The sequence below is a fragment of the Flavobacterium xanthum genome (assembly GCF_900142695.1).
GTDB classification, from domain to species: domain Bacteria; phylum Bacteroidota; class Bacteroidia; order Flavobacteriales; family Flavobacteriaceae; genus Flavobacterium; species Flavobacterium xanthum.
Map to the genome: position 1 here is coordinate 115343 of NZ_FRBU01000001.1, position 115343 is coordinate 230685.

General features: G+C 35.0%; 114 protein-coding genes, 3 tRNA genes, 1 pseudogene and 1 riboswitch (2 of these 119 running past the window's edge). Of the genes and pseudogenes, 64 read left to right on the forward strand and 54 right to left on the reverse strand.

Going from position 1 to position 115343, the window contains the following annotated elements:
* From BUC11_RS00480 to BUC11_RS00495, 4 genes are all read right to left on the reverse strand, one after another.
* Window positions 1-1041: the 5' portion of an ABC transporter ATP-binding protein gene (locus BUC11_RS00480; protein WP_073350793.1), read on the reverse strand. Its footprint begins 789 nt before the window's first position; 1041 of the gene's 1830 nt are visible here — the first part of the coding sequence; the start codon lies at window positions 1039-1041; its stop codon lies off the left edge, out of view.
* Window positions 1041-2768 carry a phospho-sugar mutase gene (locus BUC11_RS00485; protein ID WP_073350795.1) on the reverse strand — a complete coding sequence of 576 codons (1728 nt, stop codon included), beginning with the start codon at window positions 2766-2768 and terminating at the stop codon, window positions 1041-1043. The genes BUC11_RS00480 and BUC11_RS00485 overlap by 1 nt, the downstream gene beginning before the upstream one ends.
* 471 nt (window positions 2769-3239) lie before the next feature.
* Window positions 3240-4199 (reverse strand): glycosyltransferase family 2 protein, encoded by a 960-nt coding sequence (locus BUC11_RS00490; protein WP_073350797.1) that lies wholly within the window; start codon window positions 4197-4199, stop codon window positions 3240-3242.
* 6 nt (window positions 4200-4205) lie between these two features.
* A complete protein-coding gene (locus tag BUC11_RS00495) occupies window positions 4206-4736 on the reverse strand; it encodes a DUF4199 domain-containing protein (protein ID WP_073350799.1) in 531 nt (176 codons plus the stop codon).
* Window positions 4737-4977: 241 nt separating this feature from the next.
* Between BUC11_RS00495 and BUC11_RS00500 the strand changes: the two genes are divergently transcribed.
* On the forward strand, window positions 4978-5229 hold the full coding sequence (locus tag BUC11_RS00500; RefSeq protein ID WP_066077760.1) for a type B 50S ribosomal protein L31: 252 nt from the start codon (window positions 4978-4980) through the stop codon (window positions 5227-5229).
* A gap of 160 nt (window positions 5230-5389) precedes the next feature.
* Window positions 5390-6565 carry a GlmU family protein gene (locus BUC11_RS00505; protein WP_073350801.1) on the forward strand — a complete coding sequence of 392 codons (1176 nt, stop codon included), beginning with the start codon at window positions 5390-5392 and terminating at the stop codon, window positions 6563-6565.
* Window positions 6566-6682: 117 nt separating this feature from the next.
* Here BUC11_RS00505 and BUC11_RS00510 read toward each other — a convergent pair whose 3' ends face one another.
* Complete coding sequence (locus tag BUC11_RS00510) at window positions 6683-7216, reverse strand: murein L,D-transpeptidase catalytic domain family protein (protein ID WP_073350803.1); 534 nt, start codon at window positions 7214-7216, stop codon at window positions 6683-6685.
* Between the two features lie 355 nt (window positions 7217-7571).
* Between BUC11_RS00510 and BUC11_RS00515 the strand changes: the two genes are divergently transcribed.
* Window positions 7572-9035 carry an alanine/glycine:cation symporter family protein gene (locus tag BUC11_RS00515; RefSeq protein WP_073350806.1) on the forward strand — a complete coding sequence of 488 codons (1464 nt, stop codon included), beginning with the start codon at window positions 7572-7574 and terminating at the stop codon, window positions 9033-9035.
* A gap of 170 nt (window positions 9036-9205) precedes the next feature.
* Window positions 9206-10840 (forward strand): ABC-F family ATP-binding cassette domain-containing protein, encoded by a 1635-nt coding sequence (locus BUC11_RS00520; RefSeq protein ID WP_073351041.1) that lies wholly within the window; start codon window positions 9206-9208, stop codon window positions 10838-10840.
* Between the two features lie 91 nt (window positions 10841-10931).
* Here the strand turns inward: BUC11_RS00520 and BUC11_RS00525 are convergent, their stop codons facing one another.
* From BUC11_RS00525 to BUC11_RS00550, 6 genes are all read right to left on the reverse strand, one after another.
* Window positions 10932-12089 carry an ABC transporter permease gene (locus BUC11_RS00525; RefSeq protein ID WP_073350808.1) on the reverse strand — a complete coding sequence of 386 codons (1158 nt, stop codon included), beginning with the start codon at window positions 12087-12089 and terminating at the stop codon, window positions 10932-10934.
* 3 nt (window positions 12090-12092) lie between these two features.
* Entirely contained in the window at window positions 12093-13046 is a 954-nt protein-coding gene (locus BUC11_RS00530) for an HlyD family secretion protein (protein WP_073351043.1), read from the reverse strand.
* Window positions 13047-13058: 12 nt separating this feature from the next.
* Complete coding sequence (locus BUC11_RS00535; RefSeq protein WP_073350810.1) at window positions 13059-14444, reverse strand: TolC family protein; 1386 nt, start codon at window positions 14442-14444, stop codon at window positions 13059-13061.
* A 1-nt stretch (window position 14445) separates the two neighbouring features.
* Window positions 14446-14892: a MarR family winged helix-turn-helix transcriptional regulator gene (locus BUC11_RS00540; protein WP_073350811.1), complete on the reverse strand. Its 447-nt coding sequence runs from the start codon at window positions 14890-14892 to the stop codon at window positions 14446-14448.
* A 362-nt stretch (window positions 14893-15254) separates the two neighbouring features.
* Window positions 15255-15539, reverse strand: coding sequence for a GNAT family N-acetyltransferase (locus BUC11_RS00545; RefSeq protein ID WP_073351044.1), 285 nt, complete (start codon window positions 15537-15539; stop codon window positions 15255-15257).
* 29 nt (window positions 15540-15568) lie between these two features.
* On the reverse strand, window positions 15569-16285 hold the full coding sequence (locus BUC11_RS00550) for a pirin family protein (RefSeq protein ID WP_073350813.1): 717 nt from the start codon (window positions 16283-16285) through the stop codon (window positions 15569-15571).
* A 113-nt stretch (window positions 16286-16398) separates the two neighbouring features.
* Here BUC11_RS00550 and BUC11_RS00555 point away from each other — a divergent pair, with 113 nt between their 5' ends.
* Together BUC11_RS00555 and BUC11_RS00560 are read left to right on the forward strand one after the other, a co-directional pair.
* The gene (locus tag BUC11_RS00555; RefSeq protein ID WP_073351046.1) at window positions 16399-17055 is read left to right on the forward strand and encodes an alpha/beta hydrolase; all 657 of its coding nucleotides are present in this window, start codon (window positions 16399-16401) and stop codon (window positions 17053-17055) included.
* Window positions 17056-17109: 54 nt separating this feature from the next.
* Window positions 17110-18024 (forward strand): lytic transglycosylase domain-containing protein, encoded by a 915-nt coding sequence (locus BUC11_RS00560; RefSeq protein ID WP_073350815.1) that lies wholly within the window; start codon window positions 17110-17112, stop codon window positions 18022-18024.
* 63 nt (window positions 18025-18087) lie between these two features.
* Here BUC11_RS00560 and BUC11_RS00565 read toward each other — a convergent pair whose 3' ends face one another.
* The gene (locus BUC11_RS00565) at window positions 18088-18603 is read right to left on the reverse strand and encodes a hypothetical protein (protein WP_073350819.1); all 516 of its coding nucleotides are present in this window, start codon (window positions 18601-18603) and stop codon (window positions 18088-18090) included.
* Between the two features lie 163 nt (window positions 18604-18766).
* Between BUC11_RS00565 and rpmH the strand changes: the two genes are divergently transcribed.
* Together rpmH and carB are read left to right on the forward strand one after the other, a co-directional pair.
* Window positions 18767-18928, forward strand: a complete 162-nt coding sequence (rpmH, locus tag BUC11_RS00570; RefSeq protein ID WP_007136275.1) for a 50S ribosomal protein L34 — start codon at window positions 18767-18769, stop codon at window positions 18926-18928.
* A gap of 157 nt (window positions 18929-19085) precedes the next feature.
* Window positions 19086-21938, forward strand: coding sequence for a carbamoyl-phosphate synthase large subunit (carB, locus tag BUC11_RS00575; protein WP_073350821.1), 2853 nt, complete (start codon window positions 19086-19088; stop codon window positions 21936-21938).
* 227 nt (window positions 21939-22165) lie between these two features.
* Here carB and BUC11_RS00580 read toward each other — a convergent pair whose 3' ends face one another.
* Complete coding sequence (locus BUC11_RS00580; protein WP_217651031.1) at window positions 22166-24601, reverse strand: zinc-dependent metalloprotease; 2436 nt, start codon at window positions 24599-24601, stop codon at window positions 22166-22168.
* Between the two features lie 525 nt (window positions 24602-25126).
* Here BUC11_RS00580 and BUC11_RS00585 point away from each other — a divergent pair.
* Genes BUC11_RS00585 through BUC11_RS00595 form a run of 3 tightly spaced genes read left to right on the forward strand, consistent with a single transcriptional unit; the run spans window position 25127 to window position 27876 of the window.
* Complete coding sequence (locus tag BUC11_RS00585; RefSeq protein ID WP_073350823.1) at window positions 25127-25348, forward strand: helix-turn-helix domain-containing protein; 222 nt, start codon at window positions 25127-25129, stop codon at window positions 25346-25348.
* Window positions 25345-26574 (forward strand): DNA cytosine methyltransferase, encoded by a 1230-nt coding sequence (gene dcm / locus BUC11_RS00590; protein WP_084129454.1) that lies wholly within the window; start codon window positions 25345-25347, stop codon window positions 26572-26574. The genes BUC11_RS00585 and dcm overlap by 4 nt, the downstream gene beginning before the upstream one ends.
* Window positions 26575-27876 (forward strand): phospholipase D-like domain-containing protein, encoded by a 1302-nt coding sequence (locus tag BUC11_RS00595; RefSeq protein ID WP_073350825.1) that lies wholly within the window; start codon window positions 26575-26577, stop codon window positions 27874-27876. It begins immediately after the preceding gene.
* Window positions 27877-27965: 89 nt separating this feature from the next.
* Here the strand turns inward: BUC11_RS00595 and BUC11_RS00600 are convergent, their stop codons facing one another.
* Complete coding sequence (locus BUC11_RS00600; protein WP_073350827.1) at window positions 27966-28859, reverse strand: dienelactone hydrolase family protein; 894 nt, start codon at window positions 28857-28859, stop codon at window positions 27966-27968.
* Between the two features lie 37 nt (window positions 28860-28896).
* Complete coding sequence (locus tag BUC11_RS00605; protein WP_073350829.1) at window positions 28897-29580, reverse strand: nitroreductase family protein; 684 nt, start codon at window positions 29578-29580, stop codon at window positions 28897-28899.
* Window positions 29581-30024: 444 nt separating this feature from the next.
* On the opposite strand from BUC11_RS00605, the gene BUC11_RS00610 reads away from it, so the two are divergent.
* Both BUC11_RS00610 and BUC11_RS17350 read left to right on the forward strand, forming a co-directional pair.
* Window positions 30025-30990, forward strand: a complete 966-nt coding sequence (locus BUC11_RS00610) for an ion channel (RefSeq protein ID WP_073350832.1) — start codon at window positions 30025-30027, stop codon at window positions 30988-30990.
* 139 nt (window positions 30991-31129) lie between these two features.
* Window positions 31130-31294 carry a MerR family transcriptional regulator gene (locus BUC11_RS17350; RefSeq protein ID WP_394332900.1) on the forward strand — a complete coding sequence of 55 codons (165 nt, stop codon included), beginning with the start codon at window positions 31130-31132 and terminating at the stop codon, window positions 31292-31294.
* A 141-nt stretch (window positions 31295-31435) separates the two neighbouring features.
* On the opposite strand, the gene BUC11_RS17100 is transcribed toward BUC11_RS17350, so the two are convergent.
* The 3 genes from BUC11_RS17100 to BUC11_RS00625 all read right to left on the reverse strand — a co-directional run bounded on the left by BUC11_RS17100 (window position 31436) and on the right by BUC11_RS00625 (window position 32696).
* Window positions 31436-31678 (reverse strand): nitroreductase family protein, encoded by a 243-nt coding sequence (locus BUC11_RS17100; protein WP_245793682.1) that lies wholly within the window; start codon window positions 31676-31678, stop codon window positions 31436-31438.
* Between the two features lie 383 nt (window positions 31679-32061).
* Window positions 32062-32214: a hypothetical protein gene (locus tag BUC11_RS17105; RefSeq protein WP_245793685.1), complete on the reverse strand. Its 153-nt coding sequence runs from the start codon at window positions 32212-32214 to the stop codon at window positions 32062-32064.
* A gap of 29 nt (window positions 32215-32243) precedes the next feature.
* Entirely contained in the window at window positions 32244-32696 is a 453-nt protein-coding gene (locus BUC11_RS00625) for a phosphoribosyltransferase (RefSeq protein ID WP_245793687.1), read from the reverse strand.
* A 617-nt stretch (window positions 32697-33313) separates the two neighbouring features.
* Between BUC11_RS00625 and BUC11_RS00635 the strand changes: the two are divergent.
* From BUC11_RS00635 to BUC11_RS00665, 8 genes and pseudogenes are all read left to right on the forward strand, one after another.
* Window positions 33314-34777 (forward strand): annotated as a pseudogene (locus BUC11_RS00635) (CotH kinase family protein); the annotation flags it as partial.
* A gap of 165 nt (window positions 34778-34942) precedes the next feature.
* The gene (locus BUC11_RS17110; protein WP_262487732.1) at window positions 34943-35161 is read left to right on the forward strand and encodes a T9SS type A sorting domain-containing protein; all 219 of its coding nucleotides are present in this window, start codon (window positions 34943-34945) and stop codon (window positions 35159-35161) included.
* A 481-nt stretch (window positions 35162-35642) separates the two neighbouring features.
* A complete protein-coding gene (locus BUC11_RS00640; protein WP_073350838.1) occupies window positions 35643-36539 on the forward strand; it encodes a MerR family transcriptional regulator in 897 nt (298 codons plus the stop codon).
* Between the two features lie 37 nt (window positions 36540-36576).
* A complete protein-coding gene (locus BUC11_RS00645; RefSeq protein WP_073350840.1) occupies window positions 36577-38046 on the forward strand; it encodes a phytoene desaturase family protein in 1470 nt (489 codons plus the stop codon).
* A 7-nt stretch (window positions 38047-38053) separates the two neighbouring features.
* Complete coding sequence (locus BUC11_RS00650) at window positions 38054-38893, forward strand: phytoene/squalene synthase family protein (RefSeq protein ID WP_073350842.1); 840 nt, start codon at window positions 38054-38056, stop codon at window positions 38891-38893.
* 46 nt (window positions 38894-38939) lie between these two features.
* Window positions 38940-39380 carry a sterol desaturase family protein gene (locus BUC11_RS00655; protein WP_073350846.1) on the forward strand — a complete coding sequence of 147 codons (441 nt, stop codon included), beginning with the start codon at window positions 38940-38942 and terminating at the stop codon, window positions 39378-39380.
* A gap of 165 nt (window positions 39381-39545) precedes the next feature.
* The gene (locus BUC11_RS00660; RefSeq protein WP_073350848.1) at window positions 39546-40007 is read left to right on the forward strand and encodes an SRPBCC family protein; all 462 of its coding nucleotides are present in this window, start codon (window positions 39546-39548) and stop codon (window positions 40005-40007) included.
* Entirely contained in the window at window positions 40007-41302 is a 1296-nt protein-coding gene (locus BUC11_RS00665) for a cryptochrome/photolyase family protein (RefSeq protein WP_073350850.1), read from the forward strand. Before BUC11_RS00660 ends, BUC11_RS00665 begins: the two co-directional genes overlap by 1 nt.
* 75 nt (window positions 41303-41377) lie before the next feature.
* On the opposite strand, the gene BUC11_RS00670 is transcribed toward BUC11_RS00665, so the two are convergent.
* From BUC11_RS00670 to BUC11_RS00710, 9 genes are all read right to left on the reverse strand, one after another.
* Window positions 41378-42796 (reverse strand): SDR family oxidoreductase, encoded by a 1419-nt coding sequence (locus tag BUC11_RS00670; protein WP_073350852.1) that lies wholly within the window; start codon window positions 42794-42796, stop codon window positions 41378-41380.
* Between the two features lie 116 nt (window positions 42797-42912).
* Window positions 42913-43524 carry a GTP cyclohydrolase I FolE gene (gene folE / locus BUC11_RS00675; RefSeq protein WP_073350854.1) on the reverse strand — a complete coding sequence of 204 codons (612 nt, stop codon included), beginning with the start codon at window positions 43522-43524 and terminating at the stop codon, window positions 42913-42915.
* A 154-nt stretch (window positions 43525-43678) separates the two neighbouring features.
* Window positions 43679-44362: an SDR family NAD(P)-dependent oxidoreductase gene (locus tag BUC11_RS00680; RefSeq protein WP_073350855.1), complete on the reverse strand. Its 684-nt coding sequence runs from the start codon at window positions 44360-44362 to the stop codon at window positions 43679-43681.
* Between the two features lie 56 nt (window positions 44363-44418).
* Window positions 44419-44703, reverse strand: a complete 285-nt coding sequence (locus BUC11_RS00685) for a TIGR03643 family protein (protein ID WP_262487731.1) — start codon at window positions 44701-44703, stop codon at window positions 44419-44421.
* Between the two features lie 48 nt (window positions 44704-44751).
* A complete protein-coding gene (locus tag BUC11_RS00690; RefSeq protein WP_073350859.1) occupies window positions 44752-46236 on the reverse strand; it encodes a cryptochrome/deoxyribodipyrimidine photo-lyase family protein in 1485 nt (494 codons plus the stop codon).
* A gap of 1 nt (window position 46237) precedes the next feature.
* On the reverse strand, window positions 46238-47551 hold the full coding sequence (locus BUC11_RS00695) for a DASH family cryptochrome (RefSeq protein WP_073350861.1): 1314 nt from the start codon (window positions 47549-47551) through the stop codon (window positions 46238-46240).
* On the reverse strand, window positions 47527-47661 hold the full coding sequence (locus BUC11_RS00700) for a DUF2256 domain-containing protein (protein ID WP_073350863.1): 135 nt from the start codon (window positions 47659-47661) through the stop codon (window positions 47527-47529). Before BUC11_RS00700 ends, BUC11_RS00695 begins: the two co-directional genes overlap by 25 nt.
* The gene (locus BUC11_RS00705) at window positions 47661-48968 is read right to left on the reverse strand and encodes an ABC1 kinase family protein (RefSeq protein ID WP_073350865.1); all 1308 of its coding nucleotides are present in this window, start codon (window positions 48966-48968) and stop codon (window positions 47661-47663) included. Before BUC11_RS00705 ends, BUC11_RS00700 begins: the two co-directional genes overlap by 1 nt.
* Window positions 48968-49627: a TetR family transcriptional regulator C-terminal domain-containing protein gene (locus BUC11_RS00710; protein WP_073350867.1), complete on the reverse strand. Its 660-nt coding sequence runs from the start codon at window positions 49625-49627 to the stop codon at window positions 48968-48970. The genes BUC11_RS00705 and BUC11_RS00710 overlap by 1 nt, the downstream gene beginning before the upstream one ends.
* 117 nt (window positions 49628-49744) lie before the next feature.
* On the opposite strand from BUC11_RS00710, the gene BUC11_RS00715 reads away from it, so the two are divergent.
* Window positions 49745-50659 carry a TIGR01777 family oxidoreductase gene (locus BUC11_RS00715; protein WP_073350869.1) on the forward strand — a complete coding sequence of 305 codons (915 nt, stop codon included), beginning with the start codon at window positions 49745-49747 and terminating at the stop codon, window positions 50657-50659.
* A 2-nt stretch (window positions 50660-50661) separates the two neighbouring features.
* Here the strand turns inward: BUC11_RS00715 and BUC11_RS00720 are convergent, their stop codons facing one another.
* From BUC11_RS00720 to BUC11_RS00745, 6 genes are all read right to left on the reverse strand, one after another.
* Window positions 50662-51201 carry a YceI family protein gene (locus tag BUC11_RS00720; RefSeq protein ID WP_073350870.1) on the reverse strand — a complete coding sequence of 180 codons (540 nt, stop codon included), beginning with the start codon at window positions 51199-51201 and terminating at the stop codon, window positions 50662-50664.
* A 533-nt stretch (window positions 51202-51734) separates the two neighbouring features.
* Window positions 51735-52280 carry an acyl-CoA thioesterase gene (locus BUC11_RS00725; RefSeq protein ID WP_073350872.1) on the reverse strand — a complete coding sequence of 182 codons (546 nt, stop codon included), beginning with the start codon at window positions 52278-52280 and terminating at the stop codon, window positions 51735-51737.
* Window positions 52281-52646 carry a 6-phosphogluconate dehydrogenase gene (locus BUC11_RS00730; RefSeq protein ID WP_073350873.1) on the reverse strand — a complete coding sequence of 122 codons (366 nt, stop codon included), beginning with the start codon at window positions 52644-52646 and terminating at the stop codon, window positions 52281-52283. It lies immediately after the preceding gene.
* A gap of 6 nt (window positions 52647-52652) precedes the next feature.
* Window positions 52653-54023, reverse strand: coding sequence for a DNA recombination protein RmuC (locus BUC11_RS00735; protein WP_073350874.1), 1371 nt, complete (start codon window positions 54021-54023; stop codon window positions 52653-52655).
* 264 nt (window positions 54024-54287) lie between these two features.
* Window positions 54288-57701, reverse strand: a complete 3414-nt coding sequence (locus tag BUC11_RS00740) for a T9SS-dependent choice-of-anchor J family protein (RefSeq protein ID WP_073350876.1) — start codon at window positions 57699-57701, stop codon at window positions 54288-54290.
* Between the two features lie 349 nt (window positions 57702-58050).
* The gene (locus BUC11_RS00745; RefSeq protein WP_073350877.1) at window positions 58051-58428 is read right to left on the reverse strand and encodes a hypothetical protein; all 378 of its coding nucleotides are present in this window, start codon (window positions 58426-58428) and stop codon (window positions 58051-58053) included.
* Window positions 58429-58595: 167 nt separating this feature from the next.
* Between BUC11_RS00745 and BUC11_RS00750 the strand changes: the two genes are divergently transcribed.
* Both BUC11_RS00750 and BUC11_RS00755 read left to right on the forward strand, forming a co-directional pair.
* A complete protein-coding gene (locus BUC11_RS00750) occupies window positions 58596-59171 on the forward strand; it encodes a pseudouridine synthase (protein ID WP_073350879.1) in 576 nt (191 codons plus the stop codon).
* Between the two features lie 18 nt (window positions 59172-59189).
* Window positions 59190-59645, forward strand: a complete 456-nt coding sequence (locus BUC11_RS00755; protein WP_073350881.1) for a tRNA (cytidine(34)-2'-O)-methyltransferase — start codon at window positions 59190-59192, stop codon at window positions 59643-59645.
* Here BUC11_RS00755 and BUC11_RS00760 read toward each other — a convergent pair.
* The 3 genes from BUC11_RS00760 to BUC11_RS00770 form a co-directional block, all read right to left on the reverse strand.
* Window positions 59642-60424 (reverse strand): ABC transporter ATP-binding protein, encoded by a 783-nt coding sequence (locus tag BUC11_RS00760; protein ID WP_073350883.1) that lies wholly within the window; start codon window positions 60422-60424, stop codon window positions 59642-59644. The two genes, BUC11_RS00755 and BUC11_RS00760, sit on opposite strands and share 4 nt — an antisense overlap.
* A complete protein-coding gene (locus BUC11_RS00765) occupies window positions 60424-61455 on the reverse strand; it encodes a FecCD family ABC transporter permease (protein ID WP_073350885.1) in 1032 nt (343 codons plus the stop codon). The genes BUC11_RS00760 and BUC11_RS00765 overlap by 1 nt, the downstream gene beginning before the upstream one ends.
* Before the next feature lie 106 nt (window positions 61456-61561).
* Window positions 61562-62704, reverse strand: coding sequence for an ABC transporter substrate-binding protein (locus tag BUC11_RS00770; protein WP_073350887.1), 1143 nt, complete (start codon window positions 62702-62704; stop codon window positions 61562-61564).
* Window positions 62705-63010: 306 nt separating this feature from the next.
* Here BUC11_RS00770 and BUC11_RS00775 point away from each other — a divergent pair, with 306 nt between their 5' ends.
* From BUC11_RS00775 to BUC11_RS00810, 8 genes are all read left to right on the forward strand, one after another.
* Window positions 63011-63934: an ABC transporter substrate-binding protein gene (locus tag BUC11_RS00775; RefSeq protein ID WP_073350891.1), complete on the forward strand. Its 924-nt coding sequence runs from the start codon at window positions 63011-63013 to the stop codon at window positions 63932-63934.
* A complete protein-coding gene (locus BUC11_RS00780; RefSeq protein WP_073350893.1) occupies window positions 63934-64329 on the forward strand; it encodes a C1orf53 family protein in 396 nt (131 codons plus the stop codon). The genes BUC11_RS00775 and BUC11_RS00780 overlap by 1 nt, the downstream gene beginning before the upstream one ends.
* On the forward strand, window positions 64326-64835 hold the full coding sequence (gene cobU, locus BUC11_RS00785; RefSeq protein ID WP_073350895.1) for a bifunctional adenosylcobinamide kinase/adenosylcobinamide-phosphate guanylyltransferase: 510 nt from the start codon (window positions 64326-64328) through the stop codon (window positions 64833-64835). Before BUC11_RS00780 ends, cobU begins: the two co-directional genes overlap by 4 nt.
* Before the next feature lie 3 nt (window positions 64836-64838).
* The gene (gene cobT / locus BUC11_RS00790; RefSeq protein WP_073350897.1) at window positions 64839-66521 is read left to right on the forward strand and encodes a nicotinate-nucleotide--dimethylbenzimidazole phosphoribosyltransferase; all 1683 of its coding nucleotides are present in this window, start codon (window positions 64839-64841) and stop codon (window positions 66519-66521) included.
* A 51-nt stretch (window positions 66522-66572) separates the two neighbouring features.
* On the forward strand, window positions 66573-67358 hold the full coding sequence (locus BUC11_RS00795; protein WP_073350899.1) for an adenosylcobinamide-GDP ribazoletransferase: 786 nt from the start codon (window positions 66573-66575) through the stop codon (window positions 67356-67358).
* Window positions 67343-67879, forward strand: coding sequence for an alpha-ribazole phosphatase (gene cobC, locus BUC11_RS00800; protein WP_073350903.1), 537 nt, complete (start codon window positions 67343-67345; stop codon window positions 67877-67879). Before BUC11_RS00795 ends, cobC begins: the two co-directional genes overlap by 16 nt.
* Before the next feature lie 40 nt (window positions 67880-67919).
* Window positions 67920-68189, forward strand: a riboswitch (cobalamin riboswitch).
* 87 nt (window positions 68190-68276) lie between these two features.
* Window positions 68277-70079, forward strand: a complete 1803-nt coding sequence (locus tag BUC11_RS00805) for a TonB-dependent receptor plug domain-containing protein (RefSeq protein WP_245793689.1) — start codon at window positions 68277-68279, stop codon at window positions 70077-70079.
* 4 nt (window positions 70080-70083) lie between these two features.
* Entirely contained in the window at window positions 70084-71139 is a 1056-nt protein-coding gene (locus BUC11_RS00810; RefSeq protein ID WP_073350905.1) for a YncE family protein, read from the forward strand.
* Between the two features lie 72 nt (window positions 71140-71211).
* Here the strand turns inward: BUC11_RS00810 and BUC11_RS00815 are convergent, their stop codons facing one another.
* Both BUC11_RS00815 and BUC11_RS00820 read right to left on the reverse strand, forming a co-directional pair.
* Window positions 71212-71832 (reverse strand): N-acetylmuramoyl-L-alanine amidase family protein, encoded by a 621-nt coding sequence (locus tag BUC11_RS00815; protein ID WP_139259405.1) that lies wholly within the window; start codon window positions 71830-71832, stop codon window positions 71212-71214.
* A gap of 238 nt (window positions 71833-72070) precedes the next feature.
* A complete protein-coding gene (locus BUC11_RS00820; RefSeq protein ID WP_073350909.1) occupies window positions 72071-73522 on the reverse strand; it encodes a S41 family peptidase in 1452 nt (483 codons plus the stop codon).
* A 121-nt stretch (window positions 73523-73643) separates the two neighbouring features.
* On the opposite strand from BUC11_RS00820, the gene BUC11_RS00825 reads away from it, so the two are divergent.
* The 4 genes from BUC11_RS00825 (at window position 73644) to BUC11_RS00840 (ending at window position 75851) form a co-directional block, all read left to right on the forward strand.
* Window positions 73644-74153: an RNA polymerase sigma factor gene (locus BUC11_RS00825; protein ID WP_073350911.1), complete on the forward strand. Its 510-nt coding sequence runs from the start codon at window positions 73644-73646 to the stop codon at window positions 74151-74153.
* A complete protein-coding gene (locus BUC11_RS00830) occupies window positions 74140-74637 on the forward strand; it encodes a hypothetical protein (protein WP_073350912.1) in 498 nt (165 codons plus the stop codon). The genes BUC11_RS00825 and BUC11_RS00830 overlap by 14 nt, the downstream gene beginning before the upstream one ends.
* 121 nt (window positions 74638-74758) lie before the next feature.
* Window positions 74759-75313: a DUF4252 domain-containing protein gene (locus BUC11_RS00835; protein WP_073350915.1), complete on the forward strand. Its 555-nt coding sequence runs from the start codon at window positions 74759-74761 to the stop codon at window positions 75311-75313.
* Window position 75314: 1 nt separating this feature from the next.
* Window positions 75315-75851 carry a DUF4252 domain-containing protein gene (locus BUC11_RS00840; protein ID WP_073350917.1) on the forward strand — a complete coding sequence of 179 codons (537 nt, stop codon included), beginning with the start codon at window positions 75315-75317 and terminating at the stop codon, window positions 75849-75851.
* A gap of 83 nt (window positions 75852-75934) precedes the next feature.
* On the opposite strand, the gene BUC11_RS00845 is transcribed toward BUC11_RS00840, so the two are convergent.
* Window positions 75935-76441: a tetratricopeptide repeat protein gene (locus tag BUC11_RS00845; RefSeq protein WP_073350919.1), complete on the reverse strand. Its 507-nt coding sequence runs from the start codon at window positions 76439-76441 to the stop codon at window positions 75935-75937.
* Window positions 76442-76677: 236 nt separating this feature from the next.
* On the opposite strand from BUC11_RS00845, the gene BUC11_RS16860 reads away from it, so the two are divergent.
* The 12 genes from BUC11_RS16860 (at window position 76678) to BUC11_RS00900 (ending at window position 90153) form a co-directional block, all read left to right on the forward strand.
* Window positions 76678-76848: a hypothetical protein gene (locus BUC11_RS16860; RefSeq protein WP_175547716.1), complete on the forward strand. Its 171-nt coding sequence runs from the start codon at window positions 76678-76680 to the stop codon at window positions 76846-76848.
* 313 nt (window positions 76849-77161) lie between these two features.
* A complete protein-coding gene (locus tag BUC11_RS00855) occupies window positions 77162-77596 on the forward strand; it encodes a hypothetical protein (protein WP_139259406.1) in 435 nt (144 codons plus the stop codon).
* Window positions 77597-77762: 166 nt separating this feature from the next.
* On the forward strand, window positions 77763-78845 hold the full coding sequence (locus BUC11_RS00860) for an efflux RND transporter periplasmic adaptor subunit (RefSeq protein ID WP_073350925.1): 1083 nt from the start codon (window positions 77763-77765) through the stop codon (window positions 78843-78845).
* A 123-nt stretch (window positions 78846-78968) separates the two neighbouring features.
* Window positions 78969-82139 (forward strand): efflux RND transporter permease subunit, encoded by a 3171-nt coding sequence (locus BUC11_RS00865; protein ID WP_073350929.1) that lies wholly within the window; start codon window positions 78969-78971, stop codon window positions 82137-82139.
* Window positions 82132-83562 carry a TolC family protein gene (locus BUC11_RS00870; protein WP_073350931.1) on the forward strand — a complete coding sequence of 477 codons (1431 nt, stop codon included), beginning with the start codon at window positions 82132-82134 and terminating at the stop codon, window positions 83560-83562. The genes BUC11_RS00865 and BUC11_RS00870 overlap by 8 nt, the downstream gene beginning before the upstream one ends.
* Window positions 83563-84186: 624 nt before the next feature.
* Window positions 84187-85488 carry a phage integrase SAM-like domain-containing protein gene (locus BUC11_RS00875; protein ID WP_175547717.1) on the forward strand — a complete coding sequence of 434 codons (1302 nt, stop codon included), beginning with the start codon at window positions 84187-84189 and terminating at the stop codon, window positions 85486-85488.
* Between the two features lie 337 nt (window positions 85489-85825).
* Window positions 85826-86020 (forward strand): MerR family transcriptional regulator, encoded by a 195-nt coding sequence (locus BUC11_RS00880; RefSeq protein WP_073350935.1) that lies wholly within the window; start codon window positions 85826-85828, stop codon window positions 86018-86020.
* Complete coding sequence (locus BUC11_RS00885) at window positions 86010-86339, forward strand: helix-turn-helix domain-containing protein (protein WP_084129461.1); 330 nt, start codon at window positions 86010-86012, stop codon at window positions 86337-86339. The genes BUC11_RS00880 and BUC11_RS00885 overlap by 11 nt, the downstream gene beginning before the upstream one ends.
* A 4-nt stretch (window positions 86340-86343) precedes the next feature.
* Entirely contained in the window at window positions 86344-88719 is a 2376-nt protein-coding gene (locus tag BUC11_RS00890) for a hypothetical protein (RefSeq protein ID WP_073350937.1), read from the forward strand.
* Between the two features lie 317 nt (window positions 88720-89036).
* Window positions 89037-89240: a hypothetical protein gene (locus BUC11_RS16700; RefSeq protein WP_139259407.1), complete on the forward strand. Its 204-nt coding sequence runs from the start codon at window positions 89037-89039 to the stop codon at window positions 89238-89240.
* A gap of 124 nt (window positions 89241-89364) precedes the next feature.
* Window positions 89365-89610 (forward strand): hypothetical protein, encoded by a 246-nt coding sequence (locus BUC11_RS00895; protein WP_073350941.1) that lies wholly within the window; start codon window positions 89365-89367, stop codon window positions 89608-89610.
* A 12-nt stretch (window positions 89611-89622) separates the two neighbouring features.
* On the forward strand, window positions 89623-90153 hold the full coding sequence (locus tag BUC11_RS00900; RefSeq protein ID WP_073350943.1) for a hypothetical protein: 531 nt from the start codon (window positions 89623-89625) through the stop codon (window positions 90151-90153).
* A 378-nt stretch (window positions 90154-90531) separates the two neighbouring features.
* Here BUC11_RS00900 and BUC11_RS00910 read toward each other — a convergent pair.
* The 3 genes from BUC11_RS00910 to BUC11_RS00920 form a co-directional block, all read right to left on the reverse strand.
* A tRNA-Leu gene (locus tag BUC11_RS00910) sits at window positions 90532-90614 on the reverse strand.
* A 42-nt stretch (window positions 90615-90656) separates the two neighbouring features.
* Window positions 90657-90729: transfer RNA gene (locus tag BUC11_RS00915), tRNA-Lys, on the reverse strand.
* Between the two features lie 39 nt (window positions 90730-90768).
* Window positions 90769-90841 (reverse strand) — tRNA-Lys (locus tag BUC11_RS00920).
* Window positions 90842-90967: 126 nt separating this feature from the next.
* Here BUC11_RS00920 and BUC11_RS00925 point away from each other — a divergent pair.
* The gene (locus tag BUC11_RS00925) at window positions 90968-91486 is read left to right on the forward strand and encodes a shikimate kinase (protein ID WP_073350947.1); all 519 of its coding nucleotides are present in this window, start codon (window positions 90968-90970) and stop codon (window positions 91484-91486) included.
* On the opposite strand, the gene BUC11_RS00930 is transcribed toward BUC11_RS00925, so the two are convergent.
* The gene (locus BUC11_RS00930; protein ID WP_073351060.1) at window positions 91478-91978 is read right to left on the reverse strand and encodes a phosphoribosyltransferase domain-containing protein; all 501 of its coding nucleotides are present in this window, start codon (window positions 91976-91978) and stop codon (window positions 91478-91480) included. The two genes, BUC11_RS00925 and BUC11_RS00930, sit on opposite strands and share 9 nt — an antisense overlap.
* 107 nt (window positions 91979-92085) lie before the next feature.
* Complete coding sequence (locus BUC11_RS00935; protein WP_073351062.1) at window positions 92086-92472, reverse strand: RNA-binding S4 domain-containing protein; 387 nt, start codon at window positions 92470-92472, stop codon at window positions 92086-92088.
* A 79-nt stretch (window positions 92473-92551) separates the two neighbouring features.
* Here BUC11_RS00935 and BUC11_RS00940 point away from each other — a divergent pair, with 79 nt between their 5' ends.
* Window positions 92552-93568 carry a BamM family beta-barrel-assembly machinery protein gene (locus BUC11_RS00940; RefSeq protein WP_073350949.1) on the forward strand — a complete coding sequence of 339 codons (1017 nt, stop codon included), beginning with the start codon at window positions 92552-92554 and terminating at the stop codon, window positions 93566-93568.
* Window positions 93569-93753: 185 nt separating this feature from the next.
* On the opposite strand, the gene BUC11_RS00945 is transcribed toward BUC11_RS00940, so the two are convergent.
* On the reverse strand, window positions 93754-94983 hold the full coding sequence (locus BUC11_RS00945; protein WP_073350953.1) for an IS4 family transposase: 1230 nt from the start codon (window positions 94981-94983) through the stop codon (window positions 93754-93756).
* 109 nt (window positions 94984-95092) lie between these two features.
* Here BUC11_RS00945 and BUC11_RS00950 point away from each other — a divergent pair, with 109 nt between their 5' ends.
* Window positions 95093-96049, forward strand: coding sequence for a hypothetical protein (locus tag BUC11_RS00950; protein ID WP_073350955.1), 957 nt, complete (start codon window positions 95093-95095; stop codon window positions 96047-96049).
* Between the two features lie 107 nt (window positions 96050-96156).
* On the opposite strand, the gene BUC11_RS00955 is transcribed toward BUC11_RS00950, so the two are convergent.
* Both BUC11_RS00955 and BUC11_RS00960 read right to left on the reverse strand, forming a co-directional pair.
* Window positions 96157-97110: a transketolase family protein gene (locus BUC11_RS00955; protein ID WP_073350957.1), complete on the reverse strand. Its 954-nt coding sequence runs from the start codon at window positions 97108-97110 to the stop codon at window positions 96157-96159.
* Between the two features lie 94 nt (window positions 97111-97204).
* The gene (locus BUC11_RS00960; RefSeq protein WP_073350959.1) at window positions 97205-98059 is read right to left on the reverse strand and encodes a transketolase; all 855 of its coding nucleotides are present in this window, start codon (window positions 98057-98059) and stop codon (window positions 97205-97207) included.
* Window positions 98060-98210: 151 nt separating this feature from the next.
* Between BUC11_RS00960 and BUC11_RS00965 the strand changes: the two genes are divergently transcribed.
* The 3 genes from BUC11_RS00965 to BUC11_RS00975 all read left to right on the forward strand — a co-directional run bounded on the left by BUC11_RS00965 (window position 98211) and on the right by BUC11_RS00975 (window position 100510).
* Window positions 98211-98792 carry a Crp/Fnr family transcriptional regulator gene (locus BUC11_RS00965; RefSeq protein ID WP_073350961.1) on the forward strand — a complete coding sequence of 194 codons (582 nt, stop codon included), beginning with the start codon at window positions 98211-98213 and terminating at the stop codon, window positions 98790-98792.
* Between the two features lie 92 nt (window positions 98793-98884).
* Window positions 98885-99403, forward strand: coding sequence for a hypothetical protein (locus BUC11_RS00970; protein ID WP_073350963.1), 519 nt, complete (start codon window positions 98885-98887; stop codon window positions 99401-99403).
* A gap of 12 nt (window positions 99404-99415) precedes the next feature.
* On the forward strand, window positions 99416-100510 hold the full coding sequence (locus BUC11_RS00975; protein WP_073350966.1) for an alkene reductase: 1095 nt from the start codon (window positions 99416-99418) through the stop codon (window positions 100508-100510).
* A 134-nt stretch (window positions 100511-100644) separates the two neighbouring features.
* Here BUC11_RS00975 and BUC11_RS00980 read toward each other — a convergent pair whose 3' ends face one another.
* From BUC11_RS00980 to BUC11_RS01000, 5 genes are all read right to left on the reverse strand, one after another.
* Window positions 100645-101214, reverse strand: coding sequence for a YciE/YciF ferroxidase family protein (locus BUC11_RS00980; RefSeq protein ID WP_073351064.1), 570 nt, complete (start codon window positions 101212-101214; stop codon window positions 100645-100647).
* 462 nt (window positions 101215-101676) lie between these two features.
* Window positions 101677-101961, reverse strand: coding sequence for a rhodanese-like domain-containing protein (locus tag BUC11_RS00985; protein ID WP_073350968.1), 285 nt, complete (start codon window positions 101959-101961; stop codon window positions 101677-101679).
* A 148-nt stretch (window positions 101962-102109) separates the two neighbouring features.
* Window positions 102110-102520, reverse strand: a complete 411-nt coding sequence (uraH, locus tag BUC11_RS00990) for a hydroxyisourate hydrolase (protein ID WP_073350969.1) — start codon at window positions 102518-102520, stop codon at window positions 102110-102112.
* Between the two features lie 18 nt (window positions 102521-102538).
* The gene (locus tag BUC11_RS00995; protein ID WP_073350971.1) at window positions 102539-103081 is read right to left on the reverse strand and encodes a GlcG/HbpS family heme-binding protein; all 543 of its coding nucleotides are present in this window, start codon (window positions 103079-103081) and stop codon (window positions 102539-102541) included.
* A 62-nt stretch (window positions 103082-103143) separates the two neighbouring features.
* Entirely contained in the window at window positions 103144-103713 is a 570-nt protein-coding gene (locus BUC11_RS01000) for a Crp/Fnr family transcriptional regulator (protein WP_073351066.1), read from the reverse strand.
* 377 nt (window positions 103714-104090) lie between these two features.
* On the opposite strand from BUC11_RS01000, the gene BUC11_RS01005 reads away from it, so the two are divergent.
* The 3 genes from BUC11_RS01005 to BUC11_RS01015 all read left to right on the forward strand — a co-directional run bounded on the left by BUC11_RS01005 (window position 104091) and on the right by BUC11_RS01015 (window position 106055).
* Complete coding sequence (locus BUC11_RS01005; protein WP_073350973.1) at window positions 104091-104468, forward strand: hypothetical protein; 378 nt, start codon at window positions 104091-104093, stop codon at window positions 104466-104468.
* A gap of 178 nt (window positions 104469-104646) precedes the next feature.
* The gene (locus BUC11_RS01010; RefSeq protein WP_073351068.1) at window positions 104647-105486 is read left to right on the forward strand and encodes an alpha/beta hydrolase; all 840 of its coding nucleotides are present in this window, start codon (window positions 104647-104649) and stop codon (window positions 105484-105486) included.
* 104 nt (window positions 105487-105590) lie between these two features.
* Window positions 105591-106055, forward strand: a complete 465-nt coding sequence (locus tag BUC11_RS01015) for a hypothetical protein (protein WP_073350975.1) — start codon at window positions 105591-105593, stop codon at window positions 106053-106055.
* A 269-nt stretch (window positions 106056-106324) separates the two neighbouring features.
* Here BUC11_RS01015 and BUC11_RS01020 read toward each other — a convergent pair whose 3' ends face one another.
* Window positions 106325-107410 carry an L-dopachrome tautomerase-related protein gene (locus tag BUC11_RS01020; RefSeq protein ID WP_073350979.1) on the reverse strand — a complete coding sequence of 362 codons (1086 nt, stop codon included), beginning with the start codon at window positions 107408-107410 and terminating at the stop codon, window positions 106325-106327.
* A gap of 47 nt (window positions 107411-107457) precedes the next feature.
* Window positions 107458-107970 carry a VOC family protein gene (locus BUC11_RS01025; protein WP_073350981.1) on the reverse strand — a complete coding sequence of 171 codons (513 nt, stop codon included), beginning with the start codon at window positions 107968-107970 and terminating at the stop codon, window positions 107458-107460.
* 155 nt (window positions 107971-108125) lie between these two features.
* Here BUC11_RS01025 and BUC11_RS01030 point away from each other — a divergent pair, with 155 nt between their 5' ends.
* The 7 genes from BUC11_RS01030 to dnaB all read left to right on the forward strand — a co-directional run.
* Window positions 108126-108377 (forward strand): winged helix-turn-helix transcriptional regulator, encoded by a 252-nt coding sequence (locus tag BUC11_RS01030; RefSeq protein ID WP_073350983.1) that lies wholly within the window; start codon window positions 108126-108128, stop codon window positions 108375-108377.
* Window positions 108378-108684: 307 nt separating this feature from the next.
* On the forward strand, window positions 108685-109767 hold the full coding sequence (locus BUC11_RS01035) for an ice-binding family protein (protein ID WP_073350985.1): 1083 nt from the start codon (window positions 108685-108687) through the stop codon (window positions 109765-109767).
* Window positions 109768-110311: 544 nt separating this feature from the next.
* Window positions 110312-111442, forward strand: a complete 1131-nt coding sequence (tgt, locus tag BUC11_RS01040) for a tRNA guanosine(34) transglycosylase Tgt (RefSeq protein ID WP_073350987.1) — start codon at window positions 110312-110314, stop codon at window positions 111440-111442.
* A 148-nt stretch (window positions 111443-111590) separates the two neighbouring features.
* Window positions 111591-112679, forward strand: coding sequence for an LptF/LptG family permease (locus tag BUC11_RS01045; protein WP_073350990.1), 1089 nt, complete (start codon window positions 111591-111593; stop codon window positions 112677-112679).
* Window positions 112666-113577 carry a DMT family transporter gene (locus BUC11_RS01050; protein ID WP_073350992.1) on the forward strand — a complete coding sequence of 304 codons (912 nt, stop codon included), beginning with the start codon at window positions 112666-112668 and terminating at the stop codon, window positions 113575-113577. Before BUC11_RS01045 ends, BUC11_RS01050 begins: the two co-directional genes overlap by 14 nt.
* Before the next feature lie 91 nt (window positions 113578-113668).
* Window positions 113669-114622, forward strand: a complete 954-nt coding sequence (locus tag BUC11_RS01055; RefSeq protein ID WP_073350994.1) for an acetyl-CoA carboxylase carboxyltransferase subunit alpha — start codon at window positions 113669-113671, stop codon at window positions 114620-114622.
* Between the two features lie 143 nt (window positions 114623-114765).
* Window positions 114766-115343, forward strand: the 5' end (the start) of a protein-coding gene (gene dnaB / locus BUC11_RS01060; protein ID WP_073350996.1) for a replicative DNA helicase. 967 nt of this gene lie beyond the right edge of the window; the window shows 578 of its 1545 coding nt (coding positions 1-578); the start codon lies at window positions 114766-114768; its stop codon lies off the right edge, out of view.

Consider the following 115343-nt stretch of genomic DNA (forward strand, 5'->3'; position numbering starts at 1 on the left):
AAAAACACGTTCTGCTGCTGCTAAACCATTTTTCACAGCATAAGAAGCTTTAGAAATTGCTTTGGCGGGAGTAAGAATATTAAAAGCCAAGGTTAAGTATACAATAAAAGCCGATCCCTCAAGTGTTTTGTCTATTAAAACTAAACTACCACCATAAAAAAGTAGCATGGCAATTGTTGTTACACCTAGAAATTCACTCAAAGGTGTAGCTAAGTTGTTTTTACTTCCTATACTGTTTGTTAAATTTAACAAGCGTGTAACCGAATCATTGAATCTGCTTTTGAAATTAGGTTCGGCATTATAACTCTTGATTACTTTTAATCCTCCTAATGTTTCATCGACAATTGAAATCAAGAAGCCACTTTCTTTTTGAGCTTCTAGAGATTTGGCTCTCAAATTTTTAGCTAATTTGGAAATAATCCAGCCAGAAATTGGTAGGAAAATCAGAACAAATAAGGTCAGTTTTACGCTAAGAATAAACATGGTAACTAGCGCAAAAATAATGGTTAGCGGCTCTTTTACAACTAGTTCTAAAATAGAGAAAAAGGAGTTTTGTACTTCATTGACATCACCCAGCATGCGTGCCATAATATCCCCTTTTCTTTTCTCCGAATAATAAGAAATGGGTAATTCTATAATCTTATCATACATTGACTTTCGCAAATCTCTTAACACACCATTCTTTAGGTGCATAATGTGATGTGAGGCTAAATAGTTGAATAAGTTCTTGAATAAAAAGGTCGTTATTACCATTAAAACTACAAATAACAAGGCTACTTGTATGCTGTTGCCTTGTGTCAATGTAGAAATTTGATAATACATGTAATCAGTACCATATTGTTTAATATCACCTATTCCAGTATATATGGGTTTTGTAAGTACGGCTTTTGTTTTGCCAAAAAGCACTTCCAGCACTGGAAGTAATGTTAACATAGAAATAGTGCTGAATAAAGCGTACAAAATATTATAGATCACATTCCAAATGATGTGCGATTTATAAGGTTTTGTATAAGGCAATAATTTTAATAAACTTTTATCCATTAGTTCAACTGCATTGCAATAATAATATTTTTAATCTTTTCGTTTAAAATGCTTTCTACACCGTCAAAATCTTCTACAGCATCCAGTTCGGTATTTACACTGATATAGAATTTAATTTTTGGCTCCGTTCCACTTGGTCTAGCACATATTTTTGAGCCGTCTTCGGTGTAATAAATCAATACGTTCGATTTTGGAATGACCATTGTTGATTCGGTTCCATCCAACAAGTTTTTAGCGATTGAAGATTGGTAATCTTCCAGCATAATGACACGTTGGCCGTTGATTTCTTTCATTGGATTTTCTCTCATGTCAATCATCATCTGATTGATTTCTTGCAAACCGTCCATTCCTTTTTTAGTCAATGAAACCAAATGTTCTTTGTAAAATCCGTTATCAACATACAATGTAAGGAGTTCTTTATAAACGGTACTTCCTTTTGCTTTGGCTTGAGCCGCTAATTCGCAAATCAATAAAGTAGCCGCAACAGCATCCTTATCACGTACAGCATCACCAACCATGTATCCAAAACTTTCTTCGCCACCGCCTATGAATTCTAACTCTGGAAAGTCTTTGATCATCTTGGCAATCCATTTAAAGCCGGTCAATCCCACTTTGCATTCCACATCGTAGTTTGTTGCCAATTCCATCATCATCGGAGTCGAAACTATGGTTGATCCAACAAATTGTTTTCCGTTGATTTTGCCCGCTTTTTTCCATTGTTCCAGTAAAAAGGCAGTCATCAAAATCATAGTTTGATTTCCGTTCAGCAAGGTCATTTTACCTTCGTTATTTCTAACCGCAACTCCCAATCGATCACAATCAGGATCCGTCCCAATTACAATATCCGAATTGGTTTTGTCTGCCAAGGCCAAAGCCATTGTCAATGCTTCTGGCTCTTCAGGATTTGGAGATTTAACGGTAGGGAAGTCCCCATTAGGTACTCGTTGTTCTTCAACAATATTCACATTAGGATAGCCCGCTTGAGATAATGTATCAGGAACTAATTTTATAGAAGTGCCGTGCAAAGAGGTGAAAACAATATTCAGCTCTTTTTTGGCTTCAGCCGAAGTACCAAAACTCGCATTTTCAATTGTAGATTTGATAAAAGCTTTATCAATTTCTGTATCAATATAATGAATCAAATTTTCATTTGCAGTAAATTTAATCTGATTGTAATTTAAATTTTCAATAACATTGATGATGCCTTCGTCTTCTGGCGGTACGATTTGTCCACCATCTTGCCAGTATACTTTGTATCCGTTATATTCAGGCGGATTATGAGATGCCGTAAGCACAATTCCGCATTGGCAACCCAAATGTTTCACAGCAAAAGACAATTCTGGAGTAGGTCTCATATCGGAAAATAAATATACTTCAACACCATTAGCACTAAAAACATCTGCAACTAATTTGGCTAGCGTATCACTATTATGACGACAATCATAAGCAATAACGGCTTTCAAAGGCTGGTTAGGAAAGGCAGTGTGCATATAATCTGAAAGTCCTTGCGTGCTTTTTCCCAGCGTATATTTATTGATACGATTGTTTCCCACGCCCATAATACCGCGCATTCCGCCAGTTCCAAATTCAAGATTTTTGTAAAAACTCTCCTCTAGATCTTTTGGAGAGGTAGTCATTAATTCTTTAATCGCTTCCTGCGTAGCGGTATCAAATGTTGGTGTTAACCACTCATTTACTGCATCTAAAATGTTTTGTTTGATTTCCATGCTGTATTTTTTTTTAGTTTCTAAATTCGGAGTTTAAATTTAAATCCAATTGTTTTTTTTAGGAGCTTAATCCTGCTATGCGTTACAATCTTTTATGCTGAACCCCAGCATAAAAGGATTTTCACTGCTATCAGGGCTAGTTAGTAGGTGATAGAAAATTATTTTTTGCAACCAATTTTATTTCTTTCGGTATCGATTTTTGCATCAACATATTTATCTTCAAGATAATTTACGGCTTCATAAATATCTGGAAAATGATTTTCAATTCCTAATTGCCTTATTGCTGTTTACGGCACTCAAAAAATTTATCGCTCCGTTTTCAGTAAAGGAAGAGGGTATATATCTTAATTCTACTTCGTTTGAGGTCACAATTTGCGACCTCATACTAGTAAACTTTATTTCAGTGACTTCAAAAACGAAATCTTAAGGGAGCTGTTTTTTATATCAGTACCTGCTACCAAGAAGTCTAAATTATAAAAAATTAACTTCACTCGAAACTTTATAACGCTCTTCATTATTTTTTGTTCGCAAAATGATTTCACCTAGAAATCCAGCCAAAAATAGTTGTGTTCCCAAAATCATCGTGGTCAATGCAATAAAAAACCAAGGATTATTCGTTACCAGACTATAGCGCATGTCATTGTACATGTGGTACAATTTGGAAACGCCAATATATCCCGCAAGCACAAATCCAATGATAAACATGAAGGAACCCATAGCGCCAAAAAGGTGCATCGGTCTTTTGCCAAAACGAGACAGAAACCAAATGGTAATTAAATCCAAGAATCCATTAATGAAACGTTCCATGCCAAATTTAGTTTCACCATATTTCCGAGCTTGATGCTGTACTACTTTTTCGCCAATTTTTCCAAAACCGGCATTTTTAGCCAAAACTGGAATGTATCGGTGCATTTCGCCAGAAACCTCAATGTTTTTTACAACAATATTTTTATAAGCTTTCAATCCACAATTGAAATCATTCAATTCTACACCAGATGTTTTTCTCGCCGCCCAATTAAATAATTTCGAAGGCAAGTTTTTTGCCACTACGGAATCGTAACGTTTCTTTTTCCAACCGGAAACTAAATCATATTTCCCGTTGATAATCATATCGTACAATCCTGGAATTTCCTCTGGACTGTCTTGTAAATCGGCATCCATGGTAATGATGACATCCCCTTGGGCTTTTGCAAAACCAGCATGCAAAGCCTGCGATTTGCCAAAATTTTTCATGAATCGAACGCCTTTTACATTTGAGTTTTCAACGGCAAACCCTTCAATTATATTCCATGAATTATCCGTACTTCCGTCATCTAGAAAAATGATTTCGTAGGTGTAATTATGAGATTGCATCACTTTGATGATCCAATTGTAAAGTTCACTAAGCGATTCCTCTTCATTTAGAAGCGGTATGAGTATGGATAAATTCATTAATTTTTATTCTTGTGTGGATTTGCTTTTAAAGAATGCCGCCAAAATTAAACCAAAAATTGAACTAAAAACAATACTAAAAACAGAACCTTTAAGTAATTCTACAGTAGAATAAGGACTATTTTCTCTTAATTTAGCTATGGCTTCATTAATGGCTGATGCTGGTGTTCCAAACTTCTGCATCATATTTACAGTGTACTTAATCATTAATTCACTTAAAGTATCTTTAGCTGAAGGATCAATGAAATTAAATAAAAGAATATTAAAAAGAGTAGAAATCAATATACCTATTAGTATGGCAATGAAGTATGTTGTAAAAGCATCTTTGAAAGAGAAAACACCGTTCAGTTCTCTTTTTGTTTTAGAAAGCAAGACAATTCCCAGAACAAGATAGGTTAAAATACTCAAAACGCCAATCCACCAAGAAGTGAACAAATTTAAATCAATAGCGTATATTGTTGCTGTAATTAATGCAGAAACAATTCCGATGGCTACTCCAAAGGTTATTCCATTCTTTTTAATAATTTCGTTGATCATTTTGGTTGTTTTAGAATTAGTCGACAAATATAACAATTCCCAATATATTCAGAGCTAAAAATCGGTTTTTACAATTATATAAAAAAAGTGTTTCAAAGATTTGTTTATTGAAAAATAATTGTAAATTTGCAAACTCAAAATAATAGTGTAAAACAAAAAGTTATGAGGTGTTTATACCTTTTCTGTTAGAAGAAAAGCTTCAAGACAACTTATAATTAACAAATAAAAAAAGATTAACAAGATGAAAAAAGGAATTCACCCAGAAAATTACAGATTAGTTGCATTTAAAGACATGTCAAATGACGAAGTTTTTATCACTAAATCTACTGCAGATACAAGAGAAACATTAACAGTTGATGGTGTTGAATACCCAGTTGTAAAAATGGAGATCTCTAGAACGTCTCACCCTTTTTACACAGGTAAATCTAAACTTATTGATACTGCAGGACGTATTGACAAGTTCAAAACTAAATACGCGAAACACGCTAAATAATAAAAGCTCGTTTTTAAATACATCAAAGCCCTCCTTTTTGGAGGGCTTTTTTATTTTATATTTGAAAACTTTGTAACTTTGAAGTCAATATTATAAAAAGGGAAATTGTTTGAATTAATTTTTAATCAACAAATAACCGAATCAACAAATAAACAATTTTATGAATTACATACTTTTTGACGGACCATCTAGAAACGCCTTGTTGCCTTTTACGTTCACGCGTCCAGTTGCTGATATTTTAATCGGTATTATGACGATTCGTCAAAAGTGGGAAATGCGTTTGGGATCTACCACAACTACATTAACAGAAGAATATTTGTCTGAAAAGTTTCCAATGGTGGAATTAGAAACGAATGTAATGATAAATGCTTCTTTTCTTCCAAACAATATTTTGGTCGAAATGGTAAGTAATCTAGAACCAAATCAAGCTATTTTTAAGGGAGATGAAGTAATTGCTTTTTATACCAATGAAGACCAGGAAGAAGTAGATTTTGATGCTTACGAGATTATAGAATATAATGAGGACTGTTTGACAGTTCAAAATACGTGGGATATTTTTGCTAAGAATGATGCAGCAATTCGAGAAGACTTTGAATATTTAATAGAGGATAGAAGATCACAGCCCATTCCAAAAAGTGTCAACGTAATTGCTCCTGAAAATATTTTCATAGAAGAAGGAGCAAAGTTAGAATTTGTTACTTTAAACGCATCTACGGGTCCGATCTATATCGGCAGAGATGCTGAAATTATGGAAGGATCTGTCATCAGAGGGCCTTTTGCCTTGTGCGAAAATGCAGTTGTAAAAATGGCATCTAAGGTGTATGGAGCTACAACCGTGGGTCCACATTCCAGAATAGGCGGTGAAGTTAATAATTCGATTTTGTTTGCATACTCCAATAAAGGTCATGACGGATTCCTAGGAAATTCTGTTCTTGGGGAGTGGTGTAATATTGGTGCCGACAGTAATAATTCGAATCTAAAAAATAACTACGAAGAAGTAAAATTGTGGAGTTATGAAACCGAAGGATTTGCAAAAACAGGACTTCAGTTTTGTGGTTTGATGATGGGAGACCACAGTAAATGTGGGATTAACACCATGTTCAATACGGGAACGGTTGTAGGAGTAAGTGCTAATATTTTTGGCAGTGGATTTCCACGCAATTTTGTGCCTAGTTTTTCTTGGGGAGGTGCTTCTGGTTTTACGACTTATATCACCAAAAAGGCTTTTGAAACCGCTCGATTAGTCATGAGTCGCAGGAATGTGGAATTCGATGAAAGAGAAGCGGCTATTTTAGAACATATTTTTGAGGAATCTAAAAAGTGGAGGAAAGAGTAGTTTTTTTGATACTTAAGAATGAATTCCTTTTAAATCAACTTGAATTCCAACTTTAGTCTTTATTTAAGAATAGTGAAAAAACCTAAAAAGCCTCCTAATCGATGCTTTTTAGGTTTTTTATTGATAGGCATAAACGAGGGAGCCATTTTTGATTAAGTCAATCAGCATAATAGCATTCTTGTCAGGAACTGAGAAGCACCCTAAGCTGAATTTACTATACATTCTTTTTGAGGAATGGACCACGATGTTTCTTTTTAAAGCATTGGAGTTTTTGTCATTCTCTAGGCCATTTAATCGCAAAGAATAACCCCATGTACCTTTATACGTTTGTAAAGTAACATAACACCCAAGAGAAGTTGCGTTGCTTCCTTCGGTATTACTAAATAGAGTAGGTTTCAGTCCAGTGCCTGAGCCTGAACCATGGTCGACATTGCTTTCAAGTAGTATTTTACTATTTTTTAAATCAATAACATAAAGTCTTGCTTCCTCAATTGATTTTGAAAAATCAATTAAGGTTATAATGTTTTTATTTTTAGCCTTAAAACCCCATTTTGTCTGTATTTCGTAAGCTTTCTTAACAATTTCTTGGTTGCCTTGCGCAACAATAAAATGGAAACTGCATAAAAGAAGTATAGTTAGTTTTTTTTTCATGGTTCCGTTTATAAAATAGTTTCTCTTATTTCTTCAATTGCGTTGGACCAGCATGTCATCAGCAGCATAATCTGCGGCATTCTCGCAAAAATAAACAGCTGCGAAATTAGGTAACTTTCTTTTTAGCTGTTTGATTATGCAAAGACCTGTATTTCAAATACAAAACTATAAAATAATACTTTTATTGCACTCTGTTTTCTAATTTATTAAGGATTGATTGTTAGTCAATTGTATTCTCAAAAGGCTTTTAAGTGCTTCGGAGTTAGTTTTTTGAGGCTTAATGTTTTATTTTTATAAAAATAATTAGAAAACAAGTACGATTTACTCAGTTTAGATTATTAAATAAAAAAGATTAATGGAAGAGATTATTGGGATGTTAAATGGTATTGTATGGAGTAATGCGCTAATTATTTTGTGTTTGGGGACTGGGTTATATTTTTCTTTAAGAACGCGTTTTTTACAGATACGTCATGTTAAAGAGATGTTTAGGTTATTGTTTGACGGTAAGAGTTCCGAGTCTGGAGTTTCATCTTTTCAGGCTTTGTCAATGTCTTTGGCAGGCAGAGTAGGTACAGGAAACATTGCAGGGGTTGCTACAGCAATAGCTTTTGGAGGGCCTGGAGCCTTATTTTGGATGTGGATGGTGGCTTTTTTTGGAGCAAGTACTGCTTTTGTTGAGGCTACATTAGCCCAAATTTATAAGGAAAAGCATTTGGGAGAATTTCGCGGAGGACCTGCTTTTTACATTGAGCGAGGTTTAGGTGTAAAATGGTTTGGGGTCTTATTTGCAGTAGTTTCTATTATATCTGCAGGAGTCTTGTTGCCAGGTGTTCAAGCTAATTCTGTTGCAGACGGAATACAGAATGCATTTGAAATTGAGACTTGGAAGTCAGGTTTAGCGGTGGCTTTGATATTTGGTGCTATCGTTTTTGGTGGTGTAAAAAGAATCGCAAAATTCACCGAATTTGTCGTACCGATAATGGCAATCGCTTATATTGTTATTGTACTGATTATTATAGCAATTGATATTGATAAGCTTCCTGGTGTAATCGCCTTAGTTTTTAAAAGTGCTTTTAATATGGAAGCTGGTTTTGGAGCAGTTTTTGGGTTAGCAATCCAGTGGGGGGTGAAACGAGGGATTTATTCGAATGAAGCAGGTCAGGGTACAGCACCGCATATTGCTGCTGCAGCAAATGTTTCGCATCCTACTAAACAAGGGTTAGTTCAGTCCTTTTCGGTTTATATTGATACGTTGCTAGTATGTTCAGCTACTGGATTTATGTTACTGATTACGGGAAAATATAATGTGCTGAATCCAGAATCAGGTCCCGATGGAGCTACCAACTATTTGTATCAAGGAGCACAAAATGTATTGGCTGGTCCCGGATTTACACAAACAGCAATGGACAGTGTTTTGCCTGGTTTTGGTTCTTATTTCGTGGCCATTGCATTGTTTTTCTTCGCTTTTACGACTCTATTGGCGTACTACTATATTGCTGAGACAAACATTTCGTATTTGACTAGGAATTTGAAATCTCCTATTTTTACTCATCTACTGAAAGTGTTTATGATGGTAGTGATTATGTATGGCTCCATCAATCAAGCAAAATTGGCTTGGAATATTGGTGATTTAGGAGTGGGATTAATGGCTTGGTTCAATATTATTGCCATTCTTCTTTTACAAAAGCCAGCATTATTAGCCTTGAAGGATTACGAAAGACAACGAAAAGCAGGAATTGACCCTGTTTTTCATCCAGAAGATATTGGGGTGTCAAATGCCCATATTTGGAATACGATAAATAAAAAGAAAGAAGAGTAGTCCTTTAGTATACATGCACTTTAAGAGCTTCTAGATAGCAGAATTTATTCTGTTTTCTAGAAGCTCTTATTTTTTAGTACACCAATTACTTAATTAATCTATCTTTGCACTTTTTAAAACAAATCGGTTTTCAGCGTAACAAACAGCCGAATCTACAAATCTACATTTCAATGATTACAGTTAACGATATCTCAGTACAATTTGGTGGAACTACCCTTTTTAGCGACGTTTCTTTTGCTATTAATGAAAATGATAAAATTGCCCTTATGGGTAAAAATGGAGCAGGTAAATCAACGCTTCTTAAAATAATTGCAGGGCAAAGCAAACCTTCAACAGGAAATATTTCGGCGCCAAAAGATGCTGTAGTAGCTTATTTGCCTCAGCATTTATTAACTACGGACGGTGCTACGGTGATGGAAGAAACGTCGAAGGCCTTTGGAGAAATTTTTGGAATGAAAGCGGAGATTGATGAAATTAATGAGCAATTGACCATTCGTACTGATTATGAAAGTGATGCCTACATGAAATTAATCGAAAGGGTTTCTGATTTAAGTGAGAAATTCTACGCGATTGAGGAGGTAAATTATGAGGCTGAAGTAGAGAAGATTTTAGTTGGTTTGGGTTTTGAACGGGAAGATTTTAACAGACAGACTTCTGAGTTTTCAGGAGGTTGGAGAATGCGAATTGAGTTGGCCAAAATCCTTCTGCAAAAACCAGATTTAATTTTGCTAGATGAGCCTACTAATCACATGGATATTGAAAGTATTCAGTGGTTGGAAGATTTCTTGATTAACTCGGCCAAAGCCGTTGTGGTAATTTCTCACGATAAAACTTTTGTAGATAATATTACCAACAGAACGATTGAGGTAACAATGGGAAGAATCTATGATTATAAAGCAAAGTATTCTCATTATCTGGAATTGCGAAAAGACAGACGCGTGCATCAGCAAAAAGCATACGATGAACAACAACGTATGATTGCAGACAACCGAACTTTTATTGATCGTTTCAAAGGAACATTTTCTAAAACGGATGCGGTACAATCGCGTGTCAAAATGTTAGAGAAATTAGTCATCGTTCAGGTTGATGAAGTAGATACATCAGCATTAAAATTAAAATTTCCGCCAGCAGTACGCTCGGGACAATATCCGGTAATTGTAAAAGATTTATCTAAATCATACGGTGATCATGTGGTTTTTAAAGACGCTAATATTGTTATTGAAAGAGGAGAGAAAGTGGCTTTCGTAGGCAAAAATGGGGAAGGAAAATCGACGATGATTAAAGCAATCATGAAAGAGATTGAAATCAATGGTGGTAGTTTAGAAATTGGTCATAATGCACAAATTGGTTATTTTGCGCAAAATCAAGCTTCTTTATTAAATGAAAACGCCACTATTTTTGAAACGATTGATGATATTGCTGTTGGAGACGTTCGGACCAAAATAAAAGATATTTTAGGCGCTTTTATGTTTCAAGGGGATGATGTGACCAAGAAAGTAAAAGTGCTTTCTGGTGGAGAGAAAACCCGTTTAGCGATGATAAAATTATTATTGGAGCCAGTGAATCTATTGATTCTAGATGAACCATCGAATCACTTAGACATGAAAACTAAAGACATTATCAAAGATGCTTTGCGTGATTTTGACGGAACATTAATATTAGTTTCACACGATAGAGATTTCCTTGACGGACTGGCGACAAAAGTGTTTGAATTTGGAAACAAAAGAGTAGTAGAACATTTTGAAGATATTACCGGTTTCTTGGCACACAAGAAAATGGATAGCATGAAAGAAATCGAGAAATAGTGTTCAGAAAATAGATTTTGAATAACTGTTTATAGATATAAAAAAGGCATAAATGAATTCTTATGCCTTTTGTGTTTAGTAAAGTAGGGAATTAAATTTCCTTTAGGATGTTTTTTCTTTTGAAATACAGAGCGATATAAGCTAAAAAACCGCAAACTAGGCCTATCACGATCATATTCCAGATAGAGCTATAAGTTTGTGAAAGTGTACCGTTTTCGATAATTAAAACCCGGAAAGCTTTTAAGAAATGGGTTAAAGGAATGCAATTGGCTATGCCTTGCACCCAAACAGGCATCTGACTTAAAGGCCAGGTAAAACCGCTTAAAATAAAACTCGGTGTAGCAATTACCATTAAGATCTCAGTTGCTTTTAGCTGGTTCGGAACCAGAATACTGACTAAAATTCCGATGAAGCACACAGAAATCACAAATATTCCTGCGACAAACGTAAGCGGAAGCAGATTGTCATAGAAAGGAATTCTGAACCACAAAGTAAATAACCAATACAATAGCCACAGTCCGAAGCTCATAATCAAATAAGGAATAATTTTCACGCTCATTAATTTTAGTAACGAGGGACATTTTTCAACTAATTCCTTGAAGGTACCATTTTCATATTCTGATGCAAATGCCAACGCTAAACCCAGTAATAAAACTTGTTGCAAAACAGCTGCTAATACTCCAGGCCAAAGAAAATACATGTAGTTCGTACTTCGATTGAACTTTTTTACGAATGTTGTTTTAAACGGTTCGTATTGTGTTGCAACCAAATTTTCCGGTACTCCTTGTTTGCGTAACGTTTCTATTTGGATTCCAGCTTTTAAGGTCCCTAAACAAACTTGCAAAGCCGTAGAAGCATAATTGGCAGTTAAAACATTTGAGGTATTTACAATCGTTACAATTTCAGGATATTTTTTTGTCAATACCATTTTTTCGAATCCCTTGGGAATAATCACTACGCATGCCGCTTCTTTGTCTATGGCGATTTGGGAAAGATTACTTTGGTCATATAATAATGAAGTGATATTAAGGACTTCATTATCGTCAAACATTTGCAATGCTTTTGAACTCATTTCACTGCGATCTTCATCGACCACAATGATGGGTAAATCAGTTACTTTTCCCTTGCCATAAACGTAGCCTAACAAAATACCATAAAGCAATGGGGCTCCAATAAAAAGCAATCGTAGTACTTTATTCTGCCAAAAGAGTTTGAATTCTCTTTTGAGAAGTGACAGGAAGTTTTGCATAATTTATAGGGATAAAGTTACAGTGGTTTTTGTAATCAGGTCTTTTGCTTCTTCGCCATTCGAAGGAGTTACTTTTATTTCGAACAAACTTTCCTGTATTTCATAATCAGGATAAGCAGTTGCAATATTTCCATAAGCTCCTAATTGTTTTATTATAGTGATAGTTCCTTTAAGGTCTTTCTTTTTGTAGGGAACATGAACTGTTATTTCCTGTCCTTTTTTTACTTTATCCAATTGGCTTTCCGCGACGGTAAAACGGAAGTAAATACTATCCGTTATATAACCGTTAAACAAAGTATATCCCGGTAATGCAAGCTCGCCCAAGTTTAATGTAATGGTTTCGATACTCATATCTTGGGGAGCAAGGATATAGCGTTCTTTGTCAGCAGTTTCTACTTCCTGTAATGCGCCAATAGCCTTGTCTTGTTGGCCAAGAGCCATAGTTTGTTGCTCAATTCGTCCGCCTCTTTTTGCTTCGTCTAATTCTGCTTGCACTGCTGCATATTGAGCCTGTGCCCCTTGATATTTGGCAAATGTTTCATCATAAGTTTGTTGTGAAACCAAGGAGTCTTTGAGCATATTACTCAAACGTTTTATGGATTTTTGAGCAAAGTCATATTGTTCTTCTAGTCCTTGTTTTTTGGCTTCAAGTTGTTTAATCTGATTTTCAGTTGCTCCTTTTACAGCCATATTGTACTGCGCTCTTGCTGAGGTAACTGCGCCTTCTGCCTGATTCTTTTTTGCGTCAACTTCTGGAATGTCAAGGAGGGCAAGTGTATCTCCTTTTTTTACCAAATCACCTTCTTTTACAAATATTTTTACAATCTTTCCGGGAATCTTACTGACGACTGCAATTTGTTCCTTTTCTACCTTTCCTTGAATTTGATTCTCGTTTTTTGATTTTCCACAACCCATAAGTAAAGTTGAGATTGCCACCAAAGTGATCATTTTTTTCATAGCTTCTTGCATTTAATTTGAAATATGTTTTGTTAATTCACCTGTTGCTATAATCGTTTCAATAGCTGCCAATCGCTGCTCTATAAGTGTGTTTATTTTGTTTAACGCTGCCTTATAAGAATCATTTTCGGCTTCTAAACGCTCAGAAATATTTATTAGGCCCTCTTTATATTGTTTGATGGCTAAGTTCAAATTGTTACTGGCGATTTTATCTTGTTGCGAGACTATTTCTAGTTTTTGATTCAAAACAGAATAGTTTACTAGGTTGTTTTCTAGGAGCAATTGCAATTTTTCTTTGGTATCATCAATTTGGTTTTGAACTTGTTCGATGTTTATCTTGGCTTCATGAACTTTGTGTTTTCGTTCAAAACCGGCAAATACTTCCCATTTCATTCCTGCTCCAATCATCCAATTTGGACTTATTGTCAATTCATTTAAGCCTAAATAGAGCGCAGCATTTATGCCGGTGATTATAGGAGTTGTCGTATTTGCATTAAATAGACTAGAATGAGTGACTCCTCCAAAAACGCCTAAAGTAGGAAGATAAGTGCCTTTTTCTTTCTTTAACAAATATTCGTACGCCAACTTGAATGATTCTAAGGCTTTAATTTCCTGTTTGTTTTCGGTATTTAATTTTTCTTCTGTAATTAGATAAGGAACCAAATTATATTGAACAGTATTTATCTCTGAATCCGTAAAGCCAGTAAGATAGCGGATTTTTCTATAGACTAGTTTGCGTTTTCCTTCTAGTTCTATTCTTTTTGAGCCCAATTCTAATGAAGCTAATTTTATTTTATCTCTGTCATAAGGAATAGCAAGACCTTGTTCGATAGCTTTTGAAACTCTTTTGGTTTCTGTTTCCAGTCTTTTTTCACTATCATTTAGGAGTTTTTCCACTTCATTTAATAAAGCAATTTGGTCAAAAGTATTAATGACGTCTTTTATAATAACGTCTTTTTCTGATTCTTTGAGGTATTCCGTTCCTATGGCTTTTTGTTTCAGCGCTTTGGCCCCGTTAGGAATTTGCATGCCGCTAAATAGAACGGTTTTTGCCATCAAACCTCCATTAAAAATGTTTCCATAATTAACGAAAGTTGATTTGCCTTCAAACAGCGGATTATTAATAATGGGCACTGTCGTGGTGGGAAGATCTATCGTAGTTTTATTGTCATAATAAGAATAAATAGCACTCGCTTCAACAGTTGGGATATATTTATTCCAAACGCTCTTTTCCTGAAGGTTTAGTTTTTCGATTTCGAGTTCTTTATTTTTTATAGAACTGTTCTTTTCAATTGCTTTTTGAACTGCTTCTTGCAAGGAAGTTGAAACTTCTATTTGAGCATAACTGGTCGCAAATGAAAATAGCAGAAGGACGGAAAGGGCTAAATATTTTTTCATCTTATTTTTTTGTTTCTAAATTATCATAGATCTGTTGGAAAGTCTCTTTTACTATTTGAAGCCTTTCGGATTCAATATCTTTTACTGCCTCTTTGAGAGTTTGATTGACGACATTCAACACTTCTTCTTCAATTGATTTTCCCTTGGGTGTGAGATAAATTAATTTCAGTCGTTTGTCATTGGTATCAGGATGTCGTTCTACTAGGTTTTCTTTTTCTAAATTATCAATTAAGCGCGTTATACCAGGTTTGTCTGTGGAGGTTTGATTTGCTAAGGTTTGTTGTGTACAGCCGTCATTTTTCCATAAAACGCCCAAAACCGTCCACTGTTCTCTAGTTAATAGGATATTGTTTTTTCTGAAATTAGACAGTAATGCTCTATTGAAAGCAGAGTGAGTTCTTCCTGATAATATAGTATGCAGATTTTCAATAGAATAAATAGTTTTCATAATAAGGTTGTTTAAACAACTACAAAGATATTAAGATTTTCTCAATAATTGTTGTTATTATGTTTTTTCTTTTAAATGAACCGCTGATGTGTCCTGTAAAGTTCTTATTTCCACAAATCAATCTGAAGTTTAAATAAGCTGATTTATGTTATTAGTGGTGAAGGAGTACGATTTTTTTTAGTAGCGGATTGGTTTGGTATTCTGATTTAAATTATAATAGGATCGAAGTATTTAATATTAAAATTAGAACAACATATTTTTTGACTGATTCTACGCATTCAAGTTTGACTTTTCTTTTCATAAAAATGCCCCCAAATAGTGTCAAACTTTTTGGGGGCAGTCTAGTATATGCAGTCGCTTTTTTATAGCCTTATTCCAGGAGGAAGTAATTCTTTATAAATGGGATTTTTTTTGAAAAACACCACGATTTTAGGTAAGATGGGCACGACTTTAAATTTTCGCTCCGTAGCAATTTCCATGATGTTTTTTAGGAAACTAGAGATAAATTCTTCATTTTCGAATGATTCTGGAACATTTATTTTAGTTAAAAATATTTTCCTCTCTTGGAATGAATATTCAACCGAAACCAACCCTTCTTCTACTGTAGTTTCAAATTGTCTTGCAAAAGTATTGTCTGTGATTTCCATGCGGATTACTGAATCCATAATAATTAACTTTATTTCATTGGTACCTCTACCAAAAGTATTTTTGATTTGGAAATAACTTTGATTTTAAAGTTGTCAAAATTAGTAATTCCCATGGCATCTCTTGCCTTCAAAACTTGGTTGTCAATTTCTATTTCGCCTTCGATTAAAAATAAATAGACACCATTTTCAGGAATTCGGACCGTGTAGTTCGAATTGGTGTCGCTATCGAAAATTCCCAAGTGGAAAAAGGTTTTCTGGTAAACCCAAAGTGCATTGCCATCATTTTGATCCTTTGGCGAAACAATATTTACAAAGGTATTGATTTGATTTTCAATATCAAATGATTTCTGGTCGTATCTTGGTGTCACGTTTTCTGTTTCAGGAAATACCCATAGCTGTAATGTTTTTGCCTCTTCTTTCTGACTGGCATTCATTTCAGAATGTTCTACTCCGGAACCGGCACTCATCACTTGCACTTCCCCAAAGCCAATTATCCCTTCGTTTCCCATACTGTCGCGGTGCTTCAAACCACCTTCAAGAGGGATTGTAATGATTTCCATATTGGCGTGTGCATGGGTGCCAAAACCTGTTCCGCCAGCAATAGTATCGTCATTTAAAACACGTAACATGCCAAATTGTTGTCGCTCAGGATTAAAATAATTTCCAAATGAAAAGGAGAAATTGGCTTTAAGCCAACCAAAATCAGCCGTGCCTCTGGTATTTGATGTGAAGAGTTGTATTGTCATAAATTATTGATAATATAAAGTAAATAATGGGAGGGTTACCGATAAAAAAATTAATTTTATACAAAATTCGCTATAAAAAAGTGGAATATTGTTATAAAATCGTTAAAACAATTATGAGTAAAATCCATGTTTATTTAATGCCAGGTTTGGCGGCAAGTGCAGCTATTTTTGAGCGGATCGTCCTTCCAAAAGAAACATTTGAAACACACTTATTAGAGTGGGAAATTCCACTAGACAATGAATCCTTGACGAATTATGCAAAGCGGATTGCCACTAAAATCAAACATGAAAATCCGGTTTTAATTGGAGTTTCATTTGGAGGTATTTTGGTTCAAGAAATGGCTAAATATAGTGCCGCTCGCAAGGTTATTATTGTTTCAAGTGTAAGAAGCAATGCAGAATTTCCGCGAAGATTAAAGATTGCTAAAACTACTAAAGCCTATAAGTTAATTCCATTGCGTTTAATCGCCAATATCGAAACTCTTGCTAAATTTTCTTTTGGGGATAAAGTGAATCAAAGATTGAAACTATATCAAAAATTTCTTTCCGTTCGCGATATTCGCTACTTAAACTGGGCAGTAGAACAGGTCGTTTTATGGGACAGAACTGTTGTCGATGAAACCGTAATTCATATTCATGGCGATATGGATGATGTTTTTCCTATAAAAAATATTAAGAACTGCATCGTAGTAAAAGGAGGAACGCATATTATGGTTTTAAATAAATACAGGTGGTTTAATACGAATTTACCTGGCATTATTGAAAGTTAGAACAAAAATATAAATAAACTGTTTTTTTTTATTAATTACAGCTAAACTAATAAAATGAGAAAAATTAAAATAGTACGTACTATCGCAGCTCGGTGTTTGGCAGGAGGTTTGTTGATTTTTAGCGCTTCATGCAAGAATCCTAATACAGAATTAGTTCAAAAAGAGGTTGTTAAGAAAGAAGTAAAACTGCATTATTTTCCAGAAAAAATTGACTTTGCTGGGGAAGAGGCTCCTTTGAAAATTGCAGATGTAAAAGAGCGATTTGATAGAGAATTAATAGTGAATACCAATTACCATTCGTACACGATTCTGGCTTTGAAGAGAGCCAATCGGGCTTTCCCAGTAATAGAACCCATTCTTAAGAAAAATGGAGTTCCAGATGATTTTAAATATTTGGCAGTTATAGAAAGTGGATTAGTAAATGTTGTGTCAAAGGCCGGGGCAAGAGGCGTATGGCAATTTATGCCGGAAACCGCTAGGGAGATAGGTTTGGAAGTAAATACGAATGTAGATGAGCGCTATCATCTTGAAAAATCAACTCAGGCAGCCTGCGATTTTCTTTTGAATGCTAAAGCAAAATTTGGTTCTTGGACATTAGCTGCCGCTTCCTATAATAGAGGATTGGTTGGAATTAAAAAATTATTAGATTTCCAAAAACAAACAAATTATTATGATTTGTATATGAATGAGGAAACTGGTCGGTACTTGTTCCGAATAATGGCGCTTAAAGAAATTATGAAGAACCCACCTAAATTTGGTTTCGAAGTCAATAAAGAGCATAAGTATGAAATGATTCCGACGAAAAAAGTTACCATAGATTATTCCATTACTAATCTAGTCGCTTTTGCAAAAAGACAGGGAATTAATTATAAAATTTTAAAAATACACAATCCTTGGCTTAGAGAAACGAAGCTAATCAATACCACGGGTAAAACGTATCAAATAGAAATTCCTTTGAACGGATATTAATGATGAAAACTAAAAAAGGGCCAAATGAGTATCATTTGGCCCTTTTCTAGAAGTGTAAAAAAATTATATCTTTTTCATCTGATCTTTCATCATGGTAATTTGATCTTTCAGCATGTTCTGTTTGTCTAATTTTTTAGCCTCGTTCAGTAGGGAAGTTGCTTCCAGTTTACGACGACGAGTCATGGCAACACCGGCTAGGTTTAATTTGGCTACAGCCAAGTCCATATCCATGGACAGCCCAAGTTCAATCGCTTTCTTGAAATATTTCTCTGCTTGATTGATATTCGTTTGCGATAGCATGATTCCGTGTAAGTAATTAAAGTAACCTTGTTGTTTTTGAATTAAAGCAGTTTCTGGATTTTTGATATAAGCCAACCATTTTTTAGCACCTTCAAAATCTTGTTTTCTAAGTTTTAAGAACGCCAATAAGATGAATTCATTTTTGAAGTAAAGGAAAATAGGAATTGCACTTAATAGTATAAGGAATATTCCGTTACCAATATTGCTTTCTGTAAATTGCCAAATGCCAGTAAGGATAATAAGTCCGGCGATAATAAGTTTAATATTTCTGTGAAACATAGTGTGTTTATTTTAAGATCACAAATATAGTAAAATGAATTGAAAATATTTTTACAAAACTGCTTGTGAGAAAAAAAAGTCTTTGTATATTTGCACTCGGTTTTAGAATAACGGTTATTCGAAATAAGAAGACATATAAATAAGATTTTAAAGATACAAAGCAATGAGCAAAAGAACGTTTCAACCATCGAAAAGAAAAAGAAGAAATAAGCACGGATTTATGGACAGAATGGCTTCTGCGAATGGAAGAAAAGTTCTTGCTAGAAGAAGAGCTAAAGGAAGACATAAATTGACTGTTTCTTGCGAACCAAGACACAAAAAATAATGTTTGTATAAACATAAATAAGGCGTTACTTTTTTTAGTATCGCCTTTTTTTATACCTATTCGTTAAAAAAAGAGGGAGATTTACAAGTAAAAGATTTGATTTCCATAACTTTAGTCTCTTGAAATAACAACTACACAACACAATACTACTTATACAATGCCAAAAGATACATCCATAAAATCAGTTTTAATAATAGGTTCAGGTCCTATTGTTATTGGTCAAGCATGTGAATTTGATTATGCGGGATCACAATCTGCTCGTTCTATCCGTGAGGAAGGAATTGAAGTTATCCTAATCAATTCCAATCCAGCAACCATTATGACCGACCCATCCATGGCCGATCATATTTACTTGAAGCCCTTAACCACTAAATCGATTATTGAAATCCTAAAAGCACATCCTCAAATCGATGCTGTTTTGCCTACAATGGGCGGACAAACGGCTTTGAACTTGTGTTTAGAAGCCGATGAAAAAGGAATCTGGGCTGATTTTGGTGTGAAGTTAATAGGTGTTGACGTAAACGCGATTAATATTACCGAAGACAGAGAGCAGTTCAAACAATTGCTTAAAAAAATAGGTGTTCCCTCCGCACCAGCTGAAATATGTACGTCTTACCTTAGAGGAAAAGAAATAGCACAGGAATTTGGGTTCCCATTAGTGATTCGTCCTTCGTTTACTCTTGGTGGTACTGGAGCTGCAATTGTCTATAAAAAAGAAGATTTTGACGAACTTTTAACTAGAGGTTTAGAAGCATCGCCTATTCATGAGGTTTTGATTGATAAAGCTTTAATGGGTTGGAAAGAATATGAGTTGGAACTTTTGAGAGATAAAAACGACAACGTTGTGATTATCTGTTCGATCGAAAATATGGATCCAATGGGAATTCATACGGGAGATTCCATTACGGTTGCGCCAGCAATGACATTATCGGATCGCACTTTTCAAAGAATGCGCGATTATGCTATCTTGATGATGCGAAGCATCGGAAATTTTGCAGGAGGTTGTAATGTGCAGTTTGCCGTTTCGCCTGATGATAAAGAAGACATTGTAGCTATTGAAATCAATCCTCGTGTATCTCGTTCATCTGCTTTGGCATCAAAAGCAACGGGGTATCCTATTGCAAAAATTGCGTCAAAATTAGCGTTAGGTTACAATTTAGATGAATTGCAAAACCAAATCACTAAATCGACATCAGCTTTATTTGAACCGACTTTGGATTATGTGATTGTGAAAATTCCGCGTTGGAACTTCGATAAATTTGAGGGCGCCGACAGAACTTTAGGACTTCAAATGAAATCCGTGGGGGAAGTAATGGGAATTGGACGTTCGTTCCAAGAAGCGTTGCACAAAGCGACTCAATCTTTGGAAATCAAAAGAAATGGACTTGGAGCAGACGGAAAAGGATATACCAACTACGAACAAATTATTGAGAAACTGACTTTTGCTAGTTGGGATCGTGTTTTTGTGATTTATGATGCCATCGCCCTTGGAATTCCATTGAGTCGCATTCATGAAATTACTAAAATCGATATGTGGTTCTTGAAACAATACGAAGAACTTTATACATTAGAGAAAGAGATTTCAAACTATAAAGTAGATACTTTACCAAGAGAATTGTTGCTCGAAGCGAAACAAAAAGGGTTTGCCGACAGACAAATCGCGCACATGATGGGTTGTCTAGAAAGCCAAGTACATACGTTACGAACTGCGATGAACATCAACCGTGTGTTTAAATTGGTGGATACGTGTGCGGCTGAATTTAAAGCAAAAACACCGTATTATTACTCCACTTTTGAAGCTGAAATTGAAAAAGCGGACGGAACACGTTACGTGGATAACGAAAGCGTAGTAACGGATAAAAAGAAAATAATTGTTCTTGGGTCAGGCCCAAATAGAATTGGACAAGGAATCGAATTTGATTATTCTTGTGTTCATGGTGTGCTTGCCGCTAAAGAATGTGGCTACGAAACCATCATGATTAACTGTAATCCTGAAACAGTTTCTACTGATTTTGATACCGCCGATAAATTGTATTTCGAACCAGTTTTCTGGGAACACATTTACGATATTATCCAACATGAGAAACCAGAGGGAGTTATCGTGCAATTAGGAGGGCAAACTGCCTTGAAATTAGCCGAAAAACTATCTAAATACGGTATTAAAATTATTGGAACGAGCTTTGACGCTTTGGATTTAGCCGAAGACAGAGGGCGTTTCTCTGAATTGTTAACCGAATTGAAGATTCCTTTCCCACAATTTGGAATTGCAGAAACGGCAGACGAAGCTTCCGCTTTAGCGGATACGTTAGACTTTCCTTTACTGATTCGTCCTTCGTATGTCTTGGGTGGTCAGGGAATGAAAATTGTAATCAACAAACAAGAATTGGAAGAACACGTAATCAATTTATTGAAAACGATTCCAGGAAATAAATTGCTTTTAGACCATTATCTTGATGGTGCGATAGAAGCCGAAGCTGATGCGATTTGCGATGGCGAAAATGTGTACATCATAGGAATTATGGAGCATATTGAACCTTGCGGAGTGCACTCTGGCGATAGTAACGCGACTTTGCCGCCGTTTAACTTAGGCGAATTTGTGATGCAACAAATAAAAGATCATACCAAGAATATTGCGTTGGCTTTGAGAACCGTTGGTTTAATCAACATTCAGTTTGCGATAAAAGATGATATTGTGTACATTATTGAAGCGAATCCTAGAGCGTCTCGTACGGTTCCTTTTATTGCAAAAGCCTACGGTGAACCGTATGTAAATTATGCAACCAAAGTGATGTTAGGCCACAATAAAGTAACTGATTTTACTTTCAACCCACAATTGAAAGGATATGCGATAAAGCAACCGGTTTTCTCCTTCAGTAAGTTCCACAATGTCAATAAAGCATTAGGACCAGAAATGAAATCGACAGGAGAAAGTATTTTGTTTATTGATGACTTGAAAGACGATCAGTTCTATGAATTGTACTCCAGAAGAAAAATGTATTTGAGTAAATAAAAACTTGAATTATTGATATTGAAAAAGCCCCGTTTGGGGCTTTTTCTGTTTACATCATTACTTTAAAACAGAATCACGATAGCATTAACCTACTGACTGCAATTCAATTGTTTTAATAACTACACTTCGACTTTGCTTCCTGCTGAATCGAAACTTTGGTGTGCCCTCTTACTTAGAAGTGTTAAGAACAAATGGTACCCAACAGGTTGGTGGTCATGAATTATAATCTAATTTTCATTCGTACCGCATCCTATAGGAGCTCCTGGAGGTGCTGTTTGATGCAAGGTCGCTTTTGCTTTTTCGGGTGATTTAATCCGTTCTAGTGTTAGAAGTAAATATCCTTTTTGAGTATTGTTCTTAGTTTTTTTAAGTTGAGCTGTCACCTTCGTTTTGAGGTCGTCTATTGCTTTTAATAGTCCAGCTTTTGTGGCAAAGGAGGCACTATCATTCACGGAAACCGCAAGCAAATAGGTCAGCAGCATTTGTTCGTTTTGTTGTTGTATCAATCCTTCTAATCCTATTGATTTTTGTCCGTTCCAAAGTTTAGTAGTAAGGACTTGAATCATATCATCAATTCCAAGACCGCCATTTTCTGCTTGATATTCTACTAACCTGTTGAGTCGACTGGTATTGAATAGAAAAGAAAGTGGAATATCGGCAGCAGCCTCAGCAGCGGCTAATGGATCAAAAGCTAGGCCGGTTTTGCGGTTAAATAGTTCCCGATCATAGTCATAATTAGCTGGACGAGGCGGAATTAATTTTATGATACGTTCTGGTAGTGCTAGTACTTTTGGATCCATACAATCCACAACAGCATTTAAAGCATTAAGTTGCTCTTCCTTAGATACTGATTTAGTCACCATTTGCCCATCACCCTTTATGGCATAAGAATAATATTGTCCACCTATCACTTTGGTAGCAGCCTCAACTTGATAGCGGTGAAAAAGAAAGACCGGTACTAATACATCTTCCAGCATAGCCATCGGAGTGCCTTTGCGAATGCTGTTTTCTCCAAATTTAGACAGTGCTTTTGCTCTAATTTGCATGACCCTTTTTAGTTCAGTCACAGGATCATTTCCAGTATCCCACAAGTTAGCATTGGGATGTAGTCCGCCAGCATCGCGAGCATCTCGATCGGATATAAAGGTGAGTCCCTTTTTAGAAGCATCAGTTAATAGATTGTCTAATGCAACTGCTTCATCGGTTCCATTGGGGAATTGTTTATACCCATATTGAATACTGATTTTGTCCCAATCCCCAATTTCATTGGTGTACGCATTAGAGAGATCTATTTCGTCATTGCTGTTTAGGGTAGCCATAGGCGGTGGATAATCCATAACACTGGATCTATTTTGTGCACTTGAAATATAGTTATGCATTAGTCCTAGCGTATGCCCAACTTCGTGAACAGCCAATTGTTTTAAGCGTTGCAGGGCCATTTGTAACATTTTATTATCAGCGGGTAAATCGCCATTTTCAAAAGGGGCAAGCAATCCTTGCGCAATAAGATAGTCTTGGCGAACACGTAAGGAACCTAAGCTAACATTTCCCTTTAGAATTTCACCCGTTCTGGGATCAGCAATGGAGTAGCCATAACTCCAACCTCTGGTAGAACGGTGGACCCAGTTAATCACATTGTAACGAAGATCCATTGGATCAGTACCTTCTGGTAAAATTTTTATCTGAAAAGCATTTATAAATCCAGCCGATTCAAAAGCTTGATTCCACCAGCTAGCGCCCTCTAATAAAGCACCACGTATAGGCTCGGGAATGCCATTGTCCAAGTAGTAAATTATGGGTTTAACGGCTTCACTTCGGTCAGCCAAAGGATCTTTTTTCTCTAGTCGATGCCTATTAATAAAGTTTTTTTGAATAGGCTCTGAAATGGGAGTGCTGTAATCAAAATAAGAATTAGTATTGTAAGGGGAGCGCGCATCGTAGGTACGAGTTTTAAAATTACTGTCGGGTAAGGCAACAAACGAATGATGAATCCGTAGACTAATGGCTTCACTAGCAGGAGTTACTGCATTGACATAAGCACCAGATTTCCCGCTGTTATTAACAAAAGTCATCGTAGTTTCAAATTCAGAATTCATGGGAAAGTTTTTTGTACGATCTAAGTACAATGCACTGCGTGTTTCGTCGAGCGCGTAGGTGCCTTGGCTATTTGTTTGTAGAATAGCGCTAATTTTTAGAGCATCACGCATGAAAAAAGAGGTGGCATCTACTAAAACGCTTCCGCTAGTTTCGGCAGCAACTGTGAATCCCCATAATATGGATTGTGCAAAGGATTGTTCAACAGCTCTCTTTTCGGCTGCATCATTCGTTATGGCTCGATAAGAATAGTTGGGTTGAATCATTAAAATTTTGTTTCCAACCCTACTAAATTTCACAACAGACGTTGCGCCCAATTTGCCTCTGTCGAGACCAACTTCATTTGATCCCAAACCAGCTGGAATAGCGGTTTGATACAAGAATTCCTCGTCAAATGTATCAATTTGCAGCCATATTTTGCCCGTAGTTTCATCCCAATAAAAAGGTTTGTAGCCATTGTAAACTTTCATTGTTTTTGTTTTTTCGGCAATGGATACGGTTTGTGCCTTTGCGTAAAAGGGAATCAAAAAGAGTAGTAATAAAGAGCGAAGTACATATAGTTTCATCATAATTTATTTTTTTATTGTTCAGTACCGTTTTTGTATAAGTATTTGAAAATCATTTTTATAAATGAATATATCTTGTCGTGATTTAAATTGTTCTTTCAAATGTAATTAAATTTTTTCTTACTTTTTGAGTTCTATTTTGAAGTTTAAAAAGACTTAAAGGAAGAGACAATATCAACAGGAGAAAGCATCTTGTTTATTGGTGACCTTAAAGACGATCAGACCTACGAATTGTACTTTAGAACAAAAAAGCAGTTGAGCAAATGAGCTTGAATGGATTATAAATGAAAAGCCCCGGTTGGGGCTTTTTTGTGGGATAATGTTTTGTATGTAGTATTTTATTGTTAGAATTCAATGATTTTTCCCACTGTAGGCCGATTAGCTAATCAAAGAGCGGGTTTTTTCAAAGAATTAAATCCTTCGCTAATAATTATTCTTACACGATTTATTAAATTGTTTATAAGTAAGTATCATGGGCATACAATTGTAGGCGGGTCAATTGTAGGCGTAAATCTAATTTTATAAACTATGAATATTAAAATAAAATTTGGACAAAAAGTAAAAATTCTTAGAGAAGCAAAAGGTTTGTCAATTGAGAATTTGGCCAATATTTCCAATGTTGATAGAAATTATATTTCTGACATTGAAAAAGGAAAAAGAAATGTTTCAATTGAAATAATAGAGAAAATAATTAACGGATTAGAAAGTGATTTCGAAACTTTCTTTAATGATAAAGGATTTAAGAAATGAAAGTGATTGAAAAGATATCAATAGAAGAATTTGACCTAAAGAAATTTAAATTAAAATTTGCAGAGGAAGACGACAATAGAAAAGCAGTTTTGACACATTACTTACATAATTATCAAAATGAAATACAAGAACATTTTAGGGAAGAGGCTGAAGAATATTTAAAACAAATCATCGAATATAAAAACGAAGAGGAAAATTTAGATATTGTTTCTGATGTTGCTTTACAACAACTTTTGTTTGAAGTAGAGCATGTGCCATTTCCCACACCTGAAAATTCAACTTTTGATTTTATTGATTTATTTGCCGGCATTGGTGGTTTTAGAATTGCTCTACAAAATGTAGGAGGAAATTGTGTTTATACAAGTGAGTGGAATGAAGGTGCAAAAATTACTTACCAAGCTAATTTTGGTAAAGTTCCATTTGGTGATATAACGAAAGAAGTTACCAAAAGTTATATTCCTCAAAATTTTGATATATTATGTGCGGGATTTCCATGCCAAGCATTTTCAATTGCAGGTCTGCGAAAAGGATTTCATGATACAAGAGGAACTTTGTTTTTCGATTTAGAAAAGATTATCGAAACTCGCAGACCAAGAGTAGTTTTTTTAGAAAATGTTAAAAACCTTGTTTCTCATGATAAGGGTAATACTTTTAAAATAATATTAGAGATTTTAGAGAAAAAATTAGGCTATAAAACTTTCACAAAAATTTTAAACTCTTCAACTCATGCAAATGTTCCTCAAAATAGAGAAAGAATTTTTATTGTAGCTTTTGATAAAGAACAAGTCCCCAATTGTGCGGATTTTAAATTTCCAGATGCAATTCCGCTTACTAAAACTATTCACGACATATTAGAAAAAGGAAAACAAGCTGAAAATCTTTATTATAAAAAAGACCATAAATATTATCCAGAATTAGAAAAAACGATGACTTCAAAAGATACTATTTATCAATGGAGGAGAGTTTATGTTAGAGAAAACAAAAGTAATGTATGTCCAACTTTAACTGCTAATATGGGTTCAGGAGGACATAATGTACCTTTAATTTTGGATGATTATGGAATTAGAAAGTTGACACCTAAGGAATGCTTTGCTTTTCAAGGATATCCAGTAGACAAATATATTTTACCAAATATAGCTAATAGTAAATTATATATGCAAGCAGGGAATTCAGTTACAACAACTTTGATAGAAAGAATAGGTAAGGAAATTTTAAAAGTTATTTAAATGAGTGTTTGGGAACAATTTTCTTCAGAACAAAGGTATGAATACATCAAATTTTTACAAGTTTATGGTGCACTAACAAATTTGTTTCGCCAAAAACAAGGGGACTTAATTCCATATTTAGACTCAAAATTTCAAGAGACAGTTTTTTCTAAAATTTTTAATGGTCAAAATGTAGATATTGGAAATACTCCACATGATGTTTTGTCAGTATTTGGAAATAATAGAATTGGCATTGGTCTAAAAACTTGGATGGGCAGTAAGCCATCTTTTCAAAAAGTGATGCAATTGAAAAGATACCAAAACGAAATTAACTTACATCGCAACGATTTACATTCTTTAGCTTATAAAATTTCGGAAATTAAGAACGAAAGGATGAAAAGTGATTATGTGCGACTTGGATTATCTGAAGATAAAAATATTTATCATTATGTTACGCGAGATAAAGGTGTTTTTACAATAAATGAATGTGCATACCCACTTATTAATCTTGAAAACCTTAAAAATCTTAGCGCGACAACTTCAGCCTTATCTTGGTCAGATGGTCAAAAAGATTATCGATACACTTTCGGTGATTCACAAATACTTCAAAAATTTGACTCTAATAAATTTAACTCATTAGTACTTGATAAATTTGATGTTAAAATTATTGAGGATCCATTTGCGTTTTTGCTAAAAGCATACTTTGACTTAATAGAATCTGCTAAAATAATTGAGTTAGACATTGTTGAAGCCTATTTACCTTTGTACTCATATCAATCTAAAGAAGTAGAGGAAAAATCTGGTTTGAATGCATGGAATGGAGCCTCTAAAAATAAAGGGAGTGATACACTTCGGCCTTTAAACGAAGTTTACATTCCTATTCCAAAAGAATTTCATAAAAAACATCCTCATTTTTTTATTAAGAATATATCTGATGTAATTATTGATAGGAAAAAATATAAGAATGATAAAGAGAATAGACCTGAGTTACGTTTCCGTTTGAAACTCCCAAATGGGAAAATAATACCAGCATTATTAACAGGAGATAACTTCAAAAATTTCCAATCTGGAAGTAAAACAGAATATGATGAAAGTGGAAAAAAAATTGGACAAAATGCTTTAGGGCAATGGCTTTTAATTGATGTTTTAGGATTAAAACAGCGTAAATTAGTAACGCGAGATTGGTTGCAAATGAAAGCTACTGATTCGGTTCGCTTATGGCGAAAAAAAGGAGATTATTCATTAATTAATATTGATTTTGCACCAATTGGATCATTTGAAGCTTTTATGAACGATGAACCAATACCAGAGGAACAAGAATAATTTAGGCAAATTTGTTCATTAGAATTATAGTACTAACATAAAAAAAGCGGAAACACTACCTTTCCACTTTTTCATCAAACCGTATATTTTTACTTCTTTTTGAGCTCTTGTTTAAAAAACGCAATGGTACGTTCCCACGATAAAGTTGCTGCTTTTTCATCATAGCGCGGTGTGGTGTTGTTGTGAAAACCATGATTTACCCCTTCATAGAAATAAGCGGTGTGTTCCACTTTGTTCTTTTTAAGGATGGCTTCATAAGCGGGCCAACCTTCATTGACACGCGTGTCTAAACTCGCGTACTGAGCTAGAATCGGGGTTTTTATAAGTTCGGCTTCGGTTGCTGTGGGTTGACCACCGTAATAGGGAACGGCAGCGCCCAAAGTCGGGATTTTAACCGCCATCATATTGGCAATCCAACCTCCAAAACAAAATCCTACCACGCCTATGTGACCGTTACAATCTTTATGGGATTTTAGGTAATCGTAAGCCGCAATGAAATCTTCGAGCATTTCTTCTCGGGTACGTTTCTTTTGTAATTCTCGTCCAGCATCATCATTTCCGGGATAACCACCTAATGGTGACAAGGCATCTGGTGCTAAAGTGATAAATCCTTCTACGGCTGCTCTGCGTCCTACATCTTCAATATAGGGATTCAATCCTCGGTTTTCATGCACAACAATGATTCCCGGTAATTTCTTCTTGGCTCCTGTAGGTTGGGATAAAAGTCCTTTGATTGTTCCGCCACCTTGGGGAGAATCATAGGTGATGAATTCTGATTTTATTCTTGGATCTTCGGGTTTTATGAGCACGGCATTCGCATAATTGGGCGTCATAAAACTCAATAGCGAAGGCAGTGTGAGTGTGCCTACAGCAAATAGAGATAGTTTTTCGACAAAGCTACGGCGGTCAATCTTATTGTGTGCATAATCATCGTACAAGTCAAATACTTCTTGACTGATGTCTTCTTTGGTTATTTTTTTCATAGTGCTAGTTTTATATAAAGGGATGCTTTTGTTTCAATCAATAGAAAACGGATATGGCCGCAATGTCTTTTCTTTGTATGTCCGGAACCCAGCATTCCTCTGCAGGGTAACCAACAGGAATCAGTAAAAAAGGTTTTTCATTGATGGGCCTTTTTAGCGTTTTGGTCAAGAAATTCATTGGGCTAGGCGTGTGGGTCAACGAGACTAAACCCGCGTTATGGATTGCCGATAATAAAAAACCAACAGCAATACCCACGCTTTCCTGAACATAATAGTTGGTTTTCTTGTTGCCATCAACATCCAATTCATAGCTGCGTTTAAAAACGACGATGAGGTAAGGAGCAGTTTCTAAAAAGGGTTTGTGCCAATCTGTCCCTAAGGGTTTTAGGTCTTCTAGCCAGTCACTTGACATGCGAGATTCATAGCTTAGCAGTTCTTCCTGCTCCGCAGCGATACGGATTTGTTTTTTAATTTCGGGATTTTCAATCACACAAAAAGTCCAAGGTTGCTTGTGTGCGCCAGAAGGAGCAGTTGAAGCCGTTTTTATCAGGTTTTCAATTACTGCCTTGGGAACAGCTTTATCCGAAAATTCTCTTACGGAACGCCTGCTGTCCATATCTTCATAAAAAGAAGCGGAGCGCTCTAGCATTTCTGTTTCGGAAAGTAGGGGTTTGCGGTACCGTAAATAGGGGTACTCTTCTATTATTTTTATATCAGGCATTTTGAATGTTTTTTCTACTATCCAAATATAAAAAAAAATGAGCCTAAAATAGTAGATTAACTGCTTAGGTAGCTCTTTATTTTAGTAGTAAAACGAAATACCGCTGTGAATTTTAGTTCTGGTATAATTCGTATTCAATTATCTTTCTTGTGCTTGTTGAATTTTTTATCCAGATAGCCAATGGAGGAGCGACTTCAATGCATTTTTCCGCTTTTAGAGTAGCTGGCTTTTGCCAAAAATTACATTAATTTCTATTGCGAAATACATTCGAAATCAGCTATTTTATTGATCACTATTTTGTTCCTAATAAATAGTGGGATAGACAAGGTGCTCAAGATTAGTTTGGGTTTTCTGCGACGACAAACTAACGGTCGTACGATGAAATAATTTTTGGGATGCTTATTAAATTTATCTAATTTTACTTCGAAGAAAAGACTTAAAAACATGGCATTGTTAGAAAGAATAAACCTAAAAGCAAAAGCGGATCAAAGCACAGGATTTGGCACAAATGCAAATAGTTACGGTGGTCGGTTTATCAATAAAAATGGAAGTGCTAACGTTGAAAGGCGAGGAATGCATGTTTTGCATCGCATAAGCTGGTACCATACAATGATTGACATGGCAGTTTGGAAATTTATGTTGATTATTATTGCTTTCTACATTGGGATCAACTTTGTTTTTGCCACTATTTATTATGTAATTGGGGTAGTGCATTTAGACGGAATCGCAAGTACCGACAGTGAATGGGTAAAATTTGGGCAGGCTTACTTTTTTAGTGCCCAAACGTTTACCACAGTAGGTTATGGTCATATCAGTCCCAATGGTTTTTTGACAAGTGCACTTTCGGCTGCCGAGGCTTTGATTGGTTTATTAAGTTTTGCTATTGCCACGGGATTATTCTTTGGAAGATTCAGTAAGCCTACAGCTTTTTTGAAATTTTCACAAAATGCGGTCATTGCGCCTTATGGAGCTATTTCGGGATTGATGATACGAGTAACTCCGTTTAAAAATACCAATTTCACCGATGCTGAGGCGAAGATAACGTTAGGAATGAGCATTGAAGAAAACGGAAAAATGGTCAATAAATTCTATTCGTTGGAATTAGAATTGGAAAAAATAAATTCGCTGTCCCTGAGTTGGACCTTGGTACATCCCATTACCGAGAACAGTCCGTTGTACCAATTTACAAAAGACGATTTTGCCAATACCCAAGGTGAAATTCTAGTTTTTGTAAAAACCTTTGATGATATGTTTAGCAATACCGTTGCTATTCGTACTTCCTATACTTTTGAGGAAGTGATTTATGGCGCTGCGTTTGAACCAATGTACACCAGAAGTGTAGATAATTCCAAAACTATTTTGTATTTGGACCGGTTGAACTCATTCAAGGATGCCTCTTTGGATAGATAGTTTTAAGGTCTTTTAGTAGTGTTAACAAAAAACATCTTCCATTCGTTTAATACATGTGAATAAATAATAAACAATATAAAATGTTTTTAGTACAAAGAATCTTGATAATCTTTTAGGCATAAAAGCACCTACCATATGCATTTGGGAAAAAAGGTATACCGTATTTCAGCCCATGCGTCCTGATACCAATAATAGTCTATATGATTTAGCAATTTTGCAAAAGCTTTTGAACAGTATCTTGCTTCATGATTGCGGATATAAAACATCTAAAATTTATCCTATCCAGAAGAAGAAATACCAATAATGGTGAAGAAATCGTCTCTTCAATTAGCGCAATGAATCATGCAATCGCTGCTTTTAAAACGACGATGAGGTAAGGAGAGGTTTCTAAAAAGGGTTTGTGCCAATCGGTCCCTAAGGGTTGTAGGTCTTCGAACGCGTCACTTCAAATTCGAGATTCATAGCTTTGAAGTTCTTCCTGCTCCGCAGCGATGCGAATTTGTTTTTTAATTTCAGGATTTTCAATCACACAAAAAGTCCAAGGTTGTTTGTGCGCTCCAGAAGGAGCCGTTGAAGCTGTTTTTACCAGGTTTTCAATTACTGCTTTAGGAACTGATCGGTCTGAAAACTCCCTTACAGAACGCCTACTGTCCATTATTTCATATAAAGAAAGGGAACGTTCTATCATCTCTGGCTCAGAAAGAACGGTTTTGTTTTAACTGATATAAGGAGAGTTGTCAATTATTTTTTTATCAGCCATTTAGAATGTTTTTTTCATACTGTCAAATATAAAAAAATGTAGAAGTCCTTTGTATTTATGGTTGTACTCATTTGGCTAACAGGCAAATAATAGATCACTCTGGCTGTTAAGTCTGCTATCAAATCTTCTGTTTTATCGTATCGGTGCTGCTACGGTTTTTTGGTTGCTACTTCATCGGCTGTCGCCAAATAATGGTTTAAAATAAAAATTCTGTCGTATTTTGGGTAGAAAAGTACCCCTCCTTTCAGCGTTCCTGTTTAGCATAATGGTGGTGTTTTCTATTGAGTACTATTCACGACCGTTAGCTTGCATTATACAGTTGGAGTGCCTGTGCTCAATATTTGGATTAGTTCCTCATCTTCTACTTGATTGAACAGTTCATAAAAACTGCCAACTCCTGAAAAATCATTGGAAGCGATTATATAAACCAATTCATCTGCATTTTTTTTAAAGACCGGTACCATTTCATAGGGCAAAACGGGAACGGCAACAATTAATTTTGCTGGATTTTTTTTCGCAGCATCGCAATACTGGCTAATAATGTATTTCCGGTAGCAATCCCGTCATCTACCAAAATTATATTTTTGTTCTCAATGTCCAGTGGTTGTTGAGCGCCTCTATAATATTCATATTTTCCTCGTAGGAACTCTTGGAGCCTGATGATTTCAGCATCAATGTATTTTTGAGGAATTTTGTCATCATGGTCGATAATGATTGAATCTTGGGAAACTGCACCAATAGCAAATTCTTTATTGCAGGGATGCCCAATCTTTTTTGAGAGTATAATATCTAAGGGAAGATGCAAGTTTTTTGCAAGGCTGTTTCCCACGGGGACTCCTCCCCTAGGAACGGCAAGGATTATGGTATTTGTATATTTGTATTTATTTAATTTCTTGGAGAGTAGTAGACCCGCTTCTAATCTGTCTTTAAATAGTTCGTTTTCCATAAGTATATTTTTAAAAAATTAAAAATAATTAAGTATGTAAATATACTGATTTTCAATCATATAGCTTATATTTATAGTCTTGTAAAAACAGTTATATCTAGTTTGTAAATGGGGACCACGTAGTTTATTAGCTATATTATTGTAGCGCGTGTAGTGTTTGTATTTTATGGTAAATCAAAATAGGTCAGTTAAAAGTTTACCTATTCCTATCCAACTATTATTCTCAAAATCTAAAATTGAGATTTATACTTACTTGTTTTGTAGTGAAAACAACCTTTCTAAAGGCACTTGAAGTCAAATCCGAATATCAGAAATATTAATTTAATTTTAGTAGTCAATAATTTTCATAAATAATTGATTATAAGTGTTTTGTATTGTATTTTTTATTAAATTTATACTTTAATTTAACAAGAAATAATAGTATGAAAAAATTGTACATTACTCGGCTGCATGCAATTTCAACAATCATTTTGTTGATTGTATTGATTACTTCTAATTCCGTAATGGCTCAAACTTTTACTGATAGTAATCTACCTATTGTCATTATTACCACAGATAATGACCCCAATACTAATTTGCCTCTTGAAATTCTGGATGATCCAAAAATTTTGGCAACTATGAAAATTATCAAAAGACCAGATGGTACTAGAAAATTCCTTACGGATCAAAATACGACTTCATTTTTAAATTATAGCGGTCGTATTGGCATCGAAATAAGAGGTTCCTCTACTCAAACGCTACCCAAAAAACAATATAGTTTAACTACTTTGAAGTCGGATAATACGTCTAAAAATAACGTGAGTATTTTTGGGATGCCAAGTGAGAACGATTGGATATTGAATGGGTTAGGTTTTGATCCTTCCTTAGTTAGGGATTATTTATACTACTATATGTCAAGACAAATGGGGAATTATGCCTCTAAGACAGAATTTTGTGAAGTCGTTATCAACGGGGACTACAAAGGGCTTTATGTTTTTTAGGAAAAAATTAAATCCAATGAGAATAGGGTTAACGTGCTGAAAATTGAAGTTACGGACAATACTTTGCCAAATATAACGGGAGGATATATCACAAAAGCGGATAAAACAACTGGTGGAGATCCTGTCGCTTTCTGGATGGATGAAACTAAATTTGTTCATGATTTGCCTAAGCCTGAAAATGCAACACCAGAGCAAACACAATATATTGAAGCAGAATTCAATAGACTGCAAGACCATGCTTATGATGATGACTTAATAGACGGATATCGAACTATTATTGATGTCCCTTCTTTCGTTGATTTTATGTTGGTCAATGAGTTGGCTTCTAATGCAGATGTGTATCAGTCTAGTACGTTTTTTCATAAAGGCCGTCAAGGAAAACTACGGGCAGGACCAGTATGGGATTTCAATCAAAGTTTTGGAAGTACTTTTACAAACAGTATCCATGTCGATAAATGGCAATTTAATAACGGAAATAGAATTGGGCCCCCTTTCTGGAGTTACTTATTCGACAACGGAGAATTCAGTTGTCAGCTTGCTAAACGTTGGAACGAAGTAAAAGCGTCTTGTCAGCCTTTGAATAAAGACGTTCTGATTGCCTACGTTGATACTGCTTTCAGCTACATAAGTGAAGCTATTCCTCGTGAGAGTCAAAGATGGGGAGCTATAAACGATCATGTTACGGATGTAAATAGAATTAAAACCTTTATTAACGATAGAACGACTTGGATCACAAATAATATAGGCTCATTTTCAAATTGTGCCAATGTTACCTTGCCACCGCTAGTAATTACTAAAATTAACTACAATCCGAAAACGTCAACAGGTTTTCCAGTCAGTAATGATTTAGAATTTGTAGCCTTAAAGAATATAAGTGATCGATCTGTCAATCTTTCTGGTGCATATTTTAGACAGTTAGGACTCACCTTTCAGTTTCCTTACAATTCAACTATTGGAGCAAATGAAACCATTTTTTTAACAAGCAATACGGCTACTTTTCAAAGTAAATATGGTGCAGTTCCTTTTGGTCAGTTCACAAGAAATCTATCAAATAAATCGCAAAAAATTGTTCTGGCTGATGCAGATGGAAATATAATTGATTCCGTAGAATATTTTGATTCAGCACCTTGGCCAACCACACCTGACGGTGGCGGTAGCTATCTGGACTTAATTAGCACGACATTAGACAATAACTTAGCTTCAAGCTGGATTGCTGCAAGTAGTGATGCTTTATCTAATCAATCATTTCTAGCTTCATCAGCATTCATGATCTATCCTAATCCTGTTTCAAATAGCGTAACCATTCAGGCTGGTAAACCTATGACTGGAGTTAAAATATACAGTATTTTAGGTGCTTTAATGCAAGAAATTAAAACAAGTTCAGAAAATCTCAATCTGGATTTGAGTGCCTACTCTCAAGGTGTTTATTTTATAAGGGTGTACAATGAAGACGGTTTTACCAGTAAAAAAGTTATAAAAAAATAAATTAAAAACGAGTATTAAATATTTTTGAGAACAGATAAGTAAAAGTATAGGCTTTTACTTATCTGTTTTTTTTTATTAAAAGTTTCGAAAATCCGATTGCCACTTTTTTTAGGTACTATTTTTTGGTGGATTTCCTAAAATGAGTTGTATCATAAAATATTTTTTTAGGATGGCATGTTTTAATTGTGAATCGCTTTTGAATTGAAGTTAAACAGTTGTTAATTAATAATTTATAAAATAAAAAATTTGTTTTGGTTAAATTGGAGGTCAAAGTAACGTGCTTGCTTGCTGGTAATAAAAGAGAAAATTAGTTGGTATTTTCTAATTAAGCACCATTTAAAGGTCGTGAAGTCATTATATTTAAAAGTCATCGCTGACAAGCATTTGTAAAAATATTTCATGTAGGACAAAAGTTTAAGTACGATGATACGAGTTTATAATTAAATTTATTTTACATTTGTTTATTAAATTCCAAGAAACGATGAACAATGTAAAAAATGTATTCAGTATTAAAGATCTTGAAAACCTTTCAGGTATAAAAGCGCATACAATACGAATATGGGAGAAACGATATGATATTCTGCAGCCCATGCGCACGGATACTAACATTCGTTTGTACGATTTGGCTAGCTTACAAAAACTTTTAAATATTACGCTATTACATGATTATGGCTACAAAATATCAAAAATAGCAACCTATCCTCAAGATAAAATACCGTCTTTAGTACGCGAAATTATTTCGAGTAAAACAGCCAAAAGTCACGCTATTAGTGAGTTTAAAATGGCAATGATGAATTTTGATCAAGAACTTTTCTTCAATACCTACAATTGGTTAATAGCCGAAAAGTCTTTTAAGGAAATTTTTCATCAAGTTTTTATACCCTTAATGAATGAATTAGGGTTACTGTGGCAATCAGATACAATTACACCAGCGCACGAACATTTTATCAGCTACTTAATTAAACAAAAGCTATTAATTAATACGGAAAAGCTTCAAATTTTAAAACAAACAAAACTTGATAAAGTCTTCGTTTTGTCTCTTCCTATGAATGAAATTCACGAATTGGGTCTTATGTACCTGAATTATGAGATTTTGTTACATGGTTATAAAACCATTTATTTAGGGGAAAGTATGCCAATTGAAAATCTAAAGGATTTAAAAAATTATTTTGATTCTATAGTTTTTGTCTCGTATCTAACCGTGCAGCCAGAGCGCGATATGCTGGATGGATACCTTCAAAAAATGTCTGAGGAATTATTAGATGAAACCACTGAATTATGGTACATTGGACGCATGGTTGAGTTTATAAAAAAAGAAGAACTGCCGGAACGAATCACAACTTTTAATTCAATCACTGAATTAGTTGATTGGATATAATTGTTTTGTTTAAACTATTAGTATATTTGCTAAACAAATGGAAAAAATAAAAAAGATTACAATAATAGGTTCTGGATTCTCAGCTTTAGCAGCATCTTGTTATTTAGCAAAGAGTGGTCAGAATGTTACTGTCTATGAGAAGAATGCAACAATAGGAGGCAGAGCGAGACAACTAAAAAAAGAGGGTTTTACGTTTGATATGGGTCCGAGTTGGTACTGGATGCCCGATGTATTTGATCGTTTTTTTGCTGATTTTGACAAGAAAACAACAGATTATTATGAACTCATAAAATTATCTCCTGCATACCGAGTGTATTACGGAATAGATGATTTTATAACTATCGCAGACAATTTAACGGAGATTATCGCAGCCTTTGAAGCCATCGAAAAAGGGAGCGGTGCTTTATTACAAGATTTTATGGCTCGGGCCAAAAGTAATTATGATATTGCTATTAAAGATTTAGTGTACCGTCCAGGCGTTTCGCCACTGGAACTAATTACACCACAAACAGCTTTGAAAGTAGGGGAATTTTTTAGTAACATCAGTAGAGATGTTCGAAAAAAATTCAAAAACGAAAGACTGATTCAAATTCTGGAATTTCCCGTATTGTTTCTTGGAGCTAAACCTTCTGACACCCCGTCGTTTTATAGTTTTATGAATTATGCCGACTTTGGTCTTGGAACTTGGCACCCAAAAACAGGAATGTTTGATTTAGTGCGCGCTATGGAAAGTTTAGCGCTAGAATTGGGTGTTACCTTTGAAACCAATGCCAATATTGAAAAGATAATTGTTGAAAATAAAACCGCTGTAGCCATTCAAGTCAATGGCGCAATTGTAAAATCAGATTTGATATTAAGCGGTGCTGATTACCATCACACGGAGACGTTATTGGATCAAGAACATAGAGCATATTCTGAAAAATATTGGGATAGCCGCGTTTTTGCTCCTTCCTCGTTATTATTTTATGTAGGTTTTGACAAGAAAATAGAAAATATTTCGCATCACGCTTTGTTTTTTGATGTTGATTTTTATCAACATGCCAAAGATATTTACGATGAACCGCAATGGCCAAAAGAACCTTTGTTTTATGCGAACTTCCCTTCATTGACAGATAAAACTGCCGCTCCTGAAGGTATGGAATCTGGTTTTTTTCTAGTGCCTTTAGCTCCTGGAATCAATGATACTGAAGCATTACGAGAAGAATATTTTGATAAAATAATAGATCGTTTTGAAACTTTAACACAGCAAAGCGTAAAAAATAATATTATATTTAAGGAATCGTTTTGTAAAAATGATTTTGTGTCTGAATATAATTCGTACAAAGGGAATGCTTATGGCATGGCAAACACTTTATTACAAACTGCATTTTTAAGACCAAAGCTAAAGAGCAAAAAGGTTAAGAATTTATATTTTACTGGTCAATTGACCGTTCCTGGACCCGGAGTTCCTCCAGCATTAATTTCTGGAAAATTAGTGTCGGAATTAATTAATAAGCAATTTTCATAACAATAGTATGAAGGAATTATTTGATGATGTGTCTTTTAAGTGTAGCAAGTTAGTTACAAAAAGCTATAGTACCTCTTTTTCTCTGGCGGTGTATATGTTGTCGCCTAGTATAAGAGATGCCATTTATAGCATTTACGGTTTTGTTCGTTTTGCGGATGAAATTGTGGATACCTTTCATGGTTACGATAAAGAGAGTCTAATTACAGAGTTTGAAGAGGATTATTACCGAGCGTTTGATAGAGGAATTAGTTTAAATCCAATCCTGAATTCATTTCAACAAACAGTGAAAGAATATAATATCACTGATGATTTGATTCAAGCTTTTTTAAAGAGCATGAAATTGGATTTGATAAAATCGGATTATCATAGTAAAGCCGAGTATGATGCGTACATCTACGGTTCCGCTGATGTGGTTGGATTGATGTGTCTCAAAGTTTTTGTAGCGGGGGACAACAAAAGATATGAGCAACTGAAAGACGAAGCCATGCGATTAGGATCTGCTTTTCAAAAAGTAAATTTTTTACGTGATTTGAAGGATGATAATTTAGTGTTGAACCGTAATTATTTTCCAGGTGTCGATTTGAATTCATTCGATGAAAATGCAAAAACCGCAATCATCAATGAAATCGAAGAAGATTTCAGAGTCGCTTATGAAGGAATTGTAAAACTTCCTATCGAAGCTAAGTTTGGCGTATACACCGCTTTTGTGTACTACAAAAAACTATTAAAAAAGTTAGAAAACACGCCTTGCCACGAAATAGGAAATGCCAGAATCCGAGTTTCTAATTACACAAAAGCGGGCTTATTAGCTAAGTCTTTTGTTTCTTATAAATTAAAGTTAGTTTAATTTGCAACTTATTTTAAAGGATTGTTATACTTAAATATAGAATAAAATGATATTTTTTTTGATTTTTCTAGGAACTTTTTTAATAATGGAATGTGTTACTTGGTGCACTCATAAATACGTAATGCACGGCTCTATGTGGTATTTCCATGCCGATCACCACCAACCTAAATACGCAAATATATTCGAACGAAATGATATCTTTTTTGTGATTTTTGCGGCGCCGAGTATTGCGCTTTTTTATTATGGAGTTGAAGGGGGATTGAATTATAAATTCTTCATCGGGCTAGGAATTATGTTTTATGGTTTGTGTTATTTTTTAATTCACGATGTATTAATTCACCAACGTTTCAAATGGTTCAAACACACGAATAATAAGTATTTAGTCGGCTTGCGTAAAGCACACAAAGTACACCACAAACATTTGGGTAAAGCCCACGGAGAATGTTTCGGAATGTTATTTGTACCTTTTAAATATTATAAAATTTAAGTTTAATTGGGGCGTGACCCCACTTTCACTAGCGTTACAGCGGGGTCGGGCAATCCGTTCCCGCTTTTTTTATACTGCCTTGACAGGCTGTATAATAAAGAGCTCCACTGCTGTCCCTCACGCAGGCTTGTCCGTAAGACACTAATTATTTCTAAAACACCAATCATGAAAATATACAAACAAGAAACAGTGCAACACGTAAATGCAACTGTTGAAGAATGCTGGGCTTTTTTTTCAAATCCAAAAAATCTTCAAAAAATTACACCAGAAGGAATGGGTTTTCAAATCACGGATTTTGATCAAAAATCGATGTATCCTGGACAAATCATTCAGTATAAAGTAACCCCACTTTTTGGAATAACTTTATCTTGGATGACGCTAATTACTCAAGTAAAGGAAAATAGTTATTTCATAGACGAGCAAAAATTTGGTCCCTACAGTTTTTGGCACCATAAGCATTTCTTTGAAGCCACTCCCACCGGAACCAAAATGACAGATGTGGTACATTACGGATTGCCACTTGGCTTTTTAGGCCGAATCATGAACACATTGGTCGTTAAAAATAAATTGAAATCCATTTTCGAATACCGTGTTACTAAAGTGGATGAAATGTTTAATTCAAAATAATGAGCAAGCAAGAAGTTTCTATTTTTTGGTTTAGACGCGACTTGCGTCTGGAGGATAACGTAGGTTTATATCAAGCGCTGCAGTCTAAATTTCCAGTGATTCCTTTATTTATTTTTGATGATGCCATTTTAGACAGTTTACCAAAAAATGATGCTCGTGTAGGTTTTATCCATGAATCACTTTCGAAAATAAATATACAATTACAAGAAATTGGTAGTTCACTTTTAGTAAAAAAAGGAAAAACTATTGATGTTTGGAAAGCGCTTATTGAAGAGTTTGAGGTCAAGGAAGTTTTCTTCAATAAAGATTATGAACCGTATGCGATACAACGTGACACCGTAATTTGTGAACTTTTAGAAACCAATAAAACCATTGCTTATTCTTTTAAAGACCAAGTCATTTTCGAAGAAAAAGAAATCACAAAAGCGGACGGATTGCCTTATACAGTTTACACGCCTTTTAAAAATAAGTGGCTGGAAAAATACAAATCAATGGCTCCGGTTCAAGAATACGATACCGCAGCGCATTTTTCTAACTTTCACAGAAATCGTTTTGCTTTTCCCACGCTAGAACAAATAGGGTTTGAAGAAAGTACGATAAAAGTCAAACCGCACAATCTTACTTTTGTTGCTAATTATCAAGACATAAGAGACTTTCCAGCCTTAGATAAAACCTCATATTTGTCGCCACATTTGCGTTTTGGAACCGTGAGCGTTCGTAAATTAGTCAATTGGGCGTTTCATAAAAATGATGTCTTTTTGAGTGAATTGATTTGGAGAGAATTCTTTATGCAAATATTATTCAGTTTTCCAAAAGTCGTTACCCAAAATTTCAAAGCAGCGTATGATGGGATTCAATGGCGTAATAATGAGGAAGATTTTAAGCGTTGGTGTTCTGGAACAACAGGTTATCCAATGGTTGATGCCGGAATGCGTCAACTCAATGAAACCGGATACATGCACAATAGGGTTCGCATGGTGGTTGCGAGTTTTCTTATCAAACATTTAATGATTCAATGGCAATGGGGTGAAGCTTATTTTGCTGAAAAATTATTGGATTATGACATGTCTGCCAATGTTGGAAACTGGCAATGGGCAGCAGGAACCGGTTGTGATGCTGCGCCTTATTTCCGTGTTTTTAATCCAGAAATCCAACAGAAAAAGTTCGATGAAAAGGGTATTTATATTCGGAAATGGATCAAAGAATTTGATTTAGGATATGGGAAACCTATGGTAGAGCACGCTATGGCCAGAGATAGAGCGATTGCCACTTACAAAGCCGGAATTCTGAAGTAATTTATTTAACATATAAGTCATGTAAGTTTTAGATAATTTAAAGAAAAACTTATATGACTTATATGTTTATAAATATTATTTAATCAATTTCTTCAGCATTCCTTCGAAAATAAATCCATGAAACGGCAAAACAGAATACCAGTATAATTTTCCCCAAATCCCTCTAGGTCTAAAAGTCGCTGCTTGATACAACGTATTTCCGATAATTTTGAATTCTAGCCAAGCTTCACCAGGCAGTTTCATTTCGGCAAATAGGATTAATTTTCCTTCTTCTTTATTGGCATACAAAACGCGCCAAAAGTCTAAAGCATCCCCAGAATGAATATCATGTCTATTTGTTCGTCCTCTTCGAGATCCTACTCCACCATATAATTTATCAATAAAGCCACGTAAATCCCACAACCAATCACCGTAATACCAACCCGTATCACCACCAATAGACCAAATTCTTTGTATAGTAAAATCGCGATCTATAATTTCCATTTTGCGACGGTCAATAAAGCAATCCTTTTTTGGAACCTTTAAATATTCCGACATATTGCTACTAAAACGCCCGCTAATTAAGGAATCTTTCCAGCTCGAAGCTACTTTGTCTTCATCTACTTTTATCAGAGCACGGGAAAGTGCCTGTTTGTAGGTCATTGGTGTTACATGCAATAACTCATTGATTCGGTTATCACTGCAGACTACTTCTACTTTCATGCTGCTGACTAGTGCTGAGGCCAGTCTATAGGAAGTTGAGGTTACAAAATACAACCAGTAGGAGGATAATTTTGGCGTCATTACAGGAACGGTAAAAATCCATCGCTTTAATTTTTTTGCTTCTGCAAATCCTAAAAGCATTTCTTTGTACGTTAAAATATCAGGTCCTCCAATGTCAAAACTTTGATTGTAGGTTACTGGATTAAGTAATGATTTAGATAAAAAATCAAGAACATCCGGAATAGCAATAGGTTGACATTTAGTATTGAGCCATTTTGGGGTAATCATGATGGGCAATTTATTGACTAAATCCCGAATGATCTCAAACGATGCACTTCCTGATCCTACAATAATTCCAGCTCGTAGTGTTGTAGTAGCATAAGTACCCGTGTTTAAAATCTCTTCTACTTTTTTTCTGGATGATAAATGTTTGGATAATGATTTATCGTTGACAATTCCACTCAAATAAATAACTTGTTTGGCTTGGGTTTGATTCAGTCGTTGCACAAAATTCCGAGCTGAAATACTTTCTAATTCATCAAAATTTGTAGCAGATCCTGACATGGAATGAATAAGATAATAAGCAGCATCGATTTGTTCTGGAATGGCAGCTAATGTATCTTGCTGTAGAAAATCCACTTCAATGACCGAAACTTTGTCTTGAAATTCAATTGGGCAATTAAACCTGTTTTTGTCTCTTACGCAACAAATTACGTCGTGTCCTTCACCTATCAATAAGGGTAGAAGTCGCTTTCCAATATAACCTGTTGCGCCTGTTAAGAGAATTTTCATGATTTTGTTTTTTGTCGATACATTGTAAACTTAGCAATAATTTAGTCACAAATGACGAACTATTTTACGGCTTTTTTTCAGCCTTTTTTAGTGTACCAAATTTTTTGAATTCCAAATTAACTGAATTTATTAGAAATTAAACTGATAAATTCTTTTCTAGTCTTGTCTTTTTCAAATGCTCCTGTAAAAGAAGAAGTGGTTGTAACTGAGTTTTGTTTTTGAATACCACGCATTTGCATACACATGTGTTGTGCTTCAATTACAACGGCGACCCCAAGTGGATTTAATGCCTCTTGAATACAATCTTTAATTTGGTCCGTCAAGCGTTCTTGTACTTGCATTCTTCTGGCAAAAGCATCCACAATTCTTGGGATTTTGCTTAAACCTACAATCTTTCCATTTGGAATATAGGCTACATGTGCCTTACCAAAAAATGGAAGCATATGGTGTTCGCACATCGAATACACTTCAATATCTTTCACCACAATCATTTGTTTGTGGTCTTCAGTAAACATAGCCGATTGAAGTATTTCTAGAGGATCTAATCCGTAACCATGTGTTAAATATTGCATGGCTTTTGCTACTCTTTCAGGAGTTTTTTCTAGACCTTCACGAGTGACATCTTCACCTAGATTGTCAATTATAGTTTTATAATTATCTGCTAGTGATGCTGTTATTTCCGCGTCGTACTGCTCAATTTTCTCGTAGCTTTTTAGTTCTTTTATCATCGTATTCTATATTTCAATTATATATTGGGCTAATTATTTTATCTTTTTAAATGCGTTCTGAAGCATTTTTTATTTAAACCATTCGATGATTAACAATAAGTAATCGCGTTAACGTACTAGTCTTAATTTCTTACTGGTAGAAAATTCTGTTTTATTATATTTTAAAAGTCACTATTCCGTAATCCATCTCGAACACTTGACCTGAAATTGATTTTGCATCTTCCGAAATCAAGAAGTTTGCCATATTGGCTACTTCTTCCGGTTTCAAATAACCTTTCATGGGGTGGCGCTCAATCATGTTTTCTTTCATGCGATCGTTTCTCAAGATATTAGCCGAAAGTGAAGTTTCAGTAATAGTTGGAGCAATGGCATTGATCCGCACTACTGAAGCTAACTCGGCACCTAACGATTTTACTAATCCTTCGACTCCCGCTTTTGCAGTAGCAATACTAGCATGAAAAGGCATTCCTAATTTAGCGGCTACGGTGCTGAATAGAATAATAGATGGATTTGTTCCTTTCTTTAAAACTGGTAAGTATTTCTGAATGGATTTTACAGCTCCAATGACATTTATTTCAAAATCATTTCTAAAGTCCTCAATACTCAGACTTCCTATAGGTTTTAAATTTATAGAACCCGGACAATAAATCAGTGTATCTATGACTTCTATTTCTGGTAGCGCATCTTGTAAAACATCCACGGTAAAATGTTTCAGATTGGCATGTGTAATTTCTGGCGCATTTCTGCTGATGTTGTAGACTATGTTGTTCTTCAATTGTTGCAACAAAATGGCATTACCAATTCCTTTACTACCACCAATGATTACTATGTTTTTCATATATTGTTCAATTAGTTATTTAATTCTATTCGGTATTTTCTTATTGCTTTCCGAAGCTATCTTTTAGAAATTTTGTTGTTGTTAATCTGTCGTTGCATCGTACACTTAAAACGTCCTTCCCTAAAGTCTCTTCGCTTTTCATGTTTTGTTTTACGACCTTGTACTCTTTCGCGCCACATTCTAAAACTGGAAGGTTTCATTTCGGTGCGCATTAACTCAATTACTTCTTGTTCTTTTAAGCCAAATTGCAGTAAAATAGCATCAAACGTAGTTCGATCCTCCCAAGCCATTTCTATAATTCTATCTTTTTCTAAATCAGTGAGTTCTTTTTTAATAGTCACGGTATTTTATTTTTTAATGTTGAGGTTAATTGCTAGATTCTATCGGTATTATTCGCTGTCGCCAATGTCAGCCATGGTATGAAGTTTTAAAATTCTTGAACTTTCCTCTTTTACCAGAGGATTTTTTTTCATTTGCCATAAAAAATCACTGGCAAATTTTCTGGTTCTTTCCATGTTCACAATTGGTTTTGGGTAATTGACACCCACTTCAAAATTATTAAATTTTTGGTCTAAATAAGTCATTTTAAAAGGTTCATGTACAAAAGCGCGAGGTAAATCTCGTAATTCTGGAACCCATTTTTTTATAAATTCACCGTCAGCATCGTGCTCGTAGCTGTTCTTGATTGGATTGTATATGCGTAACATGTTGATACCGGTTTCACCAGCCTGCATTTGCAACTGCGGAAAATGTATTCCTGGTTCAAAATCTAAAAACATCTGGGACAAGTGTTGCGTAGCTTCCTGCCATGGCTGCCATAAATTATGGGTAAAAAAGGAAACGAGCATGGCGCGCATCCTAAAATTTAGATAACCTGTTTCGTTCAAGCAACGCATGCAAGCGTCAACTAATGGGAATCCAGTTTGGCCTGTTTTCCATGCTTGAATATAATTCTCATTGATTTTCTTTTTCAAGGAATGAAATCCTTTATTTACGCTTTCAAACTCCATGATTTCTTCCATTTCAAATTTTTGAATGAAATGTGCTTGCCATGTGAGTCGGGATACAAACGAATCAATTTGTTTTTTGTCCTTGCAAACCAGTCTAAAAGCAGCCGCTTTTTGCAATACTTGTCTTGAGGATAAATTTCCCCAAGCAATGTAGGGTGATAATCTGCTGCAACTTTTTCTAGCTAGTAAAGGTTTTGAAATATGTGAGCTGTAATTATGGTAGCGTTCATCAAAGAAAGTTTGTAAATATTTGCCAGCCATGGTAGCGCCTCCTTTTTGGAAGATGCTATCTGGAATAGTCTCTAGATTTGTTTTCTCTAATGTTTTTTCAAGTTCTTCGATAGCTTCAGACGACAGGTAATTTGTTGGGTTAGCATCAAAAATATATTGGGGTTGATTCATATATTCTTCCCACTGAGATACCCAATTGGTTCTGTTTCTTAAAGCTCTAAAAATTCCGTTATTCGTGTTTTCAACCCAGTTTATTTGGTTGTTTTTACAAAATCTTTTGAATGTTTTGTCTCTTTCATAGGTGACTTTCAATCCTGTTTCCTGATGTGAAAACACAGTATCTATCTTGTAAAGTTCCTCTAAGATATTGAAAACATGAAGCACTTCTGAAGAGACTGCTAAAATGTGCGTGTTGGAAGGTTTCAGTTGTTTATTTAAATCTACTATGGATTGCTTGATGAAATTCCAGTGTCGCGAACTGTAATGCAAATCATTTTCTAAAGATTTCTCGAATACATAAAGTAACAAAGTTGGATTGCCCGTGTTTATTGCATTAAAGATTGCCTCGTTATCTTGTAAACGAAGGTCTCTTTTAAACCAAACCACATTGATTATTTTTTTACTTGTGTTCATTTTATTTTTCTAAAATAATTTGTTGTTGCAACCATAAGTTCTGGAATTTTGATTGTCCATCGTAATTGCTAGCTTGTAAATCAACATTGAATTTTCGGTTTCTAGGATCGTTGCCCACTCCTGATACATACATCCAATTGCCGTAGTTGCTGTGAACATCGTAATCTATAAGCATCGATTCAAAATACGTGGCACCGATACGCCAGTCTAGCAGAAGCTCTTTAGCGAAATAAGAAGCTACATTTTGTCTTCCACGATTGCTCATCCAGCCTGTTTGCTTTAATTCGATCATATTTGCATTTACAAAGGGAGCTGCAGTAGTTCCATTTATCCAATTCTCAATGTCTGCCGTATTTTTTTTCCAATCGTAACTTTTGTTTAGAATTCCTCCAATTTTAAAAATAGAATTCCCATTTTTTAATGAAATATATTTAAAGTAGTCCCTCCATATCAATTCGAAAATTAACCAATAAGTCGAGTCATTTTTTCCTATTTGTTGTTCATAGTTAACAATCTCCCAATAGATTGTTTTGGCAGAGATACAGCCATTTGCCAGCCAAGGTGAAAATTTCGAACTAAAATCTGTCCCAATTAATCCGTTGCGGGTCAATTTATAGACACTAATTTTTTTTGTTTCCCAAAAATAATACTGCAACCTTTTTGACGCTTCTTCTTCTCCTCCTCGAAAAGGAAAAGCGGATCTGCTATCTAAATTAAAATCACTAAAACCTAATGTTTCCATTGAAGGGATTTCAGTTTCATTGGCTTTCCAATTTTCCTTTGGCATTGGCTTCACAACAAATTCCGTTTTGACTTTCGCCCATTTTTCGCATTGATTTCTGAATTGAGTAAAAACATTTGGAATCAATTGTATCTCAAAGGGAACATCTTCAGGATGAAATAAAAATTGATTATAAGTGCCCTTAAACGCTACAAAATTTGAAATTTTCACTTTTATTTTTGCTAAAATGTCCGCTTCCTCACTCGTCCATTCTTCTTGGAAATAAACAGAATTAATTTCGTTTTTACTACAAAGCTCTGGAACTGCATCTTCTGGCTTTTGGTAATAAACTAAAAGCGGTATGTTCAGTTTTTTTAAATTTATCCTTAATTCGGTCACTGATTCAATTAAAAATTTAGCTCGGAATTTTTCTGTTTTTTTAATACCGTAATTGGCCTCCATAAAATGTCTTGGATCAAAACAATACACCGCAATGACAACTTTATTTTCGGCAATGGCAGTAGTTAAAGACTCATTATCAGTAACTCTTAAATCATTTCTAAACCAAACTAAACCTTTTTGTTTTTTTTGCATTTTTCGCTACAATATTTGACTTCGTCCCATACTTTCTCCCATTTTTTCCGCCAGTTAAAAGGCCGGTTGCATACCAAGCACATTTTTGAAGGCAGATTTTCCTTTTTCACTAGTTGTATTTTTCATATTCATTGACAACAATTTTTGCTTTCAAATCAAACATCAAATTGTATAGGCCAAAAAAGGTTCTATTCATGTAAATAAAGTGCTTAGAGCCTCTGTTTCCATTCATTTTTCTAAGATTCGTATCTTTTGAAAATCGTTCTCCCAATTGCGCGATACTTTCAAAAAAAGTTTCATCCGAGAAGTCGAATGTTTTTGCTTGAAAAGGCTTCGTAAATAAGGATAATAAATCATGGAACAATTCGGTGAAATAGGCTACCTCTTCTTTGGAATCGTCTGCTCGTAAAATTTCTAAATCAAATAATTTAGCATTGAATATTTTAGGGTCGTTGATAACTTTTTTATCAATCAACTCAAAATACGGAGTGTAAAAGTCCGTTGGAATCTGTTTCATACACCCAAAATCCAATGCCACTAATTCGTTTTTATCGTTCACTAAGAAGTTACCAGGATGTGGATCAGCGTGTACTTTTCTCAGAATATGAATTTGGTACATGTAGAAATCCCATAAGGCCTGACCCACTTTGTCAGCCACTTTTTGGTCCGTATTTTTCTTTGTAAACTCAGAAAGGTGAATCCCTGTCATCCAGTCCATGGTGATAATTTTCTCTGATGAAAATTTTGGATAATACTCTGGAAAGACTAAGTTTTCAATTTTTTTACAAGCGGCAACTACTTCTTGGCTTTGTTTTAATTCCAAGAGATAATTGGTTTCCTCAATCAATTTGTCTTCTACTTCTTTGAAATATTTATCGGAATCCTTGCCTTGAAGGTTAAACATTCTGATAGCAATGGGTTTTACCATCGCTAAATCAGATGAAATACTGTTGGCAACTCCAGGATATTGAATTTTCACTGCTAATTTTTTACCGTCTTTAAAGGCAACGTGCACTTGTCCAATACTAGCTGCGTTAAGAGAGGTGGAGTTGAATTCATCAAATATTTCAAATGGTGTTTTTCCAAAATTTGCCTTGAACGTTTTTAACACTAAAGGAGCTGAAAGTGGCGGAACAGAAAATTGGGAAAGAGAAAATTTTTCGACATAGGCTTGTGGTAGAAAACTTTTGTCCATACTTAGCATTTGGGCAACTTTCAAAGCACTTCCTTTCAGACTTTTCAGGCCATCGTAAATATCCTCTGCATTGTCTTCATTTAATTTATCACGAGTCAAATCTGAATTGACCATTTTTTCTCCATAATATTTTAAATAGTTAACACCAACTTTGGCACCTGTTTGCACAAGTTTTGTTGCTCTTTCAATTTTTGAAGTAGGTATGTAGTCTATGGTTTTCATTATTTGTTGTATATTTTTTCTTTGAAAATAAATTTTCCAAAGTCGATTAAGCTGTCTAAAGGCGCAATGTTCATTAGTTCGAAAGTTGCTTTTACTGATTTTTCGATATAAATATCTGTTTTCTCAAAAGCAGGAGACGAATCATCTATCCAGAACTTTAAAGCTAATAAAAGCTGTATCCAAGAGGTTTCTTGAAATGTTTTTTCTTGGAAATTTTGAAGTTTTTCTTGCTGTGTTCTAAAGTTATCTGAAATAATTTCAGCCAAATAGTTTTTAAAACTGTTTCTAAGTCCAGAAAGTTGCATCAATTTTTTCAATTGATTGTTGTGTTCTTTTAAGGTCATCACGACATAACTTCTGTTTGCTGTAAGTATTTCAAAGAAAGTGAAGTAAAAACTCAGTAACTTACTTTTCATGTCATAGGTTTCGTAGTCTTTGTTTTTATTTAGCAATTCAACTGTTTTTTCTAAGAACATTTTAAAGATTTCTTTCTCAATACTTTCTATAGTACCAAAAAAGGCATAAAATTCTGTTTCCGAAAAATCATTTATTTTTGTAAAATGATATACTGATTTTGGTTTCTCACTGTATTCAAGTACGTAGTTCATGTACATTGAAACTATTTTGTCCTTAGTTATTACTGTTTTTTTAGTAGCCATTTTTTCTGTGTTTCAAATTAGAGTATAAAGGTAGTGAATGTTTAACGATATATTAATAAAGTTAAACAAAATTTAATATAATTTTATATCGTTATAAATCATTAGCTTTACACTATTATGAAAAAAAATGTTTTAATAAGCGGCGGTTCGGGATTTATCGGTAGACATTTAACGGCGCTGTTGCTTACCAAAGGATATTCAGTTTCTATCTTGAGTAGAACTGAAAAGAAAAATAAGGGAGATATTTTCTACTATAAGTGGGATGTTGCAATCGGCACAATTGAGGAGGAAGCAGTTTTAAAAGCAGATTACATCATTCATCTGGCAGGCGAAAATATCGCAGAGAAAAGATGGAGTGCGAAACGAAAAGCGGCCATCATTGATAGCAGAGAAAAATCATCCCAACTGTTATATTCGGTTTTAAAAAAGCATTACAAAAAGCTTGACGCGTTTATTTCAGCCTCGGCCGTTGGAATTTATGGAGCAGTAAATGGGAAAAAAATCTGTACCGAAGAGACTGTTCCAGCTAATGATTTTTTAGGATACACCTGTCAAAAATGGGAAGAGTCTATTGATTTTATTGAAAATTTAAATATCCGTACTGTTAAAATCCGAACGGGATTAGTCTTAGGCAAAAACGACGGTTTTTTGAAGAAACTTATTCCGCTTTTCAAATACAGATTGGGTTCAGCATTGGGTTCAGGCAACCAATATATGCCATGGATTCATGTTGATGATTTGTGTACCATGTATTTAGAAGCGATTGAAAATACTGAAATGGTTGGGCCTTATAACGCTGCCATTAACGACAATACTACAAATGCCGTATTTTCTAAAACATTGGCTCGTATTTTTGGCTATTCGATCTGGTTGCCCAATGTGCCTGCGTTTGTTCTGAAGCTTGTGATGGGGGAAATGGCCGTAATTGTATTGACGGGAAGAAGAATTTCCTCTGATAAAATAGAACAAACGGGTTTTAAATTTAAGTTTAAAAATTTAGAAGAAGCATTGCGAGACTGTTTAACAAAATAGCATTATTTTAGTACACAAACAATTTGAGTATTTACGTTTTTCGCTATTTTGCTGCGTACGATAAAAGGAATTTCGATCCTAAAATCATCCGTGTTTAAGGGGAATTCGGATTGGATCTCGACTCCATTATCGACCCTTTTTAGTGTTCCTTTGATTGTCATTTTTTTAGTACGACCCCGTATGGTTATTTTGCCGTTGATTTGATAGGGGCGAAATTCTGAGGTAAGGTTGTTTAAATCAAATTTTTCAATAGTACCTTTAAAGAAGGCTCTTGGATACCGGTTGCTTTCCATGTAATTTTTGTTAAAATGCTCTTCCATCAAATTTCTTTTGAATTTAAAATCTTTGATGTTAATCCAACACGCAATATCGCCTGTTTTAGTGATCAAAATACAGGTAGTTTTTTCGTTCGTTGCTTTCACCTCCTCAAACAAAGGTATTGAAGCCTCAAAATTTGTGATGCCTGCGTATGAAACCAATTTTTCCTGGGCGTTAATTGCAAGAGCAATAAAGAGTAGCGCTATTGAGGTAATTTTTTCCATAACACTTTATGAATTAAATTATACCGACTCTTTTTTGAATACATTCTCCCTAAAGCATGCGGGAGATTCTATTTTTTACCATATCGGCTTGATACTATACATTTTAGACATAATCTTATTATTAATAGAATTACTTAAAGTTATGAAAAAAATAGAATATATAAAAGTTTTTTATCTTTGAAAAATAGTAACATCAGTTAATTTTTCACCCGATTTTTAATCAGAAATTGCAGTAGGTTTTACTTTTAAAAAGACTTTAATAGTGGTTTTTGAGTAGCAAGTAATTAGAGAATGCTCTGTTTATTATCTATTTGGAGTTTCGGCGCCTGAATTTGTTCAAGTAGTCACTACCCGAAACTAGTGGAGCGTCCAGTTATAGGGCCGTAGTAACCCTAGATGAATTGGCATCAAAAAAAATTATTGGCTCGAGTAAGCACAAAAACTGTTGCATATTGAAAAGTTGTAACCACTTGAGGAAATTATAAACACTCCTATTTTTCAGTTTTACTAATGATAGCTAACCTATTACAGTTTTAGAATTCCAACTGTATATTGTAGTTTTTTAAATTTTCTAGTGATTCTTTAGAAGTATAATCGAATTCTTCCTCATTTAGGTCTTTTTCTTTCTTTAAGGATATTTGTTTAATGCAGTTATAAAAACGGCGTACATCATTGTTGTTCGAAAGGATTAAACCGGGTACTAATGCGCTCTTGCCTGTGCTGTCTTTGGCAACCATTGTAAAATAAGAGGAATTACAATGTTTGATTTTTCCGGTTTGGATGTTTTCGGCTTCTACACGAATTCCTATAATCATCGAGCTTTTACCCACATAGTTTACGCTGGCTTTCATCTTCACGAGTTCGCCCACTTCAATCGGTTTTAGAAAATTTACAGTTTCTACCGAGGCGGTAACGCAATAATTACCTGAGAATTTTGAAGCGCAGGCAAATGCAATTTGATCCATCAAGGATAAAATATATCCTCCATGAATCTTACCACTAAAGTTGGTGTAATTGGGCAACATCAATTCTGAAATACTAATGTCTGAGGAGGCCACAGTTTTAAAGGTCCGATTCATCTATTTTATTTTAAAAGGAGAATTTACTTTTTTGACGTCTGTAATAAAATAGCGCGTGTCGCCCCACCACGGAAATGTTCGGTACCGTTCTACATATTTTACTTGAACATATTGACCCTCCATTTCTTTTAAATCTAAGATTACTTTTTCTTCGCTATCCATTACTGAAAAAGAAAATATTTGTGCGCCAGAAATTCCTTGACTAATTTCTCCTTCCCATGTTTTGAAAGCAACTCCTTTGTTGCTGACTTTGATTAATTCGCCTGAACGAAAGCCTTCACTGTAGGTTGCATTGTATAAAAAAGTAAAATAACCTACAATAAACAGTACTAGTATTGCAGTGGTAATCATTAAAAATTTTCTCATTTTTTATTAATTTAGAAATTGATTTTCGTCTTTTTCGGCTAAGTTTACTATGTTTTCGGGAAGTGCTTTTTTTGCTTTTGCTCCCATTTTTTTTAATTTTTCGACACTTACAATTAGGTTTCCTTTTCCTTCCACAAGTTTGTTCATGGCGCTGCTGTACTCTGTTTTACTCTCGTCTATTTTTTTGCCAATTTTGATCAAGTCACCTACAAAACCTTCAAATTTATCATACAGTGCTCCTGCTTGACGTGCTATTTCTAATGCGTTTTCCTGCTGTTTTTGATTCGTCCACATGCTATCAATCGTTCGTAAGGTAGCTAATAATGTGGCGGGAGTTACAATAACAATATTTTTTTCGAATGCTTTATTGTATAAACTCGTATCTTCATTTAGGGCCATAGCAAATGCGGGTTCAATAGGGATGAATAACAATACAAAATCAGGGCTTTCTATTTGGTACAAATCATGATAATTTTTATTTCCTAATTGCTCAACATGGCGTTTGATGGAATTGACATGTTCTTTTAGATAACTAATTTTCAAAGTATCATCTTCTTCATTGATGTATTTTTCATAAGCGGTCAAAGAAACTTTTGAATCGACAATCATTTTTTTGCCATCCGGCAGATTAATGACAACATCCGGAAATACGCGATTTCCGTCTTCGGTAGTGAAGGCTTGTTGCACTTGGTATTCGCGTCCTTTTTCCAATCCTGATTTCTCTAAAACGCGTTCTAATACCAGTTCGCCCCAATTTCCCTGCATTTTACTGTCGCCTTTGAGCGCTTTGGTCAAGTTGATGGTTTCTTTACTCATTTGGATATTCATTTCTCGTAATCCCAAAATTTGTTGGCGTAAAGCGGCATGATAATCGATGCTTTCTTTGTGGGTGTCTTCGACCTTTTTTTCAAACAATTGAATTTTATCTTGCAATGGAGTCAAGATATTTTTCATGTTTTCTTTGTTCTGTTCGGTAAATTTATTCGATTTTTCCTCCAATATTTTGTTGGCTAAGTTCTCAAATTCAATGGTGAATTTTTCCTGTAGTTTTTCGATTTCTTCTTTTTGTTCTTTGTTGCGCTCCCAGAGATTTTCGAAATCTACTTCTTTTTTAGTAAGCTGAATTGCTAAACTGTCTTTTTCAGTTCGGATACCTTCTTTAGCAACGATTTGGGCTTCTAATTGTTTTTCAAAACCCATTTTATCAATCATTAATTGCTCTCTCTGTTGGGCGAATTGAGAATTTAAAGTGATTAATTTCTCTTCCAAGCTACTTTTTTCCAACTGGAATCTGGCAACAAATAGAAGTTTTCCAATATAAACTCCAATACCAAGAGCAACGATGAAAATCAGTAAAAAGGGAAGTGTATTTGACATAAATTTTTTTTTGTAACAATGTAAAAATAAACAAAAGATTTCTAGTTTCTTTTGAGAAATCAAAATACTAGTATAAGTTTTTGAAGGGTTTATATTTTGAAAAAATAGGATTCTCTAGGGTAGTTTTATACGTAATAGTCTCCTTTTTTGCTAGCGATTTAGTAGTTTTTTTTATTTCAGCAGGGAGTTGTCTTAAACTATTTTAGAAAAAAAAGCCAGATTTCAATGAAGAAATCTGGCTTTTGGAATGTAGAAAAAGGGATTTTATTTTTTTACTATTTTTCCTTTAAATACAACCTTGTTTCCATTGGAAAGGGTATATATATAAATCCCTACAGGTAATTTAGTACTATTTATTTTTGTAGTGTTTTCACCAATTGGGCCTTTTAATTGCGTTGGAGCTCCCATTGCTCTTCCAAGAATATCATAAATGTTTAGACTTAAGTCTTGTCCGTTTTCTGAATTAATAACAATATTGAATGATTCTGAAGCGGGATTTGGATAGGCCATTACAGATAATCCTTTTGTTGCAATCAAGTCATTGATAGCTAAAGTTGCATCTGCTTTTAACTCAAATCGTGCGATAACTGGACCATGATCAGAAGTAGTATTGACATAGTTTGCTACGTCTAAACGAGGGTCATAAACTAAAGTTGAATTGGGCACATAATCCTTAGTTAACTCGTTTGATATGATAATATGATCTAAGAAACCTCCAGAGGACAAGTAAGTAAAAGCTCCTGCTTTACTAATTTCTAAAGTTAGAGGATTGTAGCGTACATTGTCTTCCACCATTTTCTGGTACGAAGAAGGGTTTCCTGCAATAACGGATTCATCAACATCATCATTGTAATCGCCTAAAATTATCAAATTGGCATCTGGGTAATTGACATCTAAACTGTCTTTCAATAGTTCAACATCATATTTTCTCATGTTGTACCGCGCTATGTCACTACCGCTGTTGGCTCTAGCATGGATGTCAATAATTTTTAGATCTTTCTTTACTCCACCTATATTTGTTTCCATTTCGACCATATAAGGTAAACGGCCTGAAGAAAAGAAGCTCGCGCTCACACCGCCAGGATAATTGGTTAAAGTTTTGCTTCCGGCACGAATTTCATCAAAAAGTTTACTGAACATCACTCTTGACTTTTTTACTGTTGTTGTTTGCGTGTTATAAATTACAACTAATTTTTGAGCGGGGAAGTCAGCTTCAGGAGCATTAAAGGAGTAGGACCAGGCTGGAGAAATTACTTTGTCAAAAGTTTTTCCGTTAATGCTTATTTTTTGGATTAAAAGATCCAGTGCGGCATCGTCAGAAACCTCTTGAACGGCATAAACGTCAGCATTTAAAGTGTTCATGACTTTCGCTGCGTTTTCAATCTGCAATGCGTCGTCTGTTGGACCAAACTCAGTTCCTGTTGAACCAATTACATTGCTTCCAAAAAATTCTAAATTGTACGTAACAATATCAAAGGTTTCTGTTTTAGGTAATGAAGATCCATTTAATAAACCTATTTCTTGGTTCAATCCTGTTCCAACAACGGTCAAAGGACCCGAAATACTCAATGCTTTGGAAGAAGGGAAAAAACGAGCATAAATTATTTTACCTGCAACTCCATCAGTAGCTGAAATCACTAAATTGGATTGAAAATTACTGTTGTCAACAGATAATTGGTAGTCAGCAGGAGCCGTTACAGTGATATCGCCGTAACCGCCTGCCATGAAAATAAAAGACTGGCTTGCTGACGCTGTATTTGGCGCTACTTCTCCAAAATTCAAAGTAGGATTTAAGGCTAGAAATGTTGTTTCGTTCGTGATTTTTACATCATCAAGGGTCCATTCGGCAGTATCTGTCCCACCAGAATTTGTAGTTTCGTAAACCCAAGCTATAAAAGTATGATCAGATTTATAAGCTTCCAAATTGATGTATTGCGACTGTTTAAAGGTTCCTGTAGTGGTAGGAAAATCGCCTTCTAAGGGAGTCCAAGTTGCTGTTTCTGGGTTGCTTTTACCATCATAATCTAAAGAAATCATTAGTTTTAGCGGTGTTCCAGAGAAAAATTTGCGAGAATAGAAAGATAACAAAGGGAATTTGTCAAATGTATCTAAACGTAAATTAGGAGAAATTAACCAATCTTTGCTAGCTCCTGTTTCAGAATATCCATTTATTTGAACTGCTGCAGGAGAACTGTTAAAACGTGTCGTGGTGCTCACCCACTTAATCTTGTCACCGGCTACGCTATATTCCGTCCAACCACTGTTTGTTAGAACATTTGCATCATTAAAATCTTGGATGTAAGGATTAATTCCTGTTCCTGATACCGCCACTGTCTTAGTAGAAGCTCCGTTTGATTCATGAGTGATTTGTCCTGAAAAAAGGCCGGTTGCAGTAGGTGTAAATTTGACATAAACCAAAGGTGTGGTTCCCGTATTGAAATCTTCTGCAGCAAAAACCAATGTTGATTGAAAGCCAGAAGTCTCATTTTTAGAAATGGTAAAGTTTTGGGATGCCGAAAGCGTAACTGCTCCACTTAGATTAAGTGCCTGAAGTTGGTAACTTAATGCAATTGAGCTGAAGTTTTGCTCTATGAAACTAAAATCTAAGGCAGTTTTAGTAGTTGACAGGGAAGGAACGACAACGCTAGAAGTAGTGACGTCTAGTTTATTACTTTCAGCTTGAATGTTGCCAATGGCATCTTCAGATATGGAATAGACAACATAATCAGTTCCTAGAGCTAATCCTGTACTGTTTTTTGAATAAACAACAGTAGCATCCGAAATTTCAAGTACCGCTGCTTTTAATGCCGCTGCATCTGAGGCGTTTGTTCCTGCTTTTATCTGAGCAGCGTTTGGAGCAGCACTTCCTGATGGCAAGATCACGAAATATGTTTTTCCAGTCTCATTTAATTTGGACGAAAAATCAAATCCATCCGATAAGATGTTGGTAATTTTTGGGAATCCGTCTGCATTTACAGGTGGTGTTACATCATTAAATACACTTATGTTATCAATGGCAAAAGAGGGACGAGAACCGCCTCCAGATACTTGTCTTGAAATCCAACGTACTTGAATTACCTCTTTATTATCACACTCCGATGGTAAAACTACTTTTATTTTTTGGCTATTCACTTCTGCTGTTCCAGATGTTTGTGCTGTTGTTCCGCTGGCATAGACCGTTGGTAATAAAGTAATAAATGCATCGGCTGTACCAACTCGATATTGCAGTACTAATTCGTTGATACGAGAATTCGATGTGCCATTATAAGGATTCCGAATCACCATCGCATCATATTCTACTGCAATTCCGGATTTACCAAGTGTTTTGAATACAAACCCAATTGTTAAATCTAAGGAACCGGTGTTTAAAAATCCAATTTTTCCATTGTAATTATGGAAATTTCCACTGCTGGTAGCAGCTGTACTACTGGCAACTAAAGCTCTATCTGCAACTAATGTAGCTGTTGTATTGAATGAACTTCCCGGAGCTGTGCTGGCGGTCCAACCCTGAAATCCTGCGGGATAAGTGGTAGATGCTGCATCAAGAGTGGTGAAATTTTGAGCGAAAGGCAACTCTTGCGCTATGAGTGCCGTTCCTTGTGCAAAAACGGTTGTTGATAGGCAATAAAAAAAACTTAAAAAAGCCATTAAATGGCGTAAATGGTAATTGTGTTTCATAGGTTTACAATTGGATTAAGCAGCAAAAATAATATTTCCAACGTTAAGAGAATATTATAAATTGAGCTATTTTAGATTGTAAATAAAATCTTTTAATCTCTTTTGGTTTAATTCCTCGAAGCTTTGCTTCGATTTTTTTAGCCACAGATTCACAGATTCACAGATTAAAAAAGATTATTGAAAATCTGTGAATCTGTGGCTGTTATTTCGCTAATACCTCTGTGGCTCTGCTCCGAGGTAATTTATTTGGTAGTTAAATAGATTTTTTTGGTGGATTGACTATTAATTGCAACAAAAAAAGCCAATAAGGAAGGAGTCCTTATTGGCTTTTAAAATACGAAACAAATACTTATTCGTCCAGTTTAATATTTCCTCGGTCTTCTTTATTATCTGGATGAGAAGCAGGGTATCTGTGGGCAGTAATGTCTGAGTTGAGGTCTTCATTTTCAACCGTTTTCATCGCTTCTTTTTCTGAGGAAACGCCCCGGCTTAAACTTTCGTTTTCGTTCCATGTTCTCTCTTCGGCTTCGGGAATAGCAGCATTAGACCCATCAACATTACGCGCTCTTTGAACAACTTTTTCATTTCCATTAGCATCAATTTCTATTTCATCTTTCAGTTTTGGCGCGTTTGTATTGTTTTCGTTAAGCATCTTTTCGCTACTAATTTGGTCGTTTATAGGCTGCTTATTATTGGTCTTTTTTGAACCTAAATCATTATTTTCCATGATCTTTCTGTTTAGTTATTAATCTTATTGTTTATAATAGTACGTCATTAATATGAGATGTTTGAACTATTTAACATTGCTTTTGGTTTATCGCAATAAATGTAGCCAGTCACTTTTAAATCCAACAAAAACAAAACTATCTTTGCATGCACTAATAAATCAACACAATGCCTCATTCTCATTTTATCATTCATAAACCGTACGGGTATTTGAGTCAGTTTGTTTATGAATTAAAAAGAAAAAAGAAACTGCTAGGAGAATTATATGATTTTCCAACAGGAACAATGGCTATCGGGCGCCTTGATGAGGATTCCGAAGGATTATTGTTGCTGACAACGGATGGCATGATGAGCGAAATCATTCGCAGTAAAAGAGTCGATAAAGAATATTACGTCCAAGTAGATGGAATCATTAATCAAGAAGCCATCGAGCGATTGCAAAAAGGGGTTGAAATCGGTTTTAGTGGAACTAAATACGTTACTAAACCCTGTAAAGCTTCCTTGATACAGGAGCTTCCTGCTTTTGGAGCGAGAGGAAAAAAAATTCGGGATGAACGTCACGGCCCTACCTCTTGGGCTTCAATAACGGTCAATGAAGGAAAATTTCGTCAAGTGCGAAAAATGACTGCTGCTGTTGGTTTCCCAACTTTGAGATTGGTTCGTGTCCGAATAGGAACGGTTCATCTTCATGATTTACAGGCTGGAGAAGTTTTAAAAGTGGAAGATTTTCAAATAACCAAATAACCAATTAATCTATACTACATGTTAAATATCGTTTTAGTGGAGCCCGAAATAGCAAACAATACGGGGAATATAGGGCGCTTGTGCGTAGGCACGCACAGTCGTTTGCATTTGATTCATCCTTTTGGGTTTGTTATTAATGATAAAAACCTAAAACGTTCCGGTCTCGATTATTGGGTTCATCTTGATGTGACAGAATATCAGGATGTTGCATCATGGAAAGCAAGCATTCCTGACTTATCTCGGGTTTTTCTTATGAGTTCTCATGCTAAAAAATCATATTTCGAGATTGATTTTCAGGACGGAGATTGGTTGGTTTTTGGCAAAGAAAGTAAAGGATTAAGTGAAGCTGTTTTGAACCAATTTGAAAATCATTTGACAATTCCTATGTCACCGCTAATTAGAAGTTTTAATATCGCTAATTCGGTCGCTTTTGTTATTGGAGAAGCAAACCGCCAAATTAGTTTAAAAATTTAAACAATCGTAAACTTTCCTTTTTCATTGTCAAAAACAATATGCTCATCTTTAAATAGTGTATTAAAACTTCCTTTCGAAATGAAATTACAAGGTTCGTCTTGCAAGACAGTTTCAGGAGTCATGATAATCATTTCGTCACTCAATTGTATCGCCATATCAATGTCATGGGTAGAAAATAGAATACACTTTCCAGTCTCTTGCGTAAGTTTTTTCAAAAGTTTAAACAAAGCCACTTTATGTAATAAATCGAGATGGGTGGTAGGTTCATCTAAAATTATTAATGGGGTGTCTTGTGCCAAAGCTCTTGCAATCAATACTTTTTGTAACTGACCATCACTAATTTCATAATGTTTTTTTGCAGCTAAAGAACTAATTTGTGTCAATTCCATGGCTTCGTTTACTTTCGATATATCGACCTCAGATAAAGTTCCAATCCAGTTGGTGTACGGTTGTCTTCCCAGTGCGATGAGTTCAAAGACGGTTAAATTACTTGGCGGTAACTTTTCTGTTAAAACTATGCTCAGGTTTTGTGCTAACTCTAAAGGTTCATAGGAACTAATTTTCCTTTCATTTAAAAATACAGCACCTTGCAGCGGTTTCTGGATACCTGTTATCGTCTTTAAAAGTGTCGATTTTCCAATGCCGTTAGCGCCTACTAAAGCAATCAGTTTTCCCTTTTTTAAATTTATAGAAATAGCCGAAGCCACTACGATATGCTCTTTTTTACGAGAGTAGCCAATGCTAATTTTTGAAGCTTCTAAGATGATATTATGTTCCATTAGGCAATCATTTTTCGTTTTCTGACTAGTAACCAAATCACCACTGGGGCGCCAATTATTGATGTTACGGCATTAATTGGTAAAGTAATTCCCAATCCTGGCAATTCTGAAATAATATCACAAATAAGCATAATCGATGCTCCTAAAAGCAAGGTGCTCCAGTACAAAACCGAATGGTTACTGGTTTGAAATACTAATTTTGCGATATGAGGCACCGCTAATCCTATAAAAGCTATTGGGCCTGCATAAGCGGTGATACTTCCTGCCAGAATACTAGTAGCAAAAATAATGATTAATCGTGTTTTTTTGAAATTCAAACCCAAACTGCGAGCGTAATTTTCCCCTAGCAATAAGGCATTTAGCGGTTTGATGCTAAAGACACTTAATAACAATCCTATCGCAACACAAACCGTTAAAACTACAATAGATGACCAAGATAAATTGCCCAAGCTTCCCATAGACCAAAAAGTGAATTTTTGTAATTGTTCAGCTGAACTAAAATAAGCAAGCACCCCGACTATGGCACTGGTAAAACTGCCAAACATTAATCCTACAATTAGGATAGCCATGGTATCGCGCAATCGATAGGAAACAGCTAAAACAGCTAATAATACTATTGAACTTCCTACCGTTGATGCTAGAACCACTCCGTAGGACGATAATAAAACAGTACTTAAAAAAGGCGGTAGTACACCTGCTCCTAAAAACACAAAGGCAACCCCTAAACTGGCGCCTGAGCTAAGTCCTAAAACATAAGGTCCTGCTAGGGGATTTCTAAATAAAGTTTGCATCAGTAAACCACTTATCGATAGCCCCATTCCTACAAGAACTGCCGTAATTGCTTTGGGTAAACGATAATTAATGATGATGTATTCCCAGGTAGATTTGCTCGCTTGACCACCGGTTAAACTAGTGTAAATTTCTTTAAAAGGGATTGTAATGGAACCAAAACTAATGTTTACAAAAAACAAAACAATAAGCCCTAAAGTAAGTAAGAAAAACAGAACCGTATTTCGTTTTTGATTATTCAATTGTCGTTTGTTTGTGTAATATTATATTCAATTTTTAAATATCGCAAAATCCAGTTTTGGCTCCTTCTTTTTTGGAGCGTCCCGACGCTTTGGGAGCGGAGCGGATTTAGTTCAGTTTTTGTGCAAAAGTAAAAGTATAGTTTGGAAGCACTTCAGGATGGAAAATTTTAATATAATCTTTTAAGACTAAGTCCGGTCGGCTTGGAGCTAATTCATAATAGATGGTTCCTCCTGTACTGCCCAACTTACTTTCAAAAGTATATACATTGTTGTTTTTTAAAGCATCAAACTGACTATAATGTGGATTACTATTTTTAAATTCAGCATTATTCTTAAAAGAACCTGTTGCGATCCAATAATTTGCCGTTTTTGCCTTATCTAGTATTTTTTCAAAAGATAAACCAAGACTTCCGGTTCCTTCAACATCTGCCCATAAATAATTAGATTTGGCATCTTTCATAAATTGGGCTACCCAGCTGTTTCCTTTTGCCACATACCATTGATCTTGATACATAGATCCGTATAAAACGGTGGCTGTTGGTTTTTGGCTTGCAACTAATGCTAAAGCGTCATTGTAATTTTTAACGATTGTTTCAAAAAGTATTTTAGCTTCTTTTTCTTTTCCAAATAAAGCACCGTAAAGCTTTATCCATTCGGCTTTTCCTAGCGGCGTTTGTTCCATCCAATCCGCTTGAATAAGCACTTTAAGACCACTTTTTTCTAAATTATCTATCATTGGATTGTTGTTGTCAACTCCATAGGATACTATCAAATCAGGCGCCAAGTCAATGAGTTGTTCCGTGTTTAATTTTTCGTTTTGTCCTATGTTTTTTACAGCACCAGCATCAATTAGTTTGCGGGTTTTTATAGATGAAACGTAGTCCGTATGAGGAAATCCCACTAATAATTTTTCAACCCGTAACATTTCCAAAAAAGGAATATTTGTGGTTGAGGTAACCACAATCGACTGCAAAGGAACTTGAATTGTAGTATATTTTTTTAGACTATCAGGAACGCTACCGTTTTTTTCTTTCAACACATAAGTGAAGTTTTTATTGGCTTCAGGCCAAGGATTTGAAACCTTTACAATGGAATAGCCTTCATATTTAAAGACAGCCAAACTTTTAGCGTAAAGTATAGTATTTCCAGAAACATCAGAAATCTTATTGGTTGATTGTTCGCTTTTTTTACATCCGATTAGCAGTAAAAGCAAAACAAGAAAAGAAAATTTAATACACTTCAGATTCATAATTTTTTGCGAATTTAAAGGCAAATATAAATTATAAATTTTTTATAATCAGTGACAAATCTTATAAATTATCCGGTAGGTTTGGATCCGACCCAAAACATAAAACAAGATTTATACCAATAGTTACATTCATACGGCTATATTTGTATTTAGATTCTTGCCTGTTTTGCTTGAAATAAAAACGGATAGAATCTAACGAAAATAATGTAGTTTTCGCTGATTTTGTATGTCGCTTGTTTATCACATTCTCCTCTTTTTTATTGAAAAACTATTTTACATTAACACAAGGATTTAAATACTTTTACGATGATTAAAATTTGCTCTTTCTTACCCGCAGCCACTTCTATGATTTACGAAATGGGATTAGAAAATCAATTGGTTGGCGTTACTTTTGAATGCCATGCTGACAAACCGAAAGTGGTACGTTCCTACCTTGAAGGAACCCATCACTCAAGTAGTGAAATCGACCAGATTGTATCTCAATCTAAATCGCAAGGAAAAAGTTTATACTACATAGACGACTCTTTGCTAGAATCTCTATCTCCCGATATTATTTTTACTCAAGATGTATGTGACGTTTGTCAGATAGACACGAGTCATGTGGCTCGTTCCGTTTATCAATTATCCAAAGAGCCAGAATTGATTCCGCTTGTTCCAAGAAATTTAGACGATATTTATCAAAATGCAATTACTATTGCCAAAGCTTTTAATAAAGAAGAACGCGCCTACGAATTATTAGCAAAACTCAAAAAAAGAACTGATTTTATTCTGGATACGCTTCGTAAAAATAACGCTCCGCTTAAACGAGTGATGGTTTTGGAATGGCTCGATCCCATATACAATTGTGGACATTGGATCCCATACCAAATCGCTCAAGCTGGCGGTGTAGACATGCTTGGGAATCCTTCTGGATATTCTATTGTTACCGCATGGGAACGAATATTGTTATATAATCCTGAAGTATTGGTGGTTGCACCTTGTGGCTTCGATATAAGTCGATCTAGTCAGGAATTAGAGGCATTGACAAAATTAGAAGGTTGGGATACCCTAAAGGCAGTTCAGAATAATGCAGTTTTTCTGGCTGATGCCGATTTATTTACGGAACCCAGTACAACTGTTGTAGACGGAATTGAGTTACTTGCCGCATTGTTTCATCCCGATTTATTTGAAATCCCAATGAAATTAGAACATAAATACCTTTCTTTTCATACTAATGAGAAAGTAAAATAATGTCTAATTCCCATCGTACTACTATTCAAGAAAAAAAATGTTCTGCTTGCGGAACTCCTTTTAATTGCGGAGATACTGCGGACGGAAATAAATGCTGGTGCAACAATTTCCCGCCTATTTTTAAAACCTCTAAAGTGATAGACTGTCTTTGCTCCTCTTGCTTTACAACGGTTTGCTCAACTAAAATTAAGGAATATGTTGCAACGGTTACTGCTGAAACAGCGCTAAATAGTATAGCTAAAGATTTACCTAAAACCAAGCAACTCATAGAAGGAATTGACTATTATATCGAGAATGGAAATTATGTTTTCAAGGCTTGGTTTCATTTAAAAAGAGGATATTGCTGCACGAATGGATGCCGACATTGTCCTTATAAAACGCAACAATTACAATGATACATTTAATTACTGGAGGAGAACGCTCAGGCAAAAGTAGTTATGCCGAGAATTTAGCAAAAGAATTATCAGATAAACCCATGTATGTGGCGACTGCCAGAAAATGGGATGCTGAATTCCAAAAGAGAATTGACCGCCATCAAAGCGATCGAGACGAAAGCTGGATTAACATAGAAAAAGAAAAGCATTTAAGCGAAATTGATTTCATGGCTAAAGTGGCCGTTGTGGATTGTGTTACACTCTGGTTGACTAATTTTTTTGTTGATACTAAAAACGACGTTCCTTTATGCTTGGAACAAGCGAAAGCCGAAATTGATGCAATTGCCAATCAAGAGAATGCGATAATAATCATTGTTACCAATGAAATTGGAATGGGACTTCATGCTGATACTGCAGTTGGAAGAAAATTTACAGCGCTTCAAGGTTGGATGAATCAATACATTGCTCAGAAAGCCGATACCGTCGTATTAATGGTTTCCGGAATTCCAGTGAAAATCAAAAGCTAACGCATGACTAATTTAGATGATATTTTAAAATCCCGTCGGGATACACGTCATTTTACCCAGGATGTCGTACCTGATGAAGTTCTTGAAAAAGCACTTCAAGCGGGACATTGGGCGCCTTCTGTTGGGCTGACTGATGCTACTAAATATTATACTATCAAATCAGCGGTGCTGAAAAAAGCCATCAAGAATTTATTCTTGGACTATGATGAAAAAGCAATTGCCTTGACAGATAATCAGCAGCAAAAACGAGACTACAAGGCGCTGAAACTAGAAGCAATTGAGGAAGCGCCTCTGGGATTAGTCATTTGTTACGATCGTTCTGTTATGGATAATTTTACTATTGGTACCGTTGGGAGTTCTGAAGCGATCAAGTTCAGTTCCGTTTGTGCGGCACAAAACATTTGGCTTTCCTTAACAGAGCAAGGATATTCAATGGGATGGGTTTCTATTTTAAATTATTATCAGTTTAAGCAATTGTTAGGATTGCCTGAAAACATAGAGCCATTGGGTTATTTCTGCGTAGGCAAACCAGCAACCGATTATGATAAGCAGCCCATGTTGCAGCAACTGAATTGGAAACAAAAACAAGAAAATCCAGTGGTAGAGGAAATTACCGTTTTTCATCAAAGTAGGGTTAAAACTACCACTTTTAAGGTTAAAAATGAAGTTGAGAGTGCTCTTTTTGCAAAAGCATTACAACACAAAATCGATCAAAAAACCAAGCCAACAGGTTCCTTAGGAGTCTTAGAACTACTTGCTAAACAAATTGGTATAGTGTTTCAAAAGTTGGAACCAAAAATAGTGCAACCACATATTGTTGTCTTTGCTGCAGATCACGGAATTGCAAATCATGGCGTAAGTGCCTATCCACAGGATGTTACTAGGCAGATGGTTACTAACTTTCTCGATGGTGGTGCAGCAATAAACGTGTTTTGCAAGCAACATTCCATCCAACTTTTAATTATAGATGCAGGCGTGAATTACGATTTTCCTACGAATACGAATTTGATTTCGGCCAAAATAGGGAAAGGAACGCAATCTTTTTTATACAGCGCTGCGATGAGCAGAACCGAATTGCAATTGTGTTATAGCAAAGGAAGCAAAATTGTTGCTAGCATCGCAGAAACAGGCAGTAATTGTATTGGTTTTGGTGAAATGGGAATTGGGAATACCGCAACTGCTTCGGTATTAATGAGTATTATTTTAGCATTGCCTATTGAAGATTGCGTAGGTAGAGGCACTGGTATTGATGACGAAAAACTCATTCAAAAAACCAATATTCTCAATAGATGTCTTGATAATTATGGAGGTGCAGCTGATTTAGATAGTAAGTTGGCCTACTTCGGAGGGTTTGAAATCATGCAAATGGTAGGCGGAATGCTTCAAGCGAAAGAGCAAAGTATGCTTATTCTTGTGGACGGTTTTATAGGTAGTGTAGCTTTTTTAATTGCCTTCAAAAAGAACCCTTTCATTCTTAAAAATGCTATTTTTTGTCATTCTTCTGCGGAGCAAGGACATCAAAAAATACTTGATTATCTTGACGTTCGTTCGGTATTACAACTCGATTTACGCTTGGGCGAAGGTACGGGATGCGCAATTGCTTTTCCGATAATTCAGTCTGCTGTGGCATTCTTGAACGATATGGCAAGTTTTGAAAGTGCCGGAGTAAATACCAAGGAAATCTAATTTTAGCGCAACGAATACGATTCAATTGGCTTTGGCCAAAAAATTATAAAAATGAAAAAAGAACTTCATATTTTTTTTACTGCTTTGATGTTTTACACTAGGATTCCCTGTTCTGCAACCATTGATCATAATCCGGATTATCTGAATAAAGCCTCTCGTTATTTCCCCTTAATCGGATGGATTGTAGGCGGAATTGCTTTTGTAGTTTTCTATCTTTTTAATTTTCTAGTAGCCCCTGAGATTGCAATAATCCTTTCAATGATTGCTTCAGTTTTACTAACAGGTGCTTTTCACGAAGATGGTTTTGCGGATGTTTGTGATGGTTTTGGTGGCGGTTGGACCAAAGAAAAAATCCTAATCATCATGAAAGATAGTGCTATCGGTGCGTATGGCGCAATTGGTTTAATATTGTTATTGTTACTCAAATTTCAGGGGCTAACACAGCTAATTGACATAGCTACTAATTCCTATTTATTCCTTTTTTTGCTATTTGTTACTGGCCATTCCCTTAGTAGGTTAGCTGCAATTTCGATAGTTTTCACGCATGAATATTCTCGGGAGGATGCTTCCAGTAAAAGCAAACCCATTGCGCAAAGTTACTCTTGGCGAGAAGTGGTGGGCGCCTTCTTTTTTGGATTACTTCCGCTACTTGTTTTGTCTTGTTTTGAATGGCAATTGCTCTTAGTCATATTGCCAGTTTGTACAGCTCGATTTTTTTTAGCACGCTACTTCCAGAAATGGATTGACGGCTATACCGGCGATTGTTTAGGTGCTACCCAACAAGTTTGTGAAGTCGTTTTTTATATCTCAAGTATTGCAATATGGAAGTTTATTTAGTTCGTCACACAGAAACAGTTTGTGAAAAAGGAATTTGTTATGGGCAATCGGATGTGGAAATATTAGAGCCTTATGACACTGTTTTCCAGTCTGTTTTGAATCAATTGCCAAAAGATGCCAAGTTGTATTCGAGTCCTTTACGCCGTTGCGTTGCTTTGGCTAGGTATATCAAAGATAATTTAGAAATTGATACTATGCATCAAGATTCCCGTCTGCTGGAAATGAATTTTGGAGATTGGGAAATGAAAAATTGGGATGTAATTGAACCTGAGGACCTAAATCCTTGGATGTCTGATTTTGTAAATGTTCGCGTTCCAAATGGCGAATCATTTACAGACTTACACTTGCGCGTAAGTGATTTTATGCAAAATGAACTTCAAACCATTCACTCCAAACCGATAATCATTGTCGCACATGCTGGAGTAATTCGCAGCTTTTTATGTAAAATCTCGGATTTACCTTTAAAGGATGCTTTCCAGAATAAAGTAGATTTTGGAGCTGTAATTAAAATTGAATTATAAAATTCGCAATTGTTTAGTTTATTAACTTAATATAATTCTATCTTTGCCGCCGTATTGAGGTTGTGGTTTAATTTTTTTTAAATCGCATTAAAAGGGAATCAGGTGATAGATTTCAAGTTTTAGCTTTCAGATTTCAGGGTTTAAATCCTAAATCAACAATCCTAAATCTTAAATCAAAAATCCTGAGCTGTACCCGCAACTGTAAGCTATCAAGCTTGTTGTTATCTACAAAACCATTGTTCGTCGCGGCGAATGAGAAGGTAAACAACAAGACGCAAGCCAGGAGACCTGCCTTTTTTTATTAACGAATATCGAACTTTCGGGAAAAAAGGTTCAGGACATTATGACTTATTTTAAACATTTTTTTTGTTTTTGCCTATTCGCAAGCCAATTCCTGTTGGCTCAAAAAAAGGATACTATTACTCGTTTGAACGAAGTAATCGTACCTGATGCTAAGTTGCGCAAATTTTCCAGTTCACAAACAATTGATCTTTTGAGCGACTCTATTTTGTCAAAAAATAGTGCTTTGCTGACCAATGTTCTTAACTACAATACAGTTATTTATTTCAAAGAATATGGAAGGGGAATGCTGTCTACGGTTGCTTTTCGGGGAACGACTGCGTCGCAAACAGCCGTGATTTGGAATGGCATTAACATTAATTCTCAAATGAATGGAAGTACCGATTTTAATACGCTTTCTGGAATGGATTACAGCAATATTTCGGTAAAAGGCGGTGGTGGAAGTGTTATTTACGGTAGTGGCGCCATAGGAGGAACCGTGCACTTGAACAATGATTTGAAATTTGATACTTCTTTTTCAAATGAATTGCGACTGGATTATGGTAGTTTTAATACCCAGGGTATTAGTTATAAAAGTCATTTTTCTGATAAAAAATGGTCAGCTCAAATTGGCTTTTCACGAAACTATTCAGATAATGATTATGATTATCCGGGTGCTTTTGATTGGAAAGGCAAGCAACGGTTTAACGAAAATGGAGAATATCAAGTCGTAACACTTAATGCCAACGTGGGATTTAAAATCGATGACCGCCAATTATTGAAGTTGTACAGCCAATCATCTAACACCGATAGAAATATTTCTCTGCTCTCTCCATCAGAGTCCAGAACAAAGTACAAGAATGATTTTAGCCGTACCCTTTTAGAGTACAATAATGTACTTGGAGTGTGGGTAGCCAATTTTAAAACGGCATTTATTACTGAAAATTACCAATATTTCCCAGATAATGCAGTGAATCAATTTAGTTACGGCGGCACAAAAATGCTGATGTCCAAAGCAGATGTGAGTTTTCAAGCCAACAAAGCTCTTTTGTTTAATACAATTTTGGAATATAACAAGACAACGGGTGAAGGCAGTGGTTTTGGCTATCATGAGCGGGAAATTACTGGCTTAGCACTTTTAATTAAGCAAGAGGTATCGTCAAAATGGCAAAATGAATTAGGGATTCGCAAAGAGTTTACTACTAACTACAAATCGCCATTACTTTTTTCGTTAGGAAGTGCGCTACAACTTACAAAAGGATATGAATTGAAAATCAATGCCTCTCACAACTTTAGAATTCCCACCTACAATGATTTGTATTGGGAAGAAGGCGGAAATCCAGATTTAAAACCAGAAAGTTCTTATCAGGCAGAAATAGCTAATGTTTTCAAGTATAAAAATGTCACACTAACCCAAACTGCTTATTTCAACAAAATTAAAGATTTATTGCGTTGGGTGCCTGGAAATAGTGGTATTTGGTCTCCTCAAAATACGGATAGAGTAGCGGCGTACGGATCGGAAACCTTGCTTTCTTGGAAAAAGGAAATGGGAAAAAGTATTGTCGAAGTTAACGGTACGTATGCGTACACGATTTCAAAAAACGAGGCAACCGGAAAGCAATTGTTTTTTGTGCCTTTACACAAAATAACCAGTGCCGTGGCTCTTTCCTATAAAAAATGGAGTGCTAATTACCAAATGCTTTTTAATGGTTTTGTCTACACGCAGTTAGATAATGATCCTACCGCTGTTGTTCCTTCTTACTTAGTTGGTCATTTAGGTATTGATTATGATGTTCCCTTTTTTGCTCATTCTAAAATTGGCGTTCAAGTGCTTAATCTTTGGAATGAAAAATATGAAAGTCTGGAAAATAGAATTATGCCTGGACGAAATTACAACCTGTATCTAATTTTTAAATTTTAATATAATGAAGTTAACTAGAGTTTTATTTGTAGCGTTATCAATTGCTTTTTTGTCGTCATGTACTAATGATGACAACGAAAATGCTTCCAAGGGGAGTTATGATAATGGAGTGTTTGTTTTGAATGAAGGAAATTCTTCAGGAGGATCTGTTTCTTTTTTAGGTGATGATATGGTTACCTTCAAACAGGATGTATATGGAGCAGAAAATCCAGGCGATGTTTTTGGAAAATACATGCAAAACATCTTTTTTGACGGAGATAAAGCGTATATTATTGCGGGGGGATCTAACGTAATTAATGTCGTGAATCGGTATACATTCAAGTTGATTGCCAAAATTGAAACCGGTTTAATCACCCCAAGATACGGAGTGGCAAGAAATGGTAAAGCTTATGTGACTAATGCAAATACGTATTCTTATGCTAATCCTGCAACAGGAAATACGGATGATTTTGTAGCAGTTATTGATTTAGCAACCAATAAAGTGGAGTCAAAAATAAATTTGAATGCTACAGCAAATCGTATTGTTATGGATGGAGATAAATTGTATATTTCTGAGCCTTACGATAGCGAAAAAGTTTTAGTTGTAAATACGATTACAAAAACGTTAGAAACACCTATTAATGTAGGTTCAAGTGCCAATACTATGGAAGTGAAAAATGGTGTTTTATATGTTTTAGCTTCACCTTATGGGGGCGCAAGTAAAATTATAAAAGTAAAATTATCTGATAAATCCGTAACTGAAGTTTTATTCCCAGTTGCCCTGAAAGGTGCAGGAAATTTAGATATTTATGGCTCTAAAATTTACTTTACGAAAGGTACAGGAGTATATAATATGGATGTAACGGCTACTCAACCTTCAGAAACTCCTATTTTTAAATACACTTCAACTTCTCAATATGGAGTTATGTATGGTTTTGCCGTGGAGAATGATAAAATTTATATTGCTGATGGTGGTGATTTTGCATCAAATGGCAAAGCGTATGTTTATTCATTGACAGGAACACTTCAAAAAGAATTAGCTGTTGGAGTTGGACCAAACGGTTTTTATTTCAATGACTAAGAATTAGTAGTTATTAAATACTAAAGGCGTTTTCTAACATTGAAAACGCCTTTTTTAATATACTATTGAAAATTATTTTAATTCTGAAATAAACGAGATAATCGTAGCTGCAATTTTATCTTGTTCTTTGCCATCAATTAAATAGGCTCTATCAGATAAATTAGAAAGATAGCCCAGTTCAATCACAATAGCAGGTGCAACAGATTTTTTTAAAATAAAAAAGGGAGCTTTTTTCACCTCAGATGATTTGATCGTATTGTTTTGAGTGAATTTAGTACGAAGGGCATTTGCAATCAAAATGGATTTTTCGCTAGCCGCAGATTCATTGGCGACATAAAACTCCATTCCTGATTGAGCTACGTTAGCACTTTGGTTCACATGCAAGGACAAAACTAAGTCTGGTTTGATGTTGTTAATAATCGCCGTTCTATCAGATAGAGAAATATATTTATCTTCATTTCTCGTAAGATGAATTACTACATTTTCATTTTTATTCAAGAATTTTATTTTAGTAGTGATTTGTTCTACAATCAGTTTTTCAGTACCAGAACTGGAAGTGGCCCCAAAGTCAGTTCCACCATGTCCAGCATCAATAACTACATTGATTTGCTTGGTTGTTTTTGTGTCAGGTTTTACAAATGCGAAAGAAACTAGAGCTGCACAGGCTAAAAATAACGGAATTGATTTTTTCATAGGGTTTTCAGTTTGGGAAGTTATTCCATATAAACTTACAAAAAAGATATTTATTGTCTCAATTTTTTTATTTTTTAACGTGTAATAGTAAAAATTTAGGTTCAAAAAAGGGCCATCATTAAAAAAGATTGCCACAGATTCAAAGATGGTACTCTTCAACAATGTGGCAAACTGGTACTGTATTCCAATAATTAATCTTGCAGTTCTATGTTCTGTAATATGGAAAATAGTTATTCTATTATTCCAGAGCTCTCAAAAGTCCTTCTGGGGCTTTCTCAAGATACATTTGGTTTTGTATTCCTAATATGGATTTTGAATCGGTTAAAAAGTCAAATTCTTTACCCGGACTTTGTCTCATCATTCGGGATGCTCCTGTGATTTTTGCAATCGCGGTACTTAATAATGGTTCTGAAGGATCTCCAAGAACGCCTAAAGTACTCAATGTTTCTTTTACTAAAAAATCAGGTTGCAATCCATTGAAATAATCGCCAAAACCAACAGAATTCACAATTTTTAACACAATAGGTTGCATGGCATATCGGTGTTTTGGATTTCTATTTTCGGATCCAAATGTTGGGGAATCATATAACGTAACAGATCCAACATTTTTTCCAACAGTAACATCCCCAATTTGGATTACATTGATGTGTGGTTCAAGCCCGTTGATTACAAGTTCGCTGGCTGATGCGGAACTAGCACTGGTAAGAATGTAAACTTTGGTTAAGTTTAAACTATTAATTGCTGTAGCTCCTATTTTATCTGTAAAGTAATTGTACAAAGCTTCTGGGCTTTCGGCTTCGAAGTAATCATTGATTTTCTTATTCCATTGTTGCTTAGCAAATACTTTTCCGGTAAACTGTCCAGTAATCATACTGGCCAATCGAGTGGCAGTTTGAACAGAACCTCCTCCATTATACCGTAAGTCTAAAACTAGTTCGGTAGCTCCCTGAGATTTTAGAGATGCAAAGGCCTCGTTTAATTGTGTATCAAAATTGGCATAAAAACCATTGTACATTAAATAACCAATTTTATGAGAACCTGAGGTAATTACTTTATTAATTAAAATTGGATTTTCAGTTAAAACTGTTTTTGCTAAGTCCACTGATTTACCATTTCCAACAATAGTAGTTCCGTTATAATCAGCAAGATTTAGTATGTAATTTTCGTTGGAACCAAACAACAGCGATTGGTAATTGCTTAGGGTAAGTGGTGTTCCATTTACGGCTGTAAAGAAATCCCCACGTTTTATGTTTTTAGTCGATGCATCAGAATTGGCAATAATATAACGTACAAAACCATAGATCTCAGTTGAACTTCCAGGTTTGTAACTTAATCCAAAATCGACACCGTTGTTTTTAGTAGTGCCTTGAAGCGATCCTTCTAGTTCTAAATAATCATCTACGATCCAACTGAATTTATCTATTGACGAACTCACCTTTAATGCTCCAAATAAATCTTCTGGAACCGGGTAGCCACTTAAGAAAGTATTTAATGCGGTTTGGTCAGCAAAACGATCATCTGCTAAATTAGGCACGTCGGCTTGCCATAAATAATATTGATTCATTCCTTTCCATATAAAATCTTGGATTTCTAAACTAGGGGGAGGCGGAATGTCATCGTTGTCTTGGCAACTTTGAAAAGTAAAAGCCGTAATGAACAATAAAAGCGTAAGTTTGAAGTAGGTTCTCATAAATTTGGTTTAATACTATAGTAACGTAAAAATACTAACTTTAGTTTTATTTTAAGTTTAATGTAGCAAAAATAATTTTGAATCGTCTTAATTGTATAACCCGTTTAATATCGAAGTTGTTATGAACCAAAATGAGTTTGTGTTAATGGTGGCTCCATTCAAAGACAAAGTCTTTAGATTAGCAAAGCGCCTGCTAGTCAGTACAGAGGAAGCCGAAGACGCCACGCAGGAAGTTTTGGTGAAATTATGGAGCAAAAATACAGCATTGGCGGGCTATAGCAGCATTGAAGCTTTTGCGATGACGATGACAAAAAATTATTGTTTAGACCAGTTAAAGTCCAAAAGATCAGGAAATCTCAAAATTGTTCATTCCAATTATACAGATTCAGCACCCACATTAGATAAAAAACTCGAAGATTGCGATAGTTTGAATTGGGTTGAAAGAAGTATCAGTCTATTGCCAGAACAACAGCGAATCATCATTCAGCTCCGTGATATAGAACAATATGAGTTTGAAGAAATAGCCAAAATGCTTGATATGACCGAGAGTGCAATTAGAGTAGCCCTTTCCAGAGCACGAAAAACGATACGAGAATACATGACAAAAACACATAATTATGGAATTATATAAAGTAGAAAGGGTACTTGAAAAATACTTTGAAGGTGAAACTTCTATTGCGGAAGAGAAAGAATTACAGGATTATTTTGCGACTCAACAGGTTGCGCCACATTTAGAAAAGTATGCCGCATTATTTAATCATTTTGCTGTGGCAAAAGAACAACAGTTTGAACAAGAAATGCCGTTGTTTGAAATTCAAAAGGAAGAAAATAGGAATAAAAAACGGAATTTAGGATGGATGTCCATCGCAGCTTCGGTTGTTGTTTTGATGGGAATTGGTACGTATGTTTTCTATCATTCGGAACCGGTAAATAACAGCAAAGATTTAGGAACGTATGATGATCCCGAAGTAGCTTTTAAAGAAACTCAAAAAGCGCTTTCACTATTGTCAAAAAATGTAAATGTTGGCATAGAAAGTGTAAAGTATGTTGAAGAATATCAAATAGCAAAAAATAAAGTATTCCGCAAAACTAAAAATAAATCTAGAGGTATTTAATTGCTTTTAGAAAACAATAATCACGGCGTAAACGCTACAATCAATTAAAATAATGCTAAATAAATTTAAAAAAATGAAATCAATCAATCCCAATCCAAGTTTTTGCACACCAGCAAATAAGATGCTAAAGAACAGCCGTTTAAGTACTGCTAAAAAGTTTTTAATCACCGTAATGTTAGTTTTTATTGCGAGTCCAATTTTTGCGCAAGCGGCTTTTGATAAATTTGACGGACAAGATGACGTAACTTCTATTATTGTCAACAAAAAAATGTTTGACTTAATGAGTAAAGTAAAAGTTGACGCTTCAGATAAAGAAACCCAACAATATTTAGCGTTGATCAAAAAGCTGGATAATTTAAAAGTATTCACCACAAAAAGTACTCGTGTAGAAGGTGAAATGAAAGTAGTGGCTGAAAAGTATATCAAATCAGCCGGATTAGAAGAGTTAATGCGCGTCAATGAAAATGGCAGAAACATCAAAATATTGGTAAAATCAGGGTCAACAGATTCTCAAATCAGAGAGTTGTTGATGTTTATTGAAGGCGCTAAAAATGAGGATACCGTTTTAATGTCTTTGACTGGTAACTTTGATTTAAATGAAATTTCGATTCTTACTGATAAGATGAGAATTCCTGGAGGTGATGATTTGAAAAAAGCAACTAAAGGTAAAAGATAAGATGAAAACAGGATATGGAATTTTGCTGCTGTTGAGTTTAATGCTGATCAGTTGTAATTCGGAGCCGACTTTGCAAAAATATTTTGTAGAAAACACCGAAAATAAAAATTTTATTGCTTTGGATGTGTCTCCTGATATTTTGAATGTCGATAAAACAAAATTATCTGCAGCTCAAAATGATGCTTTAAAATCTTTTGATAAAATGAATGTTTTGGCTTTCAAATTAAATGATGAAAACAAAGCGGAATTCGAAATGGAACGTGCCAAAGTGGACTTGATTTTGAAGGATAAAAAATACCAGCAATTGATGAAATTTGGTTCTGGAAAGGAAGGTGCTTCAGTAAGTTTCGTGGGAACGGATGAACATATTGAGGAATTTGTTTTTTATGCCAATAAGAAAGAAAATGGTTTTGCAGTAGTGCGTATTTTAGGTAAAGATATGAACCCTACTAGTGTGATGACCATGATGACGGTGTTGCAACAATCTAATATTGATTTGGAGCAACTGAAACCGCTGCAACAATTAATGAGTAAATAAATTATTAGTTCAAAAAGTAAAGCGTCTTGATTAAGTTCAAGACGCTTTTTTTTTTTGGTAAATTCTAGTATTTTTAAAATGAATTATTTACAAAACATTTTTTTGTTTTTAACAGCACTTTGACTGCCTAACTGAATTGCTTTGGTAAAATCGGCACAAGCATTTTTTTTGTTTTGTGCATGAAAATTAGAAAGTCCTCTCAGGTTATACGCGATATAATCCTTTTCGTTTAAACTAATAGACATGGTGCAATCTTCAATAGTGCTCTTGTAATCCTTCGCTTTATAGTTCAAATCAGCTCTTGTGGTGTAAGCATCACTTCTTTTAGGTTCTATTTTTATTGTGGTGTTAACGTCATTTAAAGCACCTTTAATATCACCTAATTTTTGTTTCAAAAGCGCTCTGTTTAAATAAGCTGAGGCAAATAAAGGATCAATCCGAATAGCTTTGCTGTAGTCGTCGATAGCGCCTTTGGTGTTACCGCCTTCTGCTTTTTTTATTGCTTTGTCAAATAGATCATAAGCGATTGGACTTTGACTCCATCCAGCCAAGGAACTTAATAATAATACGAGTAGGACTAATTTCTTCATAAAAATGTAAGGTTTGATATTGGGGTAATTTTTTTATTGTTTTACCAAAATCTATGAGATAAAGGTACAATCTTTTTTTTAGCTAGTTAGTTAACGAAATGAAATAGGATTTATTTTAAATTAGGTGGTCCAAATAGTAAAAATCACTAAAAGTTGGTATTGTGGAAGCTTTTTTATACTTGTAATTTTGCTAAAAATAAGATTTTAATATTCGTCATTTTAATACAGATGCAAAGATGAAAAATATAGCGCAAGAAGGACAAAATGTTGAACAATTTGTAGAGAGAACCAACAAAACATTTTTATATATTGGCACTTTTGTATTGGTGGTGATAACGGTTTCTATTGGGGTTTTGATATTTTTGTTACTTTCAAATATTCTTGAAAAATCTTTTCAAATGATATAAACATTATTTTGAGGATTCTTTCAACTCAATTTCATCTTATGTGTTGTTTGCTTCAGCAAAGTATTGGTCAAAAAAGGGTTTTGGTGGCTTCGGTAGCATTTTTATTTTTGCTTGCCTATTTTTACAAATCCATTGATTATGATTGTTTTAAAAAAAAATCCAACGTAATAAGTGCCGATGAACCATTTTTAAATAGGGTAAAAAATCGCACTGCAATGGATTGTCTTAAAGCAGGTAAAATGTGAAATTCATTTTCCTTGTTATCACATTGCAAACGATTTCGATACTTTATACTTGTTAAACAAAATTTAAATTGTTTTTTTCTCTCGCTACTTTGATTACTTTTGGCCTCGAAATGAGAGTAACTATTTTTTTTCTGTACCTATTTTTCCATCTGCTTGGCGGAGGAAATGTTGTTCACGCGACTTCGCATGACAATGGTACTGCTAGTGTACCAAAATCTTTTGTTTTAAATAAGGATCAAGTTAAATTACTACAGAGTGTTCCGGGTAGCCTATCGATAACTTCAGCTGAATTTGATCTTGAAGAAGAAGGACCGAGCAGCGAGAGTTTCAAAAGTACAACTGCTACCATTGCTACAGGGAAATACCATTTGTCAGAGGTTTGGTATCTCACTTTTTCCTGCCAATCTATTTTAAACCATTATTCTAAGAATTTTAAAATCTTCGCGCCATCTTGTGGCCAGTCCAATCCTATTTATATTGTTCAGCAGGTATTGAGAATTTGATTCATACTATAGTTCGTTACCATTTTTTGATGAATTCCACTTATGTAAAAGCGTAAAGCTTTTATTAATGGTATTCTATATAAAATATTGTGGGAACGGATGACTTTTTACGTCCCTAGGAATTTTTGATTCCAAGTATTTAATCGCTCAATTACCAACTTACATCATGAATAAATTACTCGTACTTACGGGCTTAATTGCCGTTATATGCCTTACCAGCTGTACCTCAAAAAAAGAAGAAAAAGAAGAAGCCGATACTTTTATTGTTACCAATCCAATAAAAATTGATACTTCGTTTACCAAACAATATGTTTCTCAGATTCGATCCGTGCGGAACATTGAAATCAGAGCGCAAGAAAAAGGTTTTCTACAAAATATCTACGTAGATGAAGGGCAGTTTGTGAAGAAAGGACAACTTTTGTTTAAAATTATGCCCGGTATGTATCAAGCGGAATTGCTCAAAGCAAAAGCAGAGGCGAAAGGCGCTGAAATTGAGCTGCAAAACGCTAAAATGTTAGCGGATAAGAATATCGTTTCAAAAAACGAACAAGCTTTGGCGCAAGCCAAATTAGAACAAGCCAGAGCCGAAGTAGCATTGGCGCAACTTCATTTATCATTTACTGAAATCCGAGCGCCGTTTGACGGAACAATTGATCGTATTCCTAAAAAATTAGGTAGTTTGATTGAAGAAGGAGAATTGTTGACGAGTCTTTCTGATAACAGTCAAATTTTTGCCTATTTTAATGTGTCTGAACCAGAATATTTAGACTATCAAACAAATGTAAAAGACCGCGCCAATACTAATGTTAGTTTGCTCTTGGCCAATAACGAGCTCTATGAATCCAAAGGAAATGTAGAGGTTATTGAAAGTGAATTCAATAATGAAACAGGGAATATTGCCTTTCGCGCCCGATTCCCTAATGCTAGTAAATTATTAAAACATGGTGAAACAGGTTCCGTACAAATGCTAGTTCCTCTTAAAAATGCAATCGTTATTCCGCAAAAAGCAACGTATGAAATTCAAGATAAAAAATATGTTTTTGTGGTCAATAAAAAGAATGTATTAGAATCTAAAGAAATTACAGTTACGGGAGAAATTCCAGATTTATATGTGATTGCGAGTGGTATTACTGAAAATGATAAAATTTTATTAGAAGGTGTTCAGAAGGTAAAAGACGATGAAAAGATCAAGTTTGACTATGTATCGCCTAAAGAAGTTATTAGTCATTTGCGCTTAAAAGCAGAATAAGTTCAGATGATTCGTTTCAATATAAGTACAGTTTTGCGTCAGTACTTAGCTGATAATGAACTGAAAATGTTAACCGATTCAGAACAATTTCCAATATTGTTTCATCATTAAAATATACCGATAATGTTTAATAAATTTATTCAAAGACCCGTGTTGTCGATAGTGATATCGCTCATAATTGTCTTTTTGGGAGTATTGGCTTTAACTAATTTGCCAGTGACTCAATTTCCCTCTATTTCGCCACCAAGGGTAAATGTTACCGCTGATTTTCCGGGTTCAAATGGGGAACTAATGATCAAATCAGTAATTATTCCATTAGAGAAAGCTTTGAATGGTGTTCCAGGAATGAAATACATGACTTCAGATGCTGGAAATGATGGAGAAGCGAGTATTCAAGTCGTATTTAATTTAGGTACTGATCCCAATCAGGCAGCCATAAATGTACAGAATAGAGTGGCCTCTGTAGTTAATAAATTACCACCCTTAGTAGTTCGAGAAGGAGTGAAGATTACGCGTGAGGAATCTAGTATGTTGATGTATGTGAACTTGTACAGCACCGATAAAAATACAGATCAAAAATTCTTATACAACTTCGCTGAAATTAATATTTTATCCGAGTTGAAAAGGGTAAATGGAGTAGGATTTGCTGATGTTTTGGGAACTCGTGAATATGCGATGCGAATTTGGCTGAAACCCGACAGAATGCTAGCGTATAAAATTTCGACAGATGAAATTATGGAAGCCTTGGCCAGTCAAAGTTTGGAAGCTTCACCAGGTAAAACAGGAGAGAGCTCTGGTAAAAGATCGCAAGCTTTTGAATATGTACTAAAATATTCAGGACGATTTACCACCAAAGAGCAGTATGGAAATGTCATTTTAAGATCCAATTCTGACGGCGAAATTTTACGATTGAAAGATGTGGCTAATGTAGAATTTGGTAGTTCAATGTATGACATTTATTCTAATTTGAACGGTAAGCCTTCTGCGGCTATCGTACTGAAACAGTCCTACGGAAGTAACGCCAGCCAGGTAATTAAAGATGTGAAATTGAAATTAGCTGAGATAAAGAAAAATTCTTTTCCAAAAGGAATGGAGTACGAAATCAGTTATGACGTTTCTAAATTCTTGGATGCCTCGATAGAAAAAGTAATTCATACGCTAGTCGAAGCCTTTATTCTAGTAGGATTGGTCGTATTCCTTTTTCTTGGGGATTGGAGATCTACGATCATTCCAGCCATTGCTGTGCCAGTTTCGCTTATTGGGACTTTTATGTTTATGCAGTTGTTTGGGATTACCTTAAACTTAATTACTCTTTTTGCTTTGGTATTAGCTATTGGAGTCGTCGTCGATGATGCCATTGTCGTCATCGAAGCCGTACACGCCAAAATGGAGGAAGAACATCTTTCGCCGCTAAAGGCCACCAAAAAAGCCATGCATGAGATTGCAGGAGCTATTATCGCCATCACGTTTTTGATGGCAGCGGTATTTATTCCAGTGGCTTTCATGTCAGGGCCTGTTGGTATTTTTTACCGTCAGTTTTCGATCACGATGGCTACTGCAATTATACTTTCAGGAATTGTAGCTTTAACATTGACACCGGCACTTTGTGCTATTATGTTAAAAAATAATCACGGAAAAGCTAAAAAGAGAACGCCTATAAACCGCTTTCTAGATGGCTTTAACGCTACGTTCAACAACACAGCTGAGAAGTATCAAAAGATTTTAAACTGCATTGTAAATAGGAGAGTAATCACTTTTATTGCACTTATTGGTTTTTGTTTGGGTACTTGGTTAGTGAGTAGCACTGTTCCTTCAGGTTTTATTCCAAATGAGGATCAGGGGATGTTCTACGCCATTATCCAAACACCTCCGGGTTCATCGCTAGAAAGAACGGATAATGTTGCTGAAAAGCTTCAGAAAATTGCTGAAACGGTCGAAGGAGTGCAATCCGTATCTGCTTTGGCAGGATATGAAATTCTGACCGAAGGAACCGGTGCTAATGCAGGAACCTGTTTGATTAATTTAAAGGACTGGAGTGAGCGAAAACATTCTGTGCAAGAGATAATGACCGAATTAGAAGAAAAAACGAAAGACATTCCCGGAGCCAATATTGAATTTTTTCAACCACCGGCAGTACCTGGTTATGGAGCTGCAGGCGGGTTTGAACTTCGCTTACTAGACAAAGCAGGTTCAGGCGATTATAAAAAAATGGAAACGGTCAATAATGATTTCGTAAAGGAGTTGAACAAACGTCCCGAATTAGCCTCTGTGTTTAGTTTTTACAGTGCTAGTTTTCCGCAGTTTATGTTGAAAGTCGATAATGATTTGGCGCAACAAAAAGGAGTTTCTATTGAAAATGCTATGAATACATTATCTACATTGGTAGGAAGTAACTACGAAATCAGTTTTATCAAATACGGTTTCAATTATAAAGTAATCGTGCAAGCCGCTCCGGAATACCGTGCTTTACCAGAGGATATTCTGAAATTATATGTCAAAAACAATAAGGATGAAATGGTGCCCTATTCTGCTTTTATGAAATTAGAGAAGGTGTATGGGCTTTCAGAAATCACAAGACATAATATGTATAACTCTTCTGAAATTAGCGGATCAGCAGCGCCAGGCTATAGTAGTGGTGCTGCTATTAAAGCAATTCAGGAAGTGGCAGAAACCAAATTGCCTCGCGGTTTTGGTATTGATTGGGCGGGTATCTCTGCCGATGAGGTGGCGCAGGGCAATCAAGCCATTTGGGTTTTCCTAATTTGTTTGGGTTTTGTGTATTTGGTCTTGGCAGCGCAATACGAAAGTTTCATTTTGCCGCTGTCAGTAATTTTATCATTGCCAGCAGGTATTTTTGGGGCATTCCTTTTACTCAAGTTTACGGGTTTAGAGAACAACATTTATGCGCAAGTAGCCATGGTAATGCTGATTGGTTTGCTGGGTAAAAATGCGGTTTTGATTGTTGAATTTGCTATACAAAGGCACGCCGCTGGTAAAACAGTACTAGAATCTGCAATGGAAGGTGCAAAAGCAAGATTCCGACCTATTTTGATGACGTCTTTTGCTTTTATTGCAGGATTGCTTCCGCTAGTTTTTGCTAGTGGCCCAGGAAAAATTGGTAACCGAACTATTGGTACAGCCGCAGCAGGAGGAATGCTGTTAGGAACCATATGTGGGGTGTTTATTATCCCAGGATTGTACTATGTTTTTGGTCGAATTGCCGAAAAGTACAAACTAGTAAAAAACGAAAAAGAAAATCCATTAACTGAAGAAATTGATAACAATCATGCTTAAAATTAAGCCTTATAAATATCTTATCCCGCTAGGCATGTGCTTGGCGGTGGTGAGTTGTACGCCAACATTAGCGCCATTGGCAGCGAACAAAATGATTCCGCAATCTTTTGAAAAGAGTATTGATACCAATACAATAGCCGAAACGCCTTGGAGAACGTACTTTAAAGATCCAAACTTGATACAATTAATCGACACGGCCTTGAAAAACAATCAGGAATTACAGATTACATTACAAGAAATTGAGATTGCTAAAAATGATATTCGGGTTCGGAAAGGAGCCTTGCTGCCGCAAGTGAGCGTGGGAGCAGGAGCAGGAATTGAAAAAGTAGGAAGATACACCAGCCAAGGTGCCGGTGATGCTTCTACTGAAATTAGTCCTGGAAAGGAAATGCCAGATCCGCTTGGTGATTTAAAAGTAGCAGCTTATGCGCATTGGGAAGTTGATATTTGGAAGAAACTGCGCAATTCAAGAAAAGCAGCCGTAAGTCGCTATTTAGCTACTGTTGAAGGTAAAAATTTTGTAATCACTAGCTTAATTGCTGAGGTAGCTGATTCGTATTATGAATTAGTTGCACTAGACAATCAATTGGCTATTGTAAAACAGACGATTGCTTTACAATCGAATGCGTTAGAAATTGTAAAATTTCAGAAACAAGCAGCTCGAAGCACAGAGTTAGCAGTTCAAAAGTTCCAAGCCGAGGTCATGGCCTCAAAAAGTATGGAATTTACGATTCTCCAAAGTATTAAAGAAACAGAGAATACTATAAACTTTTTGCTAGGACAATATCCGCAAGAGATCAAGCGTGACAGTGTTGTTTTTGATGCTTTGTTGCCAGCAATAGTTCAATCTGGAGTTCCCGCACAACTATTAGCCAATCGTCCTGACATCAAACAAGCTGAATTAGAATTAGAGGCCGCTAAACTTGATGTAAAAACAGCTCGTGCAGAGTTTTATCCCTCGTTAGCTATTACAGCGGCAGTAGGAATAAATGCGTTCAAACCTAATTATTTGTTTAGAATGCCGGAATCCTTGTTGTATTCGTTAGCTGGAGATCTCGTAGCGCCATTAATTAACAGGAATGCGCTTAAGGCAGAATATAGTTCAGCCAATGCCAGACAAATCCAAGCCTTATACAATTATGAACGCACCATCTTGAATGCGTATTTAGAAGTTTCTAGCCAACTTTCTAAAATTAATAATTTAGAAAAGAGCTATGATCTAAAGTCACAACAAGTGGCTGCGTTAAACCGTTCGATTGATGTGGCAGGCGATTTGTTTAAATCCGCAAGAGTAGATTATTTTGAGGTTTTAATGACCCAGCGCGACGCATTAGAGTCGAAACTCGAATTGATTGAAACTAAAAAAGCCCAGCTTAATGCTGTAGTTCATGTGTATCGTGACCTTGGAGGAGGTTGGAAATAATAGTGGATTAGTATAAAAGCCAGTTTCTTTGAAACTGGTTTTTTATTTATTTCAGGTTTATAACTATTTTGTAGATTACTTGGCTTTAAGAATAGTGTTTTGGGATTGAATGCATCTTTCTCACAAAGCTCCGCTTTGAAAATAGAAATGCTCATAAAATAATTTCAAGCAAGCTGGATTATTTTTTTGAATTGTTTTTGTTCAGGGAACACAATTGGGATTGACTACGTCTTTCCCATAAAGCTCCGCTTTGAAAATAGAAATGCTCATAAAATAATTTCAAGCAAGCTGGATTATTTTTTTGAATTGTTTTTGTTCAGGGAACACAATTGGGATTGACTACGTCTTTCCCACAAAGCTCCGCTTTGAAAATAGAAATGCTCATAAAATAATTTCAAGCAAGCTTGATTATTTTATGAGCATTTCTATTTATTCGTGACCACGGTGGGGACAAAACCCGTGTATTTGTCTGTATTTACTTATACCTTAAAAATGTTAAGTAATTGATAATCAATGCTTTTAAATAATTTAGAGAAACAACTAAATACAATTAAATACACATTTGGTAAAACAAATGTAAAACAAGATTGTTTTTATGCTTATCTTTGGATTAAAAGAAATCAGATGAAAATTAGGTATGAAATCAGAAGTGAAAGCGAACCCGCAAATATTTATATTTCTCTTTCCGCTGGACGTGGAAAAGGATTAAAAAGGAAAACAGGAAAATCAATTTATCTTAAAAATTGGGATGAAACAAAAGGACTTCCAACAGGGAAGAATGATGACATTAAAAATCTTGCTACTGATCTTGAAAAGTTAAGAATTTCAATAACTGAAACTTTCAATAAAGACGAACCCGCAGGAACTGAAATTTCTGGCGACTGGCTGCAGGAGCAAATTAATTTCTTCTTTGGAAAAACAGCGATAATCGAATTAGATATTTTAACTAATTATATTCAGAAATATATCGATGAAGCCCCTTATAAACAAAATGCAAAAAAAGAATTAGGATTAAGCAAGGGACGTATTCAGAATTTAAAACTTTTCAAAAATACTATACTGAAATATGAAGCCGATAAATTGAACGGTAAAAGTATTTTGATAAAAGATATTAATTTGAAATTTCTTGAAAAATATAAAATGTGGATGTTTGGCAAAGGTTACTCAACTAACTATGTAGGTAAGAACATTGCTAATTTTAGAACCATTTGCCTAGATGCTGGAAAAAATGATGTTGAAACCTCAACACAAGTAAAAAATATCAAAGGAATTTCAGAGAGCAGAGAACCTGAGGACATAATCACTTTGAATGAGGATGAACAGGAAGAAATTAAAAAAGCGGAATTATTTAGAGAAGCCTTAATAAATGCCCGCAAATTTCTGTTATTAGGTTGCTTAATTGGACAGCGTGCAGGCGATTTGCTGAACATTACCGAGAAGAACATAAAAGAGATTGCAGGCGTTAAAATCATTGAATTAAAGCAACAAAAAACAGGTAAATTAGTTGCTATTCCATTACTTCCTGAAGCATTGGACATTATCAAAGATGGACTTCCTTATAAAATATCTTTGTCCCGCTTCAATGAGTACATTAAGGACGTGTGTAAAGCTGCAGGAATCGACAAGCCTACAAAAGCAAGGATTAAGGAGAAAAAAGGAACACCGCATAAAAAAGATATATTTCCTAAATGGCAGGTTGTTAGCTCGCATATTTGCCGCCGCAGTTTTGCCACCAACTTCTACGGACGTATTCCAACGCCTATTTTAATGAATATAACCGCCCACGGAACGGAGAGAATGTTTCTTTCTTATATTGGAAAAACTACATACGACAACGCTTTTCAGATGGTTGAATACTTCAACAAATTAGCACCAAGAACAAAAGAAGCTCCAGCAATGGAAGTAATAAGAAATACAGCAGAATAATGATATAAGTGTTTTGCTCGCGTTTTTATCTAATTTTACCCTAAAACTTATTTTAAGTGTTTCTAAAACTTATTTTTATTTACCTAATTTTAGACTATTAAAGCATTGATTTACAACGGTTTAAAATGTTAAAAAATACCCTAAAATTAACTTTGTTGATACATTTATTTAATTGTTCTTTGTAAGACAAATGACAATTATTTATTAATTGAAATTAAAGCAGAGGGTAGAGAAAATATAAGTCTTATTAGTTAGTCCCTAATAATTCAAAAACGAAAAAACGCTAAAACGAAAACCCACAGACTGATCTGATTTTAGTTTCTCAAACTAAATCAAAATGATTTTAATTACCACACGAAAAGCGGCGGAGACTTTAAATTTTTCCTCTCGCCACGTTTGCAGACTTGTAAACGAAAACAAATTAACACCTTTTGCCGTTCTCGATAACGGACACAATGTTTTTACTAAAGAAGCAATTGAAGCCTTTAAATTGAAAAGGGAATCTAGAAAGGAGGCTATAAATGCAAAATAGCACCTTAATTCAAATTATTGTTGACGCAATCACTTCAACTTTACAATCTCAACAAGTAGCTGACGCAATCACTTCAACTTTACAATCTCAACAACTAGTTGACGCAATCACTTCAACTTTACAACCTCAACAATCCGATTTTAAGCAGGAGAAAAACGATTTAATTAGTCGTGATGAGGTTTGCCAAATTCTACACTTCAACAAAACTACTTTACATAAACACACCAAGTCGGGGCGATTAAAATCGTACGGTATTGGAGGACGTGTTTTGTATAAGAGATCCGAAGTTTTGGAAGCAGTAACACCATTAAAAAAATAGGGCTATGAGTATAAATACAAATAGCCCCGCAAAATCTTTGGAAAATGGAAAAAGCAAAGATAAGCTAAAAGACCTAATATTTAGAGATTGGGAGGCTGAATTTACGCCACGTATTCAGTTTGAAGTTAAGAGCCGTAAAGAAGTATTTACGTTTGAAGATGCGGTTTTAAAGTCAATTGGCAGACGTACGGAATTTGATGAGTTAATGATTAGTTACAGCGGTTTTATTAGTTCTGATCCACTACTAAACAATGACTATTATAAATACGTCAATAGCTATGCACAAGGCAAAGAACTGAATTTAAAATACTTCAAACATAATAAAACTAAGTTGCTGGAATATTACGTAAAATTTGACAAGGATAAAAAATACAATCCTTTCAATAAGCCACAATATGAAAGCTATGTACTTTTCATGATGCTGAAATTAAAAGGACATTACAAGCTGGAATATGACGAGGTTTTTAATGTTAAGCAAGTAGGTAGCAGAGAATACAACCCAATGACTTCTATACCGTCCGTTATTCGTGGCGAACTACCTTTTGAGGTTAAAGAGTTTGATATTTATAGAGCGTTTTATACTTTTCTATGTAATCAATTAGGAATCAAACAAAATGCGGACGTTTACAGGCTTATTGACAAACGAAAGTTTAACACCTTACTAAATTTACATAGTGGATGCAAAAACACTACAATAGCAGGCGTACGCAGTCAATTAGCTTGTGTATTTGGGGAAAGAGTAGATGAAGTAATTACGGATAAATGTTTTAATAATAACGGTACTTTATTCAATCATTTAACCGTTTACGAAAAGCAAGCAATTGAAAGTTTTGTAACTGCAAATAATCTGAAAAACTTTGTAAGGCTTCATGATGGAATATTTATTTTGTCAGATGCGGTTTGTGAAGTACTGGAGCTTGAAAACGTACTATTTAAAATCAAAGAATGTATAAAGCCACCAATCGAAAACGAGATTGTAAATTTTTATAGTTCAGATGGTTTTGGTTCAGATATTAAAACAAGTCCGAAGCGATACGCAGACTTTTTTATTCAAGAAAAATTTATAAGAGTTTCAGAAGCTGGAAACGATACTATAACTATTTTTAAGGATAGCAATAATGTAATTAATCCTTTCAATTATAAGACTGATTTAGTGCCATTTTGCAAATATAATATTAATGATTTTTTTACGGATGGAATTGAAAATCAAATTGCGAAAGATAGCCAAAACGCTATTATACAAAGTTTGCAATTATTGACCCCTATACCGTTAATTTATAATCAGGATACTAAAACGACTTGCGGAATACCTTTTAAAAACGGTTTTGTTGAACTGAATTTTTTTGATACAATCATTAAACCTTATTCAGAGGTTAGTGGTTTTTTCGCACCGCACGCAGCACAGCAACGAGAATTTAAGTTTGATAATAATCAATCTGTTTTTGAAGTGTTTTTGTGTATGGTATCAACTGGTAAAGACTCAAGAACTGAAAGCCTAACTGATAGTGAAAATAAGACGTTTCACGACTTCAAAAGCATGTTCGGGTACTTACTTCATACGTATAAAGATGAGAGTTTTAACCCCGCTATAATCCTTTCAGATGCTAAAGCTAATGACCTTTCAAGAAATGGAGGACGTGGAAAATCTTTGATAACTAAAGCAATTGCAGAGGTTAGAACAGTGATGTTAAAAGCTGGATCAGAATTTGACCCGAACTATTTATTTAATTTTTCAGATTTAACCAAGTCGCACCAGGTCTATGTGATAGATGATGTGATGGCTGGATTTAATTATAATTCACTTTATACTCAAATTAGCGGAGGGATTAATTGCCATCGAAAAGGGAAGCCGGCCACGATGATTGACTTTAAGGAATCGCCAAAAATTATAATCACAACTAACTGGAGCTATCGTGTTGAAGAAAATTCGACAAGTACCCAGCGACGTTTTTTTGAATATCAACTTACTGACTATTTCAATTTAAAAAGAACCCCTAAAGACGTTTTTGGACACGTTCTATTTGATGAGTGGGATGTTAAGGAATGGCATCGCTTTTATACTTTTTGTTTTGGATGTGTTGAACTTTATTTTGATAATGGTTTGCAGAGAATTGAATACAATAAAATAGATGACAATTACCGTGCAAACTTCAATAACGATGTGATGGCTGGAGAAATGGAGCGTATAATGAGCGAAGTTTTAATATTGGATCATTTTACAGCGTCGGACTTTATGGCGATTTATAAACGCCACGATAGTGAATTTCGATTTGATCATTTATTTACTCATAAGAATGTTAAACACCTTATTGATACTTATTTGAAGTATCATAGTATCAAAATGAATTATAGCCAACGTTTACGACAATGGCAAAAGTAAGATAAACTTAACCGTAACAGCGTGACGGTTCTATTACGGTTCTGTTACGGTTTAACTAATTGATAATCAAGTACTTTACAGTTGTTACAGTTCTTTTAATGTTACGCAGGGGAAAAAATTTTTAGTGTTAAACACAATATACAAATATTGTAATATAAGTTCATTTTAACTGTAACAACTGTAAACCGCCAATGGTAGCAAGGATTTAACTGTAACAACAACTGTAACGGAACTCTAATGCAACCGTAACAGACTAGCAGGAATCCGAAAAGGCTTAACAATAGAGTAGGAAAAAAAAATTATTAAATTATAAAATTATGAGAAGGAAAAACAAATTTGTACCAACGGCTATGTGCATAGATAAAAGTCGCCCAATTCGTTTAAACGATCTAAAAAAATTAACCTTAGAGGAATCTTTGGCACTTGAGCAACTAATTGTTCAAGCTCGCCACCTTAAGGCGTTTGAAAAGGAATATCTTAAAAAAGTAAGGGAACTTAAGCTAAAAATGAAAGAGGAATAGACAAGGGGCGAAACGGTATGCGCACGTGTGCGTGTGCGTAGTTTACGAATAATAAGCGATTAAGTGGCGAAACGGTGCAGTAAAATGCAGTAGATAATTTAAACGACACCAAAACTACAAGAAAATGGTACTAGTACGACAATATCAAATAACTCAAAGTATCGTGGATTTGATTTATATCGGTACAAGATACACCGATGCACGGCGTGAGATACGCCGCAAATTTTCAATATGCGAATCCACTTTTGTAAAATATTGGAAGAAAGCCCAATGGCAGCATTACTACAACTGCAAAGAAGTAAAAGAAAAAGTACTAGAAAGTTTAGTACTTGAATTAAGTGAGTATAAAAAACGCTACGGCGACTTATAAAAATTAAATATCATGAAAAAAAGAATTTTATTACAAGAAAATGAAAATGTTGCAAATTCAGTAATTGCAGCGCACCAGCGGAAAGAAAACAATTCGCAAAGAATATTAACGATCCTGAAAGAGATAGGTTTGAGCCTTGAAAGTTTTGAAAATTGGGAGAGGGAAGTCGAGCAACATTTTAGAACCCAATACCCTAAAGCATCATTAGATTTTTGCCTTGATGCAGCAGGCATAAAAGAGCCGTACAGACAAGCGGAAAGCCTATACAAAGAGCATTACAACGATCTATCTTTTGAGAAGCTAAATGATGAGGGCAAAGAAGCAATTAGAGAATCTTACAGGCAGTACGCAGAAACAGAAAACCAAATTGAAGCCTATAATTTAGCGCATAGCATCGTAAAGGATCTTAATCAATTACAGGAACTAGGAATTAGGGTAAACCAGCAGTACGCAATGAATTTTTGTAATGTATTCCATTCTACTAATTCCAAAGTTGAGGTTTACGAGAATATGCTAAACGATAGAATACTCACACTAAAATAATTTAACCAATAAATATTATTATTATGAAAGCAGAGATGAAGACCGATAAAAGAAGCGGCAAAAAGGCAATTTTGAAAGCGACGTTTAAAACCGCATCAATTTTGTTTGTACTGGATGCAAAAGGAAAAAAGATACCTTATACCAATTGGCAGGGTAAACCTTCCTTTAAAACGAAAATTTGTTTAAGTTCTAATTTGAGATAAATTAATTATCTTAAAAAAACAAACCCCGATCCAGTAAAATGTATCGGGGTTTTTTTATGCTTAAAACACAATAAATTAAAAGAAAGATTAATCTTACATTAAATAATTTATTTCAAAAATGTAAAACAAATGTAAAACAAAATCGCTGTAACTAACTGATAATCAATACTAATAGTGACCACGGTGGGATTTGAACCCACACGCCCTTGCGAGCACCAGCCCCTCAAGCTGGCAAGTCTACCGTTTCTCCACGTGGCCTAAAAAAATAAAAGGCCAAGTAATAAATTACTCGACCTTTTGTGACCCGACTGGGGCTCGAACCCAGGACCCCATCATTAAAAGTGATGTGCTCTACCAACTGAGCTATCGAGTCAATGCTTTCAAGGAAATTATGTGTTGATCACTAAAATTGTGACCCGACTGGGGCTCGAACCCAGGACCCCATCATTAAAAGTGATGTGCTCTACCAACTGAGCTATCGAGTCATATTCTTTCCTTGAATGCGGGTGCAAATATAAGGACTTATTTTGGAGTTTTCCAAGCAATTTTATTATAAATTTGTCTTTTTTAAACAATAAATCTTAACGCCTTAATTTATAAGGTTTTATTCTATGAGAAAAATTATATTATTAGGTTACATGGGGTGTGGTAAGTCTACAATTGCCAACAGTCTATCAAAAAATATCAAAATCCCTTTTGTAGATTTGGATAAAAAGATAGAAGAGAAAACGAATTTATCGATAAATGCTATTTTTGAAAAGCATGGAGAAATATATTTCAGAAAGTTAGAACATGAAATTTTTGTCGAATTGTTGCATTCTCCTGAATCGTTAATTATTGGTTTAGGGGGAGGAACACCATGTTATGCCAATAATCATGAATTGCTAAAAGGGGAAGGTGTTGTTTCTATTTATCTGAAAGCTTCCATTGAAACTTTGTTTCAAAGATTGGTACTTAATAAAAGCAAACGCCCTCTAATTGCTGATAAAAGTGAGGGCGAAATGAAAGAGTTTATTGCAATCCATCTATTTGAACGAAGTTTTTATTACAATCAAGCACAATATAAGGTGGTGGTTGATGATAAAACAATTCATCAGACGGTGGTGGATATTATGGACCTTTTAGCTTAAATACGCGTAATTATCATTGTCTTCATCAAATACCACTTGAACGTGCTCTAATAATGAGGTTGAGAGGGAAATTCCTTTGAAATCTGCTTTTACAGGGTATTTTTTATGATTCCTGTCTACTAGAACGGCGGTTTTAAATTTTTTCAAAGGAACGTCTATAAAGTGTCGTACGGCATAGATCAATGTGGTTCCTGAATTCAATACATCGTCCACAAGAATAAGGCCTTTGTTGGCATATTGCTCTTTTGATAAGGAAGTGTGGATCGGTAAGTCCGGATTCTGTTTGTTAATTTGTACTTCGCAAAGAGAAACTTTAATTGGCGAAATGGTTTCTAGCACCTGCGCTATTTTTTTTGCAAATATAAAACCGTTGGCTGCAATTCCGGCAATGACAATTTCTTCTTCCTCCACAAAGGTCTCGTAGATTTGGTATGCAATTCTTTTTATTTTGTGTTCTATTTCCTGATTTGTTAAAATTATATTTTTGCTCATTGTTTTTTGTTTTTTTTGCTTGTTTAAGGTTTCAAGATGCTTTTGCAAATGTTTTTAAAATTTAGGTTTTGCACGAGCATTAAACCTATGCCTCTTCGTTTTTGAAACTAATCTTCTTCTTCAGTTTTGATTTCATTTCCAAATTCGTCAATGTCTCTACGGTCTTTTTTAGTAGGCCGTCCTGTGCCGTTTTTCCGGTAATGTTCTTTGGATAATTTTAAAAGTTCAAGATGTTGATAGGCTTCTGCTGGAGTATCATTTCTTCTGTAAATATCAACTAATTTTGCCCCAACACGGTTTTCTGGAACATCCAGAACGGTAATTATTTGGGTGATTTGGTCCTTCCGGAACGTAATTTTATCGGTAGGGAAAACCTCTTTTGATGGCTTGGCTACCAGACCATTTACCGTTACGTGATTCTTTTTACAGGCCTCGGTGACCATGTTTCTAGTTTTGTAATACCGCACACACCATAAATATTTATCTATTCTCATAAATTTTCTAAAATCGGAGTTAAATAGTTTACAAAAATCAATCAATATTGTATCTTGCGCACTTAAAAAATTAGCTATAATGAACAAATTTAAGTATTATTTTATTCTATTTATTACAACTATCACTTTATTTTCATGCTCAAAGGATGATGTAGCAGCAGAAATTACCCCAACAAGAGACTATGCAGTGCAATATGCAACTGATTTAAAAGATATTGAAGATTATTTAAAAAATTATTATATTACAGTAGTTGATCACGCTGGTTTCCAAGACGATCAAGATGTTACTTTTACTAAAATTGTAGCAGGTGGAACACAACCTTCTATTTATTCTTACTTGAACAGTGTTACTTTTCCAAAACTTTTGAGTAGAAATGTAAAACTTCATGATATTACGTATAAATTATATTACTTAGTGCTTAGAGAAGGTATAGGCGCATCTCCATCAAATGTAGATGAAGTTCATACAACGTACAGAGGGGATTATTTGGAAAATAAAACTGTAGATGGTATATCAAATCTTAGTACAACTAAATTTGAAGAATGGAAATTTGAGCCACAGAGAGCAAATTTATCTGGATATATACGAGGATGGAAAGAAATATTTCCTCAATTTAAAACTGGAAATAATAATTCAAACTCTGACGGTACAGTTTCTCATAAAGATTTTGGAGCAGGTGTCATGTTTATACCATCGGGATTAGCTTATTATTCTGCAGGAAAAGCGAGTATACCAGCTTATTCTTCCTTGATATTTAGTTTTAAATTATATGCAATGCGTAGATTAGATCATGAATTTAAAGTTGTCAATGGTGTTCCTGTTTCAGATCCTGATGGTGTAATGTCATTCCAGGAGGATTTAGATGGAGACGGCTATGTTTGGACTAAAGAAGAGTTACCAGCAGGTGCAATTAACCCTGACGATTCCGATGGCGATGGAATTCCGAATTATTTAGATACAGATGATGATGGTGATGGTGTAAGTACAAGAACTGAAATTACTAATCCATTTACTGGACTAATTTATTCTTTTTATGAAATTCCATTGTGTCTTTCTGGAAATCAAATTTATTTAGACTCCGCTTGCAAGCCCTAAAGGTAAGGTCGCAAATTAAAAATCTGCTATTTTGATTTTTTTATAAGAAATATTTATTGTTAAAATGTAAGAAAAAATTTGCCAGTGTTCAATTTTTAATTATGTTTGTCCACTGCTATCCGAAAGTTTTGAATAAAACTTAAAAATACTTTGTTAGGTATTGTATTTGTTGAGTCCTGTTTTTTTTATTGAGAAAATAAGTCAGGTTTAAATATGATTTTGTTTTGGTTAATTACTTTCTTAGCCCCTTCATTTACTTGATTGCAGACATATTCAATGCTTAGATAAAAAGCCAAACAGACCCTTATCTTTTCTACAAAATTAGAGAAGGTTTTTACTTTCTTGGCGATGGTTCTGTTTATGAGTTCTAATAACAAGTAACTTATTAAGGCTACATATATTTGAGATTTAACTGCATTTTCACTAGTTCCTAAAAAAGTTTTTATTTGTAAGTTTTGTTTCATTGCTTTGAAAAACAATTCAATATCCCATCTTTTTTTATACAAGTCTGCTATTGTTCGAGCTGTCCAATCTAAATTGTTAGTTATGATATGAATTACCTTGTTATCTTCTGCTCTATAAACAGTTACAAGTCTTAAATCATGCTCGTTTATCTTAGTTTCAATGGCTTTTTTACCTGATAAAGTGATTATTTCATCCTTCAAAATATCTTGATCTTTGTCTATTGGTAATTCTAATTCTTTAATTATTGTGTAATCGGTATTGGTCTTTATTCGAGTCACAAATATATTTTGAGCAAATATTCTATTGAGCATCAAAGCAAAATCAAAATAAGCTCTATCCTCAACAATGATTGTGTTTTTTGGGAATACATTTTGCCCTAAACCTTTACTATCGTGTGTTTTTGCCTCTGTTATATTTATCAAATCAGGAATTTGTAAAGCATCATCAAAACAAGTATGAATCTTAATACCTCCTTTTGCTGTCCGAAACTTGGCCCAATCAAACATCGACAAACACAAGCTAATTGTGGTACTGTCTATCAATTTGATACTATGGTCTTTAATTTCTTGAATAATGGTTCGATGATTGTCCTTTTTCAAAACTTTATCATAATGACTTAATAGCTTTATATACAAGGATTCATATACTTTCCAGGTTCGCTTTTTATTGCCATCACTCATTGTTGAACGAGCTGGAGATTGACTTAACCCCAAATCCATTATAAAACTCTGACAAACCCCGATTCCAGTAGAAATATCACTCAAAGTATAGCATTTATTAAGCTGTCCGAAAGTTAAAGCTACAAATTGGTCGTACGTCTTGTATTTACTACAGCCTTTGTCACTTTGATGTTTTTTGATACACGATTCTAAAAGCCAACGTGGAACTAAATCTAATATTTGCCCAAGTAAAGGTTTATTGTTATTTTTGTTTCGTCTGAAGAGTCCCATTAAATTATTTTATTTTTTGCAAAACAAAAATAAGGGATTCTCAGGCACTTTTAATTTCTGACTTTCGGATAGCAGTGATGTTTGTCATAATAATCTTAAAAAAAAAGTTATGAAAAAAATTTTATCAATTTTATGTGTAGTTTTAATGACTTCTTGTAGTCAAGAAGAAATTGATTTAGAAAATCCTCAAGTGATTACTGCCGGACCCGTTTTAGAAGGTGGCTTGTTGTCATTTAAAGATGATAAATCTTTTATTAAGGAATATAATTTATTAACTAAGTTAAAAAGCAGCAATGAGGTTAATTCTTGGATTGATTCTAAAGGACATTCCGCCTTTTTAAATGTGTCAGACTCTACTCAAATAAAATATGACGAAGTTGAGCAAGCTAAAATTATCTATTCAGACGCTTTAAAAGCAATTCTTAATTTTGAATCTAAATTTAAAATTAATGGCAAAATATTGTGGTTAAATGAAAGTAATTTATATCTGTTATCTGAAAATGATTTATCAAAAAATTTAAAGGAACTTAAAAGTTCAGAGAATAGTTTAGAAGTATATGGAAGGGTAATTGGTATTAAGGACAATAGAGCTACTAATACAAGTAGAACTATACTTAATGCTAATAGATCAAAAGGATGGTCATATGGTTACTCTTATGCGGGTTCTGATAAAAGAATCGATTTAACATTGTTTAATGAAACAATAATTTTAAATGGTAATTTACAGTCTACTAAGATGTTTTTAAAATGTCAAAGATTGAATAAAAATTGTTCATTTTGGAAGTGTAGATGGAATAGTGATAATGGAGGTGTTTTGTATATAAAAGTTGGAAATCAAGTTAATTGGAATTTTAATAACAATCTTAATTCATATAACAGTGTTTATGGTTATTTGTTGTCAGATTCTAATAACACAGTATTATTTGCTGATGGTGTTCAACCAGTAGGACCTTTTATTCCTCTTGCTGATAATTTTGTTACTAGTTCTGCCGTTAATGTTACTCTAATTAATGACAATACATTAGGTAATATCACGACATGGACTCAAATTCTTAGTTGGTATTAATTTAATATTTTTTATTTAAAAAAAACGTAGAACTTTTTCTTAAATATTACTTCAAAAAAAAACCAGTTCGTTGAGAACTGGTTTTTTTTTGGAATCAAATAAAAAGATTATTTTCTTTTCATAACTCTTTCTACAGCCTCAACAATTGCTTGATTGTTCAATTTGTATTTATCCATTAATTGTTCTGGTGTTCCAGATTCTCCAAAACTGTCATTTACTGCCACAAACTCTTGTGGTAAGGGGCTGTTTAAAGCTAGAACTCTAGAAATACTTTCTCCTAGACCTCCCAAAATGTTATGCTCTTCAGCAGTAACAATACATTTTGTTTTTTCCAATGATTTCAAAATCGCTTCTTCATCCAATGGTTTGATCGTATGAATATTAATTACTTCTGCAGATATTCCTTGCGCTTCTAATGCTTCAGCTGCAATAAGTGCTTCCCAAACTAAATGTCCTGTGGCAACAATTGTTACATCAGAACCTTCAGTTAAAACAATCGCTTTTCCTATCACGAAAGGTTCGTCTGCGGGCATAAAGTTAGGCACAACCGGACGACCAAAACGCAAATAAACAGGACCATGGTGATCCGCAATTGCTAATGTAGCCGCTTTTGTTTGGTTGTAATCACAGGTATTGATTACAGTCATTCCTGGTAGCATTTTCATCAAACCAATGTCTTCTAAGATTTGGTGTGTTGCACCGTCTTCTCCTAAAGTTAAACCTGCGTGCGAAGCACAGATTTTTACGTTTTTCTCCGAATACGCTACTGATTGACGAATTTGATCGTATACTCTTCCTGTAGAAAAGTTAGCAAAAGTTCCTGTAAATGGGATTTTACCACCTATAGTTAATCCAGCTGCAATTCCAATCATGTTGGCTTCCGCAATTCCAATTTGGAAAAAACGCTCCGGGTGATTTTTCTTAAAATCATCAAATTTTAAAGAACCTATCAAATCCGCACAAAGTGCCACAACATTTTCATTTTTTTGACCTAATTCAGTCATTCCCGCTCCAAAACCCGAACGTGTATCTTTACTTCCTGTATTTGTATATTTTTTCATTATTCTTTTTAAATTGAAAGATTAAAAAATTCTGAAATGTTTCGCCATTTGGCCATCGCATGGATCAGAAATTGTTACTCAATAATCTTAATACTTAATAATCTGAATTACCTCCAGTATTATAATTTTGACCTAAAGCAACGTCAAGTTGCGTATCATTAGGCGCTTTACCGTGCCAAGCATGACTGTACATCATAAAATCAACACCATTACCCATTTCAGTATGCAACAATACACAAACTGGTTTTCCTTTTCCAGTTCTTGATTTGGCATCATTCATACCAGCAATAATCGCTTCGATGTCGTTTCCTTTTTCAATTTCTAAAACATCCCAATCAAAAGCTTCAAACTTAGCACGAATACTTCCCATAGCCAAAACTTCGTCAGTAGAACCATCAATTTGTTTTCCGTTTAAATCGATTGTAGCGATAAGATTGTCTACTTTTTTTGCAGAAGCATACATGATGGCTTCCCAGTTTTGACCTTCTTGCAATTCACCATCGCCGTGAAGCGTGTAAATAATATGGTTGTCCCCATTTAGTTTTTTAGCTTGTGCAGCACCAATTCCTACTGATAATCCTTGTCCAAGAGAACCAGATGCAATGCGTACTCCCGGTAAACTGTCATGTGTAGTTGGGTGACCTTGTAATCTGGAATTGATCAAACGGAAAGTCGCTAATTCCGATACTGGGAAATAACCGCTTCTTGCTAAAATGCTGTAAAATACAGGAGAAATATGTCCGTTTGAAAGGAAGAAAAGATCTTCTCCAATACCGTCCATATCAAAACCTTCCTTGCGGTCCATGATATTTTGATATAAAGCGACAAGAAATTCAGTACAACCTAAAGAGCCACCTGGATGACCTGAGTTGACTGCGTGTACCATTCGAAGAATATCTCTTCTGACTTGGATTGTTAAATCGTTTAATTGTTGTGTGTTCGGTTTCATTTGTGTGTTAAAATTAGACTGCGCAAAGATAATCAGATTATTGGATTTATGTCTAGTTCCATTTTTAGATTTATCAATAGTTATTAAGGATTGTGTTTTTTTAATGGACTACTTTTTTTATGAAGTATCAAGTATTTAGTACCTTGCAACCATGTTTCAACAATTATTCAAAAGCATTCAGGAAAAAGTGATAGTGACCCAAGAGGAAATGGAGTTATGTAAAACTTTTTTTATTCCAAAAAAGTTACGTAAAAAACAAACGCTGTTACAAGAGGGAGACATTTGTATCTACAACGCATTTATTGAAAAAGGCATACTTCGCTCTTTTTATATAGATGAAAAAGGAAATGAACATCTTGTGCAATTTGCCATCGAAGGTTGGTGGATTACTGATTTGTCTAGTTTTTTGACCAATAGCCATTCCATTTATACCATTGAAGCCCTCGAGGATTCTGAATTACTTTTGCTGACAACAGCAGCCAGAGAAGCTTTGATGGATCAAATCCCCATGTTCGAAAGATACCAACGCTTGCTGTTGCAAAATGCCTATATCGCGAATCAAGCCAGAATAAATTCGGCCTTAACCGAAACTGCCGAAGAAAAATACATCAATTTAGGAAATGCTTATCCTGGAATTGTCAAACGAGTTCCCCAACACATGATTGCTTCTTATCTTGGACTTACACCAGAAACATTGAGTCGCGTTCGCAAACAAATTAGCAACAAGAGTTAATTTTAATTGATTTAAATCAAGAGAATTTCTTGTGGTACATCAACAGAAACTTTTATGCTGCAGCCTTAAATTTGTACCGTAAATAAAAGTTGATGTCCAATAAAAAAACAGTTGCACTACTTGGAGTTTCAGATGCTAAAAGTATTCAAATAGCCAAAAAAATAGCTGAAACCAATGCTGTTCTGGTTTTTGATGCTGATGCTATGGTTCTTACAAAAGTGTATTCGCAGTTGCTTTTAGAAAATCCTAAGGCAAATCTAGAGATGATGGACTGTCCCACTAATGCAAGTTGGGAAGCCGATGTTATTATTTTTTCATGTGATGCTGTTGCTAATGCAAATCTGGTGGAGAAAATCATAAATGTGGCTACAGGTAAAATGATACTTATTTTGGGAAACCAAAACAGTACGATTACCCTAAAAAATTCCAGTTCCGATTTTCAGTACTTATTCCCTTTTTCGAAAGTGATGCAGGGTATCGAATCAACAGATCAGAATAAGGACACTCTTATAATAAAAGGAAATGACATCCAAGCTTTGACAACTCTGGCAACTTTTTTTACAAGTGTTGGTTTGAAAACCAATACCCAGTTGCCAAATACTAATTCTTAAAAAAAAAATCAAATGAGCAAATCAATTTTATTCCAACCCTATACTTTGGGAACTCGCACGTTAAAAAACCGAATGGTGATGGCACCAATGACAAGAAGCCGTTCCAATAATGACGGAAATGTTCCTACTGCTTTAACGGCTTTATATTACGAACAAAGAGCTACAGCGGGTTTAATTATTACCGAAGGTACATTTGTAAGTACAAAGGCAGTGGGTTTTATTAATGTACCCGGAATTTATAGCGAAGCACAAACCGAAGGTTGGAAACTCGTTACCAAAGCAGTGCATGATAAAGGAGGAACAATTTTTGCACAATTGTGGCATACTGGACGATTATCGCATCCAGATTTGCATAATGGCGAATTGCCACACGCACCTTCAGCTTTAAATCCATTTGCAAAAGCATACACCAATGATGGTTTTGTAGATACAGTTGTACCAAAAGAAATGACGATTGAAGACATCAAGCAAACCGTTTTAGATTTTAAAAACGGAGCGAAGAATGCAATCGCAGCCGGTTTTGATGGAGTAGAGTTGCATGCCGCCAACGGCTATTTATTGCAACAATTTTTTAATGGTTATTCCAATCATCGTACGGATGAATACGGCGGTTCCATAGAAAATAAATCTCGCATTTTATTTGATATTCTAGACGCTTTTGATGGCGTTATTGACTACGCTAAAGTTGGTGTTCGATTGAATCCTTCGTTGCATAATGCACAAGGAATGATGCTAGATGAAAGCACGATTCCAACGCATGAATATATTATAAACCGATTGAATGATTATGGTTTAGCTTACGTACATTTAACGGAGCCTTTTACCGATGTCACTGAGGTACCTTTTGCCGTTACTGAAGTGGCTAAACATTTCAGACCGTTTTACAAAGGAACCTTAATTATCAATAAAGGTTTTACGAAAGAAACGGGTGTCAAAGTTATTGAAGACGGAGATGCAGATCTTGTTGCTTATGGAGTTCCCTTTATTGCTAATCCTGATTTAGTGGCTCGTTTTGAAGCGGATGCAGCATTAAACACGCCAGACCAAATAACATTTTACACTGATACTGAGAAAGGATATATTGATTATCCCGCTCTGGCTGAGTAACGCCTGTCATTTTTATTTTTTTTTAAAAGATTTTCTTTCAAGGAGAAATTATAATTCATTAGAGAGCCCGCTACATGCGGGCTCTCTTTTTTATATAGGAAAATAAATTTTCATGCTCTTGTACAATCCTACTCCTATGTGTTGGTAATTGCAGTAGCCTTATGGGCTTGTCTGTTGATCTGTGACATCGCAATTTCACTTAACGCTGCATCTGTTTTTTTCTCTTCATCAAGACTCATCGCTAGCAAGTTTGCCGCTTTATTTTCTCCTAATGTTTTTGCATAGGCATGCAACGTACCATAGGTGGCAATTTCATAATGCTTTACTTTTTGGTCTGCTGCAATAATTCCTGCATCGCGAACTACTCCGTGACTGGTTTGTTTGATAAGGCTATTTGTTTCTTTTAATATGCCGCCCATGGCTTCACATTTTTTAGCTGTAGCTGCAACTCCAGTAGTTTCGAAAATTTTCTCGAGGCGAGCTACATGCTCCTGCGTTTCATTCAGCTGATTTTTCAAAGAGTTAACTAGTTCTGGTGATGACGCATTTTTCATCATTCTAGGTAAGGTTTTAGTCAATACTTTTTCCGCCCAGTAAATATCTTTTAGTCCAACTTCAAATAAATCTCGTAATCCATGTGTCGAATTGGTTTCTCCTTTTACGGTACCTTTAATGCTTTCGTTTTTACTAATTGCGGTTCTCATAACGGTAGTTTTTAAGATTAATTTTAAAGGAGAAACGACCGAATTCATAGGTTCTCCTATCCAATGCTTACTTAACTTTTAAGTGCAATAAAATTAAACATATTAATTTTTAAACAACTGTTAATTAACTAATTATAAATAAGATTTGTATTATTTAGAGTGCTGAAACGAACATTTTTGTCAACTAATTTTGTCTTCTAGATTAATGCTGCTGGTATCAAAACAGGCTATTGCACAGCCCATTGCATGCAAAATACTTTTTGCCAAATTACTTGAATTTCCTGAATACATCTAAAACGAGTACCTATGTTAGTTCGTTCTAGACCGCGTAGATTACTGTACAATGAATTTAAAGCATTAGTAATCAAACCGATAGTTTGGCCTGACTAACTGCTGATTCTAAGGAGAAAAATAATTTATTTTGGTACTGCTACCGCCTAATTGTTTTACCTACTTTTCCCGTTATTCAGATTGAGCTTGAAGGTAATTCACATCCAGCCACGAACCGCCATTGTAAGATTCAATTCCATGTGCCGTCAGAAAAACTTGTGCCTGTCCGCTTCTATTTCCAGAGGCGCAACAGACCACTAATGGTGCTTTTAATTCTTGTATTTCCTGCATTCTATGGGGTATTTCATTCAATGGAATATTAATGGAACCTACCACATGGCCACCCATGAATTCATCATAAGTACGCACATCGACAATAGTTCCTCTTTTTTCTTTAATTATTTTGGCTACTTCCATTTTTTTTTGTTTTAAGATTAGAACTCGTTTTATTTAAATCCTACTGTTACAAAAATACAATTAGAAAGCTGAATTAGCGTCGGTTTTAAAAATTAAAACCAGTAAGGATAATGGTTTTAATTTTTGATGAATTAATAATGTATTACAATCAATTACCTCGATAAGTTGCATATCCATAGCTGGAAAGCGTAATGGGAACATGATAGTGATTGGCATCCTTAATTTGGAATACAACTTCTATAAAAGGATAAAAACTGTCTGTTTTTTTGTTTTTGAAATAATCTGCAACTAGAAATCTAAGTTTGTAAATACCGTTTTTAGCTTCTTTATAATTCAGAAAATCGGTAATTCGACCATTTTTATCGGTTGTTTTTTCATCAACGAAAGACCATATTTTAGTGCTTTCATCATATTTTTCTAAGGTAACCGGTACGCCAACTGCGGCTGTTCCACTTGATATGTCTAGAATATGACTAGACAATTGATAGTTGTTGTTGTTTTGCGCATAAGATGCTGTTGCGAAAGCTGTAAAAAGTAAGCTAAAAAGTAAATTTTTCATTATTATTTGTTTTTAAAATTAATGAGTTGTGATTTGAGCATCGATGATTGCTCCAGATTTAGCGATAGAATCATCATTTTCAGGACTTCCTCCGCCTGCGACTCCAATACTTCCAATTACTTGATCGTTATGCCACAACGGATAACCTCCAGACAAGAGTAAAAGTTCGGGTAGGGTGGCTAAATTTTGTGTATCTGGGTTCGATCGCGCATTTCTGGATAGGAGCAATGTTGGCGTTTTAGTCGATAATGCCGTGTAGGCTTTTCTTCGAGCTGCTTCGGTGTTGTGTGGGCCAACCGTTTCGCCTCGCGTAAGCATGATGATTTGTCCTGAGGCATCGAGCACAGCAATGGTGACATTTTTGCTTAGTGCTGTAGCTGCTAATCGTGCTTGCTTTGTTATTTGAAAGGCTGCTTTTAGTGATAACTGTTCGGAAGTTATAGTGTAATTTTCTGCCGTATTTATAATTAAAGGGGTGTCGCGCGTACTTTTTTTAGTACTGATTTGTGCCATTGTAACTAGCGGAAGAAGTAGTACGAAGAGATAAGAGTTTGTTTTCATGATCAATTTTTTTACAAAATTAAAAAGGATCAGGATCTAAAACATTGTCCTATGTCAACGTTTTACAGTTTCGATTTTATTCTGCTTAAGGTAGAAGGAGAAATTCCTAAATACGAAGCGGCCATTTTATTTGACACACGTAGTAAAAAATGAGGTTGGTTGGTTATAATCCATTTAACTTTTTCCAAGGCATCAAAGCCCTGAAAACCATAAATGCGTTTTTGAGCCGTTATAAAACCTAATTCAAGAATTTCTCTGTACAGAAGTGCAAATTCAGGTAGTGTTGCTACAAGATGGTAGAAGTCAGTTCTTGAAATTACCAACAACTCAGATTTTTCTATAGTTTGTAAATATTCAAAAGCGGGTTGCTGATCGATAAAACTGGGTAAAGCCGTTCCAAAACCGCCTTCAAAAGCAAAAAAACGAGAGGTTTCCGTTCCTTCTTTGTTAATTGTAAAAAGTCTAATACAGCCCTTGTTTACAAAATAATACTGCTGGCATATTTCCTCATAACGAACCAAGATTTCATTTCGCTTTGTTTTTAAAGGTGTAAAAAAGGAACAAATCAAGTCCATTTCCTTCTCACTAATGACGGTTCTGCTAGTTATATACTTTTTTAGCCCTTCGTACATTTTACTCTCATTTGGTGGTTTGTTTTTTGAAAGTAAAGGTACAAACAATAAAGGCAATGCAAAACTCCAAATTGAAATCGTGTTGAAAAGTATGAATTAGGTAGTTATCGTGGAGTCCAGAAGAAATTTGATTTGGTGGATTTTAACTGCTTTTTTAGCCGAGATGTTATACTACATCGGAATAAATTTAAACATATTTGGGAAGTTTTTTTGGAACAAAAAATAATGAATCGAGGCCGTTTAACAATTAATTGTTTGTTAATATTTATTTTGTTTTAGATTAATTATGGTATCTTTAAAATATAATAGATTGAAGTATTAGTAGTACTCTTTATAATCCGATAACAATAAAATTTTTAATAAATTAACAATTAATTATGTCAGAGAAAAATAAAAAACAGTTTGGAGTTTGGATGGATACACATCATGCAACCATTGTTGGAAGAGAAAATGTAGATTCGGGTGATTTTGTAATATTAGGACACGAAACCGTAGACGGACAGGGTTACAACACCAGCGAAAATGCTGCCAATAATGCCGAGAGAGATTTGCTTCGCAAACTATTCAAAAACATCACAGCTCACATGCAAAATGTGGATGAATTGCATGTAACAGGAACGGGTACTGCTCAAGAACAGTTTATTAACTATTTAAAGGACACTGCGCAATATAAAAATGTGGAGACGAAAGAAAGCACTTCTAATAAGATGAGTGATGAAAGTCTAGTGGAATATGTGACAACACAATTCAACTAATTGGTTTATAAATAAGGTAAACGAGGCTGTCTTTTAAAGGATAGCCTTTTTTATGGGTTCTCTTGTTTTTAATGAAAAGGCAAACAAAATGAATTCTTATTGTGCTATTTTGGTTTTTATTGGAACAACCAATACAGCCAGTATTTTTTTTAATCTTATATTAGTAAAAAAATTAAATATGCGTTTTCCAGTAGTTATCCTCGTTGTATTGAATGCAATTCTCTTCGTAAATTGCGGTGCTAAAAAAAATACTGATGTTTCATTCTTAGAATCTCAGAAAGAAAATAGCTTGAAAGCACCAAAGTTAAATGTGTTTGTTCCCCGAAAATCAAGTGCAGAACAAGTGCCTGTGTTAATTTTTGTGCATGGCGGAAACTGGAATAGCGGTCGAAAAGGAACCTATGATTTGTTAGGTAGAAATTTTGCAAGTAAAGGAGTGGTCACTGTTATCCCAGATTATACGTTGAGCCCTAACGCCACTTATGACGATATGGCAAAGCAAATTGTGTCTGTAATACAGTGGACTAAAAATAATATCAGTCAATACAATGGTAATCCCAATCAAATCTTTATTACAGGACATTCTGCTGGTGGACATTTAGGCGCATTAGCAGTAATGAATCCTAAATATGGCATTGATTCGAACAGTATTTCCGGTATTATACTCAACGATGCAGCCGGATTGGATATGAAAAATTATTTAGAAGGAAATCCACCCACCTCAAAAGACGATTATTTAACCACTTGGACTTCAAATCCCGAGCAATGGAAAGCCGCTTCTCCCATTTATTTTTTAAATAAAAATACACCGCCTTTTTTAATTTATGTTGGAGATAAAACTTACAATTCTATTAAAGTAGCGAATAGTCGTTTTTTATCGGCCATGAAGCCCTTTCAGCCAGATGTAACACCAATACGATTAAATAAAAAGCATGTCCCTATGGTAGTTCAATATTTCTATCCTTGGAGCGATAGGTTTGATGAGGTGATAGACTTTATGAAAAGCAATATAAAATAAATTTATACAATTAATTCGTAGTGAGGTAGGGTAAATTAGTTTAGAGTTGTCTTATTAGTGTAGTTATTAATCAAGACTATTGTAATAACACTAATTTAAAAATTATGAAAACAGTTAAAAGCATTTTAGTTCTAATGATTTTTTGTTTCTTACCCAAGGTGAATGCGCAAGAATCAGGATTTAATCAAGATACCAAGGTCCAAACAAAAAATGAATTATCGTATTATCAGCAAAGAGGTTTAGAGGACGCTCAACACGAGCAGCGGTTTAAAGTCAAAAGTAAAAATGAAGAACGTGTCTTTTGGAAGGAGCAAAAACAATACGAAAAGGAATTACGGAAAAATAATAGAAGAGCCTACAACGCATATCTTCAAGGTAAAAAAGAAGGTTATGCAGCGCATCACGATCATTGTGACAATCATTGCGATCACAGTGCCTACTGGTATCAAAATGCAGGGTATTACTATTATGGATACCGCCAACCACAATACGAGAATAGAACACCCAGAACTAGTGTAAATACGCAAATAGGAGTGGGAGTACCAACGGTGAAGTTGGGTATCTTTTAAAGTATACACTTAAAAGCAAATAAAAATAAATTCTAAAAAGACCGCTTTAAAAGAAATTTAAAGCGGTCTTTTTGTTATTAAAACCCAATAGACTCCTGAATTGACAAGCCACTTTGCGCTTTAATCTCTTTAGGTTTAATTCCTCGAAGCTTTGCTTCGATTTTTTTTAGCCACAGATTCAGAGATATTAAAAAAGATTATTGAAAATCTGTGAATCTGTGGCTGTTATTTCGCTAATACAACTGGGGCTCTGCCCTGAGGTAATTTATTTAATTAGTATCTAAAGCTATTTTGTTTAATGTAAAAGTCATATTCGAAATATCGGGGGTCACTTCATTAATTCTAGAGTTGGTAAAATACAAGTAGTTGTTGTAGATGCTAAAGGTATCTGCCCATCTGATTTTTTTACCTTCAACCAGCGTGTGAATACTTCCGTCTTTTTTTCGGTACATGATTTTGTTATTTTCTAAATCAGCAAAGTATAAAGTGCCATTATGATCCAGAATCATTCCATCTGAAGCTCCTGTTTTTGCTACTAATTTCACTGATTTTTCAACTTCTTTAGTAGCTCCATTGGCTAATACTTTCGTGGGTACAGAATACAAACTGTAACCCGTTAAGGCATGATAATAGAGTAATTCGTTTTTAGTATCTAATGCAATTCCGTCAGAATTAATAGTATTTACCCACTTTTTGTTGTCGAAAGTCAAATAGGATTGCTCCGCTTTTGTAGAGAAATGATTGTCTAAAACTCTACTAGATTTTCCGGAAGTCATATCCAATACAATTAAACCGGCTCTACCAGAATCTGTACAATAGATTTTATTGTTTTTTTTATCCACTCGTAAATCGTTGATGTAAGAATTAGGATAATAACTGCCTTTTTGTAATATATAAGTTTTCTCTAATTTGTTGTCAATTAAATTAAATACAAAAAGTCGAGGTGCGTCTAAAACGGCACCAAACAATGGGCTGCGCGTGTCTAACACATAAAGCATGTTTTCAAAAGCCACTACTGATTGTACACCTACAAATTTTTGATCTTCAACTGCACTTCCAATTTCCCATGAATTCCATTCTTCATTAGGATAAGCTATTTTTTGATTGTCTTTGGTAATTTCAACCACTGAATTTTCAACACCTTTTCTCCATCGAGGAAAGTTGACGAAAATCCGTCCTGTTTTGCTCACGGTCACACCTGTTACCTGTTGTCCTTTAAATTCAGCCACCTGTTGAACTACTTTTGCGCTGCTTTTTATTTGCTTTGTTGTTTCAATGTCGCTTTTGTTATTTACAGATTCTTTACAGGAAACAAACACTATAAAAAGAGCGAGTAGATGAAGACTTTTTTTCATTTTTTTTTAATTTTAAAAGTTGAATAGTAGCTATGAACTAGTTGATTTTATTTTGAATAGGCGCCGGATGAATAGGTCAGTTCATAACTGTGCGTGTAGATTTCGAAAACAATTCCGAAAGGATCTTGTACATAACACATTTTAAAAGGTTTCTCATTTGGATAATATTCTCGAATAGGCATTCTTTGTTTACCACCGTAAGATACAATTTTAGCGATAAGATCTTCAATGTTTGGATCTTGTATGCAAAAATGAAAAAGTCCCGTATTGAAAGGATTGAATTCTGGTGCTTCTTTAATTCCGTGAGGGAACGAGAATAATTCGATTCCTGTGCCATCAGAAGTTGCTAAATGTGCAATTTCAAATTCTTCCCAATCTTCGCCAAAAACGTCAATACACATTTGGCCGATGGCTGTTTCTTTTTCTTTTTTTACTATAGACGGTTCCATAATAATGTACCAGCCCATTACCTCTGAGTAAAACGTAACTGCTTCTTTAATAGTAGGAACTGTAATTCCGATATGAGAAAATGCTTTTGGGTAATTTGTTTGAGTCGTCATGCGTTATTGGATAAGATTACAAATTTAGGCTATATTGGCATAAATAGCAATAACCTACTGTAAAGTAGTATAGTTAGTTAAAAGAGTAAAATATTTATTATTAATTGATTAAAATTTAAAATGAGCTAAAAAATTATTGTCCTCTTCATTATACAATGGGTTTAATTGGGACTAAGTGGAAACCTTTGATTTTATTTCATTTACTGGATGGCAGTTTACGTTCCGGATTACTGCAAAAGAAAATCTCTGGTATTTCTAATAAAATGTTTACCCAAACCGTAAGAGAATTAGAAAAAGATGGCCTTGTTTCCAGAAAAGTTTTTGCAGTGGTTCCTCCCAAAGTAGAATACAAATTGAGCGAGAGAGGAAGATCGCTAGAAAATATTTTACGTAGTTTGGATACCTAGGGCGTGGAAAATACTACTAATGAATTTTAGCGTCTTTTTGGATGGTATGATTGGATTAGCAATAAAGCATTGAGGGTAGGAATCGAAAATAAGCTTTTAGAAAAGAAATACACACAGATGAATAATCAATTTTCGTGATGTTCCCTCATTCATATGACAGCTATAGTTTGATAAAATACCCATTTTAGGTTTATAAAAGGAAAGTGTGAATTATGGAACTTAACAGTATTGTTATGTAACATCAAACGTTTAAGGCAGCCCTACATTTGTAATGTGATAATTTATAACTTCACAAACACAAATAAACATGAAAATTAAAAACCTACTATCAGTCGCTGCGATCGCAATGGTTGTTTTATTTACGAGTTGTTCAAATGACGAGAGTACCCAATCTACTCCTGCACCGGTGCCTACTGTAGCTTTAACTAGTCCGCTAAATAGTGATACAAATGTTGCCAGAAATAAAGTTGTTTCTGTAAACTTTAGTGTCCAAATGGATGCTTCCTCCATTAATACTACCACGTTTACATTAAAACAAGCAGGAAATCCAGTATTAGGAACAGTTTCGTATTCAGGTACAACTGCACAGTTTGTTCCTTTAACGGTACTTTCAGCGAACACACTTTACACCGCTACATTAACTACGGGAGTAAAAAGTGCAGAAGGAGTAGCTATTAGTGCAAATAAGCAATGGAACTTTACGACTACCGCTAATGTGACTGCTGGCTTAAAAGCCGTTAGTCTTGGTTCAGCAGGGAATTATGTAATTCTTGCAAAGACTACAATTACTAATGTACCCACGTCTGTGATTACAGGTGACCTAGGGTTAAGTCCTGCAGCTACATCATATATCACAGGATTTTCCTTGACAGATTTTACAGGTCATGCAAAGGCTGCTCAAGTTACAGGAAAAGTATTTGCTGCTGACATGGTTTCTCCAACATCAACAAATCTTACCACAGCGGTTGAAAATATGATTACAGCTTACAATGATGCGGCCGGACGTCCATCTCCTAATTTTCTTGAATTGGGTGCAGGGAACATTGGTGGAAAAACATTGACTTCAGGACTTTATAAATGGACTAGTGCTGTAACAGTACCATCTAATATTACCATTTCAGGATCTGCAGATGATGTTTGGATTTTCCAGATTTCAGGTGATCTAGCAATGAGTGCCGCAACAAGAGTGATTTTACAAGGAGGAGCCAAAGCCTCAAACATTTTCTGGCAAGTAGCGGGTCAAGCCTCTTTTGGGACTGCTTCTCATTTTGAAGGTATTATCTTGTCAAAGACAGGAGTGACTTTTAGAACAGGAGCATCTTTTAATGGAAGAGCCTTAGCACAAACTGCCGTAATTCTTGATGGAAACACAGTGGTACAACCGCAATAAATTATAGTAAAAAATAATGTTAAAAAGAGGTGTTCCTGTGGAGCACCTCTTTTTATTTTTAGTTACCTCTCGAGGTGTAGTTTGCGGCTCTTTGAAGATGTCTCCAAAATAGCTTAGTTTGTTTCTTGACATACATACTAATGTTCAATTATAAGCTAAACATCGTGAAAGTAGTCGTTTAGTTTAGATGCCTCTTTATGTTTTTTGATTGGGAGATTCTACAGGCATGCGTGAGGATACTCTTATCGGCTGAGGGATCAAGTTTTGCAGTTGCTGTTGGGAAGCCCAACGATAAGAAAAATGCACAGAGGAACGTGTAATCCCTCACGACGAACACTTCCACATTATTTTAGGGCGATTAATTGTCACTTATAAATTTAGATTTGACCCTAATAATCCCTTGTAGATACAGGAAAGTTTTGTGTTGCAACCACCTTTTAATAGGAAATTCTAAATCTTAATTTATTTTTGTAATTATCTAATTTTCAAATTGTCGAATTAACCTATCTTTGCGCTCCCGAATGGTCGGGAGTAAAACGTTACTATGAAGTTTGATTTATTAAAAAAAGATCCGCTGTCTAAAGCAAGAGCGGGAAGCATAACTACTGATCACGGGGTAATTGAAACCCCAATTTTTATGCCTGTAGGTACTGTAGCCTCCGTAAAAGGGGTGCATCAACGGGAATTGAAAGAAGATATAAACCCGGATATTATCTTGGGAAACACGTACCATTTATACTTGCGCCCGCAAACGGAAATCTTGGAGAAAGCGGGTGGATTGCATAAATTCATGAATTGGGACCGTAATATTTTGACGGATTCTGGCGGATACCAGGTGTATTCCCTTTCGGCCAACCGAAAAATTAAGGAAGAAGGCGTGAAGTTTAAATCGCATATCGACGGTTCATACCACTTTTTCACACCAGAGAATGTGATGGAAATTCAACGCACCATTGGCGCTGATATTATCATGGCTTTTGATGAGTGTACCCCATATCCTTGTGATTACCGTTATGCGCAACGCTCGATGCACATGACACACCGCTGGCTAGACCGCTGTGTCAATCATTTGGAAAAAGTACCAACTAAATACGGTTACAATCAAGCTTTTTTTCCAATTGTACAAGGAAGCTGTTACAAAGATTTACGTCAGCAATCCGCGGAGTATATTGCGAATTCGAACCAGGTAGGAAACGCCATTGGTGGACTTTCAGTGGGAGAGCCAGCAGAGGAAATGTATGCAATGACCGAAGTAGTGTGTGAAATTTTACCTGAAGACAAGCCCCGTTACTTAATGGGCGTGGGAACTCCAATTAATATTCTAGAAAATATTGCCTTGGGAATCGACATGTTTGACTGTGTAATGCCGACGCGAAATGCCAGAAATGGAATGTTGTTTACCGCAAATGGGACGATAAACATTAAAAATAAAAAATGGGCTGATGATTTTTCGCCTATTGACGAAATGGCCATCACTTATGTGGATACAGAGTATACTAAAGCTTATTTAAGACACCTTTTTGCAGCCAATGAATATTTGGGAAAACAAATTGCTACAATCCATAATCTTGGTTTTTATATGTGGTTGGTTCGTGAAGCCAGAAAACATATCTTAGCCGGGGATTTTAGAACTTGGAAAGAGATGATGGTGAAAAATATGAGCCAAAGATTGTAAGTGAATAGTTAAAAGTAATTAGTAAATAGTTAAAATGATTAATTACATAGGAGAGATTTTGTTGCTCGTAATCTAATAATCACTTCACTATATAACCATTTGCTAAAGAGACTATTCACTAAGGACTACTAACTAATCACTAAAAAATATGCTAACAATAATAGATAAATACATCCTAAAAAGATATTTAGCCACGTTTGCCGTGATGTTGTTGTTGTTTATACCTATTGGAATTGTTGTTGACGTATCCGAGAAGATCAACAAAATGCTGGAAAATAAAGTTCCGTTTTTAGAGATTGCACTCTATTATTACAACTTTACAGTTTATTTTGCAAATTCTCTTTTTCCTATATTTTTATTTTTATCAGTCATCTGGTTTACATCTAAACTGGCAAATGATACAGAGATTATTGCTATCTTAAGTTCGGGAATTTCATTCACCCGCTTCTTGAGACCCTACATTATTGGTGCTTCAATTGTTTCTGTCTTTGTCTTGTTAATGGGTTTTTTCGTTGTTCCTGCAGCCAGTGAAGGTTTCAACAACTTTAGATATACCTATTTAAAAGGTGGTGGAAAGGAAGCTATGCGTGGTGATAATACGGATGTGTACCGCCAAATTAGTGATGATGAATTTATTTATGTAAATAGTTTTAACACCGAATCGAAAACGGCTTTTAATTTTTCATTGGAAAAGTTTAAAGACCAAAAGTTAGTCCATAAAATTACTGCCTCAAGAATAAAATATAACATAAAGGACAGCACCTACACGATGTATGATTATACTAAAAGGACAGTAGGTGAATTGAATGATAAAATTGAAAAATTACCACAAAAAGACGCCGTTTTTACTTTTGATTTAGAGGATTTAACACCTGTTGTTTACATTGCGGAAACGTTAAGTTTGGGGAAATTGAATGCATTTATCGAAAAAGAAAAAGAACGAGGCTCGTCTAATATAAATGTATATCTCGTGGTTTTGTATAAGAAATACAGTGTTCCAGTATCGGCATTTATCCTTACTATTATTGCTGTTGCCGTATCTTCGATGAAAAGAAGAGGAGGAATGGGAACGAATCTCGCCATAGGAATTGCGCTTGCTTTTGCCTTTGTCTTTTTTGATAAGATCTTTGGAGTTTTAGCCGAAAAATCCAGTATTCCCCCTATGTTGGCCGTTTGGTTGCCTAACATTGCCTTTGGGATTCTAGCCATATATTTATTACGAAATGCAAAACGATAATTTAAAAAGTTATTTAAACCTCCATTTAATTGTTTTTATTTGGGGTTTTACGGCCATTTTAGGTGCCTTAATAAGCATCACCGCAGACGCTTTAGTTTGGTATCGCATGTTTTTTGCTGGTATTTTTCTAGCTTTGTTTTTGATCTTCAAGAAAAAATCATTTAAAATTCCGTTAAAATCTTTCTTGAAATTAATTTTTGTGGGCTTGCTTATTGCGCTGCATTGGATCTTATTTTTCAAAGCCATTCATGTATCTAACGTGTCCATTACACTTTCTGTTTTTTCACTGGGCGCTTTTTTTGCTTCTATTTTAGAACCGATTTTTTATGGTCGAAAAGTGCTCTGGTACGAAGTGTTCTTTGGATTGATTATCATCGCAGGTTTGGCCTTGATTATGAAAGTCGAAATAAATTATTTGGACGGAATGATATATGCTTTGGCGTCCATCATATTAGGCGTTTTATTTACTTTGATGAACGGAAAACTGATCGCTGATCATGATCCTTCTGTGATTTCCTTCTATGAATTTTTGGCTGGCGTGGGCTTCATTACAATTTACTTTTTATTCGAAGGTAAGTTTACTGCAGACTTTTTTATTTTGACAACTAACAATTGGATTCTAATTTTGGTGTTGGCTTCAATTTGTACCGCTTATGCCTTCACGGCCTCGGTAAAAGTAATGCAGAAATTGACCCCGTATACTGTGATGTTAACCACTAATTTGGAACCTGTTTACGGCATTGTTTTAGCCTATTTCATCCTAGGGGGAAAAGAGAAAATGAGTTTCGAGTTTTACATTGGAGCACTAATTATAGTGCTTACCGTAATCCTAAATGGTGTAATTAAACACTATCAGAAGAGTAAAACGAAAGAAGATACTCCAACTTTGTCAAAGTGAATTTTTACACATAAATAGAATATTTACCTTTTCGAACGATTTAAAATTTTATATTTGTGATTCGAAATAAAAACAAAAACGCAAAAATCCTATGGAATATTTAGATTTTGAGCTTCCAATAAAAGAACTAGAAGAGCAGTTAGACAAATGTCTTATTATTGGTCAGGAATCAGATGTTGATGTAACGAATACTTGCAAGCAAATCAACAAAAAACTAGAAGAGACTAAAAGAAATATTTATAAAAACTTGACTGCTTGGCAGCGTGTTCAACTTTCCAGACATCCAAGTCGTCCGTATACAATGGATCACGTTCGCGCTCTGTGCGGGGATACTTTTTTGGAACTTTTTGGAGACAGAGGTTTTAAAGATGACAAAGCCATGATAGGTGGTTTAGGAAAAATTGATGGACAATCGTTTATGATTGTGGGGCAACAAAAGGGATTTAATACTAAAACGCGTCAGTTCCGTAATTTTGGTATGGCCAATCCAGAAGGATATAGAAAAGCGTTGCGATTGATGAAAATGGCAGAGAAATTTGGCATTCCTGTTTTGACTTTGATTGACACTCCTGGTGCTTACCCAGGATTAGAAGCCGAAGAGCGCGGACAAGGAGAAGCCATTGCCAGAAACATATTTGAAATGATTCGCTTAAAAGTGCCTATTATTACTGTAATTGTTGGTGAAGGAGCTTCTGGAGGTGCATTAGGAATAGGGGTAGGTGACAAAGTATATATGATGGAAAATACTTGGTATTCTGTTATATCACCAGAATCATGTTCTTCTATTCTTTGGAAAAGCTGGGAATACAAAGAACAGGCTGCTGAGTCGTTGAAATTGACTTCGGCTGACATGAAAAAACAAAAATTAGTAGATGATATTATTCCAGAACCTTTAGGAGGAGCTCATTATGATAGAGAAACTGCCTTTAAAACGGTAGAGCAATATATTATGAAAGGATTTAATGAGCTGAAAGAGTTATCAACAGAACAATTAATTGCCCAAAGAATGGATAAGTACAGTAAAATGGGCGAGTACAAGGAATAAATTTTTATGAAATGAAATTTAATCCGTCTCGTTGACAAACGAGACGGATTTTTTTTGGTTATAAACAAAAAATAGTTAGTTATGAACAATTATTTGTAACAACTCAAAGACTATCTTTTTTTAATTTTCGCTACTTTCGCTTTATGGAAAACTTCAGAAATATTAATCCTGTTAAGGTTGATAAAACTACAATAATAAGCCTTGAAAAAGGAAAATTGCAACCACAGGTTCTCGATTTAGAGGAGGCTGTGCTGGGTGCCATGATGATTGATAAAAAAGGAGTTGATGATGTAATTGACATTTTACAGCCCGATGCTTTTTATAAAGAAGCACACAAACATATATTTGAAGCTATTGTTCAGCTGTTTACAGAAACACAGCCTATTGACTTATTAACCGTTTCTGCGCAACTCAAGAAAAATGCCAAATTAGAATTGGCAGGGGGTGATTTTTACCTCATTCAGCTTACGCAAAAGATATCGTCTTCCGCACATATTGAATTTCACTCTAGAATCATTTTACAAAAATTTATTCAACGCAGTTTGATTCGGATTTCAACAGAAATTATTGAAGATTCTTATGACGAAACAACGGATGTTTTTGATTTATTAGACAGAGCCGAGTCTAAATTATACGAGGTTACACAAGGAAATATCAAACGAAGTTCAGAAACGGCCCAAAGTTTAGTTTTGCAAGCCAAAAAACGAATTGAAGAAATCGC

Bases quoted from the DNA above. Each gene is read 5' to 3' on its own strand.
- BUC11_RS00690 (WP_073350859.1), bottom strand. From the start codon at position 46,236: ATGAACACAAGTAAAAAAATAATCAATGTGGTTTGGTTTAAAAGAGAC.
- BUC11_RS01050 (WP_073350992.1), top strand. From the start codon at position 112,666: ATGCAAAACGATAATTTAAAAAGTTATTTAAACCTCCATTTAATTGTT.
- BUC11_RS00845 (WP_073350919.1), bottom strand. From the start codon at position 76,441: ATGAAGAAATTAGTCCTACTCGTATTATTATTAAGTTCCTTGGCTGGA.
- BUC11_RS00745 (WP_073350877.1), bottom strand. From the start codon at position 58,428: ATGGAAAATAATGATTTAGGTTCAAAAAAGACCAATAATAAGCAGCCT.
- BUC11_RS00510 (WP_073350803.1), bottom strand. From the start codon at position 7,216: ATGAAAAAAAAACTAACTATACTTCTTTTATGCAGTTTCCATTTTATT.
- BUC11_RS00680 (WP_073350855.1), bottom strand. From the start codon at position 44,362: ATGAAAAACATAGTAATCATTGGTGGTAGTAAAGGAATTGGTAATGCC.
- BUC11_RS00545 (WP_073351044.1), bottom strand. From the start codon at position 15,539: ATGGAAATCACAGACAATACTTTTGCAAGACAATTTGAAACTACAGTA.
- BUC11_RS00860 (WP_073350925.1), top strand. From the start codon at position 77,763: ATGAATAAATTACTCGTACTTACGGGCTTAATTGCCGTTATATGCCTT.
- BUC11_RS00625 (WP_245793687.1), bottom strand. From the start codon at position 32,696: ATGGAAAACGAACTATTTAAAGACAGATTAGAAGCGGGTCTACTACTC.
- BUC11_RS00865 (WP_073350929.1), top strand. From the start codon at position 78,969: ATGTTTAATAAATTTATTCAAAGACCCGTGTTGTCGATAGTGATATCG.
- BUC11_RS00490 (WP_073350797.1), bottom strand. From the start codon at position 4,199: ATGAATTTATCCATACTCATACCGCTTCTAAATGAAGAGGAATCGCTT.
- BUC11_RS01015 (WP_073350975.1), top strand. From the start codon at position 105,591: ATGAAAACAGTTAAAAGCATTTTAGTTCTAATGATTTTTTGTTTCTTA.
- BUC11_RS00725 (WP_073350872.1), bottom strand. From the start codon at position 52,280: ATGAATCGGACCTTTAAAACTGTGGCCTCCTCAGACATTAGTATTTCA.
- BUC11_RS00705 (WP_073350865.1), bottom strand. From the start codon at position 48,968: ATGAAAACCATAGACTACATACCTACTTCAAAAATTGAAAGAGCAACA.
- BUC11_RS00995 (WP_073350971.1), bottom strand. From the start codon at position 103,081: ATGAAAACAAACTCTTATCTCTTCGTACTACTTCTTCCGCTAGTTACA.
- BUC11_RS00975 (WP_073350966.1), top strand. From the start codon at position 99,416: ATGAGCAAATCAATTTTATTCCAACCCTATACTTTGGGAACTCGCACG.
- BUC11_RS17110 (WP_262487732.1), top strand. From the start codon at position 34,943: ATGATCTATCCTAATCCTGTTTCAAATAGCGTAACCATTCAGGCTGGT.
- BUC11_RS01030 (WP_073350983.1), top strand. From the start codon at position 108,126: ATGGGTTTAATTGGGACTAAGTGGAAACCTTTGATTTTATTTCATTTA.
- BUC11_RS00530 (WP_073351043.1), bottom strand. From the start codon at position 13,046: ATGAAAAAAATGATCACTTTGGTGGCAATCTCAACTTTACTTATGGGT.
- BUC11_RS00655 (WP_073350846.1), top strand. From the start codon at position 38,940: ATGATATTTTTTTTGATTTTTCTAGGAACTTTTTTAATAATGGAATGT.
- BUC11_RS00640 (WP_073350838.1), top strand. From the start codon at position 35,643: ATGAACAATGTAAAAAATGTATTCAGTATTAAAGATCTTGAAAACCTT.
- BUC11_RS17105 (WP_245793685.1), bottom strand. From the start codon at position 32,214: ATGGTACCGGTCTTTAAAAAAAATGCAGATGAATTGGTTTATATAATC.
- BUC11_RS00875 (WP_175547717.1), top strand. From the start codon at position 84,187: ATGAAAATTAGGTATGAAATCAGAAGTGAAAGCGAACCCGCAAATATT.
- BUC11_RS00600 (WP_073350827.1), bottom strand. From the start codon at position 28,859: ATGAAAAAAATAACCAAAGAAGACATCAGTCAAGAAGTATTTGACTTG.
- BUC11_RS01005 (WP_073350973.1), top strand. From the start codon at position 104,091: ATGTCAGAGAAAAATAAAAAACAGTTTGGAGTTTGGATGGATACACAT.
- BUC11_RS00605 (WP_073350829.1), bottom strand. From the start codon at position 29,580: ATGCCTGATATAAAAATAATAGAAGAGTACCCCTATTTACGGTACCGC.
- BUC11_RS00535 (WP_073350810.1), bottom strand. From the start codon at position 14,444: ATGAAAAAATATTTAGCCCTTTCCGTCCTTCTGCTATTTTCATTTGCG.
- BUC11_RS00815 (WP_139259405.1), bottom strand. From the start codon at position 71,832: ATGAAAAAATCAATTCCGTTATTTTTAGCCTGTGCAGCTCTAGTTTCT.
- cobT (WP_073350897.1), top strand. From the start codon at position 64,839: ATGACTAATTTAGATGATATTTTAAAATCCCGTCGGGATACACGTCAT.
- carB (WP_073350821.1), top strand. From the start codon at position 19,086: ATGCCAAAAGATACATCCATAAAATCAGTTTTAATAATAGGTTCAGGT.
- BUC11_RS00960 (WP_073350959.1), bottom strand. From the start codon at position 98,059: ATGAAACCGAACACACAACAATTAAACGATTTAACAATCCAAGTCAGA.
- BUC11_RS00890 (WP_073350937.1), top strand. From the start codon at position 86,344: ATGAGTATAAATACAAATAGCCCCGCAAAATCTTTGGAAAATGGAAAA.
- BUC11_RS00870 (WP_073350931.1), top strand. From the start codon at position 82,132: ATGCTTAAAATTAAGCCTTATAAATATCTTATCCCGCTAGGCATGTGC.
- BUC11_RS00660 (WP_073350848.1), top strand. From the start codon at position 39,546: ATGAAAATATACAAACAAGAAACAGTGCAACACGTAAATGCAACTGTT.
- BUC11_RS00560 (WP_073350815.1), top strand. From the start codon at position 17,110: ATGAGAAAAATTAAAATAGTACGTACTATCGCAGCTCGGTGTTTGGCA.
- BUC11_RS00830 (WP_073350912.1), top strand. From the start codon at position 74,140: ATGGAATTATATAAAGTAGAAAGGGTACTTGAAAAATACTTTGAAGGT.
- BUC11_RS00770 (WP_073350887.1), bottom strand. From the start codon at position 62,704: ATGAATCTGAAGTGTATTAAATTTTCTTTTCTTGTTTTGCTTTTACTG.
- BUC11_RS00940 (WP_073350949.1), top strand. From the start codon at position 92,552: ATGAACAAATTTAAGTATTATTTTATTCTATTTATTACAACTATCACT.
- BUC11_RS00840 (WP_073350917.1), top strand. From the start codon at position 75,315: ATGAAAACAGGATATGGAATTTTGCTGCTGTTGAGTTTAATGCTGATC.
- BUC11_RS00580 (WP_217651031.1), bottom strand. From the start codon at position 24,601: ATGATGAAACTATATGTACTTCGCTCTTTATTACTACTCTTTTTGATT.
- BUC11_RS16700 (WP_139259407.1), top strand. From the start codon at position 89,037: ATGAGAAGGAAAAACAAATTTGTACCAACGGCTATGTGCATAGATAAA.
- BUC11_RS00985 (WP_073350968.1), bottom strand. From the start codon at position 101,961: ATGGAAGTAGCCAAAATAATTAAAGAAAAAAGAGGAACTATTGTCGAT.
- BUC11_RS00610 (WP_073350832.1), top strand. From the start codon at position 30,025: ATGGCATTGTTAGAAAGAATAAACCTAAAAGCAAAAGCGGATCAAAGC.
- BUC11_RS00925 (WP_073350947.1), top strand. From the start codon at position 90,968: ATGAGAAAAATTATATTATTAGGTTACATGGGGTGTGGTAAGTCTACA.
- BUC11_RS17100 (WP_245793682.1), bottom strand. From the start codon at position 31,678: ATGATAGAACGTTCCCTTTCTTTATATGAAATAATGGACAGTAGGCGT.
- BUC11_RS00555 (WP_073351046.1), top strand. From the start codon at position 16,399: ATGAGTAAAATCCATGTTTATTTAATGCCAGGTTTGGCGGCAAGTGCA.
- BUC11_RS16860 (WP_175547716.1), top strand. From the start codon at position 76,678: ATGAAAAATATAGCGCAAGAAGGACAAAATGTTGAACAATTTGTAGAG.
- BUC11_RS00760 (WP_073350883.1), bottom strand. From the start codon at position 60,424: ATGGAACATAATATCATCTTAGAAGCTTCAAAAATTAGCATTGGCTAC.
- BUC11_RS00525 (WP_073350808.1), bottom strand. From the start codon at position 12,089: ATGCAAAACTTCCTGTCACTTCTCAAAAGAGAATTCAAACTCTTTTGG.
- BUC11_RS01035 (WP_073350985.1), top strand. From the start codon at position 108,685: ATGAAAATTAAAAACCTACTATCAGTCGCTGCGATCGCAATGGTTGTT.
- BUC11_RS00885 (WP_084129461.1), top strand. From the start codon at position 86,010: ATGCAAAATAGCACCTTAATTCAAATTATTGTTGACGCAATCACTTCA.
- BUC11_RS00810 (WP_073350905.1), top strand. From the start codon at position 70,084: ATGAAGTTAACTAGAGTTTTATTTGTAGCGTTATCAATTGCTTTTTTG.
- BUC11_RS00825 (WP_073350911.1), top strand. From the start codon at position 73,644: ATGAACCAAAATGAGTTTGTGTTAATGGTGGCTCCATTCAAAGACAAA.
- BUC11_RS00755 (WP_073350881.1), top strand. From the start codon at position 59,190: ATGTTAAATATCGTTTTAGTGGAGCCCGAAATAGCAAACAATACGGGG.
- BUC11_RS00935 (WP_073351062.1), bottom strand. From the start codon at position 92,472: ATGAGAATAGATAAATATTTATGGTGTGTGCGGTATTACAAAACTAGA.
- BUC11_RS00720 (WP_073350870.1), bottom strand. From the start codon at position 51,201: ATGGAAAAAATTACCTCAATAGCGCTACTCTTTATTGCTCTTGCAATT.
- BUC11_RS00520 (WP_073351041.1), top strand. From the start codon at position 9,206: ATGATTACAGTTAACGATATCTCAGTACAATTTGGTGGAACTACCCTT.
- BUC11_RS00900 (WP_073350943.1), top strand. From the start codon at position 89,623: ATGAAAAAAAGAATTTTATTACAAGAAAATGAAAATGTTGCAAATTCA.
- BUC11_RS00950 (WP_073350955.1), top strand. From the start codon at position 95,093: ATGAAAAAAATTTTATCAATTTTATGTGTAGTTTTAATGACTTCTTGT.
- folE (WP_073350854.1), bottom strand. From the start codon at position 43,524: ATGATAAAAGAACTAAAAAGCTACGAGAAAATTGAGCAGTACGACGCG.
- BUC11_RS00945 (WP_073350953.1), bottom strand. From the start codon at position 94,983: ATGGGACTCTTCAGACGAAACAAAAATAACAATAAACCTTTACTTGGG.
- BUC11_RS00585 (WP_073350823.1), top strand. From the start codon at position 25,127: ATGAATATTAAAATAAAATTTGGACAAAAAGTAAAAATTCTTAGAGAA.
- BUC11_RS00965 (WP_073350961.1), top strand. From the start codon at position 98,211: ATGTTTCAACAATTATTCAAAAGCATTCAGGAAAAAGTGATAGTGACC.
- BUC11_RS00695 (WP_073350861.1), bottom strand. From the start codon at position 47,551: ATGCAAAAAAAACAAAAAGGTTTAGTTTGGTTTAGAAATGATTTAAGA.
- BUC11_RS00835 (WP_073350915.1), top strand. From the start codon at position 74,759: ATGCTAAAGAACAGCCGTTTAAGTACTGCTAAAAAGTTTTTAATCACC.
- BUC11_RS00730 (WP_073350873.1), bottom strand. From the start codon at position 52,646: ATGAGAAAATTTTTAATGATTACCACTGCAATACTAGTACTGTTTATT.
- BUC11_RS00750 (WP_073350879.1), top strand. From the start codon at position 58,596: ATGCCTCATTCTCATTTTATCATTCATAAACCGTACGGGTATTTGAGT.
- BUC11_RS00665 (WP_073350850.1), top strand. From the start codon at position 40,007: ATGAGCAAGCAAGAAGTTTCTATTTTTTGGTTTAGACGCGACTTGCGT.
- BUC11_RS00550 (WP_073350813.1), bottom strand. From the start codon at position 16,285: ATGACAATACAACTCTTCACATCAAATACCAGAGGCACGGCTGATTTT.
- BUC11_RS01010 (WP_073351068.1), top strand. From the start codon at position 104,647: ATGCGTTTTCCAGTAGTTATCCTCGTTGTATTGAATGCAATTCTCTTC.
- BUC11_RS00515 (WP_073350806.1), top strand. From the start codon at position 7,572: ATGGAAGAGATTATTGGGATGTTAAATGGTATTGTATGGAGTAATGCG.
- BUC11_RS00715 (WP_073350869.1), top strand. From the start codon at position 49,745: ATGAAAAAAAATGTTTTAATAAGCGGCGGTTCGGGATTTATCGGTAGA.
- uraH (WP_073350969.1), bottom strand. From the start codon at position 102,520: ATGAAAAATTTACTTTTTAGCTTACTTTTTACAGCTTTCGCAACAGCA.
- BUC11_RS00895 (WP_073350941.1), top strand. From the start codon at position 89,365: ATGGTACTAGTACGACAATATCAAATAACTCAAAGTATCGTGGATTTG.
- BUC11_RS00670 (WP_073350852.1), bottom strand. From the start codon at position 42,796: ATGAAAATTCTCTTAACAGGCGCAACAGGTTATATTGGAAAGCGACTT.
- cobU (WP_073350895.1), top strand. From the start codon at position 64,326: ATGATACATTTAATTACTGGAGGAGAACGCTCAGGCAAAAGTAGTTAT.
- BUC11_RS00820 (WP_073350909.1), bottom strand. From the start codon at position 73,522: ATGAGAACCTACTTCAAACTTACGCTTTTATTGTTCATTACGGCTTTT.
- dcm (WP_084129454.1), top strand. From the start codon at position 25,345: ATGAAAGTGATTGAAAAGATATCAATAGAAGAATTTGACCTAAAGAAA.
- BUC11_RS00795 (WP_073350899.1), top strand. From the start codon at position 66,573: ATGAAAAAAGAACTTCATATTTTTTTTACTGCTTTGATGTTTTACACT.
- BUC11_RS00565 (WP_073350819.1), bottom strand. From the start codon at position 18,603: ATGTTTCACAGAAATATTAAACTTATTATCGCCGGACTTATTATCCTT.
- BUC11_RS00495 (WP_073350799.1), bottom strand. From the start codon at position 4,736: ATGATCAACGAAATTATTAAAAAGAATGGAATAACCTTTGGAGTAGCC.
- BUC11_RS00930 (WP_073351060.1), bottom strand. From the start codon at position 91,978: ATGAGCAAAAATATAATTTTAACAAATCAGGAAATAGAACACAAAATA.
- BUC11_RS00500 (WP_066077760.1), top strand. From the start codon at position 4,978: ATGAAAAAAGGAATTCACCCAGAAAATTACAGATTAGTTGCATTTAAA.
- cobC (WP_073350903.1), top strand. From the start codon at position 67,343: ATGGAAGTTTATTTAGTTCGTCACACAGAAACAGTTTGTGAAAAAGGA.
- BUC11_RS00735 (WP_073350874.1), bottom strand. From the start codon at position 54,023: ATGTCAAATACACTTCCCTTTTTACTGATTTTCATCGTTGCTCTTGGT.
- BUC11_RS01045 (WP_073350990.1), top strand. From the start codon at position 111,591: ATGCTAACAATAATAGATAAATACATCCTAAAAAGATATTTAGCCACG.
- BUC11_RS00740 (WP_073350876.1), bottom strand. From the start codon at position 57,701: ATGAAACACAATTACCATTTACGCCATTTAATGGCTTTTTTAAGTTTT.
- BUC11_RS00780 (WP_073350893.1), top strand. From the start codon at position 63,934: ATGTCTAATTCCCATCGTACTACTATTCAAGAAAAAAAATGTTCTGCT.
- BUC11_RS01055 (WP_073350994.1), top strand. From the start codon at position 113,669: ATGGAATATTTAGATTTTGAGCTTCCAATAAAAGAACTAGAAGAGCAG.
- rpmH (WP_007136275.1), top strand. From the start codon at position 18,767: ATGAGCAAAAGAACGTTTCAACCATCGAAAAGAAAAAGAAGAAATAAG.
- BUC11_RS00650 (WP_073350842.1), top strand. From the start codon at position 38,054: ATGAAGGAATTATTTGATGATGTGTCTTTTAAGTGTAGCAAGTTAGTT.
- BUC11_RS00970 (WP_073350963.1), top strand. From the start codon at position 98,885: ATGTCCAATAAAAAAACAGTTGCACTACTTGGAGTTTCAGATGCTAAA.
- BUC11_RS00710 (WP_073350867.1), bottom strand. From the start codon at position 49,627: ATGGCTACTAAAAAAACAGTAATAACTAAGGACAAAATAGTTTCAATG.
- BUC11_RS00645 (WP_073350840.1), top strand. From the start codon at position 36,577: ATGGAAAAAATAAAAAAGATTACAATAATAGGTTCTGGATTCTCAGCT.
- BUC11_RS00540 (WP_073350811.1), bottom strand. From the start codon at position 14,892: ATGAAAACTATTTATTCTATTGAAAATCTGCATACTATATTATCAGGA.
- BUC11_RS01000 (WP_073351066.1), bottom strand. From the start codon at position 103,713: ATGTACGAAGGGCTAAAAAAGTATATAACTAGCAGAACCGTCATTAGT.
- tgt (WP_073350987.1), top strand. From the start codon at position 110,312: ATGAAGTTTGATTTATTAAAAAAAGATCCGCTGTCTAAAGCAAGAGCG.
- BUC11_RS00505 (WP_073350801.1), top strand. From the start codon at position 5,390: ATGAATTACATACTTTTTGACGGACCATCTAGAAACGCCTTGTTGCCT.
- BUC11_RS00880 (WP_073350935.1), top strand. From the start codon at position 85,826: ATGATTTTAATTACCACACGAAAAGCGGCGGAGACTTTAAATTTTTCC.
- BUC11_RS00485 (WP_073350795.1), bottom strand. From the start codon at position 2,768: ATGGAAATCAAACAAAACATTTTAGATGCAGTAAATGAGTGGTTAACA.
- BUC11_RS00980 (WP_073351064.1), bottom strand. From the start codon at position 101,214: ATGAGAACCGCAATTAGTAAAAACGAAAGCATTAAAGGTACCGTAAAA.
- BUC11_RS00595 (WP_073350825.1), top strand. From the start codon at position 26,575: ATGAGTGTTTGGGAACAATTTTCTTCAGAACAAAGGTATGAATACATC.
- BUC11_RS00775 (WP_073350891.1), top strand. From the start codon at position 63,011: ATGATTAAAATTTGCTCTTTCTTACCCGCAGCCACTTCTATGATTTAC.
- BUC11_RS01025 (WP_073350981.1), bottom strand. From the start codon at position 107,970: ATGACGACTCAAACAAATTACCCAAAAGCATTTTCTCATATCGGAATT.
- BUC11_RS01020 (WP_073350979.1), bottom strand. From the start codon at position 107,410: ATGAAAAAAAGTCTTCATCTACTCGCTCTTTTTATAGTGTTTGTTTCC.
- BUC11_RS00955 (WP_073350957.1), bottom strand. From the start codon at position 97,110: ATGAAAAAATATACAAATACAGGAAGTAAAGATACACGTTCGGGTTTT.